Origin of the sequence: Segatella copri, assembly GCF_002224675.1 — a bacterium.
Classification (GTDB): domain Bacteria; phylum Bacteroidota; class Bacteroidia; order Bacteroidales; family Bacteroidaceae; genus Prevotella; species Prevotella copri_U.
On sequence record NZ_NMPZ01000007.1, the window covers coordinates 57,672 to 157,897 of the forward strand.

The window sequence follows — 100,226 nt, forward strand, 5'->3', positions numbered from 1 at the left end:
GTTTTTGTCTGGCTCTCGGAGCTTTTTCTGCAATGATGGCGCAGGAAACTCTGTCGCTGAGCCAGTGTCTGCAGATGGCGGTGGAGAATAACCTGTCGCTGCAGAAAAGCAGGAATGAGATTGCAAAGGGAAAGTATTCCATCAGCGAGAACCAGGCGAAGCTGTTGCCGCAGATTAATGCCGTGGCACAGTTGAACGATAACTTCACCCCTCCCGTTTCCGTGACGGATGGTTCTGCCTACGGCAAACCTTACAATGTAACCAAAACCCTGCAGTATAATGCTTCGGTAGGCTTGCAGCTCCAGATGCCACTCTACAACCAGATGGTGAATACTGCCATCGATATTGCCAAGATAGCAGACCATCTCAACCAGCTCTCTTACGAGAAGGCACGTGAAGATCTCATCGTGCAGACTGCCAAGATGTATTACATGGCGCAGAATACGGCTGAGCAGATTCGACTGGTGAACGACAACATCAAGCGCCTGGAAGAACTCTATGGCATCACCCAGGCTTTCTACGATAACCAGATGACTCTGGAGGTGGATGTGAAGCGTGTGAAACTCAACATCGAGAATCTCACCGTACAGCGTGATAACGCCATTGCCATGCTCGATCAGCAATATACCATGCTCAAGTATGTGATAGATTATCCTGCAGAAAAGCAAATCAAGGTAAGTGATGTGAATCCGGGAGAGATAGAGACCGTGAAAGCCAACGGACTGAATACGGGACTCTACGAACTCCAGCTTCTGGAGAAGAGAAAGGAACTTGCCCAGAAGCAGACAAAGCTCGCCAAGGACGGTTATCTGCCATCGGTGAGCCTTACCGGAAGCCTGATGTATTCTGCCTTTACCGATAAGATTGAACATTGGATTCATTCGGGCGAATCAAACCACTGGTATGGTTCCAACGGCATCGGCATCCAGCTGAGAGTGCCAGTCTTTGATGGTTTCGAGAAGCGTTCCAAGATAAGACGTGCCAAGGTGGAGGAGGAGAATGCCCGCATCGGATACGAGGATGCGCTGAAGGGCATGCAGGCAAACTATATGAACGCCGTGAGCGAGGTGAACAACAGTCAGCGCAACTACAAGAAGCAGTTTGATAATTACACCCTGGCGCAGGATGTATATAGCGTAACTGCCGACCAATATAAGGAAGGTGTAGGAACGATGACCGCCGTTCTCCAGGATGAGATGCGCATGAGCGAAGCCATGAACAATTATCTCACCGCCTACTATAAATATAAGGTGGCGAATCTCTCGCTCCTGAAACTCACCGGACAGTTGGATCAGGTAAAATAGCAAAGGAATCATTAAGAAATAATCAATCAGAATATAACAATGGAACAGAACGAAAACAACAAGATAGAAACCGCTCGTGAGGATAATGCTGCAACCATTCAGACTTCTCACGAAGAAATGCAGAAGAAATTGAAGAAGCAGCGTATCCGTCAGATCATCGCCAGTCTTATCGGCGTAGCCATTCTCGCCTTCGGACTCTGGAAGATCGTCTGCCTCTTCCTGGATTATAATGCCCATGAAACCAGCAATGATGCGCAGATAGAGCAGTATATCTCCCCAGTAAACCTGCGTGCATCGGGCTATGTAGCCAAGGTTTGCTTCAAAGAGCACGAGGAGGTGCACAAGGGTGATACGCTCCTGGTTCTTGACGACCGTGAGTATCGCATCCGACTGATGGAGGCTGAGGCGGCACTGAAGGATGCCAAGGCGGGTGCCAACGTCATCGATGCTACCCAGCAGACCACCCAGACTTCGGCTTCCGTCTATTCGGCATCTATCGATGAGATAGAGGTGCGCCTTGCCAAACTTGCCAAAGACTGCGAGCGCTATCGCAACCTGGTAGAGAAGAAGGCGGCTACACCTATCCAGCTGGAGCAGCTGGAAGTGGAATATGCGGCTACCAAGAAGAAACTGGAGTCGGTAAAGCGACAGCAGGCTGCTGCCTATAAGGGCGTGAACGAGGTGGTTACCCGCAAGCAGAATGTGGCTGCTGCCATCCAACGGGCTGAGGCTGCGGTGGAGATGGCGAAGCTGAACCTCTCTTATTGTGTGGTTGTTGCACCATGCGATGGTAAGTTGGGTCGCCGCACCCTGGAAGAGGGACAGATGGTAAGCGCCGGAACCACCATCACCTATATCCTTCCTAATGCCCAAAAGTGGGTCATCGCCAACTATAAGGAAACTCAGGTAGAGAATCTCTATGTGGGGCAGAAGGTACGCATGACGGTGGATGCCATCAGCAACAAGGAGTTTGAGGGCACCGTTACCGCTATCTCCGGTGCTACCGGTTCCAAGTATTCTCTTGTTCCTACCGATAACTCAGCCGGTAATTTCGTGAAGATTCAGCAGCGTGTGCCTGTAAGAATCGACTTCACTAACCTCAGCAAGGAAGACAATGCCCGCCTGGCAGCAGGTATGATGGTGATTGTGAAGGCTGAGAGAAATAAAAAGTAGCTAGAAGGAAATGAAGTAATATATGGAAGAAGAATATAAGAATTATCCGTTCTATGACTGGGTGCCGAAACCGCTGGGCATCATCTTCATGATCATCCTCTTCGTGCCGATGATTACGATGAGTGGTGTCTATTCCGCCAACAGTGGAGAGATGATGAGCGGACTGGGCATCCAGTCGGAATACATCGCCTTTGCGGGCTTCTGTACGTCGATAGGAATGGCGGCTTTCTCGCCGTTCTTCTACGAACTGGTGTGCATCCGGAGAGAGAAGATGATGTGTATCGTGGGATTCTCCATACTCTTTTTGCTCAGTTTTGTCTGCGCCCAGACCGATTCGCTGTTCATCCTCGGCTTGTGCAGTCTGCTGATGGGCTTTGTTCGCCAGACGCTTCTGATGGCGCATCTCTTTGTACTCATCCGGTATGGTTTCGGCATCGAGGCAACGAAGAATATCACGCCGGGTTGCGAGCCTACCACCGAGGAGGCTTGGGATGCGGTGGATTCAGAAAAAATGGTGTCCCAGCCGGTTATCTATCTTTTCTTCATGATCATCGGACAGTTGGGTACCTGGCTCACGGCTTGGCTTGCCTATGCTTACGAGTGGCAGTATGTGTATCATTTCATGATGGCATTCATGCTGGCGGGCATCATCATCGTGTTCTTCACCATGCCTTATCATAAGTATCCGATGCCGAAGTTCCCGATTACGATGTCGAAGTTTGGCAATGTCACGGTGTTCAGCATCATGCTCTGCTCGTTTGCCTATGTAATGGTGTTCGGCAAGACGCTGGACTGGTTTGATGATCCTACCATCCGTTATTCTACGGTGGTTTGTCTCATCTTCACCGCCCTGTTTATCTATCTGGAGAAGACCCGCCGCTCACCTTATTTTATCATGGAGGTGTTCCAGCTCAGGGTTATCAATTACGGCATCATGCTGTTCTTCCTCCTGATGGTCTGCAACTCCAGTGCCATGTTTGTGAATGTATTCACCAATGTGGGAATGAAGATAGACAACTGGCAGAATGCCACCCTGGGCAACTGGGTGATGGTGGGATATACCGTGGGCTTGATTTTCGCGGTCATCGCCAGAGCCAAGAATGTTCATCTGAAGTGGATGTACTGTATGGGCTTCCTCTTTATCGGAGGCTACGCCCTCTTTATGTACTTCGAGGTACAGAACGACGGCATGTATGATCGTATGAAATGGCCTATCATCATCCGTTCCACGGGAATGATGCTGCTCTATTCGCTCATCTCCACGATAGCCAATCAGCGCATGCCTTACCGCTTCATGTCCACCTGGGTCTGCATCATGCTCACCGTTCGTATGGTCATCGCCCCATGCATCGGTTCGGCGCTCTACACCAATGTGCTTCAGCATCGCCAGCAGTATTACGTAACCCGCTTTGCACAGGATTACGACCGCACCAGCTTGGAGACGGCAAAGACCTATGACCAGACGGTAAGAGGCATGCAGTATCAGGGCAAGACGGAGACCGAGGCGCAGAACATGGCTGCCATGAGTGTGAAGGGAAAGGTACAGGTTCAGGCTACGCTGGTATCCATCAAGGAGATGGCAGGCTGGACCTTCTATGGCTGTCTGGTATGTGCCGGACTGATGCTCGTGATACCTTGGCGCAAGCGCAACATCAAGGAGCTGACCCGTGAGTATCTGCTGAAGAATGTGAATGTGAAAAACCTGGGAAGAAGATAAAGGCAAGAAAGCCATCAACTCTTCTGGGTATTCGGCAAGAATCCTGCTATGATGCCGAGCAATGGCAGGAAGGCACTCACCTGGAAGATAAACTCAATACTGGTCTTGTCGGCTAACCAGCCGAAGAACGCTGAGCCAAGTCCTCCCAGTCCGAACATCAGGCCGAAGAAAATGCCTGCTATCAATCCCACTTTATCTGGCATCAGGTCGGTGGCATATACCACGATGGAAGAGAATGCCGAGGCGATGATTAAGCCAGAAAGGAAGGTACAGATGATGGTCCATGTGAAGTTCACAAAAGGCATGGCGATGGCAAAGGGTGCTGCTCCCAGAATGGAGAACCAGATGACATACTTTCTGCCAAACTTGTCACCCAGCATTCCTCCTGCCACCGTACCTATGGCAAAGGCGGCAAGGAATACGAAGAGGCACAGCTGCGAGGTCTGTACAGATACGCCGAACTTATCCATCAGGAAGAAGGTGAAGTAACTCGTAATGCATGCCGTATAGAAATATTTGGAGAACACGAGCATGATGAGGATGAACAGAGCCCAATACTTCACCCTTTTAGAGATATGGGTATTAAGAAGGGGCTGTTTCTGAGGATGGTTCACCACGTAAGCCAGTCGTGCCTTATACCAGACTCCCAATCTTACCATGATGATGGCGGCAAGCAGGGCTGCAAGGGCAAACCAGGAGATGGCATGCTGGCCGAAAGGCAGGATGATGATGGCGGCAAGCAAAGGTCCTATTGCAGATCCTCCATTGCCACCCACCTGGAAGATGGATTGTGCCAGACTCTTCTTGCCTCCCGATGCCATCTGGGCCACTCTCGATGCTGTGGGATGAAACACGGACGAACCCAGGCCGACAACGCTCACTGCCAGGAGAATCAGGAAATAATTCTCGGCGAAAGCCAGCAGGAGCAGGCCCACCAATGTGAAGCACATGCCGATGGAGAGGGCATAGGGACGGGGATGCTTATCGGCATAAAGTCCTGTGAAAGGTTGCAGGATGGAAGATGTCATCTGGAAGACCAGTGTGATGATACCAATCTGTGCAAACGAGAAGTCGAACTTATCCTTCACAATCGGATAGATGGAAGGGATAATCGACTGAATCATATCGTTCAGGAAATGAGAAATGCTACAGATGATGAGCATGGAATACACCGTACCCTCTACCATCGTAGGATTTCCCTTGATTTTACTGCCTATTGACTTGATGTTCATTTCTTTTGTTTTTTGTCTTTTTTATTTTCTTATTTGAAAATCAACATTTTATGTTGTTTTTATTCAGTCAGATACGATTGAGTAGTGCATTATATTGTACATTTCCTGCAAAGGTAATAAATATTTCTAGATTACGCAAGAAAAGGTGCAATATAATGTTCTTTTTTTTAAAAATTATAAGTTCATGGTCTTTGATCCGGAAGCGCTGGGAATCTGCTAAAATATCATAAATAATCGGGATTGTTATCAGATGGAATTGATATTTTTGTTATCTTCGCAGTTCAAGCAATTTGAAAAAATGGAGATAACAGACAATATAATCATATATGAGGCTTATGATTTTCCTCATTTTCTGATGCAGCCTTTCTATTCTGATTATGTCGGAATAGTAGTTTGTCATCAAGGGATGTTCCGTTTCTGTGTAGATGGAACATCCTTTGTTGCGTCTATGGGAGAGACCGTTTTTCTCTCTCCCGGAATCCTGTTTCATGTGCAGGAAGTCTCTGCAGACTTCCGATACACGTTGCTTTTTTATCGTGTGGAACAGATTCTCCACATGCTGGGAAATACCGTAGTCAGCATGCGGCTTTATTCTACGCTCTATCCCCAGTCGTGCACGGTGGCTCATACGGGATATGAGGAGATGCTGACCTCTTATGCCCGGATGCTTTTGGATTTAGAGCAGAAGGAGAAGCATGACACTTACAGTTTGCATGAGCAGAAGTTGCTTCTGATGGCGGTAACCTATCGTCTTTGCAGCATTTTTTCTGCTTCGTTCCAAAAGGAAGGTAAGGAGATGCGACGTAAGATAGAGACTTTCGAGATGTTGGTGAAGCTGATAGAGGAGAACTTCATGCGTGAGCGTACGGTAGCTTTCTATGCCGACCAGCTTTGTCTCACTCCGAAGTATCTTTCGGTGATAGTGAAGTCGGTATGTGGCAAGACGGTTCAGCAGTTGATTTTCAAGGCGATTATCCGTCGCAGCATTTATCTGATGAAGAATACGAACATGACGATTCAGCAGATAGCCAGTGATCTCAGCTTTCCTAATGCCTCATCCTTCGGCACCTTCTTTAAAAAGCATACTGGTTTGTCGCCAAAGAATTACCGCATGGGGGCGGAGTAGGCACTGTTAATAATCGCAATTATCAGTGTTAAAAACCAAAGATTCAGCTCGTTCATATACATACACAGAACTTATATCCAACAATTCATCGCCCACCAGCTGATATGCGCTTGCATAACAGGTGTCGGGCGAGCGCATAACAGCTGATATGCAAGCGCACAACAGCTGTTGTGCGGCTGAAGATATAGGCTTCTCCGGCTTATAACATTAATTCTTCCGGCAACAAGTAAAGGTTACTCCGAAGACTTTTTACGTAAAACCTATGCAGCAATGATAGTACTTACAAGTAACTGAGATAGTACTTACAAGCAATAACGATAGCACTTACAAGGCGCAAAGACGTTACTGATAGGTCGCTATGATAGTACTGACGATGCGTAAAGCGGCTTGTTTCGCTTACCATGCCCATAGAAGTGCTGATTAAAACAAAAGAAGTCGCTGAAAATCAGCGACTTCTCTAATGGTAGGGTGGAGCTGGAGGGAATCGAACCCTCGTCCGCACAAGGAAACCATACGCTTTCTACATGCTTATTCCAGCCTGCAATTTTCGAGGTATGACAAGACCTGGACCACCAATCATACCCTTATCCTCTAAAATTTCATCCATGCAACGAGGCGTACATGAACTATTTCCGATTTGCCTGCACCGCTTGATCAACAAGATTCGGAACTACATCCGTTGAGCGATGTCCCGTTCCAGCACCTTGTGCCGGAATAAAGCTAATCTACTGTACTTCGATTAAGCAGCGAGAGCGTAGTTATTTTCGCCAATTAATTTTTTGTTCACTAGGATTTAGGAGGTAGCCAACGAGCCTCCGCATGCTTACGTACCATTTCATCTCGCCGTCAAATCCAGTCAACCCCGAGATTTCTTGATAACTAGAGTGCAAAGATAAAGCGAAATTTTGAAATCACCAAATATTTTCGGAAAAATCATCGCTTTTTCTTTGAAATATCGGGATAAAGTGGTTGGGAGACCGTTTTTGTTTAGAATTTTGGAAGAAATGATGGGATTTTCGAAGCTATCTCGTTTTTTTGCAGTAACTTTGTGGGCAAAATAATTAAAAATCAAAAATGATGGCAATGGAGAAAAAAGGAAAGATACTGATAGTGGATGACAATGAGGATGTTCTCTTGTCGCTCAATATGCTTTTGAAACCATACGTGGAGGGTATCAGAGTTATCAATACGCCTGAACGAATCATCGGAATGATGGATTCGTTCATGCCTGATGTCATCATGCTCGATATGAACTTCCATCGGGATGCCATCAGTGGCGAAGAGGGGTATGAATGGCTGGAGAAGATTCTGGCGCATAACCCCAAGAGCGTGGTGCTGTTTATCACGGCTTACGTGGATACGGAGAAGGCGGTGAGGGCTATCAAGGCGGGAGCCATCGACTTTATTCCGAAACCATGGGATAGGAATAAACTGCTCGATACGGTGAAGAGTGCCGTGGAATTGAGCAGGGAAAGGAAGCTGGATTCTTCGGATTCGCAGGAAAAGGAATCGGAGCAGAATATGTATCAGAATCTGAATATGAATCAATGTTCTGAGTCCAAGTCTATTGCTTCTTCTGAAGATGTGTTTGCGAGAATGATTGGCGAATGCCCTGCCATGCAGGAACTGAAAGCGCAGATGATGCGTGTGGCGGCTACGGATGCCAACGTATTGATTACTGGAGAGAATGGTACGGGAAAGGATGTGGTGGCGCATGCCTTGCATCAGCTTTCGGGCAGGGCAAGGAAGCCGTTTGTGAATATCGACCTGGGGTGTATCCCTGAGAATCTTTTCGAGAGTGAACTTTTCGGATACGAGAAGGGGGCGTTTACGGATGCCAGGAATGCGAAGGAAGGACGAATTGAAACGGCGGATGGCGGTACTCTCTTTCTGGATGAGATTGGAAATCTGAACCTGCCGATGCAGCAGAAACTCCTGACGGTGATTGAGAAGCGGGAGACTCAGCGCATTGGTTCCAATAAGGTGAGCCATGTGGATGTGAGGATTCTGGCGGCTACGAATGCTAATTTGCGTGAGAAGGTGGGCGAGGGAACATTCCGACAGGATCTCTTCTATCGACTGAATACCATTGAGTTGCATCTTCCGCCGCTGCGTGAACGTGGAGAGGATATTGTTCTGCTGGCAGAATATTTTCTGAAGATTTATTCGGGAAAATATAGTGTTGGCGATGTGGTGCTGGGTGCATCTGCCAAACAGAAGCTGTTGAAACATACCTGGCCGGGTAATGTAAGAGAATTGCAGCATTGCATTGAGAGGGCAATCGTATTAAGTGATAAGACGGAACTGGCTGCCGAGGATATCAGATTGGAGGATTCTGTGGTGGCATTGGGCTCTTCTTCATCAAGTTCTTCATCAGGTTCCATAAAGGTTGATTCGCTCAATCTTCAGACCTTGGAGCGTGAAGCCATCAAGCGTGCCATCTCCTTGAGCAATGGAAATCTTACACAGGCCGCAGAGTTGCTGGGTATCACCCGTTTCGCCCTTTACAGAAAAATCGATAAGCTCGGGGTTTAAAGCTTTTGCCCTTTCAGGGCGTAGGGATATATCTTGTTAAAACCCAGGGTGTTGCCCTGGGCTAGGAGCTTCTGCCCTTACAGGGCGTGTGGGGATTTAAGCAGTTTTTTTGATAGAAAAAACGGAAATTTTTGAAACTATGTCAATCGTCAATAACTTATTCAATCATAAGAGCAATGAGCGGATGCGCCAACTGATTGAGGCTATCCGCACCCGTGACTTCTCGCTTCAGTATTCATTGGATCATCTGAGGGGAGAAGAGCGGAATCTTGCAGAGCAGATTAACGAAGTGGTGAATGAATTTCGGGAAACCACTTTGCTGCAGGAAGCGAAATACCAGTATTTCGGAACGATGCTCGATACCATCAATGCCTTTCTCATTGTGGCGGATGAACAGGGAAAGGTGCATTGGATGAATCGGGCTGCCGTGGATGGACTCTGCGGTTTTTCGATTCATCACTTGCACGACTTGCAGGTGCTGGATGAGACGCTTCCGGAAATGATGATGCAGCTGAAGCCGGGATTGCAGAAACTGGTACAGTTGGAGACCAAGACCAGCGAGGGGGCTGCTGGCAAGAAGGCTTTGGATGCTGGAAATCAGCATGCGGGGAAGGCTGACTTTGTATTGAGCGTGGTCAACTTCTTTAATAAAGGCTTTGCCTATCGCCTCTATACCTTGCAGAATGTGCAACCGGTGATTCAGAAGAATGAGACGGATGCGCAGCAGCAGCTGGTGAGGGTATTGACCCACGAAATCATGAACTCGCTGACTCCTATCATCTCTTTGGCTGATACACTATGTGAAGGGGTGGAGCAGGATACGCTGGAGCATGATGATCTGCTGATGGCATTGCAAGCCATCAATCGAAGGAGTAATGGCTTGCTGCAGTTTGTGGAGAACTATCGAAAGTTGCAACGCATATCGAAACCTCAGTTTGAGGATGTAAGGATTGGTGATCTGGTGGCTGATTTGCAGCATCTTTATCCGGATTCGATATTCCATTATGAGATAGAAAACGAAGACCAGAGGTTGCAGATGGATCGTTCGCAGATAGAGCAGGTGCTGATTAATCTGCTGAAGAATGCGCAGGAAGCAGTGGAGAATGAAGAGATTCCTTATGTCCGTCTTACCACTCATCTTTCGAGCAACAAGCGCGATTTCATCATTTCCATTACTGATAATGGTAAGGGAATCCTTCCGGAGGTGATGGAGCGCATTTTTGTGCCGTTCTTTACTACCAAGACGAACGGTTCGGGCATCGGGTTGAGTATCTGCAAGCAGATAGTAACCCTGCATGGTGGAACCATCACCGCCTCTTCGAAACTAGGCGATAAAACCACCTTTAGCGTGGTGCTTCCTGCCTGATAGAGACGGATGCCTATCATATTGAGGATGTGCGCACCGTGCGAAATCGCACACGTTTCGTGCGGTTTCGCACGCTTTTTTTATATCCGGAATTTCTTATTTTCCTGATAATCATATCTTTATCTTTATGGCATAGCTTTTGTGTTAGTTTTTGCAAAAGAAATCATTATGAAGATAAAGAATTACCTATTCATAGTATGGGCGCTTGCAGCCCTGAATGTTCAAGCCGACACGCTGCAGCTCGACTTGGCGGCTACCATTGCGATGGCGCAGCGGCAGTCGCCATCGGTGCAGAGTGCCCGCAATACCTTTCTGTCTGCTTACTGGGCTTATCGGTATCATCAGGCCAACTATCTGCCTTCGCTTTCCCTCTCATCTTCACCTTATATTAATAAGGAGGTGAACAAGATAACCCAGTCAGATGGTACGGCTCTCTTTCTGAAGCAAGATCAGTTGAGTGCCGACCTTACTCTGAAAATCAACCAGAATATCTCCCTGACGGGTGGTAGCCTTTTTGTGAAGAGTTCGCTCAACCGCTTGGATGAGTTGCACAACAAGATAACAGCCTATAGTAGTCAACCCTTTATCGTGGGTTATGAGCAGAGTCTTTTTGGCTATAACTCACTGAAATGGAATCGACGGATAGAACCTATCCGGTTCCGGGAATCCAAAAAGCGATATGCCGAAACGCTGGAGATTGTTTCGGCAAAAGCCTGTGAGCATTTCTTCGGTCTGGCTTCGGCGCAAGCAGAATGGGAGATGGCAAAACAGAACTTTGCTTCTGCTGATACGCTTTATCAGATGGCAAAGGGGCGATATGAGAACGGAACGATTTCGGAAAACGAGATGCTACAGCTGGAAATCAACCGTTTGAACGAGGAGACCAATGTGATGGATGCTCAGGTGGCTTTGCGGGAGAAGATGCAGACCATCCGCTCGTTTCTGGGGTTGGAACAATCGCAGGACATCTGTCTGGTGATGCCGGATAAGGTGCCTGCCTTTGAGGTTCCTTTGCAACGGGCGATAGATTGGGCTTTGTTGAATAGTCCGGATCCCGATTATTACCGTCGTATCCAGAAGGAGAGCGAAAGCCGGTTGGCTCAGGCTCGTGCCAATGCCGGATTGAAGGCTGATCTCTATATGCAGTTTGGACTCTCGCAGACGGGAGCCGACATCGGTGCCGCCTATCGCAGTCCGATGAGACAGCAATCGGCAAGCATCACCATCGCCCTTCCGATATTGGATTGGGGACGGGGAAAGGGTAGGATAAGAGAAGCCAAATCGCAGCTGGCGCTTACCCAGACGCAGGTGGAGCAAGGCATGAGGGATTTCTACCAGAACGTAGAAAAACTGGTGTTGCAGTTTAACATGCAAGCCCGAAAGGTGCATGTGGCATCGCTCACCGACCAGCGTGCCGAGAAGCGACATGTGGTGGCGCGCCGACTCTATATCATGGGGCGCAACTCGATACTCGACCTGAATGCAGCCATCAGCGAGAAAGATGCCGCCCGGCGCAATTACATCTCGACCATGCAGACCTATTGGAGTCTTTACTATACGCTCCGAAGCATGACGGGATTCGATTTCGAACACAATAAAGAATTGAAGGAAGAACTTCCTATAGAATAAAGAAATGAATAAAAACAGAATAATATGGATATAAAAAAACAACCGAAACCGTGGTATATCCGCTACCGATATCCTATCCTGTCGGGTGCAGCAGGCATTGCTATCCTGGTCTATGCCCTTTTCCTAATCGTTACTTCGGGCACCCGAAGGGTGGATATGGATAGCGTGGTGATAGCCGAAGTAAAGAAGGCTCCTTTCTGGGAGTATGTAGATGTAGAAGGACTGGTGTATCCCTTCAAGACCATCCAGGTGAATGCGATGGAGAACGGATTCGTGGAACGGGTGGTGGCAGAAGAAGGAGCCATGCTGCAGCAGGGCGATACCATCCTGGTGCTTCAGAATTCGGAACTCTATCATTCTATTGATGATGAGCAGGATGCATGGAGCAGCAAGCTTCGCAACTGTCAGGAACAGGAGATAGAGATGACGCAGAAGACCATCAACCTTCGCCAGCAAGCCTTGGATGCCCAGCATCAGATGGCGAGCTTGAAGAAATCGCTCAAGCAGAGCCGAGAGGAATATCGTATGGGCATTAAGAGTAAGGCGGAACTGGAAGTGGCTGAGGAAGATTACGAATATCAGCGGCAGAAGGTGCTCTTGCAGATGCAAAACCTGAAGCATGATTCCGTATCTACCCGATTGAAGCGCGAGATGATTGCTGCCAACCGGATGGAAGCCAACAAGAAATTATCGAGAATGAAGGGTCGCACCCAGCAGTTGGTGGTTCGGGCTCCCGTAAGCGGACAACTGAGTTATTTGGGGGTAACCCAAGGTCAGCAGGTTTCGTCCGGGGCGAGCATCGGACAGATCAAGGTGATGAGCCAGTTTAAACTGCAGGTTTCGCTGGCTGAGTATTACATCGACCGCGTTATCGCCGGACTTCCTGCCCATATCGAGTACGATGGTCATCAGTTCCCGCTTCGTGTATCACGGGTGATTCCTGAAGTGAAAGACCATCAGTTTGTCTGCGAATTAACTTTCACTGGCAAGACTCCCGCCAATATCCGTTTGGGCAAGAGTTATCGGGTGCTGTTGGAATTGGGCAAGCCGGAACAAGCCTTGGTGATTCCGAATGGTGATTTCTTCCAAACGACCAACGGATATTGGATATTCCGGGTATCTGACGATGGCAAGAAGGCGCAGCGGGTGAATATCAATGTTGGCAGACAGAATCCGCAGCAATTCGAAATTACTTCCGGCTTGAAGCCGGGCGACAAGGTTATCGTAAGCGGATATACCCAAATCGCCAGCGAAAAAGAAATAGATTTGAGATAGATTTTTATCTGAGATAATAAAAAACAAAATCTCTCATAGATAATAAAATTCAATATTTCACGTAAATAAATTATAAAGACTAAAAAATATGAACATGTTATTACACAACCTGAAGGTTGCCCTGCGCAACATTCTCAAGTACAAGGTGCAGACGCTGGGCAGCATCCTGTCGCTTGCCATCGGTATGGTGACGCTTGCCACGGTGCATTCGTTTCTGCAGAATTTCCGCATGGCTTCCATAAATCATGAACCTTATTATGACAGGGTTTATAACCTCCGGTTCGATTCCATCCAAAAACGTCAATCGGATAATTCAATTCGTATCAATGGTGATATCGTAAGGGCGGTGAAGGCGAATGGAGGACCTCGTTGCATAGAGCAGGGACCCTATGCTCCTAATGGTATGCTAACAGGCGGCTGGGCTGAGTTTACCCTAAGCGGCAAGACAAGACGCAAGATGCAGTTGGATGCAGTTCCCCTTGACCGAAATTACCCCAACTTTGTAGGTATCCGTTCTGCCATTACGGGAGAAAAGATAAAGGTGCTGGGTCCTCATGATGCCATTATCAACGAAAAGCAGGCAAAGCTAATCTTTGGTGACAAGAATCCTGTGGGTGCAAGCATTCGTTTGACTAAGAACTATGGGAATTATCAGAATTATCAGTTGAGATTGGTTGATGTCTATCAAGACTTATCATTGACTGAGCCAGACATATACATTTCCGCTCTCTTTTACTCACCATGTGAGTTGGAAGATATGGATTCTGATCAATTTAATGCTGGGAATTTGTATGTGGTGTTGAAAGAGGGATGCACGCCACAGCAGTTGAAAGCAGAGGTGAACGGCAGGTTGAAACCATTGGGGTTGAAGGTAAAAACAGAAAAGCTGAAAGATCGGTTGAGCGAAGAGTATTCAAGCGTTGCTATTGCTCGTTCCATCACTTATCTGATAGGTTCGTTGATTCTGCTGGCTGCCATCATTGGTTTTCTGAGAATGCAGACGCAGCTGTTCTGGATGCGCAGACGTGAAATCTCGCTTCGAATTACCAATGGTGCCACACGCCTCCAACTCTTCTCTATGTTTGCTACCGAGGTGGTGATGATCGTGCTGGCGGCTTATTGGGTGGCAGTATTGATGGGATCCTGGATTTGTGATTATCTGGCAAGGCCTCAGTTTGCAGAAATCACCTCCGAGTTAGGAACCATCAGTCATCTGTATCTCTATAGTCTGGTGATTGGGCTGGTGGTTATGATGTTGTGTCTCGCCATCATCTGGGTTGTGCTGAGTCGCATTTGCAAGTGTACGCAAGCACTCGAATCAGGAATGAGAAGAAGCCATAACCATTGGTTCCGCAATACGATGCTGGGTGTGCAGGTGATGATCAGTATGTTCTTCCTGGGTGTTACTTTCTGCCTCCTGTGCTGGGTGGGCAAGATGGCTGATTTCAATCATATTCCTGATGACGAGCGTGCATACAAGCAAAGTCTGTATCTGCAGACAAATGCGGCAGAAAATGGTCAGCGCCTTAGAGACAAGCTCATCCATTTGCCGCAGGTGGAACGATGGATTCCTTATAGCTGGGGAGTTTTGCAAGTTAACGAGCTGGCAGAGAACGAGGAGTTCAGCAAGGCGGCTTGGCAAGGCGATCCTTATGCTAGCTATAATAATGTGACGAGTTATAAAATTCGGATTACATCAGATACCTCCTATCTCGATTTCTTCAAGATCAAGGTGAATTGGAAGCCGAAGGCAAACCGGAAGAAGTGTATCCTGGTAAATGAGGAGTTGTATAAGCAGATGCGCCAGCATCATGTTGCTCCTAATGATATATTGACCGTAGATGAGATGGATTCGTATCAGATAGCCGGAACGTTCCAGTCGATACCTTATCAGGGGAGTTTTAAAATTGATATATACTCATTCATAGTCATAGACCCCAAAGAGGCTTATGGTGCCACACATTATATTCTTGTGGCAAAGCCGGGTGAATATAAGGAGATGCAGATCGCTGTAGATAGAATGATACAGAAATTGGAGCCTGCTGTGGTAAAACCGATGTCATCCAATCTGCGTGACTATATGGCAAGGAGTATGTTTGCGTTGGAAATACTGCAAAATATTGCGTGGATCCTGGCTATCGTGAGTCTGGCTATCTGCCTGATAAGCATCTTCAGTACGGTGATGCTGGATACGCAGACCCGCAAGAAGGAAGTAGCTATCCGCAAGGTGAATGGTGCCCTGACAAAGGATATTACCAAACTCTTCGGAAGAACCTATCTGGTGATTACGCTCATCGCCATGGTATTTGCGGTGGTAGCCGTGTTGCTGTTCCATATCGTTCTGAGTCAGACTTTCGATATGGTAGAAATCAATCCTGCCTTTCCTATTAGTTTGAGTGTCGTGATAGTCATTGGCTTCATTGCAGCTATCATCGCCTGTCAGGTACGTAAAATCATGAAGGTGGATCCTTCGGAGATTCTGGTTAAGGAATAAAATGTGTAATTTGAAAGTATAAAAGTATAATACGAATTTAAAGAAACGATAAAGATTATGATTCAATTAAATAATATCAAGAAAGTATTTCAGACAGAGGAAGTGGAGACCTGGGCTTTGCGTAATATCAGTCTGGAGGTGAAGGAAGGTGAATTTGTTGCCATCATGGGACCTTCGGGATGTGGCAAATCCACATTACTTAATATAATAGGTTTGCTGAATAATCCTACAAGCGGCAGCTATCTGCTCGACGGCAAGGATGTAAGCATGCTGAAGGAGAGCGAGCGTACCCTGATAAGAAGGGGAATGATAGGTTTTGTGTTCCAGAGTTTCAACCTGATTGATGAGTTGAATGTGGTGGAGAATATCGAGTTGCCACTTCTGTATATGGGAGTTTCGGGCAAGGAGCGCCGCAAGCGTGCAGAGGATGTGATGGAGCGAGTGGCGATATCCCATCGTGCCAAGCATTTCCCATCGCAGCTTTCGGGCGGTCAGCAGCAGCGCACCGCTATCGCCCGTGCCATCCTGCCGCATCCTAAGCTGATTCTTGCCGACGAGCCTACGGGAAACCTGGATTCCAAGAATGGCAAGGAGGTGATGGAACTGCTTTCTGAGTTGCACAAGGAGGGCACCACCATCGTAATGGTAACCCACTCGCTGCATGATGCCAATTATGCCGATAGAATCATCAATATGTTTGATGGTGAGATTGTGAATCAGGTTGAGATGTAGGATTTTATGATATGAAAATCGCCCGATAGCATATTCTTTGATGCTATTGGGCGATTATGTCTATATCTCTTCATCGATAAATCGGATGATTTCATCCTGCTGGTCGGGATGATACCAGTGGATTTCGGTATCTCGCTTAAACCAGGTGAGCTGCTTGCGCATGTATTCACGGCTATGCGACTGTATCTGGCGGATGGCTTCATCCTTATCTATCTCGCCATCGAAATAGGCAAACATTTCCTTGTAGCCCACGGTTCTCAAGGCAGTGAGACCCTTGTGTGGATATACGCTGCGGGCTTCTGCCTCCAGGCCTTCCTTCATCATCATCAGCACACGCTGATTGATGCGATCGTACAGTTCGGCACGGTCGCGGTTCAGGCCTATCTTGATGATGCGGAAAGGACGCTGCTTCTTCTCGGCTACACGGAAAGAAGTGTAGGTCTTGCCAGTCTGGTGACAGATTTCCAGAGCATGCACCACGCGGCGGGGATTCTTCTTATCTACTATCGCCCAATGCTCCGGGTCCATCTTGTGGAGTTCTTCTACCAGTGTCTCCAAACCTTCCTCTTCCAGGCGCTGTTTCATCCAGGTACGGATGTCGTCACGCACGGTAGGAATATCGTCGATACCCTTGCATACGGCATCGATATACATCATACTGCCGCCTGTAAGCAGCGCCACATCGTGATTCTTGAAAATTTCTTCTTCCAGGAGATTCATCACATCGGCCTCGTATTGGGCTGCGCTGTAATAATCTTCGATGTGGTGGTTTCCTACGAAATAATGCTTCACCCGCTGCTGCTGTTCGGCAGTAGGGGCAGCGGTTCCGATAGGGAGTTCTGCGAAGATCTGGCGGGAGTCGGCATTGATAATAGGTATAGAGAGATGCTCTGCCAGAGAAAGACAGAGCTCGGTCTTACCTACACCGGTAGGACCGAGCACTACAATTAAAGTTTTCATTATCGGATGATGCCTCGCTGAGAACTCTCTACGAAGTCGATGATGTACTGGATTTCCTTGGTCACCTCAAGATTCTTCTTGATTTCCTCGATACCTTCCTTCAGGATACCCTTGCTGTAGAGCAGGCGATAAGCCTCGTGGATGTTCTGGATGGTCTCGTTGCTGAAACCACGGCGACGCAAACCGATGAGGTTGATGCTGCAATAGCGGGTTGGCTCCTTGCCGGCAATGATATAAGGAGGAATGTCCTGAGAGAAACGGCAACCGCCCTGGATCATCACGTAGCCTGCGATGTGGCAGAACTGATGAACGAGAACGTTGGCGCTGACGATGGCGTTGTCATCTACAACCACCTCGCCGGCAAACTTGGTAGAGTTACCGATAATCAAGCCGCTGCCCAGCTCGCAGTCGTGAGCCACGTGAACAGTCTCCATCAGGAGGTTGTTGCTGCCTACCACGGTCTTGCCCTTAGAGGCTGTACCACGAGAGATAGTAACGTTCTCACGGATGCTGTTGTTATCGCCCACCTCGCAGGTTGTCACCTCGCCCTTGAACTTCAAGTCCTGAGGCTTTGTAGAGATGCTGGCACCTGGGAAGAATTCATTATTGTTGCCGATACGAGCGCCCACGTGGATGGTAACGCTGTTCTGCAATACGTTGTTATCGCCCAAAACGGTGTCCTTGTCGATATAGCAGAAAGGACCGATAATGTTGTTGTCACCGAGTTTTGCCTCTGGATGAACAAACGCTAATGGACTAATCTGATTCATATTTCTATCTTATTATTACTTGTTCTTAACAATCTGTGCAGTGAAAGTTGCCTCTGCCACCACCTGGTCGCCTACGAACATATAGCCCTTCATTGAGCTGATGCCATGGCGTACGGGTGCAAGCAACTCCACACGGAAGAGGAGGGTATCACCTGGAACCACCTTCTTGCGGAACTTCACGTCGTCGAGCTTCATGAAGTAAGTGCTCCAGCGCTCAGGCTCTTCCAGCTGGTTCAATACGAGCAGACCGCCACACTGTGCCATCGCCTCTACCTGGAGAACGCCAGGCATTACTGGCTCCTCAGGGAAGTGACCGGTGAAGAATGGCTCGTTGCTGGTTACGTTCTTAACGCCCACGATGCTGGTAGGACCCATAGCGATGACCTTATCAACCAACTGCATTGGGTAGCGATGAGGCAGGAGCTGGCGGATGCGGATGTTATCCATGATTGGCTCCTCGTTTGGATCGTAGATAGGAGCCTGGATTTCGTGCTTGCGGATCTCCTTGCGCATGAGACGGGCGAACTTGTTGTTCACGGTGTGGCCCGGACGGGTAGCGATGATGCGACCCTTGATAGGCTTACCGATGAGCGCCATATCGCCGATGATGTCGAGCAGCTTATGGCGTGTACACTCGTTCTCCCACTGCAAAGGGCGGTGCTGGATGTAACCCAACTTGCTGGCATCCATGTGAGGCACCTTGAGATGGTCGGCGAGCTGATCGAGCTGAGCCTGCTCTACCTGACGCTCGTAGATAACGATGGCATTGTCCAAGTCGCCACCCTTGATGAGGTTAGCCTGGAGCAATGGCATGATATCGCGAACGAATACGAAGGTACGTGCAGAAGCAATCTCGTCAACATAGGTCTCCATCTTGTCGAGGGTGGCAAACTGGCTGTTGATGAACTTGCTCTCGAAGGAACACATCGCCGTGATGCTGAACTCCTCGTCTGGAAGGATGGTGATGACAGAACCGTTGTCGTCCTTCACCTCAATCTTATGACGGATGATATAATAGTCCTTCTCTGCATTCTGCTCCTGGATGCCAACGCTCTGAATCTTCTCTACATACATGGATGCAGAGCCGTCGAGGATAGGGAACTCAGGACCGTTTACCTGGATGAAACAGTTGTCGATGCCGAGGGCATAGAGTGCTGACATACCGTGCTCGATGGTAGAGATGCGGATATCGCCCTTACCGAGTACGGTGCCACGCTGGGTTTCAACGACGTTCTCAGCTACAGCCTGGATGATAGGCTCGCCTTCGAGGTCGATGCGCTGTATCTTATAACCGGTGTTCTCTGGTGCAGGATTGAAAGTCACGGTGAGGCTCAAGCCTGTGTGCAATCCCTTGCCGCAAAGAGAGAAGCTACCTTTCAGTGTCTTCTGTTTTGACATAATTATATATAGTTTTATTTATTTTTCTTTAATTCTTCAATCTGCTTCTTCAGGTCGTTGAGCTCCTTGTACATGTCAGGCAGGCGACGGAAGATGGCCTGTGACTTGAAGTAAGCACGCTGCTCCATAGGAGGAGTACCGATGAGCTGCTGGCCGCTCTTGAGGCTGCCTGGCACACCGCTCTGTGCTCCGAGGAACACCTTGTCGCCGATGGTGATGTGACCGGCGATACCTACCTGTCCGCCAAACATACACCATTCGCCTACCTTGGTACTGCCGGCTACACCCACCTGTGCAGACATCACGGTGTTGGCACCGATGTCGGTATTATGGGCAATCTGAACCATGTTGTCGAGCTTCACGCCTTTGCGAACGTAGGTAGAGCCCATGGTAGAGCGGTCAATGCAAGTGTTGGCACCAATTTCCACATCATCCTCGATGGTAACGATACCGATCTGAGGAATCTTGTCATATCCATCAGGTCCTGGAGCGAAGCCGAAGCCATCAGCACCAATGACGCAACCTGCATGGAGAGTCACGTTATCGCCGAGCTTACAGCCGTGATAAATGGTTACGTGAGGGTAGATGAGGGCATTCTTGCCGATCTTCACACCCTCGCCGATGTAAGCGTGAGGATAAATCTGGCTACCTTCGCCCACCTCTGCGCCATCGCTGATATAGGCGAAAGCACCGATATAGACGTTCTCAGCCACCTTAGCCTTTGGAGAAACGAAAGCCAATGGGTCGATGCCCGTCTTCTTAGGTTTCATTGATTCATACATCTGGAGCAACTTTGCCACGCACTCGTATGCATTCTTCACACGAATGAGGGTGGTAGAAACAGGATGATCCAATTCCACGTTCTCGTCGATGAGTACGATGCTCGACTTTGTGTCGTACACGAAGTGAGTATATTTAGGGTTTGAAAGGAACGAGATAGCGCCTTCCTTGCCTTCTTCGATTTTAGCGAAGGTGTTGACTGTTGCGTTCTCATCACCTTCCACACGGCCCTGAACGAACTGGGCTATTTGCGCTGCGGTAAATTCCATATTTATCAATCTTCTAGTTTGTATTACTTAGGGTCTCCTTGCAAGATTCTCTTTTAGGAAACACATTTTGTTTGCAAAAATAACAAAATAAATTTAGATTCTCGTCATTCTTTCGTAATATTTTGCTTTTTTCGCCAACAAATGGGTATTTTTTAGGCGCAAAGCCTCTTTTTCAAGATACTTTGCGCCTAAAATCTTATTTTTGGTGGGGGATTGCAAATCCCCCGGTTTAATAGGTCGAACCTTTTTTACGGCGGATTTCAAATCCGCCGGGACGCCTAGCAGAAGACTTTCTTGCTGGGACGCCTAGCGGAAGTCTTTCTTGCCGGGACGCCTAGCGGGAGGCTTAGCCCAGCTTGGCAAGCTCGGCTGCCATTTGCTCCTGCAGCTCCTTTGCCTTCTGGCCTGCTACCTCTGCGAAATCATCGCCATTGCTAGCGTAGATGATGCCGCGAGATGAATTGACGAGCAGACCGCAATCCTTGATGATGCCATACTTGCAAACCTCCTGGAGGCTGCCACCCTGGGCACCTACGCCTGGAACAAGGAGGAAGTGGTTAGGAGCCACCTTGCGGATGTCCTCGAACATCTGGCCCTGGGTAGCACCTACTACGTACATCATGTTCTCATCGTTGCCCCATTCCTGGCTCTTCTTCAGAACCTTCTCGAAGAGGCGCTCGCCTTCCTTATCCTCTGTGAGCTGGAAGTCGTGGCTACCCTTGTTGCTGGTCAAAGCCAGGAGGATGACCCACTTGCCCTCATACTCGAGGAATGGCTTTACAGAATCCTCACCCATGTAAGGAGCTACGGTTACTGAATCGAGATTGTATTCCTCGAAGAAAGTCTGGGCATACATTTTGGATGTGTTGCCGATATCGCCACGCTTGGCATCAGCGATGATGAAGTGGTTTGGATAGTGGCTCTTGAGATACTTGATGGTGTTCTCGAAGGCGATCATGCCGTCGATACCACGGCTCTCGTAGAAAGCCAGGTTTGGCTTGTAAGCCACACAGTAAGGAGCGGTTGCGTCGATGATAGCCTGGTTGAACTTAAACATCATCTCGGCTTCTGCGCCTTGGATGTCTTCACTCTCAGTGATGCACTTAGGCAACTTATTGATATCTGTATCAAGACCTACGCACAAGAAACTCTTCTTGGCGAAAATCTGCTCTACAAGTTCTTTTCTGTTCATTTCTTTTTAAGTTATTTGAATTTCATATGTTTGCTCCACACTTGAATTTCATATGTTTGCTCCACACTTGAATTTCAGATGTTTGCTTCACACGCCCTGAAAGGGCAGAAGCCCCTAGCCCAGGGCAACACCCTGGGTAGTCATGGCATCAAGCCTGTCGCCCTGTAAGGGCAAAAGCTTTAAAACTGCGGAGCCACATACGAAACCCTGGTAAGGTTTTACAATTCTGTTTCTTTCAGCTTCTCTGCGTTCTCAGCCACGGTCAAGGCATCAATCATATCCTGGATATTACCAGCCAGGAAACCATTGAGGTCGTGGGTGGTGTAACCGATACGGTGGTCGGTAACACGGCCCTGTGGGAAGTTGTAGGTACGAATCTTCGCACTACGGTCACCGGTAGAGACGAGGCTCTTGCGGCGGCTGGCGATATCATCTACATACTTCTGATGCTCACGGTCGTGGATGAAGGTATAGAGGCGGCTCAAGGCACGCTCCTTGTTCTTTGGCTGGTCACGGGTCTCGGTACACTCGATGAGGATTTCCTCTACCTCGCCTGTGTTAGGGTTCTTCCAAGGATAGCGGAGACGAACTCCAGACTCCACCTTGTTCACGTTCTGACCACCGGCACCTGAGCTTCGGAAGGTATCCCATTTGATGTCACCCTCGTTGATGTTCACCTCAAACTTGTCTGCCTCTGGCAATACAGCCACGGTAGCAGCTGAGGTATGCATACGGCCCTGAGTCTCAGTAGCAGGCACACGCTGAACACGGTGAACACCAGACTCGTACTTCAATGTACCGTAAACATCTGTTCCGCTTACAGCGAAGTCGATTTCCTTGTATCCACCCACAGCGCCCTCAGAGACAGATGTCACGCTGATGGTCCATCCCTTAGACTCGCAATATTTCTTATACATAGAGAAGAGGTCACCGGCGAAGAGGGCAGCCTCGTCGCCACCTGCACCGCCACGGATCTCCATCTGTACATTTTTGGCATCCTCTGGATCCTTAGGAACCAGGGCTATCTTGATTTCCTCTTCGAGCTTAGGCTGCAGAGCCTCGTTCTCGTTGAGTTCCTCGCGCGCCATCTCCTTCATTTCAGGGTCGCTTTCGTTGGCGAGGATATCCTTAGCCTCCTTGATGCTGTTCAGACAGTTGATGTATCGCTTGCGTGCGTCCATGATGTCGCCAAGGTCTTTCCACTCCTTGGTGAGCTTCACGTAGCGTGGCTGGTCGGCGATGACATCAGGGTCGGTAATGAGGGTGCTTACTTCCTCGTATCGGCTCTCTAAGCCTTCTAGCTTCTGTAATATGTTGTTATTATCCATTAATTTTAAATTCTTTTTTAGTATTCGAATGTTCCGAATTCGCTCTTGATGGTCAGGCTGCGCTTGCCTTCCTCGATGTGACCCACAATCTGGGCATCGATGTTGAAGCTCTTGCTGATGGCGATAACCTTCTCGGCTACCTCTGGGCGAACGTAGATTTCCATACGGTGACCCATGTTGAATACCTGGTACATCTCCTTCCAGTCGGTCTCAGAGCAGTCGTGGATGGCCTTGAAGAGTGGAGGTACTGGGAACATGTTGTCCTTCACTACCTTGCAGTTCTCGCCTACGAAGTGCAGAACCTTGGTCTGGGCACCGCCTGTGCAGTGAACCATACCGTGAACCTCTGGGCGAAGCTCATCCAGAATCTTCTTGATTACTGGGGCATAGGTGCGGGTAGGAGAGAGTACCAGTTCGCCTGCGTTGATAGGAGAACCCTCAACCTCATCGGTCAACTTATACTTACCGCTGTAAACCAACTCATCTGGCACGGCGTGATCGTAGCTCTCAGGATAGTTTTCTGCGAGATACTTGGCGAATACATCGTGGCGGGCAGAAGTCAAACCGTTGCTACCCATACCGCCGTTGTACTTCTTCTCGTAAGTAGCCTGACCTGTAGAAGAAAGACCTACGATAACATCGCCTGGACGGATGTTGGCATTGTCGATGACGTCGCTGCGCTTCATGCGGCAGGTTACGGTAGAGTCAACGATGATGGTGCGTACCAGGTCGCCTACATCGGCAGTCTCACCGCCGGTAGGATAGATGCCGATACCCATCTCGCGCATCTCGTGGAGCAGGTCGTCGGTACCGTTGATGATAGCCGAGATAACCTCGCCAGGGATGAGCATCTTGTTGCGGCCGATGGTAGAGCTGACGAGGATGTTATCTACGGCACCCACGCAGAGCAGGTCGTCGGTATTCATCACGATAGCATCCTGAGCGATACCCTTCCATACAGAGAGGTCGCCAGTCTCCTTCCAGTACATGTAGGCCAAGCTAGACTTGGTACCTGCACCGTCGGCATGCATAATGTTGCAATACTCTGGGTCACCTCCCAGGATATCAGGGATAATCTTGCAGAAAGCCTGTGGGAAGATACCCTTGTCGATGTTCTTGATAGCGTTGTGAACATCTTCCTTTGCTGCGCTTACACCGCGCATCATGTATCTATTGTTACTCATATTCTTATTTTGAACTTTAATCTTTGAACTTTATGATATGCTTATTTTTCTTCTTGCCAGAAATCCCATGATGCAAAAGCTTGCAGCAAGAGCATTTCCAAGCCATTCTTCACTGTGGCTTCGTGCTCTTTTCCCTTCTTCATGAAGAGGGTTTCATCGGGATTGTAGATGAGGTCGTAGAGTAGTGTATGGGTATCCATCGCCTCGTAAGGCAGTGGAGGGCACTCATCTACATGAGGATACATACCTACAGGAGTACAATTCACGATGACATTGTATTCCTTGATGACCTCAGGGGTGATTTTATCGTACTGAATAGTACCAGGACGTTCGTATCGACTCACGAAAACAGTCTCCAGTCCGAGCGATTTCAAGCCGTAGTTGATGGCTTTGGATGCACCGCCAGTACCGAGAATCAATGCCTTCTTGTGGAAAGACTCGATGAAAGGTTCGATGCTCTGGGTGAAACCGATGACATCACTGTTGTATCCCTTGAGGATAGTCTCGTCGCCTTTATGCTCCACTTTCACCACGTTGACAGCTCCGATGGCATTTGCCTCGGGGCTAACCTGATCAAGATAACTGATTACCTTCTCCTTGTAAGGGATGGTTACATTGAGGCCTTTTAACTCCGGATTAGAGTCGAGAATCTCGGTGAGATCTTCGATAGATGGAATCTCGAAGTTGATATATTGGGCGTCGATGCCCTCGTTCTCAAACTTCTCGTTGAAGTAGCCTTTTGAGAACGAATGTCCTAGGGGATAACCTATGAGTCCATACTTGTCCATAATATCTTTGTTTTATTTTGTTGCGAAATAAAGGGTGCAGATGCCGAAGGTGAGTCTCTTGAACTCAGCCTTTTCGAATCCTGCCTTCTTGAATACCTCCATCATCGTTTCTCCCTGTGGGAATGCCTCGATGGTCTTGGTGAGATAGCTGTAGGCACTCTGGTCTTTCGATATCAGCTTGCCGTAGATAGGCAATACGGTATGCGAATAGATGTGGAACAGCTGCTTCATCGGGAAGCTAACTGGAGTGGTGAGTTCCACGATGCAGAGATGTCCTCCCTTCTTCAGTACTCGGCACATTTCGCGCAGTCCCTGGTCCAGGTTCTGGAAGTTGCGGATGCCGAAGGCGGCTGTTACCGCATCAAAGGTGTTGTCTTCGTATGAGAGGTGAAGGCAGTCTTCCTTGTCGAAGCGGATTACCTGGTCCAGTCCCAACTGCTTCACTTTCTGTCTTCCTATCTCCATCATTCCCTGCGAGATATCTGCTCCCACGAGTTTGTCGGGATGCAGCATCTGTGCAGCAAGGATGGCGAAGTCGCCGGTACCTGTGGCGATGTCGAGCATTTTCTTTGGAGAGAAGGGCGCAAGCCGCTTGATTGCCTTCTTGCGCCATCCCTTATCGATATCCCACGAGAGTCGGTGGTTCAGGGTATCGTAGGTAGGGGCGATGTTATCAAACATCTCCTCTACCAACTTTCCCTTTTCTCCTGTGCCCTCGTAGGGCTTAATCTGTTCTTGTTTATACATTATTTATATATTACTTACTTTTGTCGAGCAATATACCTTATCTATATATTACTTGTGTGCAGCAAGCCACTCGCTTACGTTCTTCTCGATGCGGGCAGCGATGTCGCCTTCCTCGGCAGCCTTGTCGAACTTCTCGCCTGTGATGTGCTCGTACAGCTCGATGTAGCGGTCGGATACGCTCTCTGCATACTCGTCAGTAATCTCTGGCATAGTCTGACCAGGCTGGTTCATGAAGTTGTGCTCGATGAGCCACTGGCGAACGAACTCCTTAGAAAGCTGGCGCTGAGGCTCACCCTTCTTAAACTTCTCCTCGTAACCATCAGCGTAGAAGTAGCGGCTAGAGTCTGGAGTATGGATCTCGTCGATGAGATAAACCTTGCCGTCGCGCTTACCGAACTCGTACTTGGTATCAACGAGAATCAATCCCTGCTTGGCAGCGATTTCCTGACCACGGGCGAAGATGCGGCGTGTATAGTCCTCCATTACAGCGTAATCCTCTGCACTAACAATACCCTGGGCGATGATCTCTTCCTTAGAGATGTTCATATCGTGACCCTCGTCAGCCTTTGTAGTAGGGGTGATGATAGGCTCTGGGAAACGCTCGTTCTCGCGCATTCCGTCAGGCAACTTCACACCGCAGATCTCGCGGCATCCCTTCTGATAGTCACGCCATGCACTACCGGTGAGGATAGAACGGATGATCATCTCCACGCGGAAACCTTCGCACTTCAAACCTACTGTAACCATTGGGTCTGGAGTAGCCAACTTCCAGTTTGGACAGATATCTGTAGTTGTGTCCAGGAACTTAGCTGCAATCTGATTGAGCACCTGACCCTTGAATGGAATACCCTTTGGCAGAACAACATCGAATGCTGAGATTCTGTCGGTAGCGACCATCACGAGGATGTCGTCGTTAATGTCATACACATCACGTACTTTACCGTGGTAAACACTCTTCTGTCCATCGAAATGGAAATCTGTTTTTGTTAATGCTTTCATTTTATTTAATTTATAATTAATTTGTTTTTTGAGCTTCCCGTGCTTCCGCTCTCTCCTTGTCATACTTGTCGTATGCGTTGACGATGCGGGTTACGAGCTTGTGTCGCACAATATCCTTCTGCCCCAGTTTCACGACTCCGATTCCTTCTACTCCTTCCAGAATCTTGAGCGCCTCTTTCAGTCCGCTTCGCTGTTCGCGAGGCAAGTCTATCTGTGTCAGGTCGCCTGTAATGATCATCTTGGTGTTCATACCCATACGGGTGAGGAACATTCTGATTTGCTGTGAGGTTGTATTCTGCGCCTCGTCGAGGATGACGACGGCGTCGCTGAGGGTGCGTCCACGCATGAAGGCGAGTGGCGCAATCTGGATAATGTGCTTTTCCATCATGTCTTGCAACTTGACGGCAGGAATCATATCTTCCAACGCATCATAGAGCGGTTGCAGGTAAGGGTCTATCTTATCTTTCATGTCGCCCGGCAGGAATCCGAGCTTTTCGCCTGCTTCTACGGCAGGTCTTGAGAGGATGATCTTCTTGATAGCCTTCTCCTTGAGGGCTTTCACGGCAAGGGCGATGCTGAGGTAGGTCTTACCGGTTCCGGCAGGACCCACAGCAAATATCATATCGTTCTTTTCGTAAGCCTCGATGAGCTGCTGCTGGTTCTCGCTGCGGCTCTTGATAGGTCGGCCGCTGATGCTATATACCAGCACGCCTTTCACGGAGTCTGCTTTGGTCTGTTTGCCTTTCACAATATCAAGGATATCCTCTTCATTGAGCATGTTGTATTTAGCTAAGTGCTTGCGCATCAGCTCAATGTCTTCTTCTGCTTTCGCCATCTCCTCCTCGTCGCCGAGCACACGAATCACGTTGTCGCGTGCAACGATACGCAACTTAGGATACAGTGACTTAATCATCTGTAGGTTACCATTTCCTACGCCATAGAACATCACTGGATCTATATCTTCGAGTATAATATGTTTCTCTATCAAAATATTTATATTTCTTATTGGTTTGCAACCTTAATGTTCTAAATAATGTTATATAACGCTGCAAAATTACTACTTTTCTGTGAATTGAGCAAATATTTCAATACTTTTTGTTACCTTTGCAGGAAATTTTTAGTTATGAAGATTAGTAAGAATAGATATTTGCAAGGTTTTTTGGTTGTCGTGCTGTTGCTGGCACTGGTCCGTGTTATTTTTCCGAGTGTGGCTGAGCCTAGGTTGACGGCTCATTCTGATGGAAAAGACAGTACGGCAATCGATTCATTGAGAGAAGATTTAATGGCTTCGGCTGGTGCTCAGGATGCCATTTCCGGTGAGGCTTCTGATGCTTCTTCTGCTGAAACAGTGGCTGATGAATTGAAGAAGGATGAACTGTCGGTAACTCCTGATACAGCCTCTGATGGCAGTTTTTCGATATTTTTCGATAAGAATGGCAAGGAGGTGAAGCATCGCATTTTCTCGGTGCCTCATTTCGGAAATACCTTCCCTGATCAGCAGGATGTACAGATTGTGGCTGCCGGCAAGCATGGTGTGGCTCCGGTTCAGAACCGTGAGGAGGCTGAGCATAGCAAGGGTAAACTGGTGTATGTGGGCAGCAATCCGTTCTTTTATGTGGATAAGCTGAACAACAGTATTCCTTATCTGGTGCCTAGGGCTTCGGTATTGTTGCAGGATATCGGTAGGGCGTATTTTGATTCGCTGCAGATCAAGGGCATTCCTTTGCATAAGATCATCGTTACCAGTATCTTGCGTACCAAGGATGATGTGTCGAAACTGAGAACCCGAAACGGCAATGCTACCGAGAATTCGTGCCATCTCTATGGTACTACCTTCGATGTCTGCTACAACCGGTATAAGCAGATTCAGACGGAGAAGCAACCTCGCCGTCAGGTGCAGAATGATACCCTGAAGTGGGTTTTCAGCGAGGTGTTGAGGGATTTCCGTGAGAAGAACCGCTGTTATATCAAATACGAGGTGCACCAGGGTTGCTTCCATATCACCGTAAGATAAGGTTATTACCATAAGATTAATCTTTTATGGCAAAAAAACAAAAAAGCTAGCAGATTTTTCCTGCTAGCTTTTTTTCGTTCTTTTATTTAGCTCTTTTCCTGAATCTTCTGCAGGTCGGCTTCTTCGCCTACCAGCCAGATGATATCGCCCTTTTCGAAAATGCGGGAAGGGAGAATGTGGGTAAGGTTCTCCTGACCCTCTTCCAATCCTACAACCATACAGTTGTACTTGTTGCGGATTCCGCTCTCTTCCAGCGTCTTTCCCAGAAATTCGCTGCCGCCGCTGATGATGAGCTGGCGGAGCTTCATCTCCCGCTTCTCTATCTCCAGATCTTCCGGGGCTAGTTCGGTGGTGAGCGCCTGGGCAAACTTGTGTACCTGGTCGTCGTTACCGATGATCTGAAGCTTGTCGCCAGGGAATATCACGGTGTCGCCATTCGGGATGTTCAGGCGCTGCGACCCCCTTCGGATGCTGCTCATATCGATGCCGAAACGCTGGCGGAGGTGCAGTTCCTTCAGTGATTTGCCACACCAGATGCTGTCTTCCGGTACCTCTATTTCACTGATATGGATATCTCTATCCAGTAGATGACCCTCGTAGAGCGGGCGCTTTTCGCCGTTCACCTGTGCAGCAATATCGCGCGAACGCAGGTTGTGCAGGAAGAGGCGCTCCATCACGATGCTTCGTTTCTTGATGCGGCGCGAACCCAACATCAGCAGTACAATCACGGCTCCGATGCATACCATCAGCGCATTGGTGAATCGGGACAGATAGTTGATGATATAGAAGATGAAGCCCAGGGCAATGACGTATCTCACGAATATCGTGAAGAGCAGCGGAATGCGGTTGATGCTGCTCTCCACCCACAGTCGCTTCCATTCCGGGCTGTGATTCTTCTTCATCACGATGGCTCGCAGGAAAGGCGAGATGAGTACGATGGTGAGCAGACCCGTGATGGCGTTAGCGTACCAGTGAAGATTCCAGCCTGGTAGCATATTGCGCATCAGAGGCAAGACGAAGGTGAACATCATCGCTATCGCCGCAGCCGAAAGAATGGAGTATGCCACGGTATTGATGACCATCTGGCGGATCAGTGATTTCCACTTACTCTGCTGTTGGGTAGAGGGGCGGCTCATCGCAAAATGGTTCAGGATATTGATGAATTTGCTAGGCAGATGCTTCTCCATCAGCTGATAGGAAGGCTGCGCCAGTCGAATCATGTAAGGGGTGAGGAAGGTGGTGATGACTGAAACTGCCACCACTACCGGATAGAGGAAGTTGCTGATAACTCCCAGCGACAATCCCAGTGAGGCGATGATGAAGGAGAACTCGCCAATCTGCGCCATCGAGAATCCGCAGCGCATCGCCGACTTCAATGATTCGCCGCCCAGCATGAATCCGAAGGTTCCCAATGTTGCCTGTCCTATCAGAATGGCTGCCACGAGCGCAAGGATAGGAACGGCATATTCTACCAGAATGTTGGGATCTACCAGCATACCTACCGATACGAAGAAGATGGCTCCGAAAAGATTCTTTACCGGTTCTACCAGCTTGATAATCTTCTCAGCCTCAATGGTTTCCGCCAGGATGCTACCCATAACGAAGGCTCCGAAAGCGCTTGAAAAACCAACCTTGGTAGATAATACCGCCATGCCGCAGCACAGTCCCAGGGAAACGATGAGCAGGGTTTCGCCATTGATGAACTTCCTGACTGAGCGCAGGAAGAGCGGGATGGCAAAAATGCCCACGATAAACCATAATACCAGGAAGAAGCCAATCCTCAGTACCGATGTAAACATCTGTTCGCCATCCGGATTGTTGCCTCCGGCGATGGCGGAAAGCATCACCATCATCACGATGGCGAGGATGTCTTCCAGAATGAGCACGCTCATCACCATGGAGGCAAACTTCTGCTGCCGCAGTCCCATATCGTCGAAAGCCTTATATATAATGGTGGTGGAACTCATGGCGAGCATACCACCCAGGAAGATGCAGTCCATCCTGCCCCAGCCGAAGCTGTGACCCACGCTGATGCCCAGCATCATCATGGAAAAGACGATGACGATGCAGGCGATGATGGGCGAGGCTCCCATCTTCACGATTTTCTTGAAGGAGAAATCGAGACCGAGGGAGAAGAGGGTGAAGATGACACCGATGTCTGCCCAGGTCTGGATATCCGTCTCGTCCATCACCGACATGGTATATGGCATGTGGGGCGACACGAGGAAGCCCGCCACGATGTAACCCAGCACCAGGGGCTGCTTGAGCCGCTTGAAGATGAGGGTAACAATGCCAGCCACCATCAGGATGAGGGCGAGGTCTTTTACTAAATAGGGAATTTCTGCCATATTTTTCTGTTTATGAAAATGATAATCTCTCTAAAAAATAGTCAGTTTATGAAAATGGGGAATTTAGATTTCTCCTAAATTCCCCATATATATTAGTCGTTATACTCTTCTGTGATTTCCGCAATCTTCACGATGGTATCCACTACCTTCTGCATCACCTGTACGCTCACGAATTCGTGAGGACCATGGAAGTTGACGCCACCGGCAAAGATGTTTGGACAAGGAAGACCCTTGAAGCTGAGCTGCGCACCATCTGTGCCGCCACGGATAGGCTCTACGCGAGGTGGAACGCCACTCTCCTGCATGGCACGGAGCACGATGTCGATGACATGCATGTTTGGATCAATCTTCTCCTTCATGTTGTAGTACTGGTCGTAGATTTCTGCCGTAACAGTTCCCTCGCCGTACTTCTCGTTCATCTTCTTGACGCAGTCTTCGATGAAATCCTTGCGAGCCTCAAACTTCTGTCGGTCGTGGTCGCGGATGATGTAGCTGAGCTTGGCTTCCTCGCAGCGGCTTTCGATGCCGAGCAGGTGGTAGAAGCCCTGGTAACCTTCGGTCTGTTCAGGAGTTTCTGTCTCAGGAATCATGTTCTGGAATTCCACAGCCAGTCGGCTTGCGTTGATCATCTTGCCCTTGGCATAGCCTGTATGCACGCTCACGCCCTTGATGTGGATCTTGGCAGCAGCAGCATTGAAGTTCTCGTATTCCAGGTCGCCCAGGTCGCCGCCGTCGATAGTGTAAGCCCAGTCGCAGCCGAACTTCTCTACATCGAAGTGATGGGCGCCCATGCCGATTTCCTCGTCTGGATTGAAGCCCACGCGGATGTCTCCGTGCTTGATTTCCTTATGGTCGCGGAGGTAGCACATTGCCTGTACGATTTCAGCGATGCCCGCCTTGTCGTCTGCACCGAGCAGAGTAGTTCCATCAGTTACGATGATGTCCTCGCCCTTGTGCGCCTTGAGTTCTGGGAATTTTTCTACGCTGGAGATGATGCCCGGACTGAGTTCGATATCCTCGCCGTCATAATTCTTGATGACGCGTGCCTTGATGTCTTTTCCGCTGGCATCAGGACTGGTGTCCATGTGAGAGATGAAGCCGATGGTAGGAGTCTTTTTCTTGGTATTGCCCTTCAGGGTGGCGTAGATGTAGCCCATATCGTCCATCTCTACGTCGCTCAGACCTTCTTCCTCCAGTTCGTGCTTCAGGTACTTGGCAAAATCCAACTGTTTTGCCGTGCTTGGCACACTTTCTGAGTCTTCACTCGACTGTGTGTCGAATTTTGTATAGTTAATGAAACGTTCTACTAAATCCATGTTCTTAAATTAAATTTTAATGTAGTAGTGATCTCGGTGGGACTCAAACCCACGACCTTCAGAACCGGAATCTGACGCTCTATTCAACTAAGCTACGAGACCAGAATTGGTGATTTATCGGCAAACGCCGCCTACCCCTTAGGAGTAATTGACTGCAAAAGTACATTTTTTATTTCGAATAACCAAATATTTGGCTCATTTTTTTTCTATATATATAATGTATAGGGAGAAAAAGCGGTGAATTTTTCTACAAAATGATACTTAAAATCTAAAAAATGCTATCATTTTGCGAAATATTTTCGAAAAACGCTTGCAGATTAATAATAAATTTGTATCTTTGCAGCGTGAAAGTAAGATAAACAGTAAAATAAGAAACTATAAACGATATATAATAGATAAAATGAGTAATCTGATAAAACCCGAAGGGTATGAGGCGCTGCTGGATATGCGCCAGACCGAAATGGGTATCAAAATGATAAAAGAGTTCTTCCAGCAGAACCTGTCCACAGAGTTGCGCTTGCGCCGTGTCACCGCCCCTCTCTTCGTATTGAAGGGTTTGGGTATCAATGACGACCTGAATGGAGTGGAGCGCCCTGTAACTTTCCCTATCAAGGATTTGGGTGATGCAAAGGCTGAGGTGGTTCACTCTCTGGCTAAATGGAAGCGCTTGACCTTGGCAGAATATGAGATAGAGCCGGGCTATGGTGTCTATACCGATATGAACGCCATCCGTGCCGATGAGGAGCTTGATAATCTTCATTCGCTCTATGTGGACCAGTGGGACTGGGAGGCTGTGATTACGAAGGGTGATCGTACCATCTCATTCCTTGAAGATGTGGTTCGCCGCATCTATGCAGCCATCCTCCGCACCGAGTTCCTGGCTTGCGAGCACTATCCGCAGCTGAAGCCTTTCCTGCCAAAGGATATTCATTTTATCCATGCGCAGGATTTGCTCGATATGTATCCTGACAAGACTCCTAAGGAGCGCGAGGATGCTATCTGCAAGAAATATGGTGCCGTATTTGTAGAGGGTATCGGCGGAAAGTTGAGCGATGGAAAGAAACATGATGGACGTGCTCCTGACTATGACGACTGGAGCACCATAGCCGAGAATGGCAAGGAAGGATTGAATGGTGATATCCTGATTTGGTATCCGGTGTTGGGCAGAAGCTTCGAGCTGAGCTCTATGGGTATCCGTGTTGACAAGGAGAGCCTGCTTCGCCAGTTGAAGCTGGAAGGCAAGGAAGATAGAGAGAAGCTCTATTTCCACCAGCAGCTCCTGAACGACAAGTTGCCATTGAGTATCGGTGGTGGTATCGGTCAGAGCCGTCTCTGTATGGTGCTGCTCCACAAGGCGCACATCGGCGAGATTCAGGCTAGTATCTGGCCGGAAGATATGAGAACAGAATGTGAGAAGGCAGGAATGCCGCTCATCTAGAGATAAAAAGATTGTTAAGTTGGTATCCTGGTCATATCAACATATTTTTTAATGAATATCAGAGAGATTGTCAACATACGATTATAAGTTCATAGATATTATATAAATGAGAATCCCGACCCTCCTTCTTCTTGGAGAGTCGGGATTATCATTTTTATGATTGTTCTTTCCTGATGTTTTCCGAATTGTTTCGACCGTACAGATAGAATTGTTTCCGAAAAAAACTAGAAGTAATAGGTGAAACCCATAGTGGCAGCACGGTTGCCGAAATGCTGACCGGCGATATCGTGGAATCTGCCTTCCAGGGTAAGATGCTTGCCTATGTTCTTATATACGGCCACCTCGGCATAGAGATTGGCTGGCGTATAGGCTGGTGTAAGCGTGTGGCGACGGGTGCACCAGATCATATTGGATGTCAGGCGCCAGCCAGCAGGCAATGACAACTGTGGAGCCAGCTTGAATATCGCAAAATTGCTGTATTTGCTGGTTTTAGAGTTCTTTCCTTCTTCTCCTCCGAAAATCTCAGCCTTTTCCCAGAAGTAATTCACTCCGGCGGTAATCCTCAGCATTCCCTTATGCCAGAAGGCAGTAGTTCCGATGCCCAGTGTATTGTCGCGATCTACACCCGGAAGATCCTGATGGATATTTTTGATAGAACTGCTTACCACGAGATTCGGCTTGCTGTAGGTATGCTTCAGCTCAGCCACATAGGCGAGGCGCTCGCTGATGTCCTTGGTGTAGTATGGACGCCAAGCCCCCTCCATATCGCCTGCAGTAACGAAATCGCCAAAATCGGCATTGAAGATTCTTCGGCAGAATGTGCCCTGCAGGGTGTGGCCCGGTGCAAAGTTGTGATATACGCTCACCGTGTAGCTATGGTTGTGGGTACTATGCTTCCAGTCCTTTTCTGTTGCAATCTGCTTCGGACGGAAATTGATGGTGCGGAATCGGTCGCCCACCATGAAGCCCCATTTGCCGATGGTATAATCCAGCTGCGCATACAGGTCCTGATAGTTGGAGTGGTTGGTGTAATCAGCCACACAGTTCTTCTCGATAGACAGTCCGCCCTCGAAACCGGCTGTAAGCCAGAGATTTTCAGAAATCACCGGAGTGGCATATTCCACTACCATAAACGGATAGGTGGCATGGTTGCGATAAGGTGCCGCACTGGCATCTGCCGCATTTCCGCCATTGTCGCTGATGTTCTCTGCACCCAGGGTAAAGAGGATGCTCGCTCCCTTGTCGCCCAGCAGGCGGGTATAGTCTGCCTGGAGATGGTAGGCGCGTACATAGTCGGCTGGCGTACCGGTAATATGGTTTCGGGTGTAGGTCTGCATCGCATCCACTTCCAGCATGTCCTTCTCGGTAGGAGTCCAGAGGATGTTCATCTTGGCTCCCTCGTGCGAATAGTGATTGATGAGGCTTGGGCCATCACCGGCATAGGAACCCAGGTCGTTGTTGGAAGTGCGCTGCATGTTGCCCTCTACGTGGCTCAGGATGCGCAGCTTGTCCTGCTGGCTCAATACGCTCACGATGCCCTTTCCGCCGCCATAGGTGTCGCCGAAGAAACCTACTCTTCCGCTCACCCCGTTCTCACCCTTGCGCAGGGTGATGTCAATCACCTTTTTCAGACTGCTGCATCCCTTCATCACCTCAGAGTTCTGGCAAACCTTGATGCTCTCTATCTCCCTCGCCTTGAAATGATGGAGCAAGGTAGCGTAGTCGAGACCATATTCCTGGTTGTCGATGCGGATGACGAACTTGCCGTAGAGATTGGCGAAAGGATCACCGCCGATGATGTTGTTGCCGTCCATCGTAAGGACTTCTGGGCACATCATCAGCATATCGAGGAGCGATTCCTCGCCTGTGAGTTCCATTTCTGATACGTGCATGATGTAGCGGTCGCCGATGTGTTCTATCGGTGCCGCCATTGTAGGATTAGTAAAGCCTCCGAGCGCCATAGCGAGCAGCAGGAGGCGGCTGGTTTTTATCATTTTATTCTTTCTCATACTTTCTTTTTAATGTTAAGTTGTAGCATTTAGGTTTTGTCCCATCGCCTGTCCCTACCCGAAAAGCAGGGTGATGAGCGGGATGGTGAGGATGCTGCCCAGCGTAGTGATGAATGTCAGCTCCGTGATGAGCGCCGGGTTTCTGCCGTATTTCAGGCAGAACATGGTGCCGAAGCTAGCCACAGGCATCGCAATCACCACGGTGTTGATATTATTCACCACGTCGCTCACGCCGCATACCTTGAAGAAGAAGTAGAGGCTCAGCGGAACCACTACCAGGCGCAGCAGCGAGGCTACGTAAACCTTCGGGCTGCCGATAATCTCCTTGAGGGGCAGTTTGGCCATGCTGCTTCCGATAATCATCAGGGCGGCAGGAACCGTTACGTTGCCCACCATCGTTACCGGACGGGCGATGACATCAGGCGTATGTACTCCCAGCGCCACCAGCAGGGCTGCCACGGCAGCCGCAATCAGAGCCGGACTCAGCAATACCTTCGGGTTGAACTGCTTCACGCTGTATTCGCCCTTGATGAGCATCACGCCAGCCGTGAAGATGAAAAACGTGTTCGGCATGTTGAGCAGGGCGGCGTAGAAGATTGCCTTGGGGCCGAAGATGCTCGAAACGATAGGATATCCGATGAATCCCACGTTGGCAAACATCAGGGCGAAACCGATCATTCCCTGGTCGTCATGGTTCTTACTGATGAGCCGAGGCACCCCGAATCCGAACACCAGTAATAAGATGTACGTGAGGAAACCTACACCCAGAAGCGGGAGAATGAGCGTGCGGTCGGGCAGTTCATCTCCCATCACAGACGAGAGCACCAGCAGCGGGCAGGTGATATCTACCACGATGCTGGACAGCTTCTTGTCAAACTTGTCGCCCATATAGCCAAGCTTGCAGGCGACGTAACCTAAAACTACGATGATGAACAGAACCACCATCACTTCCAAATTCTCCATTATCCCGAAAATCTAATCTCTTTTATCTTAATCGATAAAACTTCTTTTACCTTAATCTATGAATCTTCTGGTGATATCGCCGTAGTTCTCGATGCGGCGGTCGCGCAGGAATGGCCACCAGCGGCGTACATCCTCGCTGTGCTTCAGGTCGATATCCACCACCAGGCTCTCTTCCTCATCATCGCTCGCACGATAGTGAAGCTCGCCCTGAGGACCTGCCACGAAACTGCTGCCCCAGAACTGGATTCCGTCGGTCTGACCGCTTGGGTCAGCTTCGAATCCCACTCGGTTTACAGCCACTACCGGCAAACCGTTTGCCACGGCATGGCCTCTCATCACGGTGGTCCACGCCTCACGCTGGCGCTGCTGCTCCTCCTCTGTATCGTAGGTGGCATAGCCGATGGCAGTAGGGTAGATCAGGATGTCTGCGCCCTGCAGCGCCATCAGGCGGGCTGCTTCCGGATACCACTGGTCCCAGCACACCAATACGCCGAGCTTGCCCACGGAAGTCTGTATCGGCTTGAATCCAAGGTCGCCAGGGGTGAAGTAGAACTTCTCGTAGTAGGCAGGGTCATCCGGAATGTGCATCTTGCGGTACTTTCCGGCTATGCTTCCGTCCTTCTCTATCACCACTGCCGTATTGTGGTACAGTCCCGGAGCACGGCGCTCGAAGAGCGAAGTAACGATCACCACGCCCAGATCCTTGGCAAGCCTGCCGTAGAATTCTGTAGATGGACCAGGTATCGGTTCGGCAAGGTCAAAATTCTCTACATCTTCTACCTGGCAGAAGTAGAGCGTGTTGTGAAGTTCCTGCAATACAATGAGTTCTGCGCCACGCTTCGCCAGGTCGATGATGCCCTCAGCGAGTCGGGTCTTGTTATCGGCGATGTCCGCCGTAATGTGAAGTTGTAATAATCCGAGTTTCATTTATGTCTGTGTCTTTTCTAATACTTTATTTAATAGCCCCCTCCGGCAGCTGCATGGTGAGGCAGTGGATGCTTCCGTGCTGGCGGATGATGGTGAGCGAATCTACTCCTATCACGTTTCTGTCTGGGAAGGCAAGCTGAATCTGTCGCTTCGCCTCCTCGTCCTTCTCAGGCTGGTTGTACGTAGGATAAATCACGGCACCGTTCAGAATCAGGAAGTTGGCATAGGTGGCAGGCAGTCTGTCGCCCTTGCTGTTCTTGTCTGTAGTCAGTCTGTCGCCCTCGTCATAGATGGCATCCGGCATCGGGAGCTTCAGCAGTCGGTAAGGGTATCCCTCGTAGGTGAAGAGCTTCTGCAGCTGCTTCTCCAGCGCCTGGAAGTCCTCATACTGCTCATCCTCCGCATCATCACACCCTACATATAATAAGGTGTCGTGCGGAGCCACTCTCACGATGGTGTCGATATGTCCGTCGGTATCATCACCCACCAGATTACCGTGGTCGAGCCATACCACGTTTCTTACATGGAAGAAATTCCTGAGCTGGCTGTCGATGTTCTCGCGGGTGAAAGGCTGGTTGCGGTGAGGCGCCAGCAGGCATTGCGATGTGGTGAAGAGCGTACCCTTGCCGTCGCTCTCTATGCTTCCGCCTTCGAGCACGAAGCCCTGGTGGTTCTCCAGCGCCGCATTGAAGGCTCCCTGATAGTAGAGCTGCAGATTGATGGCATTGTCCTTTTTCCAGTCGAATTTCTCGCCCCATCCGTTGAACTTGAAGTCGAGCAGATGGATAGGGATGACGTGCGAATTGTGTCTGCCGCGCGAAACCATGCTGATAGGTCCGTGGTCGCGCGCCCAGGTATCGTTGGTATCCATCTCGTAGAGGTGAACGCGGCTCATCTGTCCCTCCGACAGCTTTTCGGCGAGCATTCTCTGGGTGCTTTCCAGGATAGGTGTCACCACCAGCAGGTCTTCGTAGCGGGTGATGATGTCTGCGAGCTGCAGATACGTGTTGGTTATCTGTCTCAGATACGGCTTCCAGTCCGTTCCGCCGTGTGGCCACGTGAGCATGATGGCGCTCTGTGGTTCCCATTCTGCGGGAAGTGCGAAATCGCAAGGTAATATTGAGTGATGCATAAGCTTTTGTATTTTTAATGTTTTATGCGTGCAAATATACTAAAAAAATCGGCAACTTACATAATTTTTTGAAAATTTTTAGTGAAACGCTTGCTAATTTCGTGAGAAATGCGTAACTTTGCAGCCTAAATTATAAAATAAGACATATTAGGAGCGTGAAAATAAGAGAAGTAGTTGATGCCCTTGAACATTACGCGCCTCTGCCCTTGCAGGAAGGATATGATAATGCCGGCCTGCAAGTTGGATTGACAGAGGCGGTAGAAATGTCAGGGGCATTGTTGTGTCTTGACGTCACTGAGGCGGTGGTGGATGAGGCGGTCCAGAAGGGCTGCAATCTCATCGTAAGCCATCATCCGCTCATCTTCAGAAAGCTTTCCAGGCTATCGGATGAGAACTATGTGCAGCGCACCGTTCGCAAGGCGATCAAGAATGATGTTACCATCGTCTCCATGCATACCAACATGGATGCAGCGGCAGGCGGAGTGAACTTCAAGATTGCCGAGAAGCTGGGCCTGAAGAACGTGCAGTTTTTCGGTGGCGAGAAGGAAGTGGATGGCGTGAAAGGCGGCAGCGGCGTGATAGGAGAGATCTCTGACGAGGATATCCTGAAGGCTGCCCAGGCTGGCAAGCTTTCGGATGAGGTGAAGGAGCATTTCGCCGAAGGTATCGCTGCCGATGACCTGGTATTGCTGCTCAGGGATCGTTTTGGAGTGGAATGCGTGCAGTGCAACCAGCTCTTGCGTCGCCCTATCCGCAAGGTGGCGCTCTGTGGCGGTTCGGGTTCATTCCTGCTGGGCGATGCCATTGCGGCGGGAGCCGATGCCTTCATCACGGGCGAGATGAGCTATCACGAGTATTTCGGCCATGAGCAGGAGATTCAGATCTGCGTCATCGGCCACTATCAGAGTGAGCAGTTTACCAGCGAAATCTTCCGCAGCATCATCCTCTCTCATTTCCCAGATGCCAAATGCTGCATCTCGGAGATCAACACCAATCCCATCATCTATTTGTAAAGTAAAAAATAAGGTTTAAAGATAAAATAAAGAAATTATGGCAAAGAAAGATCCTACAGATTTGACAGTTGAAGAGAAGTTGAAGGCTCTTTACCAGCTTCAGGTAACCTTGTCGGGCATCGACGAGAACCGTGAGTTGCGTGGTGAGCTTCCTCTCGAAGTTCAGGACTTGGAAGATGATATCGCCGGTCTCACCACTCGTATCGAGAACATCCAGCGCGAAATCGAGCAGTTCGACCATGCTGTTTACCAGAAGCAGAACGAGATTGCTGATGCACAGGCTAGCCTGGAGCGCTATCATGCGCAGCTCGATACCGTGAGCAACAACCGCGAGTATGATACCTTGAGCAAGGAGATCGAGTTCCAGGAGTTGGAAATCGAGCTTTGCAACAAGAAGATCCGCGAGGGCATGGCTAAGATGCGCGAGCGCGAGTTCGACCTCCACAAGGCTGAGGAGAAGAAGGCTGACCTGGAGCACGGACTGGTAGAGAAGCGTGCTGAGCTGGAAGACATCCTGGAGGAGACTCACGAGGAGGAGGAGCGCCTGAAGGAGAAGGCTCTCGAGCTTGAGAAGAAGATTGAGCCACGTCTGCTCGCCAGCTTCAAGCGTATCCGCAAGGGAGCCCGCAACGGTCTGGGCATCGTTTACGTGCAGCGTGATGCATGTGGTGGTTGCTTCAACAAGATTCCACCTCAGCGCCAGTTGGATATCAAGATGCACAAGAAGATCATCCCTTGTGAGTACTGCGGCCGTATCCTCATCGACCCAGAGTTGGCAGGTGTGAAGATCGAGACTCCGAATACTGATGAGAAGCCAAAGCGCAAGCGCATTTCCCGCCGCAAGAAGGCTGAGGATGCTGAATAAGGATAGGAAAAGAGACAAAAGCTTGTAAAAGCGTATAAATGTAAAGGAAGCGGCAACCGGAAGATACGGCTGCCGCTTTTTTTTCATACGGTTATGCGATATCAGATGATGATAATCCGAAATCAGATGATGATAACCGAAAATCAGATGATGATAATCTGAAATCAGATGATGGTAATCCAGATGCCTTCTCCCTGATTCTCAGCCGCCTGGATGCGCTTCTTCAGTCGGGTGAGCCAGATGCGGGAGTTCACCACCATGCCCTTCACCTTGTTCTCGCCCACCAGGATGCAGCCCTGGGTATCGTCGGGATAGTTGCCGGCATGGATGCGGATGCCCTCGAAACCGGGTACCCCCTGCACATACGGCAGCCACTCCTTGAATCGGGGCGACTTGGTGATGAGTACACGATACGAGCCCTCGGGGATGGCAGTATGCCCCGGAATCTTTCTTGCCACCTTGCCGCTCTGACGGCTGTACTTGGCATTCACTTCCTCGGGCTTCAGCGCTATCCCGTTCAGGTTGCGCCACGTAGGCTCCAGGGTGTCACAGAAGTAGCTGTCCTTAGACAACTTCTTCAAGTCGAAAGTATGTTCGAAACTGCGCTTGTCGCCGGCAGACTTGCCGGAAAGCACCTTGCGCTTCACATCACCATCAGCCAACAGATACAGTCGGCCGATGGTATAAGTATTCTTCTTTGCTATACGCTCTAAAACAATTTCCATATACAATAAAAATTTTTCGTTTACAACTCTAAGAGTGAGGCTTCATCATTCTAATAATGGGTCTTGAAATAAACTGAGTCACTGAGTTTCTGAGTCATTGAGTCACTTTCTTCTTTCTCGATATACCCGCGATGCAGCCAGTTTCTCAACATTTTGGCAGTACCCTTGGCGTTCATGTCGTTTTTCAGACGCAGACTTTCCACCTGCTGATAGCTGAACTTGTCGGGCAGGAATGCCAGGATGCTCGCAGGTCCCTTCTTGCTTTCCTGATCTCCGTCACGCTCCGCCTTCTTGATGGCATCGCCGAAGAAACGCATCTTGCAGTAGAGGTCGTAACGCTCGCTCCAGCGGATGAAATCCTCAATCTCAGGCTCCCACTGGTAACCGTTCGCCACATAGAGCACACACGCCTTCAGATAGCCGATTACGTTGGCACGGAAACTCAGATTCTCATAGACTCTGTCCTGCGACAGACGGGAGAATTCCGCATTCTCATCCTTCAGTACCTCGGCAAGATGAAAAGCCTCCTTGCATTCCACCAGCCCCGAAGCCATGCAGAGATTATCAATGTAAGATTTCAGAGAATTTCTGAATTCCTCATCATAGGTTCCATAGACGGGAATGTCCTCGCCGATGTCTCTTTCCGGGATGGTGCAGAAGTTGATACGGGAAACCGGACCGTCGGTCAGCACTCGCTTGAAATACTTGATGCCTTTATGGATGGTGGTAGAAGCATTCCAGTTGAAACGGATGGTGACTCGCTCGGTGACACTTTGTGTTCCGACTCGTGTTTGTCCATATAAGTTACCTGGGCCAAAGGCGAGGCACATGATGCGGAACTGCTGATAACCGCTACCTTTGAGTGCATCAAACTGGTCGATTTCGTTCAGCGAAGTATAAAGGAAATGTTCCTTGGCTTCAGCGGTACGCATCACGAAGGCTGGGTTGGTCATATCGGCATCAATCTCCTGGATAATCAGATTTTCAGGGCGTTTGCGCTTATCCTTGTTGGCACCCTTACGCATCATCTCATCCTTCCATTCCTTCTCACGCTTCAGGTTTTCGGCATCTCTTTTACGGATATCCTCCATGATGAAATCGATAGGTTTCTGTACACAACTTTTACCTGCACCGGTGCCTGCAAGCAGACAGGTCATCAGGGTAGCTTCGTGCTCCACGTTGTCGATATATCTGAATCTGGTTCTCCAGAGATGGGTAGCGAGCGAAGGAAAAATGGCGTGCGCCACAGCAGGCTGATAGATTTCCGGCGTCTTGGATATCAGCAGCTCCACCAGCTTCGGCAGCTTCTTCGGCATCGGAGGCGGAGCAGGATACTCCTCCTCTTCGCCTTGAGCATTGAGATTTGAACTTTGAACTGTATGATTAGCATTGCCTGCCATTTGCCCCATAAAGTCCCCCGCCAGGCGTTCCGGGGATTTGCAATCCCCGGCAAGCAAGCTATAGCGAGCTGTCCCCTTACCATCAATCGTAAGCCCACGCTTCAAGAAAGCCTCTCTGCGGGCTTTGATCTCCTCATCCGGCAGAACCCCATACCACTCCTTCGAGCGGTAAATCTCGGAGTCCTTATCCGTGATAAAGATGATTCTCTCCGGCGTGATGCAGCTTTTGTCGTAGGGAATCCCTGCCGCCTCGCAATACGCCTTCTGCGTCTCCTCTATCGTCATACCCATCGGCATACGGATATCAATATGCAGCTTCTTTCTAGCCGAATACTCCAGATGCAGCAGCTTCCCCTTCCAAATCGTGTTGCTGCAGTTCAGCTCACGAGCCTTCTCCAGGGCAGCATCCACATACTCCACATCATCCACATCAATAGTCGTCTGAAAGAGGAAGCTTTCAGGATCCGCATCCTCACTAGAGCGGTGATTATTCCTGAATCTGTAATAATGAATCGCACGGATAGGCAGCTGTCTTTTCAGCCCCTCCTTCGCTTTCTTCACCGCCTTTTCATCACCAGCATCTACGCCGGGGATCGCCTTCTCCCCACGTATCTGCGCAATCACACCCTTCAGCCATGGCTGTGCTATCAGGGTGTCATAGACATACAGGGGCTGGGAAGAGTTCAATCTTCCCATATTGCCCTTGCGTGCCGGATTCAGAGCCATTACTTGTACTGTTCCCATGCTATATTCTCCTTGAAATGTTTAGCTTTGCCCTTCATCTCCATCATCTCTTTGTAGAGATATTTCAGAATGTCCGACTTGCTCATCTCCTTCGGAAAAGAGAAGGAAGCGAACACACGCTGCGGCGAGGTACGGAGGGCACCATGCGAGGTATGGATAATCTCGGTATAAAGCTTCCCGCCCGACTGAGCGTAAGGTTTGAAGTCGAGCTGGTCGCCATGCTCGCCACCGCTGCAGATCATTCTGCCCGGAATCACCTTGGGCACCTCGCAGATGGTCTCCGCATCGTTCCAGGGAGCCTTGCGGATAGCTACGTTACCACACTCGTCAGTAATGATACTGGCATCTACCTTCTGGGCGTTCAAAAGCGCCTGTACAGCAGCCTCTGCAGCTGCAGAAAAACTTTTCTTGCTCATATATATTGAAGTTTTAGAAAGATATGTTGTTAATCAAAAATCTGGTCATTGATGGTCAGGATTCTGCCATTGAAGCGGACGTCGATGGGGGTGACTTCTGAATTGTCCGACAGCAGGAAGACTCCAGAAGCACAGTAACAATGAACAAACATTTTGTTGTTCAAACTGTCCTTGATAAATCCCAGCAACCATTTGGCAATCAACTTATCACCACATTTCTGCGGGTTCACCATATCGGTCACCATCACCTCATCGCAGAAGAAGGTCTTGCCTCCCGCTGTCAGTACTCTCATCTTTCCATATTGAGGATGCTCGAAATAATATGGTTTTATCACGTTCATTATTTGATGTATTATCACGTTGGGACTGCGACCATCCGCTAAATTCCGTACCAGGAAATGGTACCGGTTTTCCATATACAGAAAAGCCCCGCAACCAGACTTTATCATCTGATTGCGGGGCAAAGGTACGGCAAAATGCGATACTGACCAAGAAAATACCCCTGCGGTTATTTCGAGGGTTATAAAGTTATAACGAGGGTTATTTCTGTGCCCGTTTTAAGCATCATTTTCGTCGATTCCCAACAGATTTCTGAAGCAAACCACCATATGGGTCATTGCAATATAAGGTTTCTTTTTCACATTTCCCATCGGAGCATATTCCCATTTATCGAATGGTTTCATATAACAATCCGAGTTGCTGATTTCTGCTCAGATATACGCTTGGGGTTCAATTCGCCTTTCTTGGCTTTCTCTTCATTAGGAGCAGACTGGCTGCTGTTTGATTGTTGTTCTTCTTCATTCATATTATTATAGTTTTTAAGTATATGCAAAAGCCCCGCCTAGCGAGAGCGTTGTACTCTGCTAGGCGGGGCTTGCGTTCCTTATTGTTATGTTGTTATTCTTTCGGGAAAGACTATTTATATTATCATTCTACTATTTTGCAGTATCAATATCCCAACCATCGGCTATCAGGCCAGTTTCTTTTCTCCACCAATAACCTCTTTATCTTTCCAGCCAAGCTGTTTTGTATGACTCCCAGACGGTTGGAATCGGAAGAGGTTAACGTGATAGTTCAGATATTATTTCACCAAAGTTTCGCAAGTGAATAAATATCAACTTGCTTGTTTGTAAATATATTGAACTTTTGCATGTGGTTCAAGAACGGGCTGAAGGCCCAAAAGCTCCTAGCCCAGGGCATCGCCCTGGGTATAATGGCAATCAATAAGGCGCCCTGTAAGGGCAAAAGCTTTACAATATCACGCAGCCCACCTAATCCCGGAATACGAAATTCTCATCATATTCCACATTATATAATTGCAAGAACGCTCTATATTCCTCTGCAAACGAATGCTTTGTGTGATGCTCTTTCTGATTGGCAATGTATTGTAATGTTTTATCCACAACTGATTGGCTGATGGAATATGCGGCATAACCACCCTGCCATGCGAAAAAATGATAATACGCAGGGTCGAGATTCTTAATCCATCTGCTGCTGTTTCGCTTAATCTCCTCCACAATCTGGGAAATCGTGACGTCTTTGGATAAAATGAACAAAACATGAATATGATCTCCTACACCACCTGCCTTTATCTCGGCACATCCCGTAGTTTTAACAAGTTTGCCGATATAATTATGAAGTCGCTCCAAATTATTTTCACGTATTTTGGGGCTCGTGGTTTTGATGTGGAAAATCAAATGGATGTAAATTTTTGATAATGATTGTGCCATAATTGTAAAGCTTTTGCCCTTACAGGGCGTTGGTTTATATGTCATTAATACCCAGGGCGTTGCCCTGGGCTAGGAGCTTCTGCCCTTTCAGGGCGTGTGGGGTATCGCGAATGAAACCTCAGAGCGTGTGGGGGTGTCGCGAATGAAACCTCAGGGCGTGTGGGGTATCGAGAATGAAACCTCAGGGCGTGTGGGGTGTAGCGAATGAAACCTCAGGGCGTGTTAATGTTTCTTTTATAGGAGCAAAGTTACGATTTTCTTTTGAAACCAACAAGAGTTTTCTCAAAAAAGTTTGGAAAAAGTTGGTGGGGCAATCTTTTGTTTCCGTCTATACCATTTGCTGGTATTTCTTATTTATTGACAAGAGGTGGCAATCTGAAAGATTAAGGGAGGATGATGATACCTGGCGGATATACCCCAAAAAGTGACTCAGTGACTCAGTGACTCAGTTTATTTCCGACCCCCTATAGGGGTTGTTTTCTGCTTACAGATTGTAAGCATATAGATTATATATTATATAATATATAATATATCTACTATAAAGAGGGTAGAATATACGGGCTGAAATAAACTGAGTCACTGAGTCACTGAGTCACTGAGTCACTTTTCGTAGCAGATGGATATTCTGCTTAACCATCTTATTGAAAGAACTTTAGGACAAAAAACTATATTTCGAAGAACGCAACTCAATGCTTCTTTCTTCTCTATCTTACGAGTTAGGATTATTAACGCAGTTTCAAATTGAAAGCTGCTGAAAATCGGCCCTTATCGCCACCCAAAATTTGGTGGTTCCAGAAAAAAGCCGTATCTTTGCACTGTCATTCAGAGATAAGGCGCCAATCGGATGAGTGACAAAAAACTGAATGAGTAACCGTTAAAATTGAATTATTAACCCTTTAAAAACTGATTGATTATGGGACAAGGAACTAGTAAGTATCGTAAGATTACACGTACCCCTCAGACGGGTGAGAACGCAGGTAAGAAGCTCTGGTATGCTACTGCCGTAAGCGACCGTGAGATGAGTTTCGAGGATTTCGTTACCCACATCTCTGAGCACAACTCTCCATACAGCCGTGGTACTATCCATGGTGTGCTGATGGATACCCTCGATTGCCTGAAGCATCTGATTCTGGACGGCAAGAGCGTGCGTTTCTCCGACCTCGGATTGTTCTCCATCGGTATGACTTCGCGTGGCGAGGTGAGCAAGGAGAAGGTGACGGCGGCTAGCGTGCTGGGCGTGCATCTGATTGTAAGAAACACAAAGACCTGGAGCAACGCCGAGCTGAAGAAGCTCACCAAGATCGTGGCATACGATGATTATACCTCCGGGGCTGAGGACGGCGGTGGAACTGAGAATACGCCGGGTGGAGGCAATACTAGCCAGGGCGCTGGCGGGGAGACCAACAAGGATAACGGCGGAACATCGCAGGGCGGCGGAACTAGCCAGGGCACTGGCGGCGGAACTGACAGCGGAACTGACGCTGGCGGCGACAACGTAAGTTTGTAAATCTTGCTTGATGCGGATTGCAAATCCGCAAAGCCCAAATAGGTTAGGACGTTTTTTTACGGCGGATTGCAAATCCGCCGAAACGCCTAACGGAATTAATCACTAAAAAAAATGCCTATGAAGAAAGAAACCTGGAAAACTGTATTTCAGATAGTTATATCTATCTTGACCGCCATTGCCGCCTCTCTGGGCGTGACGAGCTGCATGTCTTGACACATCGAAGCTAAAAAGGCTGAATGTCTTGACGCATCAAATAAAAAAAGTGCCGATAGGTGAATCCTACCGGCACTTTTGCTGTATATGAATTTCCTTGCTGGAATCCTTTTTCTAGATGCCTCTAGCCTTGTAGATTTTATCCTTGGCATCATTGATTTCCTGGAACTTCTTCTCGGCGGCACGGCGAACATCCTCGCCCAGAGCTGCTACCTTGTCGGGATGATACTTGAGCGCCATCTTGCGGTAGGCGGCCTTTACCTCATCGTTGGAAGCGTCGGGGGAGACGCCGAGGATGCGGTAGGCATCTTCCAGCGAAGTGGCAGATGTGGCTGATGAACCGCCGCCATGCATGCCCAGCATCTGATCTACATCCGATGCTTCCAGCCCCATATGGAGGGCTACTTCCTTCAGCGCCTGAACCTCCTCTGGAGAAACCACATTGTCTGCCTGGGCTATCATCACGAGGAAGTTGAGCAACTGCAGGCGCTGCTCGTACATCATGTTGGCACGTATCTGATGACAGCTGTCCTGTATCACCGTGCGATACTGCTGCATGCCCATGCGCTTCTGCTGCTCGAAGAGCTTGAGGAGGATTTCCTCGCCCTGCTGCTTCGCCGCCATACCGAAGTTCTGGAGTAGGAAGCGGCGCACCAGCTCCATCTCTGAATGCATGATTCTGCCATCTGCATTGATGATGTAAGAGGCGAGAACCAGGAGCGAGAACATAAAACTATTTCGCTCTCCCTCGTAGGCGTGCTGCTGACCGTAGCCGCCGTAACTTCCGTTTCCATATCCTCCGCTGCCATATCCGCTGTAAGCTTCGTAGGCGTTGGAGTATTCTCTGTTGTTATGTCCCTCACTGCCAGGCTTATTGACCTCGTCTAGCCCATGGTCGAAGAGCGAGCCGAGGGCGAATCCTGCTAGGGCGCCAAGAGGTCCTGCGGTGATGAATCCCAGAAAACCTCCTATCCATTTTCCTGCTGCCATATATACTGATTTTTCTGAATGATAATCAAGTTGAAAAGCCCCCGACCTCTGCCGTATGCTAAGAAAAGAAGCATGCAACTTCGGAAGGGGGCGAGTGCTGATTAATAAGAGGTTTCTTTTTTATTTCTCGAAATAGTAGAGGAACTGGGCAATACCAGAAAGTGCTGGCTTGCGCTGACCTTCTATCTCGATGGTAAACTTGATGCTGGTCTTGCAGATACCACGGAGATTCTGAATATCATGGAGTGTTGCCACGAGGCGAACACGTGAACCGGTGATGACCGGCTGACCGAAACGCATCTCATCCATACCATAGTTTACGAGCATTTTGATGTTGTTTACCTCGATGATCTGCTGCCAGAGATATGGCAGTACAGAGAGGGTGAGGTAGCCGTGAGCGATGGTGCTGTGGTAAGGGCTTTCTACCTTGGCGCGCTCTACATCTACGTGAATCCACTGTGGATCGAGGGTTGCGTCTGCAAACTTGTTGATACGGTCCTGGTCGATCTGCAACCAGTCTGATTCACCTAACTTCTCACCGAGGTGAGATGCAAAATCCTCATAGGAATTGATAACTAACTTTGCCATTTTTATCTTTGTTTTTTAAATTGTTATTTGCGATATTCTTAAAGCTTTTGCCCTTTTTAGGGCGTTAGTCTCTTCGGAAGATATCCCGGGTATAGACTTTTTCCTTCACATCATCGAGGCATTTATCGTATCTGTTGGCGATGATCGCCTGACTCTGCTTCTTGAAATCCTCCAGGTCGTTTATCACGCGGCTGCCGAAGAAGGTGGTTCCGCTCTTCAGCGTAGGTTCGTAGATGATAACCTGGGCGCCCTTCGCCTTGATGCGCTTCATCACGCCCTGGATGCTGCTCTGGCGGAAATTGTCGCTGTTGCTCTTCATCGTGAGGCGATACACGCCGATGGTGCAAGGCTTCTCTTCCTCCTCGCGGTAGTTGTTCTGGTTGGCGTAATCGTAGTAGCCTGCCATGTGGAGCACTCGGTCGGCGATGAAATCCTTGCGGGTGCGGTTGCTCTCTACGATGGCCTGGATCAGATTCTCGGGCACGTCGGCATAGTTTGCCAGCAGCTGCTTGGTATCCTTCGGCAGACAGTAGCCGCCATATCCGAACGATGGATTATTGTAGAAGGTGCCGATGCGAGGGTCCAGTCCCACACCCGATATGATGGCCTGGGTGTCGAGTCCCTTCATTTCGGCGTATGTGTCCAGCTCATTGAAGTAGCTTACCCGGAGCGCCAGGTAGGTGTTGGCGAAGAGTTTCACCGCCTCAGCCTCTGTGAGTCCCATGAAGAGGGTGTCGATGTTCTCCTTGATGGCTCCCTCCTGCAGGAGTTCTGCGAAGAGATGCGCCGCCTGGTCGAGCCGCTCATCTCCTGCCGGTCTGCCCACGATGATGCGGCTAGGGTAGAGATTGTCGTAGAGCGCCTTGCTCTCGCGCAGGAATTCCGGGGCGAAGATGATGTTCTCGCTGCCCATCTTCCGGCGTATGTTCTCGGTGTAGCCCACTGGGATGGTGCTCTTGATGACCATGATGGCATCTGGGTTCACCTCCTTGACCAGCTGGATGACCTCTTCTACATGCGATGTGTCGAAGTAGTTCTTCACGGGGTCGTAGTTGGTTGGCGTGGCGATTACCACGAAGTCAGCATCCCTGTAGGCTGCGGCTGCATCGGTAGTAGCCTTGAGGTTGAGCTTTTTCTCTGCCAGGTATTTCTCGATGTATTCGTCCTGGATAGGCGAGCGGCGGTGGTTGATGAGTTCCACCTTTTCGGGAACCACATCCACAGCCACCACCTCGTGATGCTGGCTCAGCAGCGTGGCGATGCTCAATCCTACATAGCCTGTTCCGGCTACGGCTATCTTTATATTTTCTTTTGCCATTACCTTTTTTATATTTAAATTGCTGCAAAGGTAATAATAAATAGGTAGAATGCAAAATGTTGCGCCGATTTTTATTAAAAAATAACTGAAATGGCGGCTGAAAAAGCCCTTCAAAATTTGCGTATTTCTGAGCATCTGTACGATTGGCCGGAAATACGCAAATTTTGGAGGGGGATAAATGGGGCGTTTTGGGGGTGATGATGCAGTGATGGGAGAGAAGCCGGGTGTCTGCCTTTCTGTCTGATTTTTCTATATTGTCAATAAATCAGAATAGTCGGGAATCTCTTCGAGGAATAAATATTTTTTATCGTCGTAATCCATCCGGCAGATGTAGTGCTCCAGTCCGTTGCTCACCACCAGGTAATCTACGTGGAGCAGGAGATTATATACCGAAATCTGATCGAACACCTTCTGCGTGATGGGGATATGCGGCGCCTTGTATTCGATAATCATCCTGGGGCGGAGTTCGCGGCTGTAGAGCACGCTGTCGGCACGCAGCACCTTGTCGCCGCATTTCAGCTGGATCTCGTTGGCGAGCAACGAGGCAGGGTAGCCCTTGTGCTCGATGAGATAGTGTACGAAGTGCTGGCGCACCCATTCTTCGGGCGTGATGGCTACGTATTTCCTGCGCAGCACATCCAGTATCTTGGGCTGCTGTTTCGTGCCCGAAACCTTCATTTCGAAGGTTGGTAAGTTCAAGCGAATCATTTTTTATACCTTATTATATATAGTTCGATTTATTTTTGTACCTTTGCAAATGGATTGCAGGCTGGATTCTCTGTGCAGACAGATGAATGGCAGGCTGGAATCACAGTGCAAAGATACAAAAAATAAATCAATGGCAGAAAAGAAAAATGCAATAAGTTACGAGTCGATCATGAAAGATCTCAAGGCTCGGAAGTTTGCGCCCGTGTATGTTCTGATGGGCGACGAACCTTTCTATATAGACAAGATCTGCGATTATATCGCCGAAAACGTGCTCCAGCCGGAAGAGCGGGACTTCAACCAGACCGTGCTTTTCGGGGCGGATACCACGGCGGTGCAGGTGGTGGATCAGTGTAAGGGATATCCGATGATGGCGGAATTCAGGGTGGTGATTGTAAAAGAAGCACAGAATCTGAAGAGTCTGGATGCCCTGGAAAAGTATCTCGAGAAACCGGTGAAATCCACCGTTCTCGTCATCTGTAACAAAAACGGCAGTATCGACCGCAGAAAGAAGTTCATCCCGAGAGCCGAACAGGTGGGAGTGGTGTTCGAGAGCAAGAAGCTCTACGACCGTCAGCTCCCGGGTTTCATCGAAACCTATCTCAAGGCTCGCAAGGCAACCATCGAACCGAAGGCGGTGCAGATGGTGGCAGACCATATCGGAGCCGATCTTCATCGCCTCACCTCCGAACTCGACAAGCTGCTCATCTCTCTTCCTGACTCCGACCGACGGGTGACTCCGGATGTGGTGGAACGTGAAATAGGAGTGAGCAAGGACTTCAATGCTTTCGAACTTCGCAGCGCCATCATCCAGCGTGATGTTTTCAAGGCAAATCAGATAATAAACTATTTTGACAGCAATCCGAAGTCGGGTTCGCTCTATGCGCTCCTCCCGTTGCTCTTCAGTTATTTCCAGAATCTGATGATAGCCTATTATGCTCCGAATAAGCAGAACGAAAATGAGCTTGCAAAATTCCTGGATTTGCGCGGAACCTGGGCGGTGCGCGATTATACGATGGGAATGAGAAACTATTCCGGAGTGAAAGTGATGCAGATAATCGAGAAGCTGAAAGAGGTGGATGCGAAGAGCAAGGGCATCGATAATCCGTTTACTTCGGCAGGTGAATTGATGAGAGAACTCATCTTTTTTATCCTCCATTAGGCTGCTTTCCGGCTCCAAAAATCCGTCGGCAGGCGAGGGTGGGAGAGAGGCTGATTTTTACTCCTCCTTCGTCTTGTCGGAGAAATGAAATGATCTAGAATCGGGGAGGGCGTTTAGCTTCCTGAAAGTGGTGAAAATAGCGTTCGTTATCGAGAAAACGGGCGCTATTTTTTTTGTTTTTCTCGTGGGGAATCTCTCGTTTGGATGAATTTCTCATCTAGATGGTCATTTTTCAGTTTTCGCTGAAATCGCAGTTAACTATAATGAATATCAGATAGTTAACGAAAATAACCCCCTTCAATACTCGCATTTTTGAGCAAAACCCGACCAACGGGCTTGAAAACGCTCAAAATGGAAAAAATTGCCATCCTCAGACCCTCTTTTTTTAGTGTTTGCATTTATTAAGGTTTATGTTTCTGTAGTTTAGTAATGTAAATGTGTATTTTGTAAATCGCTCTTTATGTTTATGAATCTAAACTAAAGAAAACTAAATCGGAGAACAGAGAGAGTGAATTTACAAACGTAAATGTAAATCGGGCGGTTTTGGAATATGAATGTATAAATATACAAGCGAATTATTGAAACGAAAACGTATTGAAACCCAGTGATTTATAGATTTCTGTTGTTTTATGTAAGATTATGATTTGGCATTTGTCGCAAGAAAGATGCATAAAAGTGGCTGAAATGCCTATTTGTAGGGAATAAAGGCTTTGAAACTCAGTGAAATAAGAGTTTTAAGTAAAGCATATCATTGTAAAAGCTTTAGATTACTAAAGTTAGATTTGTAAATTTAAACCATAAAACTAAGAAAGTAAAGATTGGAAGTTTAAATTTGTAAATACAAACCTAAAGTTTAAAAAACAAAATTTTTCCCGAAAAGTTTGGTAAAACCAAATTTTTGCTTTATCTTTGTAAAATCTAAGAAAAATGGGCCAAAAACGGGCCTGTTCGGAAATAAAACATCGTAAAAAATCAAATTCAGACATAGTGATGAAAGATAGAATCAGACAGATCATGGAGGACCAACACCTCAACCAACAGAACTTCGCGCAGCTCATCGGAAAGTCGACAGCGACCCTGAGCAGCATCTTCAATGATCGCACAAAACCATCGCTCGACATCGTAGATGCAATCAAGAAAAAGTTGCCTCAGGTGAACCTTGAGTGGTTGCTTTATGGTACTCCTCCTATGTATATTAATAAGGTGGAAGGTGCCCAGGCGGGTGCTTCAGCCAGAGGTGAAAACGGAGCGGACGATGATTCGCTCGATATGTATGGAGACGCTGTAGGCGTGGCTGGTACAGGTGCTTCGGCAGCAGGTATGGGCGGAAGCCATGGGGGCATAGGTGGCGCTGGCGGCGTGGTGGAGCCTACCCTGGATTTCGGGGGCAGCGAGGGATCCGACTCCCCTACTTCTCCATCGCTCTTTGACCAGCCTCAAACACACGGTGTAAAAAGGACACCTAAAAATATCGCCAATGCAGCAGTTAAATATGTGGACAAACCGCAGCGTAAGATTACCGAGATCCGCATCTTCTACGATGACCAGACCTGGGAGACTTTCGTTCCGAAGAAATAGGCCGGTGCTCTGCTGTCGGGAATAAGGTGGCAATAAAGAAGGAATAAAGTAAGAGGGGGAGCTGAAAAAATCGCTCTTTCTCTTTGTGAAGTTCGAATTTTGTTGTACCTTTGCACTGCCTATATATAAATAGGTATAACAGCAAGCATTAATAACAAGCATTAAAATAGCAATAAGATGAAAAAATATGTTCTAGACCTTAAGGTGGTTTCTGTAGAAGCACTCAGCGATAAGCACGTATTGATTAAGCTTACCGACGAGAAACCTCTGCCGGAAATCCTGCCTGGACAATTCGTAGAAGTAAAGGTAGATCATTCGCCTGCCACCATGCTTCGCCGTCCTATCTCCATCAATTTCGTGGATAGAGAAACCAACCAGCTCTGGCTGCTCGTTGCCATGGTGGGCGACGGAACCCGCCAGCTCGGAAAGCTTCAGGCTGGCGATACGCTCAACTGTATGCTGCCTCTGGGCAATGGTTTCACCATGCCTACAGAGAAGAGTCAGAAGTATCTCCTCGTGGGTGGTGGCGTAGGTGTGGCTCCGCTGCTCTACTTCGGAAAACTCATCAAGGAGTTTGGTGCAGATGTAACCTTCCTGCTGGGTGCCCGCAAGGCTTCCGACCTGCTGGAGCTGGATGAGTTTGCCAAGATAGGAAAGGTATGCATCACTACCGAGGATGGCTCTGCCGGCGAGGTGGGTTTCGTAACCAATCACTCTGTGCTGGAGAACGAGCAGTTTGACATGATTTCTACCTGCGGTCCGAAGCCGATGATGGTGAGCGTGGCTCGCTTTGCCAAGAAGGCTGGCGTGGAGTGCGAGGTTTCCCTGGAGAACAAGATGGCGTGCGGCGTAGGTGCCTGCCTCTGCTGCGTGGAGAAGACCACCGAGGGACATAAGTGCGTTTGCAAGGATGGTCCGGTCATCAACATCAAGCAGCTCACCTGGGATATCTAGTCATTCCCTAGGGTATATCTGATTGGCTCCACTCGCCCTGAACCAACGGTCACCGGCCGAAGGGAAAGGTAAAGGACAGAAGCTATCAGGTAAGCCCCACACGCCCTGAAAGGGCAGAAGCTCCTAGCCCAGGGCATCGCCCTGGGTATGATTGTACCAAATTGCAAGTCGCCCTGAAAGGGCAAAAGCATTTGTAATCCAAATGTAATAGAATATTATTTGATTAAGAAAGATTATGGCTGATTTAAGTGTAAATATAAAGGATTTGAAGCTGAAGAATCCAGTGATGACTGCATCGGGAACTTTCGGCTACGGATTGGAGTTTGCTGATTTCGTTCCGCTGGAGGAAATCGGAGGTATCATCGTAAAGGGTACTACCCTGGAACCACGCGAGGGAAATGACTATCCACGCATGGCTGAAACTCCACAGGGAATGCTCAACTGCGTGGGTCTTCAGAATAAGGGTGTGGAGTACTTCTGCGAGCACATCTATCCTCAGATCAAGGACATCGATACCAATATGATTGTAAACGTGAGCGGACACTCGCCTGAGAGCTATGCGGAGTGTGCTGCACGCGTGAATGAGCTGGATAAGATTCCTGCCATCGAGCTGAATATTTCCTGCCCTAACGTAAAGGATGGCGGTATGGCTTTCGGCGTTACCTGCGAGGGTGCTGCAAGCGTCGTGAAGGCGGTGCGCAAGGTGTATGACAAGACCTTGATCGTGAAGCTTTCGCCTAACGTAACCAGTATTGCCGACATCGCCCGTGCGGTAGAGGCTGAGGGTGCCGACTCTGTTTCACTCATCAACACATTGATGGGTATGGCGGTGGATATCGAGAAGCGCCAGCCGCTGCTGAGCATCCGTACTGGCGGTTTGAGTGGCCCTTGCGTCAAGCCAGTGGCATTGCGCATGGTTTACGATGTGGCCCACGCCGTGAAGATTCCGGTAGTAGGACTGGGCGGTATCCAGAATGCCAAGGATGCCATCGAGTTTATGATGTGTGGTGCTACTGCCATCGAAATCGGTACAGCCAACTTCATCGATCCTGCCGTAACCAAGAAGGTGAAGGATGGTATGAACGAGTGGCTTGATGCTCACGGCTGTAAGTCGGTGACAGAAATTATCGGTGCCATCAAGTAAATGCTGGTCGCCAACAGATAAATTACACATTATTATATATAACAGACTGAACTATCGCATGTGGTTCAAGAACGGGCTGAAGGCCCAAAAGCTCCTAGCCCAGGGCATCGCCCTGGGTATAATGGCAATCAGCAAGGCGCCCTGTAAGGGCAAAAGCTTTGTATATTGCCCAGTATTTTAAAGCTTTTGCCCTTTCAGGGCGACAAGTTTGTGTCCGTAATTACCCAGGGCGATGCCCTGGGCTAGGAGCTTCTGCCCTTTCAGGGCGTGTGGGCTTACATGCGTAACTAAAATAGAATAGGTATGATGGATTTGAATGATATGGATCCCGTTCTGCTCGTAGCAGCTCTTACGCAGCAGATAGCGGAACAGGAGAAGCGCGCAGCGGCTTGCAGCGAGGATGCTGAGAACAAAGCTGCGCTGAGCAAGAACCTGCTGAGACGAGGCAATCTGCTGATTCAGATGGGTGATAAGGAGGGAGCCGGAAAGGATATGCAGAGATACCTGCAGCTGAATCCCGAGAAGATAGAGGAGCTTACCGGAGAGTTTAAGGCTGAAGGAAGAGAACATTGCCGATAATTGTCTGAGCATTGCCGGTAAATGTTCTTTCGAAATGATACGAATGCTGATAAAAATCTGCCAGTTTAGGGCTTTTTCTGATAAAAATCTGCTGAAAATCTGCTAAAAAGCAGAAAATATAAGGAAAATAAAGAAAAAACTGACAATTTGTTTGGTGGTATCAAAGAAAAGTGTTACTTTTGCAAACGAGTTGAGACTTTCATCGGTTGATGCTCCATCTGAGCTACTTCATTCTGAAGACTGATGGCTCAGCAATAAATGAATAACAAATAAAAGAATAAGAAAATGGAAAAGTTGAACGCTTACTTTTTTAGCTATTACTTTTACTTTGCAAGCAATTGTAAAGCGGGAAGTTGCGTATATATTTCAACTTAGGATATAAGATTCTTGAAATCATCGAAACGGTCCCGCTCTATTGTGAGCAGGACCGTTTTTCGTAAAACTCGAATCCGTTTTCCGAAAAATCCGTTTTCCAAAATCAGGAGATAATGTAAAAAAGAGAGTGAAACAATGAAGAGAATTGCAATACAAGGAGAGTTGGGATCCTTCCACGACATTACCGCCCACGAGTATTTCCAGGGCGAGCAGATAGAGTTAATCTGTTGCGCTACCTTCGAGGAGGTGTTTGAGAACATCAAGCGAGATCCTACCATCATCGGCATCTGCGCCATCGAGAACACCATCGCCGGCAGTCTGCTCCACAACTACGAGCTGCTCCGGGAGAGCGGAACCACCGTGGTGGGTGAGCACAAGCTCCACATCGAGCACAGCATCTGCTGCCTGCCTTCCGACGACTGGAGCACCCTGCAGGAGGTTCACTCTCATCCTGTAGCGCTGATGCAGTGTGGCAAGTTTCTCGCCAACCATCCTGATCTCAAGGCGGTGGAGGCTGAGGATACCGCAGGTTCTGCCGCATTCATCGCCCAGCACCAGGTTCACGGATGGGCAGCCATCTGTTCTGCCTACGCTGCCAGGATGTATGGCATGAAGGTACTGCAGGAGGGAATCCACGACAATCCGCACAACTACACCCGATTCCTCGTGGTCTGCAATCCGCAGAAGGCCGCTCTTCTCCGACCTATCGAAAAGGCCAACAAGGCGAGCATCGTCTTCAGCCTTTCACACGACAAGGGTTCGCTCTCCAAGGTTCTCACCATCCTGAGCTTCTACGACATCAATCTCACCAAGATCCAGTCGCTGCCAAGCATCGGTCATGAATGGGAATATCTCTTCTACGTGGATCTCACCTTCGATAATCTGACCCGCTATCGCCAGAGCATCGATGCCATCACACCACTCGTGAAGAAACTCACGGTGCTGGGAGAATATGAGGAAAAAGAATAGTAACATTTCAAAATAAAAGAGAATAAAAATGATACAACCAGCCAATAGAGTAACAGAAATACAGGAATACTACTTCAGCCGTAAGCTGAAGGAAGTGGCTAAGCTTAATGCCGAGGGACAGGACATCATCAGCCTCGCCATCGGAAGTCCAGACATGCCGCCTTCTAAGCAGACCATCGATACGCTCTGCGAGGTAGCCCATAACCCTGCTGCACACGGATATCAGCCTACGGTGGGCATCCCGGAGTTGCGCAAGGCGATGGCTGGTTATTACAAGAGATGGTATGACGTGGATCTTGACTGGGCTACGGAAATCCAGCCCCTCATTGGTAGCAAGGAGGGTATCCTGCATGTTACGCTCGCCTTCTGCAACCCTGGCGACGAGGTGCTCATCCCAAACCCGGGCTATCCTACCTATACTGCCATCAACAAGATTCTCGGCACCAAGATTACCTATTACGACCTGCGCGAGGACAATGAATGGCAGCCAGACTTCGAGGCGCTGGAGAAGATGGACCTCAGCCACGTGAAGCTGATGTGGACCAACTATCCGAACATGCCGACTGGAGGCGTGGCAAAGATGGAGACCTACGAGCGACTCGTGAAGTTTGCCAAGGACCACAACATCGTGGTGGTGAACGACAACCCTTATTCGCTCATCCTCAACGAGCATCCGCTGAGCATCATGCAGGTGCCTGGCGCCAAGGACTGCTGCATCGAATTCAATTCGCTCAGCAAGAGCCACAACATGCCGGGATGGCGTGTGGCTATGATTTCGAGCAACAAGCAGTTTATCTCCTGGATCCTGAAGGTGAAGAGCAACATCGACAACGGATGCTTCCGCGGAATCCAGCTCGCTGCTGCCGAGGCCATGCTCAACAATACCGACGAGTGGCACCGTGAGAACAACATCACCAACTATCGCCGCCGCCGCGACATCGCCGAGCAGATTATGCAGGTATTGGACTGCAAGTTTGATCCTAACCAGGTGGGCATGTTCCTCTGGGGCAAGATTCCTGAGAAATACGCCGATGTAGAAGACCTCACAGAGAAGATTCTCCACGAGGCGCGCGTATTCATCACCCCTGGATTCATCTTCGGAAGCAACGGCAAGCGATACATCCGCATCAGCCTTTGTGCCAAGGATGAGAAAATGAAGGAGGCGCTGGAAAGAATCAGAAAAGTCTTTGGAAAGTAAAAAAATAAAAATTAAAATATACGACTATGGAATTAGAATTAGAACCATTGAATCTCCCTAGTGATCAGGAACGCCCTATCGTCATTGCAGGCCCATGCTCTGCAGAGACTGAAGAGCAAGTTATGACTACCGCCAAGCAGCTGGCTGCTAAAGGCTGCCACATGTTCCGCGCTGGTGTATGGAAGCCACGTACCAAACCAGGAGGCTTCGAGGGAAATGGCGAGACTGCCTTGCCTTGGATGAAGCAGGTGAAGGAGGAGACCGGTATGCTCACTGCTACCGAGGTGGCTACTCCTGAGCACGTGGAGCTCGCCTTGAAATATGGAATCGATGTTCTGTGGGTGGGAGCCCGTACTTCTGCCAATCCATTCGCCATGCAGGCACTGGCAGACAGCCTTCAGGGCGTGGATGTTCCTGTGCTGGTGAAGAACCCGGTGAATCCGGATCTTGAGCTCTGGATCGGTGCGCTCCAGCGTATCAACCAGGCTGGTATCAAGCGACTCGGTGCCATCCACCGCGGTTTCTCCAGCTTCGACAAGAAGATCTACCGCAATCTCCCTATGTGGCAGATTCCTATCGAGCTGCACCGCCGCATTCCTCAGTTGCCTATCATCTGCGACCCTAGCCACATCGGCGGTCGCCGCGACCTCATCGCTCCTCTCTGCCAGCAGGCTATGGACCTGGGCTTCGACGGTCTGATCGTAGAGAGCCACTGCTCTCCTGATGATGCATGGAGCGATGCCAAGCAGCAGGTTACTCCGGATATCCTGGATTACATCCTGAGCCTCCTCGTAGTTCGTGATGAACATTATTCTACAGAGGGCCTGCATCAGCTGCGTGGTCAGATTGATGAGTGCGACAACCAGCTGATGGATCTTCTTGCCAAGCGTATGCGTGTATGCCGCGAAATCGGTACCTACAAGAAGGAGCACAATATGACAATCGTACAGACCAACCGCTACAACGAGATTCTCGAGAAGCGTGGTGCCCAGGCTTCACTCTGCGGAATGAGCCCAGAGTTTGCTGCCCAGATCTTTGAGCATATCCACGAGGAGAGTGTTCGCCAGCAGTTGGAAATCCTGAATCAGAAATAAATTAAGTGAAGAGTAGAGGACGAAAGACTTCGGCCTTCACTCTTCATTCTTCACATTATAAAGAAATGAGAATTTTGATAATGGGAGCAGGTAAGATGGGAAGCTTTTTCATCGACCTGCTCAGCTTCGACCACGAGGTGGCTGTGTATGAAAAGGATGCCAAGCGACTGCGCTTCACCTATAACTGCTACCGTTTCACCAAGATGGAGGAGGTGGAGATGTTCCGCCCGGAACTCGTCATCAATGCCGTAACCGTGAAATACACCATCCCGGCATTCGAGGAGTTGCTGCCACATCTCTCTAAAGACTGTATCATCAGCGACATTGCGTCGGTGAAGACAGGATTGCAGGAGTTTTACGACAAGAGCGGCTTCCGATACGTGAGCACCCACCCGATGTTCGGTCCTACATTCGCCAACCTGAACCAGCTCTCCGAGGAGAATGCGGTCATCATCAAGGAGGGCGACTATATGGGTAAGATTTTCTTCAAGGATCTCTATCAGAAGCTCGGACTGAGCCTGCATGAGTACACCTTTGATGAGCACGACCAGACGGTGGCTTACTCGCTGAGTATTCCATTTGTCAGCACTTTTGCCTTTGCGGCGGTGATGAAGCATCAGGATGCTCCTGGTACCACCTTCAAGCGCCACATGCAGATAGCCAAGGGCGTATTGAACGAGGATGACTATCTCTTGCAGGAAATCCTCTTCAACCCATATACATCTGGACAGGTGGTCCAGATTCGCGAAGAGCTGGCTGAACTCATCGACATCATCGATCACAAGGATGCCAAGCGCATGAAACTCTTCCTCACCAAAATCAGAAATCATGTGAAGGAAGACATCGAAATCAAGCAGCAGAAATAGGAAAAAACAGAAGACAAAGAAGAGTAGTAGATTATGAGTGAACAGATTGATCAACAGAATAACACAGCTGAACAGCCTAGTATGTTTCAGGTGGTAAACGAGGGATTCACTACCCGAGAGGCGATTGAGGAAGCCAAGAGATGTCTGCATTGCAAGATTCCGCAGTGTAAGAAGGGATGCCCTATTGAAAACGATATACCGGATTTCGTACACGAACTGTCGATGGGTAACATGGGTGCTGCGATGAGCATCATCAATGCCAAGAGCAATCTGCCGGCTATCTGCGGACGCGTGTGTCCACACGAGAAGCAGTGCCAGGGACATTGTGTGCTCGGCAAGAAGGGAAAACCGGTACAGATTGGAAAATTGGAGCAGTTTATCGCTGACTTCGATACCAAGATGAATCTCTCCCGTGAACTCCTGCCACAGAAAACCCGTGGTAGAGTGGCTGTAATCGGTTCGGGTCCTGCAGGACTTACCGTAGCCGGTGATTTGGCAAGACAGGGATTCAATGTAACGATTTTTGAAGGACAGGCTGAACCGGGTGGCGTACTGATGTACGGTATTCCGGAGTATCGCTTACCAAAGACTGTGGTGCGCGATGAGGTGAGCAAGATTGCTGCCTTGGGCGTGCAGTTTATCACCAACTGTATGGTGGGCGAGAACAATGTCACCATCGACAGCCTCTTCCGTGCCGGTTATGATGCCATCTTCATGGGTACCGGTACCAACGTGCCTCAGAATATGGACTCTACACCGGGCAGTAAGCTCCATGGTGTAAGCCAGAGTACCTACTTCCTGCATAATGTAAATGCCTATAACGAAGGTGCCTTGACCCGCGATATGGTTCCTTTGCGCGATGGCGAGAAGGTAGGTGTAATCGGTGGTGGAAATGTGGCGATGGATGCTGCCCGTACTGCCATCCGTCTGGGTGCTGACGTTACCGTATTGTACAGAAAGACCCAGGAGGAAATGCCTGCCATCAAGAGCGAATACGAGGATGCTGTAAAGGAAGGTGTGAAGTTTGAATGGAAAACTACCGTAGAAGCCTTCCTGAAGGGTAAGAATGGCAGACTGGGAAGCTGCGTGCTGAATACACCTGATGGCGAAAGGGTAGAGATTTTTGATAGAATCTATCTGGCTATCGGCTCGCGACCTGCCAACCGCATTGTTTCTACTACTGCCGGAATCGAGGTGGATGAGAAGGGATATGTAAAGGTGGTAGATCGTCCTTTCGGAATGACTACCCGCCGTGGCGTATTCGCAGGTGGTGACGTGGTGCATCGCCCTCAGACCGTAGTGCTGGCGATGAAGGCTGCCAAGGAGGTGGCTCAGGGTATCGCACAGTATGTGGATGCCATCAAGCTCCTGGAAGAAGCCAAGCGTATCGAAAAAGAAAGTACCTGTTCGTAGAGGTTAATATCTGCTTAATCTGGTTAATATCTATTGCAATATTTTGCGGAATGAATGATTCTTGTTATTTTTGCCTACAAAAAAAGCAAAGATTATGAAGAAAATTATATTTTTGATGATAACCCTGTTGTCGATGGCTTCCATGGTCTATGCGCAGAAAACATGCGTCATCGCATCTGCCGAGGATCATGTGCCTATCAGGGAAGCCCTCATTCATACGAACAATAACCATTGGGCGCGTACCGACTATCGGGGCTACTGGAACATGCGCTACCAGTTTGATTCTGCTACCGTATCCAAACCGGGCTATATCAAGGCAACCATCCGCTATCAGGAGTTGCCTGATACCGTTTTTCTCCTTCCCGAAGCCAAACAGATTGGTGAAGTGACCGTTTGGGGCAAGAACCAGGAGCATATCGACAATATGGAAGAGCAGATACAAGAGAAGGTGAATTCTGTGCCAACATCACCGGGAGGAATCGGCTTCGATGCCTTCGGCTGGATGGACAAGCAGGGCAGCCGCGACCGGAAGCACAAGAAGCAGGCTCAGGAAATCTTCAAGAAGATGGACAGAAAGGATCCTATCGTCTCTGCCTACGAAAAGGCTACGGGAAAGAAGTATGAACTGAAAAATCCTATCAATCTGAGTGCTAACAAGAAAGAAACTTTGGAAAAGCAGGATGAGACCAGGCAGGAATCATCAGAGAAAACACTTCCAAATGTTCAAAATGAAGCAAAAGAGCAAGAAAATGAAAAATAATCGAGATTGAGTTGGCTTTCTCGGAAAAAGTTCGTAACTTTGTGCCCGAAATAAAAAAGTACAATTAAGAACATGTTTGAAAATTTAAGTGATAGATTAGAACGTTCCTTCAAAATCTTGAAGGGTGAGGGTAAAATTACCGAAATCAACGTGGCTGAGACCATGAAGGATGTGCGCCGTGCACTCCTCGATGCCGACGTTAACTATAAAGTTGCCAAGGAATTCACCAACAAGGTGAAGGAAAAAGCACTCGGCATGAATGTTTTGACAGCCGTGAAGCCAGGCCAGCTGATGGTGAAGTTGGTTCACGACGAGCTCGCTGAGCTGATGGGAGGCGAGGAAGCTCCATTGCATTTGGAAAGTCGCCCTGCTGTAATCCTGATGAGTGGTTTGCAGGGTTCTGGTAAGACTACCTTCAGCGGTAAGCTTGCCAATATGCTCAAGAACAAGAAAGGCAAGAAGCCTTTGCTCGTGGCTTGCGACGTATATCGTCCTGCTGCTATCCAGCAGCTCCATGTAGTAGGCGAACAGGTGGGTGTGCCTGTATATAGTGAGCCTGATAACAAGGATGTACTCAGCATCGCTGACCACGCTTTGCAGCAGGCTAAGACCAACGGCAACGATGTGGTCATCGTCGATACTGCCGGTCGATTGGCTGTGGATGAGCAGATGATGCAGGAAATCAGCAACCTCAAGAATCATCTCAACCCGGATGAGACACTCTTCGTAGTTGACTCAATGACGGGTCAGGATGCTGTAAATACAGCCAAGGAGTTCAACGACCGCCTCGACTTCAATGGTGTAGTTCTCACCAAGCTCGATGGTGATACCCGTGGTGGTGCTGCCCTCAGTATCCGCACCGTGGTTACCAAGCCTATCAAGTTTATCGGTACCGGCGAGAAGATGGAAGCTATCGATGTGTTCCATCCTGCTCGAATGGCAGACCGTATCCTCGGAATGGGTGACGTGGTTTCGCTGGTAGAGCGCGCACAGGAGCAGTTTGACCTGGAGGAAGCCAAGAAGTTGGAGAAGAAGATTCGCAAGAACCAGTTCGATTTCAATGACTTCTACAATCAGATTCAGCAGATCAAGAAGATGGGTAACATTAAGGATCTGGCTGCGATGATTCCGGGTGTAGGCAAGGCTATCCGCGATGTTGATATCCCAGAGGATGCCTTCAAGGGTATCGAGGCTATTATCCAGAGTATGACTCCTAAGGAGCGTACCAATCCATCTATCCTCAACACATCTCGCCGCCAGCGTATTGCCAAGGGTTCTGGTACCAATATCCAGGAGGTAAACAAGCTCATCAAGCAGTTTGAACAGACACGCAAGATGATGCAGATGATGACTGGCAACAAGATGGCGCAGATGATGGGCCGTATGAAGGGTATGCCAGGTATGCCTAAGATGCCAGGTATGTAATTCTGAAGCAGAGAACCAAGACTCGAAGCTTATAAATGTAAAATTCTTAAAATAGAAAAAGTAAGATGCAGCTAATAGACGGAAAGGCGACAGCAGCCGCCATAAAGGAACAGATTGCCCAGGAGGTGGCTCAGATTGTAGCCGCAGGAGGCAAACAGCCACATCTGGTGGCTGTGCTGGTGGGCCACGATGGTGGCAGCGAAACCTATGTGAAGAACAAGGTTCTGGCATGCGAAAAGTGCGGATTCAAATCTACGCTGATCCGTTTTGAGGAGGATGTTACTGAGGAGGAGCTTCTGCAGTGTGTAGATAAGCTCAACAAGGATGCTGACGTGGATGGTTTCATTGTGCAGCTGCCTTTGCCGAAGCACATCGACGAGCAGAAGATTACCATGGCGATAGACTATCGCAAGGATGTAGATGGCTTCCATCCCGTGAATGTGGGTAGAATGTCGCTGGGTATGCCTAGTTTCATCTCGGCTACTCCGCTTGGAATCCTCACCCTGCTGCAGCATTATCAGATAGAAACCAGCGGTAAGAAGTGTGTTATCCTGGGCAGAAGCAACATCGTGGGCAAACCTATGGCCCAGCTGATGATGCAGAAGCAGTATGGAGATGCTACGGTTACCGTGTGCCACTCGCACTCCAAAAATCTGAAGGAGGAGTGCCGGGAGGCGGATATTATCATTGCGGCTATCGGTAAGCCTGATTTCGTAACAGCCGATATGGTTAAACCGGGAGCTGTTGTCATCGACGTGGGTACGACTCGTGTTCCTGACGTCACCAGAAAAAGCGGATTCCGCCTGAATGGTGACGTGAAGTTCGATGAAGTGGCAGAAAAGTGTTCTTTCATCACTCCAGTACCGGGCGGAGTGGGTCCGATGACCATCTGCTCGCTGATGAAGAATACGCTTGCCGCAGGAAAAAAAGAAATTTATGATTAAATCTCTCTAACCCATTAGGGAGTTTATTAGGTTTAGTTGTTAGGTTGGGGGGCAGGTTGCTGTGAAGCATTCTACCCCTTTTTTATTAACTTTATACGATTTAAGTCGTATCATCGTATATGTAATGTAATACAATTGAGAATCTAAAAACAAACAAAAAATAAATAAGAAGTAATATGATGAAACCAAAGTATCTACTCTTCTCGGCTGCCCTGTTGGCTATGACCCAAGCTGTGGCGCTGACTCCTGTCAGAAAGCAGACTCAAATGCCAGCTGCCAAGAAACAAGTTAATAAGGCGACTTTGTCAGTTGCAGATAAGGATGCACCTGCCTATACCATAGTGGGCAAGGATTCTACCTGTCAGATTTTCGTCTATTCGCCAGCTCCCAACCAGGGACTGCATCTCGCTTATCTTACAGACGATGAAAGATGGGTGGATGTAGGTCAGCTCTGTGCCTCTGACTTCGGACCTTGGGGCAGTGAGAAAAAGATGTATCGCCCATTCGTTCTCAAGGCAAATGATGGTACCTGGCGGGCTCTTTGGAGTGTAAATAAGACCTCACCACAGTTTGCTGTGGCTTATTCTGAAGATCTCGTAACCTGGCGACCACAAGATTATCCTATCATGAAGGAGAAGAATATCAGTGATGTGGCTGCCTATCAGATGGAAGATGGAACCTTCGACCTTTATCTGAAGACGGAGAAAGGCAAAAGATACGTTCATGCCGACAAGGATTTCCGTACCTTCCAGGAGGATTCGCTGGAAGCTTCTGCCGATGAAATCCTCTGGCAGCGAGATACGGCTACCAGCAATGGTAAACTGGTAGAGGGTAATGACTTCGAGATTCCGGCCATTCATCTGAACTATATCCGTGCCTGGCATAAGGCTCTGGCTGAGGAAGCAAAGGAAAACAGCCGGAAGCTGCCTAAGAATGAGGCTGATCTGAAGGCTTATATCGCTGATGTAGAGGAGAAAATCAAGAATGAGCAAGGTGAGGAGGCTGTCCTTCAGCACGCTAAAATGGTAAAGGAGGCGGATGCAGCAGATGCTTTCACGGCTAAGCTTACGGTGAATCTGAAGCAGAGCCATCGAATCAGCGACAAGCTTATCGGCATCTTCTTCGAGGATATCAGCAGAGCTGCCGATGGTGGACTCTGTGCAGAACTCCTGCAGAACGGTGACTTCGAATACAATGGTGAGCGAAAAGGCTGGAATGCTGCTACTGCCTGGATGGGAATTGAGGCTTCATCTTCTTCAGCATCTTCTTCTGTATCGTCATCCTCTTCTGCCATCATTTCTACAGAAAATGGGGTAAGCGTGAATAATCCGCATTATGCCATTCTCTCATCTACACCTATTTATAATATAGGATGGGAGGGAATCGTCATCAAGCGTGGTGCCGCTTACGAAGTGAGTCTGTATGCCCGTTGTATCGACGGCAAGAAAAAGCAGCTTACTGTAGCACTCGTAGATCAGGAAGGACTTCCGATAGCCCAGGCTAAGCTGAAGGTGCAGGGACCTGATTGGGCTGAATACAAGGCGCAGCTTGTCGTCACAGACAAATATAAAGGTGAACTGGGCAAGGATACCCGTTTTGCCCTCTTGCCTAAGGGGGAGGAAAAGGTAGCCGTAGATATGGTGAGCCTGATGCCGCAGGATACCTACAAAGGTCATGGTCTGAGAAAGGATCTTGCTGAGACCATCGCGGAGCTGAAGCCTCGCTTTGTGCGTTTCCCTGGTGGATGTATGCTCCACGGACAGGGACTCGGCAACATCTATCATTGGAAGGAGAGTATCGGTGAACTGAAAGACCGAAAACCGGCTCTCAATATCTGGAACTATCACCAGACCCGTAAGCTGGGATTCTTCGAGTATTTCCAGTGGTGTGAGGATATGGGCGCTGAGCCTCTGCCAGTATTGGCTGCTGGTGTACCTTGTCAGAATTCCCAGCCTAATGCGCAGGGCATCTGCGGACAGCAGGGTGGAATCCCTATGGCAGAAATGCCAAAGTATGTGCAGGATGTTCTCGACCTGGTAGAGTGGGCGAATGGTGATCCTGCCACATCGAAGTGGGCAAAGATGAGAGCGGATGCAGGACATCCGGCTCCTTTCAATCTCAAGATGGTAGGTATCGGAAATGAAGATCTGATTTCCACCGATTTCGAACAGCGCTATCTGATGATCTGCAAGGCTCTCAAGGAGAAGCATCCGGAAATTGAAGTAGTAGGTACTGTAGGTCCATTCCATAGTCCATCTTCCGACTATATCGAGGGCTGGAAGATTGCAAAGGAGAATAAAAAATGGATTGATGCGGTAGATGAGCACTATTATGAGCAGCCAGGATGGTTTATCAATCATCAGGATTACTACGATCATTACGACCGTAAGGCTCCGAAGGTGTATCTGGGCGAGTATGCTGCAAATGGCAATAATGAATTAGACCGCGCTTTGGCAGAGGGTATTCATCTCTGTAATGTGGAGCGTAACGGAGATGTCGTGGAAATGACTTCTTATGCTCCTCTGCTCTGCAAGGATGGCTATCATAACTGGAACCCGGATATGATCTACTTCGATAATTCGGAGAAAATCCGACTCACCGAGAGTTACAAGATGCAGAAGATGTTTGGTCAGCATTCCGGTGATACTTATATTGTATCTAGCCTGAATCTTCCTGCAGCTCTCAAGAAGTATGTGGGTACCAGCGTGGTAAAGGATTCCAAGACCGGTAAAACCTGGCTCAAGGTGGTGAATGCCTTGCCTCGTACGTTGAAACTCCAGGTGGAAGCACAAGGAGCTGGTGCTGGTAACAAGCAGGTTGAGGTGAAGGCTCGTTCTGCCGAGGTCTTTGAACTCTAATCTGTTTGTATAAGACATATAAGGACCCTTGTATTATTGCACAATCGGGCTGCTTTTGTGTAAGGGCTCTGATAAATTGTAAGCAATTTAGCTTATTTTCTAACAAAAATCCGCAAAAAATTGAAAGTTTTTGCGGATTTTGTTGTTTGTTTCATAAATTCTCACTATCTTTGCAGTCAAAATTGTAAGAAGAAGGCTTGAGAGAGACCTTCTGGCAATAAAGAACAAGATAATATAAAGAGATAATAACGATATGAAACATCCATTAAGAAGTAGCGTCTGTACTGAAGGCAGAAGAATGGCAGGTGCCAGAGCACTCTGGGTAGCTGCAGGTATGAAACATGAGCAGTTTGGCAAACCTATCATCGCCATCGTGAACAGTTTCACACAGTTTGTTCCGGGTCATACTCATCTTCACGAAATCGGTCAGATTGTCAAGAAGGAAATTGAAGCTATGGGTTGCTATGCAGCTGAGTTCAATACCATTGCTGTTGACGACGGTATCGCTATGGGTCACGACGGAATGCTCTATTCACTCCCAAGTCGCGATATTATTGCTGATTCTGTGGAATATATGGTGAATGCGCACAAGGCTGATGCTATGATCTGCATTTCCAACTGTGATAAGGTTACCCCAGGTATGTTGATGGCGTCTATGCGTCTGAATATTCCTACAGTGTTCTGTTCTGGTGGTCCGATGGAGGCAGGTCGCTGGAAAGGCGAGAATGCTGACTTGATTACCGCTATGATTAAGGGTGCTGATACCAGTGTCAGCGATGAGGAAATGAAGCAGATTGAGCAGTGTGCTTGCCCTGGATGTGGTAGCTGCTCTGGTATGTTTACTGCCAATTCCATGAACTCTCTTACTGAGGCTATCGGCTTGAGTCTTCCTGGCAATGGTACTATTCTCGCTACTCACAAGAACCGCATCGAACTCTTCAAGGCTGCGGCTCGTCAGGTTGTAAAGAATGCCTACGCTTATTATGAGGATGGCGATGAGAGCGTATTGCCACGTAGCATTGCTACCCGTGATGCCTTCCTCAATGCCATGACTCTCGATATCGCAATGGGTGGTAGTACCAATACTGTTCTCCATCTCTTGGCTGTAGCTCAGGAAGCAGGTGCCGATTTCAAGATGGAAGATATCGATCAGCTGAGTCGCAAGGTGCCTTGCCTCTGCAAGTTGAGTCCTAATACTCAGAAGTATAGCGTTCAGGAATGCAACCGTGCCGGTGGTATCCTGGGTATCCTGAATGAACTTAATAAGGGTGGCCTTATCAATGGTGCTGTGAAGCGTGTGGATGGCAAGACTCTCGATGAGCAGATGAAGAAATACGATATCACAGGTGCCGAGATTGATCCTGAGGCTGACCGCATCTATCATTCTGCTCCAGGCAGAAAATTCTCTACTCAGATGGGTAGTCAGGATGCACAGTGGGAGAGTCTTGATACAGATAGAGAGAATGGCTGTATCCGTGATCTCGAACATGCTTATACCAAGGATGGTGGTCTTGCAGTGCTCTTCGGTAATATCGCGCAGAATGGTTGCGTAGTGAAGACCGCAGGTGTTGATCCTGTACTCTGGCATTTCGAGGGTCCTGCTGTATGCTTCGATTCTCAGGAAGATGCCTGCGAGGGTATCCTTGGTGGTAAGGTGAACTCTGGTGATTGTGTTGTCATCACACACGAGGGTCCTAAGGGTGGTCCTGGTATGCAGGAGATGCTGTATCCAACTTCTTACATCAAGAGCCGTCACCTCGGTAAGGAGTGTGCCCTCATCACAGATGGTCGATTCTCAGGAGGTACATCTGGCTTGAGTATCGGTCACATTAGCCCAGAGGCTGCTGCTGGTGGTAACATCGGCAAAATCAAGGATGGCGATATCATCGTTATCGATATTCCTAGCCGCTCTATCAATGTGAAGCTTTCCGACGAGGAACTTGCTGCTCGTCCACAGCAGCCGCTGAAGCGTAATCGTCAGGTTAGTAAGGCTTTGCGTGCATACGCACAGAGCGTAAGCTCTGCTGATAAGGGTGGTGTAAGAATCATTGACTAATCCTTTCCTGGTTTCCCAGGCAAGAAGGTTTGTCTTTGACAACAAAGAAAATAAAGTTTTTGAATTATTCAGAATAAGATATAGATAAATGGCAAAAGAAGTAATAACAGGAGCTGAAGCATTGATGCGCTCCCTGCATAACGAAGGGGTTAAAACCATCTTCGGTTACCCAGGTGGTAGCATCATGCCAGTGTTTGATGCACTGTATGGTTACACGAGAGGAGAGAAGAAGATGTTCGATCACATCTTGGTTCGTCACGAGCAGGCTGCTGCTCACGCTGCACAGGGCTACGCCCGAGTCAGCGGCGAAGTGGGTGTTACTCTCGTTACTAGTGGTCCTGGAGCAACTAATACGCTCACCGGTATTGCGGATGCCATGATGGATTCTACACCTATCGTGGTCATCGCCGGACAGGTGGGTGTGGGCGCTTTGGGTACTGATGCCTTCCAGGAAGTTGACCTGGTGGGCGTTACCCAGCCTATCTCTAAGTGGTCTTATCAGATTCGTCGTCCTGAGGATGTGGCATGGGCTGTAAGCCGTGCCTTCTTTATCGCTCGTAGCGGTCGTCCGGGACCTGTAGTACTCGACTTCACCAAGAATGCCCAGATTGCAACTTGTGAGTGGGAACCGGTGAAATGTGAGAAGGTTACATCTTATAATCCATATCCGAAGATTGATGAAAAGGCTGTAGCTGAAGCTGCTGAACTCATCAATCAGGCAAAGCGCCCTTTCGCTCTCGTCGGTCATGGCGTAGAACTCGGTGGTGCTCATAATGAACTGGTTGAATTCCTGGAGAAGGCTGATATCCCGGCTGGTCGTACCCTGCTCGGTCTTTCTGCTCTTCCTAGCAACCATCCGCTTAATATGGGTATGCTCGGTATGCATGGTTCTTATGCTACCAATATGAAGACTCAGGAGTGTGATGTGCTCATTGCCATCGGTATGCGATTCAGTGACCGTATCACGGGCGTTCCTTCCAAATATGCCAAGCAGGCTAAGATTATCCATCTTGATATTGATAAGTCGGAAATCGATAAAGTCATCAAGACTGATGTGGCTGTGATTGGCGATTGCAAGCAGACGTTGCCTGCCATCACTCGTCTCTTGAACAAGAATGTTCATCGCGAGTGGAGAGATTCCTTCGAGGAATATCGCAAGCAGGAGCAGGAGAAGGTTATCGAGAAGGATATTCATCCTACTGAAGGTCCTCTGCTGATGGGTGAGGTGACCAATGTGGTGACTGAAGCTACCAATAATGAGGCTGTTCTCGTGAACGACGTTGGTCAGAACCAGATGATCAGTAGCCGCTACTTCAAGTTCACCAAGAAACTGAGTATTGTTACCAGTGGTGGTTTCGGAACCATGGGCTTCGGTCTTCCTGCTGCTATCGGTGCAACATTCGGCGCACCAGACCGTACCATCTGCTGTTTCTTCGGTGATGGCGGTTTCCAGATGAACATCCAGGAATTGGGTACTATCATGGAGCAGCAGGCACCAGTGAAGATGATTCTCTTGAACAATAACTATCTGGGCAATGTACGCCAGTGGCAGGATTTGATGTTTGAGGGACGTCGCTCTTTCACCCATATGCTGAACCCTCGTTATGAGGAAATTGCCAAGGCTTATGGCATTCCTTACGATGTGGTAATCGACCGCAAGGATCTGAAGGCGAAGGTTGAGAAGATGATCAGCACCAAGGGACCTTACCTTTTGGAATGCGCCATCAAGGAAGATGAGGATATTGTTCCTATGACTCTGCCGGGAAAGAGTGTGGACGAAATGCTGCTTGAGCTCCACTATTAATGGCTTTCGGCTATATATATAATAAGGTGTAACTATGCATTTTAAATAATAGAAATAAAATGGAGAATAACAACGATAAGAAATTATATACATTGCTTGTCTATTCTGAGAATATTGCAGGTATCCTGAATCAGATTACCGCTGTATTTACAAGAAGACAGGTGAATATCGAGAGCTTGAATGTGTCGGCTAGCAGTATCAAGAACATCCACAAATATACTATCACGGTATGGAGTGATGCTGAGCAGATTGAGAAAATCAACAAGGCAATAGAGAAGAAAATTGATGTGGTGAAGAGTGATTATTATGCAGATGATCAGATTTTCATCCACGAGGTAGCACTCTACAAGATTTCTACTCCTATTCTCTTGGAGAATCCTGAGGTTTCCCGTACTATCCGCAAGCACGATGCCCGTATGATGGAGGTGAATCCTACCTACAGTACTGTGCTCTTGGCGGGTCTTACTGAGGATATCGCTGATCTTTTCCATCAGCTCAACAGTTTCGATTGCCTTTTGCAGTACAGTCGAAGTGGTAGAATTGCCGTTACAAGAAGCTTCGATGAGCCTATCTCTGATTATCTGAAAAAGAATTCAGAAGAATAGTCTCGGACAGGAATTCTGAAAGAATATATTGATTCTGGAACAAACAGATTTAAACGAGGAAAATCCCTTTGCTTACCTGGTTGGAAGACCAAGAGCAGAGGGATTTTTAGTTTCTTGTATGTAATAAAGATATAGGTGGCTTCGTTATATATATAATAAGGTATAAAACAATAAATCAAAAACCGAAGAATATGAAACAGGAATTATTAGATAAGGTAGGTTGCTACGAGTTTCTGGCAGAACCTTTCCATTGCGATTTTGCAAGTCGTCTGTTTATGGGGCATTTGGGAAATCATCTTCTGAATGCTGCCGATTTCCATAGTAACGATCGTGGTTATGGAATGAACTATCTGATGCCCCGACACAAAACCTGGGTCTTGAGTCGTCTCGCTATCGAGATGCAGGAAATGCCAAAGTCTTATGATAAGTTTTATGTAGAGACCTGGGTAGAGAGTGCGATGAAGTACTTCACTAGCCGAAACTTTAAGATCTGTGCATCTGTTTCGGATGGTTCTGAAGCTGAGAAGGTATATGGCTATGGTAAAAGTGTCTGGGCGATGATTGATACTGAGACCCGTCAGCCCGTGGATATTTTCAGTATCCATGATGGACTTATCAAGGAATATATAGAAACAGAGAAACCTTGTCCTATTGCTGCCAGCTCTCGTGTCAAGATGGGTAAGGATGCAGAATTGGTACGTACTATTCATACCTATTATAATGATGTAGATGTAAATGGCCATATTAATTCTGTGAAATATATCGAGCATGTACTCGATCTTTTTGACCTGGATTATTACAAGACTCATTCTTTACAGCGCTTCGAAATCGCATACGTAGCAGAGAGTCATCAGGGCGATCAGCTGAATTTCTACGTAGAGAAGGTGGGTGATGGGGGAAAAACAGAAAAAGAAGCTTCTGTTAACGAACCTCAAAAAATGGAAGAATTTTGCATAAAAATAACAAAAATAAGCCAAAATAGCGATATTGAGGTGGAAGTTGTAAGAAGTAAGGTGAAATTTATAAAAAAATGAAAGAAAAATTTGGTGGTTTCATAGAAATTCATTACCTTTGCACTCGAAATAAAAAATAAACCCAGTGCCGCTTCCTCGTGTAGGTGGTGGACGGATCAAACAGGCTCTCTTTGGATAAGAATACAGCTCGCATCCGTATGGACAAGTATAACCCGCGGCTCCACAATAGGCAAGCCGCACAAAAATTAAGTTACAATTATGGCAGAAATGAATTTCGGTGGCGTAATGGAAACTGTTGTCACTAGTCATGAATTTTCATTGGAGAAAGCACGTGAAGTATTGAAGAACGAAACTATCGCAGTTATCGGTTACGGTATCCAGGGTCCTGGTCAGGCTTGCAACCTTCGCGATAATGGTTTCAACGTCATCGTCGGACAGCGTCAGGGTAAGACCTACGAGAAGTGTTTGAAGGATGGCTGGGTACCAGGCAAGACTTTGTTCTCTATCGAGGAAGCTGCTGAGAAGGGTACTATCATCTGTATGTTGCTTTCTGATGCCGGTCAGATTGCTTGCTGGCCAAAAATTAAGCCACACCTCACAGCAGGTAAGACTTTGTATTATTCACATGGTTTCGCTATCAACTGGAGCGATCGCACAGGCGTAGTTCCACCTAAGGATATTGATGTTATTATGGTTGCACCTAAGGGTTCTGGTACTTCTCTCCGCACAATGTTCTGCGAGGGTCGTGGTTTGAACTGCTCTTACGCTGTATATCAGGATGCATCTGGTAAAGCAGAGGAAAAGACTATTGCATTCGGTATCGGTATCGGTGCAGGATATTTGTTCAAGACTACATTCCAGCGTGAGGCTACTTCTGACCTTACAGGTGAGCGTGGTTCTTTAATGGGTGCTATCGAGGGTCTCTTGGAGGCTCAGTACGATGTACTCCGTGAGAATGGTCACTCTCCATCTGAGGCATTCAACGAGACTGTTGAGGAGTTGACTCAGAGCCTTGGCCCTCTCTTCGGTGCTAAGGGTATGGATTGGATGTATGCTAACTGTTCTACAACAGCTCAGCGTGGTGCTCTTGATTGGGCTCCTCGTTTCCGTGAGGCTATCAAGCCTGTTATGGAATGGTTGTATTACTCTGTTAAGACTGGTAATGAGGCTCAGATTTCTATCGACAAGAACTCTCAGGCTGATTATCGTGAGAAGTTGAACGCAGAACTCGAGGCTATGCGCAACAAGGAGATGTGGCAGGCTGGTGTTACTGTACGTAAGCTTCGTCCTGAGAATAACTAATTTTTTTCTCGTACATAATGTTATAAAGGGAGCGGTCCGCGATGGGTCGCTCCCTTTTACGTATATGATAAAGTCGAAAGGAGGTTGCTTTTCCAATCATCCTTTCGGCTTTCAATCATCCTTTTATCTTTTCAATCATCCTTTCGTTTTTCTATGACTTTGAGGTCTTCTATGATGATTTCTTCTTCTGCAATCTTTCTGCGGAATTCCTTTTCTTTCTCTTCCGTTTCCTTCGCCAGGCAAACATCACACTGCTGGCATTTCGTTTCATTATGTTCACCAAAATAGGCGAGCAACTGGCGTGAGCGGCATATCTCATCATTTTTGGCATATTGCAGCATGCTTTGAATACGCTTCATATATTGCTCTCTTCGGCCTTCCCATACCTCTTGCGGAATCTGTACCTTGTTGCCATCTACTCGGTCGCGTGTATAGCTGATGAAAGGTATCTTGCGGCGGGGGATGAATTTGATGATGTGGCGGGCTGCCAGGTTCTTTAATGCAAAATATACCTGCTGGATGTTTAATTCCGCCTGGCGGGCAATAAGATGCTCGTCTATGAAGGTAAGATCCACAAACAGACTGCCGTAGCTGCGCAGTAATGCTGTGATGACCGCCTCCTGTGTAGGAGGAAGCTGATCGAGTATATAAAGTTCGTTTCTTCCCAGGAGAAACATAACGCGGGCTTTACCGTCTGGATCGTCCTCGTAGTGCAGATAGCCGCTTCGTTCAAGAATCCTGAGTGCCGAATCTACTTTGGTGGGGAAAAACTTGTAGGTGATGCAGAATTTATCGATGTCAAACTCGAAGGTCTTGCCACATCCGCTACCTACACCTATCTGGTAGAAGTAGGCAAGATGTTCGTAAACGTCCTGTATCATTTCTTTAGGTGGAAAGGTATCATCTATTCGTTTCTTGAGTTTCGACTCGTCGCTTCTGTCAAAAAGCAGTACTGCATAGGATTTCTCCCCATCTCTTCCGGCACGTCCAGCCTCCTGGAAGTAAGCCTCAAGTGAATCGGGACAGTCTATGTGAATCACCATCCTCACATCGGGTTTGTCTATTCCCATTCCAAAGGCGTTTGTGGCGCACATCACCCTTACTTCGTCTGCCTGCCAGGCTTTCTGTCGCACATCCTTCTCATCAGGAGCGAGTCCGGCGTGGTAAAAGGTGGCGGAAATACCTTTCTTAGACAATAGTTCAGCCATTTCCTTGGTGCGTTTTCTACTTCGGGCATAGACTATGGCTGAGCCTTTCACGCTTTGCAGGATATGCACCATTTCACCCTGCTTATTGGAAGTGTTGCGTACAACATAAGCGAGGTTCTTGCGTTCGAAGCTCATCTTAAACACATTCTTTTCTGCAAAATGTAGTCTTTCCTGTATATCATCCACAACTTCTGGAGTCGCAGTCGCTGTAAGAGCAAGGATAGGTACCTGGGGAATCATTTCCCTGATTTTGGCTATCTGCAGGTAAGAAGGGCGGAAATCGTAGCCCCATTGGCTGATACAATGGGCTTCATCTACTGTGATGAAACTTACATGGATGTGTTTGAGCTTGGTCTGAAAGAGTTCTGATGCGAGTCGTTCTGGTGAAACGTAGAGAATCTTTACGCCCCCGAAGATACAGTTGTCGAGCGTCTGAAGAATTTCGTTTCTCGATTTGTCTGCATAGATGGCGTCAGCCAGTATACCTCGTTCTCTAAGATGCTGTACCTGGTCTTTCATCAGGGCGATGAGAGGGGTGATGACGATACATACACCTTCCTTGACCAAGGCAGGCACCTGGAATGTGATGGATTTGCCGCCACCTGTCGGCATAAGACCGAGGGTATCCCGTCCGCAGGCAATGCTTTCGATGATATTGCGTTGAATGCCTCGGAAATCAGGATACCCCCAATACTTTTGCAGAATAAGTTGAAATTGATCTGCCATTTTTTCTTAGTCATTTGGCCTGATAGCCTCTATTTGAAGTTGGACTTGATTCTTCTTGAAAATATTGTCCTCAATGGTGTATGCAATGTCGAAACTGCGGCGGCTTTTGATGTATCGGGCAGCCGCGCTTTGCCCGAAGGCAATTCCGTTCATTACGGTACTCGACTTAGAATCTACCAATTCCAGTTTGATATGCTCTTGCTCTCTGCCCACCACCTTGCTGGTGCCGTAATCATATACGTTCTGCGTGCAGAATACGGGTTTGCTATTGCATGGACCAAAAGGTGAGAACTTCTTTAAATCTGCGTGCAGCTGCTTCGTTATGTCCTTGAAGTCTATCATCGCATCTATGTTGAGCATCGCTTCCGTCTGTTCGGGAGCGATATGTTCTGCTACGTACTGGTGGAATCTGTCTCTAAACTCCTTCACGTTTTCCCATTTCATCGTAAGTCCGCAGGCATAGGTGTGACCTCCAAAGTTGATAAGCAGGTCACGGCAACTCTTGATGGCAGAATATACATCGAATCCTGTTACACTGCGAGCCGAACCTGTTGCAAGGTCTCCGTCACGGGTCAATACCACGGTAGGACGGAAGTAGATTTCCGTAAGTCGGGATGCAACGATGCCGATGACTCCCTTTTTCCAACCTTCATCATAGAGTACGATGCTGGAGTTGTGTTTCTGTGTCTCCAGTCGTGACACGATTAGATTGGCTTCTTCTGTCATCTGCTTGTCTATATCCTTGCGCTGCTCGTTGTACTCATTGATGTGCTTTGCCATTTTCAGAGCCTGACCGAAGTCTCGCTCTACCAGCAGATCCACGCTTTCCTTGCCGTTCTCCATACGTCCTGAAGCATTGATGCGTGGTCCTAGCTTGAAGACGATGTCACTCATAGACAGCTCTCTTCCGTTGAGTCCGCAGATATCGATAATCGCCTTGAGTCCGATACTTGGATTGGTATTGAGAAGTTTGAGTCCGTGGAAGGCAAGGATTCGGTTTTCATCCACCACAGGCACTATGTCGGCAGCAATGCTCACGGCACAGAAGTCGAGTAAAGGGATGAGGCGTGAGAAAGGAATGTTGTTGTTCTTGGCAAAAGCCTGCATGAACTTGAATCCTACGCCACAACCGCAGAGATGCTTGAATGGGAATGGATCATCCGGACGTTTGGGGTTGAGTATGGCCACGGCTGGTGGCATCATGTCGTCAGGGACATGATGATCGCAGATGATGAAATCTATGCCAAGACTCTTGGCATATTCTATCTCCTGGATAGCTTTGATGCCGCAATCCAGGATAATGATGAGTTTTACACCTGTTTCGTGCGCAAAGTCTATTCCCTTTTTGCTTACTCCATAGCCTTCGTCGTATCGGTCTGGTATGTAGTAATCAATGTTGGAATAAAACTGTTGCAGAAACTTGTACACCAATGCTACAGCCGTGCATCCATCCACGTCATAGTCTCCATAGACCATGATGCGCTCCTTTCTTCCCATTGCATCGTTGAGGCGATCTACAGCGATATCCATATCCTTCATCAGGAATGGATTGATGAGATCAGACAGCTGGGGACGGAAAAACCGCTTGGCTGCAGATTCTGTCGTAATGCCTCTATGGATGAGAAGCTTGGCTAGGATAGGGCTGATACTGAGTTTGTCGGCTAGTTCTTTAGCCGATTTCTCCAGCTCTGGTGTCGGTTCTTCGTAATTCCATTTAAAATGCATTTTAATTATTTTTTATTTCTGCCCCCAAAGTTACGAAAATAAAGTGACAATCGAAAATGTTTATGAAGTATTTTATTTAAAAATACCTAGATTTAAGTAAAAATAATACTTGCAGGTAAACAAAAAGGCAGCAAACTCTACTGTTTGCTGCCTTTGGTTCTGTTTATTTTGAATAAATTAGATGCCGAGCTTCTTGCGGATATCCTTAGGAATGGCATTCTTGTTTACCATAAAGTCCATTGTCTTGTAAGCTACGAAAGCCTTGGTCATATACCATGTTCCCTTGTAGTCACCATACTCACCCCAAGAGTTCTTTACCATATAGTACTCCTTGCCGTTCTGGTCCTTAGCGATACCATAGATGTGCATACCATGGTCATCGGTAGTCTCCCAGTTGTCGAAAGCTTCCTGGCGCATAGCCTGGGTAGGAACAACTTCTGGTGCGTTTACACCAAGTGAATCGAACTTCTCCTTCTTCTCGTCCTTAGAGAGTTTGAACCAGTGGTCTGCGTCTGTACCTGCCATAGAACGAACCTTCTTGACGTCGTATGCGATACCGAGACCCTTACGAGTGAAACCGTCCTCTGTTACGTCGCCACCCCAAGCTACTGTGTAGCCGTTGTTGATAGCGTTGTCGATGATCTTGCAAAGGTCATCCATTGGTACGTTGTAGCTTAAAGGCCAACGCCAGTTATCCTGTACCTCAACAGCAAACTTGCTCCACATTGGGTGGTGAGTGTAGCTGGTGATGGTAACATAATCATCGAGGTTCAAGCCGAGGCTCTGGCAGAATGACTGTGGAGTGTACTGCTTGCCCTGATATGTGAACTTCTCAGGAGTCTTACCGATATATGAGTCGATGATACCCTGAAGACCGCTCTTCCAGGCAGAAGAAATCTTCTTAGCGTTGCTCTTAGCTACAGCCTCTACGTATGGAGTCATTACATCGAAGAACTCACCGAAGTTAGCGAGTGAGTCGCCTGTCAAAGTACCAGGAGCTGGCATTGCGCCCTCCGGTACGATTCCGTAGTGCTGCAAAGCATAAAGTACATCGTATGCGCTACCGCCCTGAGAGAAGCTTACGTCACCGTGCATTCTCACTGCCATAGTGGCACGGTCCATATAAGTCTTGTTAGCTACGAACATCTCGCTGAGGTCGTAGGTTTTACCTGTATGCTTCAGAATCTCGCTTTCGAAGTAGCTGAGTGTAGAGTAAGCCCAGCACGTACCGCTGCGGTTCTGGTCCTTGATGCTTGTAATAGGATTCTGCTTCACTACAGTGAATACAGGCTTGTTCTTTGCGATGGTAGCAGAATCTGTTGCTGATTTCGCATTTGCGCCAGTGGCAACCATGGCCAACATAGCTGCAACGATCATTGATTTCTTCATGAAATTTTTCTCTTAAATTAATAATGTTATTCTATACTTATATCTCTCTATGAAGAATCCTCAAGTTTTATAGGCTTGAGGGTTCTTTGTTCGTTTGCTTGAATGGATTTTTCTATTTAAAGAATCTCTCCTCTGTGGGCAGCCATATAGTCCTCTACATCCTTTGGATGGTAAGGTATACGGTCGGTTCCGAGGAATCGGCAACCATCCTTGGTGATGAGTACATCATCCTCGATACGGATGCCTCCGAAGTCTTTGTAGGTCTCAATCTTATCGAAGTTGAGGAACTCAGCACAATGACCTGAAGCCTTCCAGTCATCGATGAGGGCAGGAATGAAGTAAACACCTGGCTCATCTGTTACTACGAAGCCTTCTTCAAGGCGACGGCCCATACGCAGGCAGTTTGTACCAAACTGTTCCAGGTTAGGGCGAACTTCATCATCAAAGCCAACGTTTATCTGGTCGAGGTTCTCCATGTCGTGAACATCCATACCCATCATGTGTCCCAATCCGTGAGGCAGGAACATAGCGTGGGCACCAGCACGTACAGCCTCTTCTGTATCACCTTTGGCAAGACCTAACTCTTTCATACGGTCGAAGAGCAAGCGGCATACGGCAAAGTGGACATCAGCCCACTTCATACCTGGCTTTGCAACTTCCAGAGCGTAGTCGTGACAAGCCTCTACGATAGAGTAGATTTCCAGCTGGCGCTGGCTGAACTTACCGCTGACAGGCATTGTACGAGTATGGTCTGAACAGTAATTGTTCATAGTCTCTGCACCTGCATCACAAAGTGCCAGTCTTCCTTCCTCGAGCAGATTCATAGATGGATAACCATGCTGAATCTCTCCATGCTGGCTGAAGATAGTAGGGAAACTAACCATTGCTCCATAAGAGTGAGCAATTCCGCTTACCTGTCCTGCTACATATTTTTCTGTGATTCCTGGGCGGACGAGCTTCATAGCAGTGGTGTGCATCTTATATCCGATAACAGAAGCACGTTCCAGTTCTTCAATTTCCTCAGGAGTCTTGGTAGAACGCATCTTGACAACCGCCTTGATGAGATCCATGCTGGCTTCCTCTTTCTGCTGGTTTGGATGAATTCCGAGGAGGTCAAATACCTGAAGCTTGATATCATAGCGGTAAGGTGGCAAGAAGTGAATCTTGCGTTTCTTCGCCATAGCATCATTGCAGATGGTCTTCAGACTCTTCATTGGTGCAGAATTATGTACGCCCACCTGCTCTGCGAGATTGTGGACGCTATCTACGCTTCCGTACCATACGATATCTACCAAGTCGATATCATCACCGATTAAAGTTTCGATGTCGTTATCTATGTCAATTACACCAACCAAACCGTCTCGCTGCAAACCGAAATAGTACAGGAATGTTGAGTCCTGGCGGAATGGGTAATATCCGTTATTAGGGAAATTACAAGGTGAATTGTTGTTTCCGAAAAGAATGATGACGCCGCTTTTGACGAGCTTCTTAAGCTCTTGTCTGCGGCTGATATAAGTGTCCTTGCTAAACATATTTTTAGAATTTTACTTTATTTTGCTGCAAAGTTAGCAATTATTTCGCAAAAATGTATTATCTTTGCAATCAAAAATAGAAAAAACTAGCGAATTTATAAATAATTAATATAAAAATGCTCTTTTTGAGGGACAAAATGTAAGAAAATGAGTTTTCTCAGAGTGCAAATCGTTAGTAATGCAGAGAGTGATAATCTGTAAGAGTATGAATCTTGATTAGTGTAATGCAATCAAAAAACAGTGGAAGAATAAAGGTTATGAAGTTGAATTTGGAAAAAACTGGTTTGGTCTTGGAAGGTGGAGGTATGCGTGGCGTCTTTACCAGTGGCGTGCTTGATGCTTTTATGAAGCATGATGTTTATTTCCCATATACGGTGGCGGTGTCGGCAGGTGCATGTAATGGTATGTCGTACATCAGTCGCCAGCCGCGTCGTGCCCGTATCTCAAATATCGATTATTTGGCGAGGTATCAGTATATCGGCATCCGACATCTGGTAACGCAAGGGTGTATTTTCGACCGTGAGTTGCTCTACGATAAGTTTCCGAATCTGTTGCTTCCTTACGATTTTGATACCTATTTTAAATATGCCAACCGATTCGAGATGGTTACCACGAATTGTCTTACGGGCAAGCCTATGTATCTTTCGGAAAATCATGATCGGCAGCGTGCCCTTGATATTGTGCGTGCTTCCAGCAGTTTGCCATACGTGAGTAAAATCGTGGATGTGGATGGTATCCCAATGCTCGATGGTGGAATATCAGACAGTATTCCCGTGATGAGAGCTATAGACAAAGGTTATGAACACAATGTGGTTGTCTTGACCCGCAACAAAGGTTGGAGAGATACTGGCAAAGATAGAAAGCTACCTTATTTATATAAGAACTATCCGCGCCTGCGTGTGGTCTTGAGTCATCGGCATAAGGCTTATAATGAGCAGATTCAACTGATTGATGATTTGGAGGCTGCTGGCAAAATCACTTGTATTCGTCCGATTCGTCCAATGGAAGTAGGGCGCATAGAAAAGGATACGGATAAATTAGAGCGTCTCTATGAAGAAGGATTTATGCTGGGAGAAAAGTTTTGTGAGAAATTCCTATGATGAAGTTTGCGTCATAGATTCCTAGTTTGAAATTCTCATTATAAAACAGCCTGTTCTCAAAACAAAAAGTCGTGTTTTGAGAACAGGCTATTCTTGTATATATGTTCACCTTATATATACTCCCCTTAATATATGTGCTTATCTTTTATATATGCCCATCCTGCAGATTGGCTTCAGCCTATTAGCCTATTATTCTTTAAGCAAGTCGGGTCTTAATCGCTTGGTTCGTTCCATTGCCTGGTCAAATTCCCACTGGCGGATTTTTGCTTCGTTGCCGCTAAGTAGGATTTCTGGAACCTTCCAACCCTTGTAGTCTGAAGGGCGGGTGTAGATAGGAGCTGACAGAATGTCGTCTTGGAAGCAGTCGGAGAGGGCACTCTGCTCATCGCTGATGACTCCTGGTACGAGTCGGATTACCGCATCTGAAATAATTGCTGCAGCCAGTTCGCCACCAGTGAGCACATAATCACCTACGCTGATTTCTCTGGTAATAAGATGATCGCGCACGCGCTGGTCGATTCCCTTGTAGTGACCGCAGAGGATGATGAGGTTTCCACCCAGCGACATTTCGTTGGCTATCTTCTGGTTGAAGGTCTCGCCATCCGGAGATACATAGATGACGTCATCGTAGTCACGCTCTGCCTTCAGGGCAGTGATGCATCGGTCTATTGGTTCGCATTGCATCACCATTCCGGCGCTTCCTCCGTATGGATAGTCGTCCACTCGTTTCCATTTATCTAATGTATAGTCGCGCAAGTTGTGGAGATGGATCTCTGCGAGGCCCTTCTTCTGCGCACGTGCCAGGATAGATTCGTTGAAGAATCCCTCCAGCATCTCTGGTAATACTGTAATAATGTCTATTCTCATAACATCTGCAAAGATAATAAATAATGTGTATAGCGCCAAATGTTTTACCGTTTTTCTTTTTCTTCTGCGATTGTTTTCTGATTTTCTGATGCTTTTACTATTGTTTTCTTGCTTTTCTGATGTTTTTACTTTGAATTCTTTATTTATAGTGGAAAAACAGCAAACTTTCGTATAAATATGCAACAAATTCATCAAGAATCAAGAAAAATACTAGCAAAATGATAAATTTTCGATAAAATGTGCTACTATTTGCAGAAAAAGTCGTATATTTGCAAACAAAAAAGTTCGGTAGTGCGTATTATGCTGTTGTATGGTGTGCGCACACGAATGTATAGTTAATCAAATAATTAGTGAATAAGATGATACTGGACATTGAAATGCTGAGAAGCTTTTATGCTTCGTATTCGGAAAGTGTAAAACAGGCTAAGGCTACTGTGAAACGACCTCTCACTTATGCCGAGAAGGTGCTCTTTGCGCATCTTTTCGACCCTGCTGAGTTGCGCCCATATAAAAGAGGTATAGAATATGTGGATTTCCGACCTAACCGCGTGGCGATGCAGGATGCTACCGCTCAGATGGCGCTCTTGCAGTTTATGAACGCAGGTAAGGATAAAGTGGCAGTTCCTGCTTCAGTACATTGCGATCACTTGATTCGTGCAGACGTGGGTGCTACTCAAGACCTTCCTGAAGCATGTAAGACCAACAAGGAGGTATATGATTTCTTGAAGTCGGTATCTCAGAAATATCATATAGGATTCTGGGGACCAGGTGCTGGTATCATCCACCAGGTGGTGCTTGAGAACTATGCCTTCCCAGGCGGTATGATGGTGGGTACAGATTCCCATACTCCAAATGCCGGCGGTCTCGGTATGGTAGCCGTGGGCGTTGGTGGTGCCGATGCCGTGGATGTGCTCACTGGTCAGCCTTGGGAACTCAAGATGCCTCGCCTCATCGGTGTGCATCTCACGGGTAAGCTCTCTGGCTGGGCTACTCCTAAGGATGTGATTCTTGAAATCCTGGGTATCCTCACCGTAAAGGGTGGAACCAATGCCATTCTTGAATACTTCGGAGATGGTCTGGATAGCATTTCTACTACCGGTAAGGCTACCATCTGTAATATGGGTGCAGAGCTGGGTGCTACCTGCTCCATCTTCCCATTCGACCAGAATGCCAGCGAATATCTCCGCAAGACGGGTCGTGAGGAGATTGCTTCCCTTGCCCAGAAGAATGTAGCCGAGCTTCGTGCTGATGATGAGGTGCTTGCCAATCCATCTGCCTTCTACGACCAGATTGTAGAAATCGACCTCTCTAAGGTGGAACCACATCTCAACGGTCCGTTTACTCCAGATGCGGCAACCCCTATCTCTCACATGAAGGCGAAGGGTCCTGCCAACGATTATCCTATGGTGGTAGAAGTAGGATTGGTAGGTAGCTGTACCAACTCTTCCTATCAGGACTTGGCCCGTGCGGCAAGTGTGGCTCGCCAGGCTTACGAGAAGGGCATCCAGGTAAAGGGTCAGCTCATCATTAACCCTGGTTCTGAGCAGATTCGCTATACTGCCGAGCGTGATGGAATCCTCGATGACTTCAAGAAGATTGGAGCCCTGATCATGACCAACGCCTGCGGTCCTTGCATCGGACAGTGGAAGCGTCATACCGACGATAACACCCGCAAGAATGCCATCGTCACCTCTTTCAATAGAAACTTCCGCCGTCGTGCTGATGGCAACCCTAATACATTTGCCTTCATCGGTAGCCCTGAGCTCACCGTGGCACTCACCATTGCCGGCCGCCTGGATTTCAATCCTGCCACCGATACCTTATCAGATAAGGATGGCAACAGCGTGAAGCTCGATGCGCCTGCAGGTTTCACCTTCCCTCCTAAGGGATTTGCCGTAGAAGACAAGGGCTTCATCGCTCCTAGCGAAGCAAATGCTAACATTGAGGTGGTAATTGCTCCAGATAGCAACCGCCTGCAGAAATTGGCTCCATTCGCTCCTTGGGATGGAAAGGACCTGGTAGATATGCCTCTTCTCATCAAGACCGAGGGCAAGTGTACCACCGACCATATCTCAATGGCTGGTCCATGGTTGAAGTTCCGCGGACATCTTCAGAATATCTCTGATAACCTGCTGATGGGTGCCGTCAACGCCTTCAATGGCGAGAGCAACAAGGTGAAGAACCAGTTGGATGGCAAGTATGTGGAGGTTTCTACCGCAGCCAAGGCTTACAAGGCGCAGGGCATCAGCAGCATCGTGGTGGCTGAGGATAACTACGGTGAAGGTTCATCTCGTGAGCATGCAGCCATGGAGCCTCGTTTCCTGAACGTGAAGGTGATTCTTGCCAAGAGTTTCGCCCGTATCCACGAAACCAACCTGAAGAAGCAGGGTATGCTCGCCCTTACATTCTGCAATAAGGATGATTATAATAAGGTACAGGAAGACGACCGCATCTCACTCACCGGTTTGAAGGAGTTTGCTCCAGGTTCTAAACTCACCGTCACCTTGAAGCACAAGGATGGCTCTGAGGATAGTTTCGAGGTAGAGCATACTTATAATGATACACAGATTGCATGGTTCAAGGCTGGTTCTGCATTGAACTTTGCAGCTAAAAAGTAACAGTTATGAATAAAGAATATTTGATATATAAATTAAGCGATGAGGTAAAGAACTCATGCAAGATAGATAAGGATGCATTCACCAAGTTCAATGTAAAGCGTGGACTTCGTAATGAGGATGGCTCTGGTGTGCTGGTAGGATTGACCAACATCGGTAACGTTGTGGGTTACGAGCGCGATGAGAATGGCAAGCTGAAGCCTACCGAGGGTAAGCTCTATTATCGTGGCTACGAGCTTGACGACCTCGTTACTCCTCTCTTGAAGGAGAAGCGATTCGGTTTCGAGGAGGTTGCCTTCCTGCTCCTTTCCGGTCAGCTGCCGGATAAGGAGGAGCTGGAGGCTTTCAAGGAACTCCTCAACGACAACATGCCGCTCGACCACCGCACCATTACTCACATCATCGAACTGGAGGGTTCTAACATCATGAACATCCTGGCTCGTTGCGTGCTCGAAATGTACACCTTCGATCCGAACCCTGACGATATCAGCCGCGACAACCTGATGCGTCAGAGTGTGGAGCTGATTGCAAAGTTCCCAACCATCATCGCCTATGCATACAACATCTATCGTCACTCTGTGCAGGGCAGAAGCTTGCACATTCGCCATCCACGCGAGAATCTCTCTATCGCAGAGAACTTCCTCTATATGATGAAGCACGAGAACTACTCTGAGCTGGATGCGCGTATGCTCGATCTGCTCCTCATCATTCAGGCAGAGCATGGTGGTGGTAACAACTCTACCTTCACGGTGCGTGTCACCTCTTCTACCCGCACGGATACCTACAGCTCTATTGCTGCCGGTATCGGTAGCTTGAAGGGTCCTCTTCATGGTGGTGCCAACATCAAGGTTATCAACATGTTCCATCATCTGAAGGAGGCTATCAAGGATTGGACCAATGTAAATGAACTCGATATCTATCTGAAGCGCATGCTCAACAAGGAGGCTTATGATAAGACGGGGCTTATCTACGGTATCGGCCATGCGGTTTATACCTTGAGCGATCCTCGTGCCGTAGAGCTGAAGCGACTGGCTGGCGAGCTTGCCAAGGAGAAGGGTAGGGAGGATGAGTACAACTTCCTGAAGCTTATCGAGCAGGAGGGTATCAAGTGCCTGCAGGAGCATCGTGGCGGCAGCAAGCCAGCCTGTGCCAACCTCGACTTCTATAGCGGTTTCATCTATGAGATGATTGGTCTTCCACAGGAGATTTATACCCCTATTTTTGCTATGGCGCGTATCGTGGGTTGGACTGCCCATCGCATCGAAGAACTCAACTTCGAGGGTCGCCGCATCATCCGTCCTGCTTACAAGAATATTTTGGGTGAGTTGGATTATACTCCATTGGGTGAGAGATAAAAAATACATCAAATAATAAATACATAGTATTTAAAAAGGGCAATGCTTCTATGAGTATTGCCCTTTTATTTGGTGTGTACAGGGGGAATATGCTTTTCTTTTTGGCTGTAGTCTTTTTTTTTTCGATACTAAATAGCGTATCTTGTTTTAAAAACGGCTTTAAAAAAATATTTTAGTGAAATATAGTTAAGAAACTGATGTTTGAAGATAAATATTTGCGGATTACAGATAAATGTAGTATCTTTGTCGACGAATTGCATGAAATGCAAGACTACAATAGTAAATTGTTATAATAAATAAGAGTATAAGAGAATAGGTGATGTCTGTAGATAGCCTATTAGACTGGTACCTAAATAAGAGGAGTAATAAAAGTTAATGGAAAAAGAATTTGAAGAGTATTGGAGCGCACACAGCAAGAGAATGCTTTTGAATGCTCCTGGCAACCTGCGGCAGGAATACTTGGAGTCAACCAAATTGGATACGCCTATGGATTGGGTGTGTTATATCCTTCCCGTGGCTGCAGGTATTCTCATTCAGCCTCATGTCAATCTGAAGAGTGAGGTGTTGTCTTGGGCCATTATTTTATTGATAGTGGTGGTACTGTTTGTTCTTTTGCAGATGGTAAAGCCTTTTTTTCAGAAAAAGAAGTCAACCATTCAGGCAATTGATCAAATTAAACAGTATTACTACGAAAGATATAAGAAATATGGTCTGGATAAAATGGAGCCTTGGAATTAAGGCTCCATTTTTTTATGTGATGATGTATTTTTATACGATCATAAAGTCGCTCATGATGTCATCTGATATATAGAGACCTTCATGGGTAAGTGATAGCTTCCCGTTGCTTATCTTCATGAGTCCTCTATGAATATGCTTCTCAGCTTCCTGCATCATCTGTGAAGCTAATTGGTCACCAAACTCCTTTTCCATCTTTTCTATATCAATACCATCGCTTGTCCGTAATGCCGTGGTGATAAGGTCATTGTATCTTGTAGAAAGATCCAGGGATTCGGTTTCACTAGGCAATTCTCCCTTTTGGATGGAAGCGATGTATTCCCTGATATTGTCCACATTCCAGCTTCTGGTGGCTTCAATCTTGTTTTCTTCACCTATTTTAGTCTCTCGTCTGTAGGAGTGGGCGGCTGCACCTATTCCGATATAGGGCACTTCATGCCAATAGCTGCTGTTGTGGCGTGATCGGTAGCCTGGCTTGGCAAAGTTGCTGATTTCGTAATGCTCGTAACCGGCAGAGGTGAGTTGGGTGATGAGTAGCTCATACATCTGTCGGCTGGTTTCCTCATCGATTTCCTCAATCTTTCCCCGTTCCAGCATTCTGTAGAGAGTCGTTCCTTCTTCGTACATCAAGCTGTAGGCAGAGATGTGTTCTACCCCCAGTTTGATGGCTTCATCAATGTCTTTTTTCCAGTCTTCCAGAGTTTCGCCAGGAAATCCGAACATCAGGTCGATGCTGATGTTGTGGATGTCGATGCCACGCAACCTTTTGATGGCAGCCTTGACATCTGCAGCCTTGTGGCGGCGGTGAAGAAAGCCCAGGCGATGGTCTGAGAAAGTCTGTGCTCCCATGCTTACCCTGTTTACGGGCAGCTGCAGGAGAGTCTTGCAGAATTCTTCTGAGACATCATCGGGGTTGCATTCCATCGTGATTTCCATTTTTGAGAATTCTTCTTCCGAATGGTTCGGAGGAAAATAAGCCTTCTTGATACCTTCGAAAAGGTGGATGAGCTGATCGTGGGTAAGCTGGCTGGGAGTTCCACCCCCCAGGTAGATGGTTCTTAAACTGTAATCGTAATCAGTTGCCGTTTTGAAGGGGCGCATCTTCATTTCCTTGCACAGAGCATCAACGTAATCATCCCGCATGCTGAGGGATGTGGTGCTGTAGAAACCGCAGTAGATGCAGCGGCTCTCACAGAATGGGATATGTATGTATAGTCCTGCCATGTTTTTTTTAAGTCTGAATTCCTAATCGGCATTTCTGGCTTTAGTCTTATCTTTTTCTATATATAATAAGGTATAAGCCTAGAAGTATGTCTTAACAAGATGCAAAATTACTAATATAATTTAATTTAGAGCAAGTTTTTTGTGAAAAAATTTGCAGGATTGCCGAAAAATGTGTAATTTAGTAGCACGAAACAGAAAAATCGTATGATTGGACTGTCGAATAACTAGCAATTTTAAGTATAACCCTTAAAAATCTATAAGCGTCATGAGAGTATATCAGACTAATGAGATTAAAAACATTGCATTGCTGGGCAGTGCGGGTAGCGGCAAGACTACACTTGCCGAGAGTATGTTATTTGAAGCAGGCGTTATCAAGCGTAGAGGCTCTGTAGAAGCGAAGAATACGGTGAGCGACTACTTCCCAGTAGAGTTGGAGTATGGCTACTCAGTGTTCCCTACCGTTTTTCATGTGGAGTGGAACAATAAGAAGCTTAACATTATAGATTGCCCTGGTAGCGATGATTTCGTAGGTGGTGCCATTACATCACTCAATGTTACCGATCAGGCAGTTATCCTTATCAATGGTCAGTATGGTCCAGAGGTAGGCACCCAGAACAACTTCCGTTATACCGAGAAGTTGAACAAGCCTGTTATTTTCCTCGTTAACCAGCTTGACTCAGACAAGTGCGATTTTGACAACCTCATTGCCACCATGAAGGACATTTATGGTTCTAAGTGTGTGCAGATACAATATCCTATCGAGACAGGTCCTGGCTTCAATGCTCTCATTGACGTGTTATTGATGAAAAAATATTCCTGGAAACCAGAAGGCGGTGCTCCTATCATCGAGGATATTCCTGAGGAGGAAATGGACAAGGCGATGGAACTTCATACTGCACTCGTTGAGGCTGCTGCCGAAAACGACGAAGGCTTGATGGAGAAATTCTTCGAGAGTGAAAGCTTGACAGAGGATGAACTCCGTGAGGGCATCCGCAAGGGATTGGTAACCCGCAGCATCTTCCCTGTATTCTGCGTTTGCGCAGGCAAGTCTATGGGCGTTCACCGCCTGATGGAGTTCTTGGGCAACGTTGTTCCTTTTGTAAGCGAAATGCCTAAGGTGCATAATACCCGTGGTGAGGAAATTACTCCTGATACCAATGGTCCTGAGAGTGTTTACTTCTTCAAGACAGGCTTGGAACCACATATCGGTGAGGTAAGTTACTTCAAGGTGATGAGTGGTTCTATCAAGAGTGGTGATGACCTGACCAATTCTGACCGTGGTTCCAAGGAGCGTATCGGACAGATTTATGCCTGTGCGGGTGCCAACCGTGTGCCTGTAGATCAGTTGAATGCCGGTGATATCGGTTGTACCGTGAAGATGAAGGACGTGAAGACGGGCAATACCTTGAATGGAAAGGGTGCTGAGTGGCGCTTCGATTTCATCAAGTATCCTAATCCTAAGTACTCTCGTGCCATCAAGGCTGTCAATGCTCAGGATACAGAGAAGCTGATGGCTGCTCTTCTCAAGATGCGTCAGGAAGACCCAACATGGGTTGTGGATCAGAGCAAGGAGTTGCGCCAGGTGATCGTACGCGGTCAGGGTGAGTTCCACCTCCGTACATTGAAGTGGCGTCTGGAGAACAACGAAAAGCTCAATGTAGTCTTCGAGGAGCCTCGCATCCCATATCGTGAGACCATTACCAAGAAGGCTCGTGCCGACTATCGGCATAAGAAGCAGAGTGGTGGTGCTGGTCAGTTTGGTGAGGTTCACCTCATCGTTGAGCCATACGCAGAGGGTATGCCAGATCCGACATCATTCACCTTCAACGGTCAGGAGTTCAAGATGAACATCAAGAGCCGTGAAGAAGTTTCCCTGGAGTGGGGTGGCAAGTTGGTATTCCTCAACTCTGTGGTTGGTGGAGCTATCGATGCCCGTTTCATGCCGGCTATCCTGAAGGGTATCATGGATTGTATGGAGCATGGACCTCTTACAGGTTCTTACGCCCGTGATGTCCGAGTTATCGTATATGATGGCAAGATGCACCCGGTAGATAGCAATGAGTTGTCATTTATGCTGGCTGCCCGCCGTGCTTTCAGCGATGCCTTCAAGCAGGCAGGTCCAAAGATCCTGGAGCCTATCTACGACCTGGAGGTTTACGTGCCAGCCGACTATATGGGTGATGTGATGAGTGATCTTCAGGGACGCCGTGCCCTTATCATGGGTATGGATTCTGAGGCAGGTTACCAGAAGTTGAGTGCCAAGATTCCACTCAAGGAGCTTGCCAACTATTCTATCTCCCTCAGCTCGCTTACCGGTGGTCGTGCTTCGTTCACCACCAAGTTTGCCAGCTACGAGTTGGTTCCTACCGATATCCAGAGCAAGCTGATTGCCGATCATGAGGCTGAACTGGCTAAGGAGACTGAATAGAGTAGAAAAGATATTTCATCTTTATGATAAAAATGTTGTTTGAAATATAACTTCGAATTATCTCTCTTATATAAATTAAAATTTTATGTTGATATGACCAATGGGGAGCCTGCATGTGATATGTCGGCTCTCTTTTATTTTTATATATGCAATTATAACCGTTTGTTTTTGTTAATTTGAGCAAATTGAAGTGAAATAATTAACTGTTTTGTGTTAACCAATTAAGAAATTTCCTATCTTTGCCCCTATGAAAAAGAAAACGATTTGGACCATAGCCGTTATTATGGGCTTTTCGTTCCTTGCGCTGCTATTCCTGCAGCTCAGTTACATCCAGGAAATGGTGAACATGAAGAAGGAACAGTTTGACGAGTCGGTCAACAGAGCCCTATATCAAGCTTCAAGAAACTTGGAGCTGAATGAAACTTTGCGCTATCTTGAAAAGGATGTCAATGAGACTGAACGCAAGGCTAGTAAGAAGGATTCTGTGGGAACCCGCAGCGGTCAGCTGGATGGAACCATCCAGCACTCTCATCAGTATTCTGTGGTAGGTAAGGATGGTACGGTCTATTCTTCCTTCGAGTTGAAGACCATTGCAACCAATCCTGCCAACAAGCCGAAGGCGATGATTCTGCGCAGCGACAAGAATTCGCTTAATGAGACTCAGAAGTCCTTGCAGGAGATTGTGAAGAATCGCTATGTGTATCAGAAAGCGTTGCTCGACGAAGTGGTTTATTCCATTCTCTACTCGGCATCCGATAAACCATTGAAGGAACGAATCAACTTCAAGCAGTTGGATCAGGATCTCAAGGCAGAGATGATGAACAATGGAATCAATATCCCTTATCACTTTACGGTAACAACCCAGGATGGCAGGGAGGTGTACCGTTGCCCGGATTATACCGACGAGGGTGAGGAATACAGCTATTCTCAGGTACTCTTCCGCAACGACCCGCAGTCGAAGATGGGAGTCGTAAAGGTTCACTTCCCAGATATGAACAGCTACATCTTCTCCAGTGTGCGCTTCATGATTCCTAGTGTCATCTTTACGCTGGTATTGCTCATTACCTTTATCTTCACCATCGTGGTCATCTTCCGGCAGAAGCGATATACGGAGATCAAGAATGACTTCATCAACAATATGACCCATGAGTTGAAGACGCCTATTGCCAGCATCAGTCTGGCGGCACAGATGCTCAACGACCCATCGGTTTCCAAGAGCGAGCAGATGCAGAAGCATCTGGGTGGTGTGATAGATGATGAATCGAAGCGACTCCGCTTCCTGGTAGAAAAGGTATTGCAGATGAGTATGTTTGACCGCAAGAAGGCGGTGTTCAAGAAGAAGGAACTCGATCTGAATGAAATCGTTGAGAATGCGGCTCACTCTTTCGCCCTCCGCGTAGAGCATACGGGAGGAAAGATTTACGTGGATATCGAGGCGATAGACTCTACGCTCTATGTGGATGAGGTGCATTTCCAGAATGTGATTTTCAATCTGATGGACAATGCCGTGAAGTACCGTAAACCCGAAGAGCCTCTGTTTGTCACGATGAAGACATGGAATGATGAGCATCATCTCTATCTCTCTATCAATGATACGGGTTTGGGTATGAAGAAGGAGAACCTGAAGAAGATCTTCGACAAGTTCTACCGTGTACATACGGGCAATGTGCATGATGTGAAGGGCTTCGGCCTCGGTCTCGCCTATGTGAGGAAAATCGTGGAATTGCATGGTGGAGAAATCAAGGTTGACAGCGAATTGGGCAAGGGTACTACCTTTACCATCAAGCTGCCGGTGATACATGATTAAAAGACAATGATAAATAGAATATTAACAAGTAAAAATAATAAGAATATGGAAGAGACAGTAAAAATCCTGCTTTGCGAGGATGATGAGAATTTGGGTATGTTGCTTCGTGAGTATCTGCAGACCAAGGGCTTTGCTACAACATTGTGCCCTGACGGTGAGGCAGGCTTCAAGGAGTTCACCAAGAACAAGTATGATATTGCCGTACTCGATGTGATGATGCCTAAGAAGGATGGCTTTACCCTGGCTCAGGAGATTCGCCAGCAGACGGCAGATCTGCCAATCGTATTCCTTACTGCCAAGACTTTGAAGGAGGATATTCTGGAAGGCTTCAAGATAGGTGCTGACGATTATATCACCAAGCCTTTCTCTATGGAGGAGCTGGTGTTCCGTGTAGAGGCTATCCTTCGCCGTGTACGTGGCAAGAAGACTAAGGAATCTACCATGTACCACATCGGTAAGTTTACCTTCGATACGCAGAAGCAGCTGCTTACCATCGGTGATGAGCAGACCAAGCTGACAACCAAGGAGAATGAGCTTCTTGCTCTTCTCTGTGCTCATGCCAACGAGATTCTTCAGCGTGATTTCGCATTGAAGACCATCTGGATTGATGACAACTACTTCAATGCGCGCTCTATGGATGTGTATATCACCAAACTCCGCAAGCATCTGAAGGAAGATCCGCAGATTGAGATTATCAATATCCATGGTAAGGGCTACAAGCTCATCGTTCCGGATATGGATTAGGAATATGGATTGACAGAAAAGCTGTAAACTGTATAAAGCAGTAGAAAGCTATCTATGGAAAAAGAGAAAAGGGATAAGTTTGCAGAAAACCTATCCCTTTTTTTCTTTCATTTCTGAATCGCCTTATCTGGACCATCATGTACAGGTTCCGTTTCTTATCCCTTCTTCAGCGAATAGACAAATCCGGCAATGCCAGCCAGGATGAAGAACAGACCTGCAAACAGCATGATGTTGTTCTTGATGGCGAAGGCGAAGCTGGCCGCAAGCAGCAGAACGCCCAAAACGATGAAGGTCATACCCATGGAAGGGAGGGTATGAAGCGATTTTTTGAGTCTTTTATCCATATTTTCGTACAATTAACAATTATTTTCTGCAAAAGTACAAAAAATATTTGGTTAATTCAAGAAAAAGTTGTAATTTTGCACCGCAATTCGTGAAATGGGGTGTGTTTACGCACACATTTCTATGTTTCGCAAGAGAATTTTAATATTAATTTTTTAATTATTTACAAAAGTAGTATGAATCAATACGAAACCGTTTTCATTTTGACTCCCGTTTTGTCTGATGAACAGATGAAGGAAACGGTCGCTAAGTTCGAGAAGGTACTCACCGATAATGGTGCTGAGATTCTGAACAAAGAGGCTTGGGGTTTGAAGAAGTTGGCTTACAACATCGAGAAGAAGACATCAGGCTTCTACAGCTTGGTTGAGTTCAAGGCTGAGCCAACTGTTATCGCTAAGCTCGAGACAGCTTATCGCCGCGACGAGAAAGTAATTCGTTACATGACTGTTAAACTTGACAAGTATGCTGCCGCTTACGCAGAGAAGCGTCGTGCAAAGCTTGGTAAAAAAGAGGAGGCTTAATCATGGCAGATCAGAAATCAGAAATCCGTTATTTGACCGCTCCTTCTATCGACACAAAGAAGAAGAAGTATTGCCGTTTCAAGAAGAGCGGTATTAAGTACATCGACTATAAGGACCCAGAGTTCTTGAAGAAGTTCTTGAACGAGCAGGGTAAGATCCTTCCACGTCGTATCACAGGTACATCTTTGAAGTATCAGCGCCGCGTGGCACAGGCTGTTAAGCGTGCTCGCCAGATCGCTTTGCTTCCTTACGTAACCGATTTGATGAAGTAATTTAAGGAGGAGAAGAAGAATGGAAATTATTTTGAAGCAAGATATTATCGGTCTTGGATACAAGAACGATATCGTAAATGTAAAGAGTGGTTATGGTCGTAACTTCCTTATCCCTACAGGTAAGGCTGTTATCGCTTCTCCATCTGCTAAGAAGCAGTTGGCTGAGGATTTGAAGCAGCAGGCTCACAAGCTTGAGGCTATCAAGGCTGAGGCTGTTAAGAAGGGCGAGGCTCTCAATGGCATCGTTCTTACTATCGCTGCTAAGGTTAGTGCTACTGGTCAGCTCTACGGTTCAGTTAATGCTGCAACTGTTGCTGAGGAGCTCGCTAAGAAGGGCATCGAGGTTGATCGCAAGATCATCACTATGAAGGATGCTAAGAAGGTAGGCGAGTACGAGGCTACTGTACACTATCACAAGGAGGTTGAGGTTAAGGTTCCAGTTAACGTTGTTGCTGAGAACGCTCCTGTTGCAGCTCCTGCTGCTGAGGAGGTTGCAGCTGAGGCTGTAGCTGAGGAAGAGGCTCCAGCAGCTGAGTAATCCTCAAAAAAATAATCTCAAATCGACACAAGTACGAAAATTTTCGCACTGTAAAGCAAATTAATATAAAGATCCCTTTTGCCGAAAGGCATTAGGGATTTTTTGTTTCTGTATTCCGATATCAGGGTAAAATCGTATAATAGAGTGGTAATTTAGTACATATATAACTTTATTTTAGCTTATTCTCTCCCGATTCTCAGAAAAATATTGTATCTTTGCAGCCGAATTCATGGAATTCGCTTCTAAAGAAGAAATAATTAATAATAAATTTTTAAAATAGATAAAAATGAAAGCATTTGTTTTCCCTGGTCAGGGTTCTCAGTTCGTAGGTATGGGTAAGGACCTCTACGATAACAACGCATTGGCAAAAGAACTTTTCGATAAGGCTGATGAAATTCTCGGCTTTAAGATTACTGATATTATGTTCGCTGGTACAGACGAGCAGTTGAAGGAAACCAAGGTTACCCAGCCTGCAGTATTCCTCCACTCTGTTATCTCTGCTCTTTGCCTGGGCGATGAGTTCCAGCCTGCTATGGTAGCTGGTCACTCTCTCGGTGAGTTCTCAGCCTTGGTAGCTGCAGGTGCTATGGCCTTCGAGGATGGCTTGAAGCTGGTGGCTGCACGTGCCAACGCTATGCAGAAGGCCTGCGAGGCTAATCCTGGAACTATGGCTGCCATCATCGGTTTGCCTGATGAGAAGGTTGAGGAAATCTGCGCTCAGGTTAGCACAGAGGGCAACGTTGTAGTTGCTGCCAACTACAACTGCCCTGGTCAGCTCGTTATCTCTGGTAATGTTGATGCTATCAATGCTGCCTGCGAGCAGTTGAAGGCTGCCGGTGCCAAGCGTGCCCTGCCATTGAAGGTAGGTGGTGCTTTCCACTCTCCATTGATGCAGCCAGCAAAGGATGAACTTCAGGCAGCTATCGAGAAGACTGCTTTCTCAGCTCCTAAGTGCCCTGTTTATCAGAATGTAGATGGCAAGCCTCATACAGATCCAGCTGAGATTCAGCAGAACCTCATTGCTCAGCTCACAAGTTCAGTACGCTGGACAGCTTCTGTTCAGGCTATGATTGCTGATGGTGCTGACGATTTCACAGAGTGTGGTCCTGGCAAGGCTTTGCAGGGTATGATTGGCCGCATCGACAAGACTGTAGGTAATCACGGTATTGCATAATCAGCTATCAGAATAATCATGCGTTTTATCTTTCCGGCAAAGGCGTTGCCGGGAGGATAAAACGTTTTATCATTTAAGTAACGACCGCTAAATGAAGGAAAAAATAGTTATTTACCAGGTTCTCCCCCGATTGTTTGGTAACAGGAATACCACCCGTAAGGAGAATGGCAACATTGAAGAAAACGGTTGCGGAAAGCTTAATAACTTTAGTGATGAGGTGTTGGCCCGTATTCATGACATGGGTTTCACTCATATCTGGTTTACAGGTGTGATTCGTCACGCTACACAGACAAACTACTCATCTTATGGTATTCCTACTCAGCATGCTGAGGTGGTAAAGGGCAAGGCTGGATCGCCATACGCCATTACCGACTATTATGACATTGACCCTGATTTGGCCGTGAATGTCAGCCTGAGAATGAAGGAGTGGGAGACTCTTATCGAGCGTACGCACAAGGCTGGTATGAAGGTCATCATGGACTTTGTGCCGAACCATGTGGCTCGTGAGTATCATTCCATCTGCAAACCGGCAGGTGTACGGGATCTGGGAGAAGATGATGATACCAATATGCACTTCTCTACGAAGAATAATTTCTATTATACATGGGGCGATCTCGACCTGAATGAAGTTCGCTACTCTAAACCGGAGTTCAAGGCTTATAATGCCAAGGATGCCAAAATCTATGAGCCATACGAGGAGAGTCCGGCAAGAGCTACGGGAAATGACCGTTTCGACAACCGCCCGGGTTGCAACGACTGGTATGAGACCGTGAAGCTCAACTATGGTGTGGATTACTGTGATGCAGGTGGCAGAAGCTATCACTACGAGCCGGTGCCAAGCACCTGGGGTAAGATGACGGATATCCTGCTCTACTGGGCAAGCAAGGGTGTAGATGGATTCCGCTGCGACATGGCAGAGATGGTGCCTACGGCATTCTGGTCATACGCTACGGCGATTCTGAAGTCCAAGTTTCCTCATATCATTGTTATCGGTGAGGTGTATGATCCTAACCAGTATCGCAACTATGTGAAGGCGGGATTCGATTATCTCTACGATAAGGTGGGCATGTATGATTGTCTTCGCGGTGTGATTCGTGGTGAGCGTCCGGCAGCCAGTATCACTCACGAGTGGCAGGTGGTGGATGACATCCGCGATCACATGCTCTACTTCCTGGAGAACCATGATGAGCAGCGCATAGCCAGCGACTTCTTCTGCGGCAGCGCCATGAAGGCGATTCCTGCAGCAGCCATGAGTCTCTTCTTCCAGAAGAATCCTTTCATGCTCTACAGCGGACAGGAGTTTGGCGAGAAGGGTATGGACAAGGAAGGATTCAGCGGCAGAGATGGCCGTACTACGATATTCGACTACTGGAGTCCGGAGACCCTGACCCATGCTTATCAGGAAGGTGAGGAGGAAGCATATACTGCAGAGCAGAAATATCTGGCTGCTACCTATCGCCAGCTTCTCCGTCTTGCCAATGAGGAGAAGGCGCTTCGCGAAGGTGATACCTTCGACCTGATGTATGTGAATCCGGGTTCAGAGGGCTTCGATCCACGTACTAATTTTGCCTTCCTTCGCAAGAAGGATAATGAGGTGATGCTCATCGTGCTCAACTTTGCCCAGGAGGCTCGCCAGCTGCAGGTATGCATCCCTGGTCATGCTTTTGATTTCTTCCAGATTACGGAAGAGGAGGTTCTGGTAACTGAATTGTTCTCGGGAGGCAAGAAGAAGGTAGAGTTGAAGAGGAATGGCGTATTCCCGATATCAATGGATGCTAACGGAGTAAGAATCTATAAATTCAATGTTAAGATGGAGGAAAGTGATATCATATTGAATGAGCATCATAAGGAGGAATTCCCTCCTGCTCATACGGCTGAGCATCTGCTCAACCAGTTGATGGTTCGCATGTTTGGCTGTGAGCGCAGCCGCAATGCACATATTGAGCGCAAGAAGAGTAAGATGACCTTCGTAGTCGATCACAAGCCTACCCGCCAGGAGGAGAAGGAGATTGAGACGGAGATGAATCGCCTGATAGAGCTTGATATGCCTGTGACTTACGAGTTTGTGGATCGCGACCACATTCCAGCAGAGGTGAAACTCGATCGTTTGCCTGATGATGCTAGTGAAACCTTGCGTCTGGTTCGTATCGGCGATTATGATGTTTGTCCATGTATTGGCAAGCACGTCCGTTCAACGGCTCAGATTGGCAAGTTTGTATTGCTCGGTACGAATTGGGATGAGCACGCTCACTCATTGCGTATCCGCTTCAAGATTGTACAATAATATAAAATAAGCAGTAATGGAGTAATAGCCCATTGCTGCTTTTTTTCTTGTATAATCCCTGCTTCCTTCTTTCCTTTTCTTTCGCGCACATAAATGTTTTTTCTCGAAAAAGTATCAAAGTATCATTGATTTCTGGCATGTTGTTGATACATAAAGGCTTATAAAGTGGGATTTCCGAATATGTTTACAAAAAAGTATCATGGAAGTATCATGAATTCCAG

82 protein-coding genes, 1 tRNA gene and 1 other RNA gene (1 of these 84 only partly in view) are annotated in these 100,226 nt (G+C 47.8%); 47 read left to right on the forward strand and 37 right to left on the reverse strand.

Features of this window, described 5'->3' with window-relative positions:
* The 3 genes from CFT61_RS05745 to CFT61_RS05755 form a co-directional block, all read left to right on the forward strand.
* Window positions 1-1,304, forward strand: the 3' portion of a protein-coding gene (locus tag CFT61_RS05745) for a TolC family protein (protein ID WP_089543507.1). The gene continues 22 nt to the left of window position 1, outside the view; the window shows 1,304 of its 1,326 coding nt (coding positions 23-1,326); its start codon lies beyond the left edge, outside the window; it ends in the stop codon at window positions 1,302-1,304.
* Between the two features lie 117 nt (window positions 1,305-1,421).
* A complete protein-coding gene (locus CFT61_RS05750) occupies window positions 1,422-2,477 on the forward strand; it encodes an HlyD family secretion protein (RefSeq protein WP_233905576.1) in 1,056 nt (351 codons plus the stop codon).
* 22 nt (window positions 2,478-2,499) lie between these two features.
* On the forward strand, window positions 2,500-4,194 hold the full coding sequence (locus CFT61_RS05755) for an MFS transporter (RefSeq protein WP_089543509.1): 1,695 nt from the start codon (window positions 2,500-2,502) through the stop codon (window positions 4,192-4,194).
* Between the two features lie 14 nt (window positions 4,195-4,208).
* On the opposite strand, the gene CFT61_RS05760 is transcribed toward CFT61_RS05755, so the two are convergent.
* Window positions 4,209-5,426 carry an MFS transporter gene (locus CFT61_RS05760; RefSeq protein WP_089543510.1) on the reverse strand — a complete coding sequence of 406 codons (1,218 nt, stop codon included), beginning with the start codon at window positions 5,424-5,426 and terminating at the stop codon, window positions 4,209-4,211.
* 298 nt (window positions 5,427-5,724) lie between these two features.
* On the opposite strand from CFT61_RS05760, the gene CFT61_RS05770 reads away from it, so the two are divergent.
* Window positions 5,725-6,552 carry a helix-turn-helix domain-containing protein gene (locus CFT61_RS05770; protein WP_176425517.1) on the forward strand — a complete coding sequence of 276 codons (828 nt, stop codon included), beginning with the start codon at window positions 5,725-5,727 and terminating at the stop codon, window positions 6,550-6,552.
* Window positions 6,553-7,018: 466 nt separating this feature from the next.
* Here CFT61_RS05770 and ssrA read toward each other — a convergent pair.
* Window positions 7,019-7,416, reverse strand: a transfer-messenger RNA (tmRNA) gene (gene ssrA, locus CFT61_RS05775).
* A 219-nt stretch (window positions 7,417-7,635) separates the two neighbouring features.
* Here ssrA and CFT61_RS05780 point away from each other — a divergent pair.
* The 6 genes from CFT61_RS05780 (at window position 7,636) to CFT61_RS05805 (ending at window position 16,583) form a co-directional block, all read left to right on the forward strand.
* The gene (locus CFT61_RS05780) at window positions 7,636-9,087 is read left to right on the forward strand and encodes a sigma-54-dependent transcriptional regulator (protein WP_089543590.1); all 1,452 of its coding nucleotides are present in this window, start codon (window positions 7,636-7,638) and stop codon (window positions 9,085-9,087) included.
* Window positions 9,088-9,226: 139 nt separating this feature from the next.
* On the forward strand, window positions 9,227-10,453 hold the full coding sequence (locus CFT61_RS05785) for a sensor histidine kinase (protein WP_089543512.1): 1,227 nt from the start codon (window positions 9,227-9,229) through the stop codon (window positions 10,451-10,453).
* Window positions 10,454-10,621: 168 nt separating this feature from the next.
* Window positions 10,622-12,082, forward strand: a complete 1,461-nt coding sequence (locus CFT61_RS05790) for a TolC family protein (RefSeq protein WP_089543513.1) — start codon at window positions 10,622-10,624, stop codon at window positions 12,080-12,082.
* 24 nt (window positions 12,083-12,106) lie between these two features.
* The gene (locus tag CFT61_RS05795) at window positions 12,107-13,357 is read left to right on the forward strand and encodes an efflux RND transporter periplasmic adaptor subunit (protein WP_089543514.1); all 1,251 of its coding nucleotides are present in this window, start codon (window positions 12,107-12,109) and stop codon (window positions 13,355-13,357) included.
* Between the two features lie 88 nt (window positions 13,358-13,445).
* Complete coding sequence (locus tag CFT61_RS05800) at window positions 13,446-15,851, forward strand: ABC transporter permease (protein WP_089543515.1); 2,406 nt, start codon at window positions 13,446-13,448, stop codon at window positions 15,849-15,851.
* A gap of 57 nt (window positions 15,852-15,908) precedes the next feature.
* The gene (locus CFT61_RS05805; protein WP_089543516.1) at window positions 15,909-16,583 is read left to right on the forward strand and encodes an ABC transporter ATP-binding protein; all 675 of its coding nucleotides are present in this window, start codon (window positions 15,909-15,911) and stop codon (window positions 16,581-16,583) included.
* A gap of 60 nt (window positions 16,584-16,643) precedes the next feature.
* Here the strand turns inward: CFT61_RS05805 and miaA are convergent, their stop codons facing one another.
* From miaA to CFT61_RS05860, 11 genes are all read right to left on the reverse strand, one after another.
* Window positions 16,644-17,543, reverse strand: a complete 900-nt coding sequence (gene miaA / locus CFT61_RS05810) for a tRNA (adenosine(37)-N6)-dimethylallyltransferase MiaA (RefSeq protein WP_089543517.1) — start codon at window positions 17,541-17,543, stop codon at window positions 16,644-16,646.
* On the reverse strand, window positions 17,543-18,313 hold the full coding sequence (gene lpxA / locus CFT61_RS05815; protein ID WP_089543518.1) for an acyl-ACP--UDP-N-acetylglucosamine O-acyltransferase: 771 nt from the start codon (window positions 18,311-18,313) through the stop codon (window positions 17,543-17,545). Before lpxA ends, miaA begins: the two co-directional genes overlap by 1 nt.
* A gap of 15 nt (window positions 18,314-18,328) precedes the next feature.
* Complete coding sequence (locus CFT61_RS05820) at window positions 18,329-19,711, reverse strand: bifunctional UDP-3-O-[3-hydroxymyristoyl] N-acetylglucosamine deacetylase/3-hydroxyacyl-ACP dehydratase (protein ID WP_153097943.1); 1,383 nt, start codon at window positions 19,709-19,711, stop codon at window positions 18,329-18,331.
* Between the two features lie 14 nt (window positions 19,712-19,725).
* Window positions 19,726-20,760: a UDP-3-O-(3-hydroxymyristoyl)glucosamine N-acyltransferase gene (gene lpxD / locus CFT61_RS05825; protein ID WP_089543520.1), complete on the reverse strand. Its 1,035-nt coding sequence runs from the start codon at window positions 20,758-20,760 to the stop codon at window positions 19,726-19,728.
* A 346-nt stretch (window positions 20,761-21,106) separates the two neighbouring features.
* The gene (gene pyrF / locus CFT61_RS05830; protein WP_089543521.1) at window positions 21,107-21,952 is read right to left on the reverse strand and encodes an orotidine-5'-phosphate decarboxylase; all 846 of its coding nucleotides are present in this window, start codon (window positions 21,950-21,952) and stop codon (window positions 21,107-21,109) included.
* Between the two features lie 218 nt (window positions 21,953-22,170).
* Window positions 22,171-23,280 carry a peptide chain release factor 1 gene (prfA, locus tag CFT61_RS05835; RefSeq protein WP_089543522.1) on the reverse strand — a complete coding sequence of 370 codons (1,110 nt, stop codon included), beginning with the start codon at window positions 23,278-23,280 and terminating at the stop codon, window positions 22,171-22,173.
* 17 nt (window positions 23,281-23,297) lie between these two features.
* Entirely contained in the window at window positions 23,298-24,446 is a 1,149-nt protein-coding gene (locus tag CFT61_RS05840; RefSeq protein ID WP_089543523.1) for an AIR synthase-related protein, read from the reverse strand.
* Between the two features lie 59 nt (window positions 24,447-24,505).
* Window positions 24,506-25,252, reverse strand: a complete 747-nt coding sequence (locus tag CFT61_RS05845) for a shikimate dehydrogenase family protein (protein WP_089543524.1) — start codon at window positions 25,250-25,252, stop codon at window positions 24,506-24,508.
* 12 nt (window positions 25,253-25,264) lie between these two features.
* Window positions 25,265-25,999: a bifunctional demethylmenaquinone methyltransferase/2-methoxy-6-polyprenyl-1,4-benzoquinol methylase UbiE gene (ubiE, locus tag CFT61_RS05850; RefSeq protein ID WP_089543525.1), complete on the reverse strand. Its 735-nt coding sequence runs from the start codon at window positions 25,997-25,999 to the stop codon at window positions 25,265-25,267.
* A 48-nt stretch (window positions 26,000-26,047) separates the two neighbouring features.
* Window positions 26,048-26,998, reverse strand: a complete 951-nt coding sequence (locus CFT61_RS05855; protein WP_089543526.1) for a phosphoribosylaminoimidazolesuccinocarboxamide synthase — start codon at window positions 26,996-26,998, stop codon at window positions 26,048-26,050.
* A gap of 16 nt (window positions 26,999-27,014) precedes the next feature.
* On the reverse strand, window positions 27,015-27,986 hold the full coding sequence (locus tag CFT61_RS05860) for a PhoH family protein (protein WP_089543527.1): 972 nt from the start codon (window positions 27,984-27,986) through the stop codon (window positions 27,015-27,017).
* A gap of 135 nt (window positions 27,987-28,121) precedes the next feature.
* On the opposite strand from CFT61_RS05860, the gene CFT61_RS05865 reads away from it, so the two are divergent.
* Window positions 28,122-29,012 (forward strand): DUF5715 family protein, encoded by an 891-nt coding sequence (locus CFT61_RS05865; protein ID WP_089543528.1) that lies wholly within the window; start codon window positions 28,122-28,124, stop codon window positions 29,010-29,012.
* Between the two features lie 86 nt (window positions 29,013-29,098).
* Here CFT61_RS05865 and CFT61_RS05870 read toward each other — a convergent pair whose 3' ends face one another.
* From CFT61_RS05870 to CFT61_RS05880, 3 genes are all read right to left on the reverse strand, one after another.
* Window positions 29,099-31,360 carry a cation:proton antiporter gene (locus CFT61_RS05870; RefSeq protein WP_089543529.1) on the reverse strand — a complete coding sequence of 754 codons (2,262 nt, stop codon included), beginning with the start codon at window positions 31,358-31,360 and terminating at the stop codon, window positions 29,099-29,101.
* Between the two features lie 92 nt (window positions 31,361-31,452).
* Window positions 31,453-32,676, reverse strand: a complete 1,224-nt coding sequence (gene pepT / locus CFT61_RS05875) for a peptidase T (protein WP_089543530.1) — start codon at window positions 32,674-32,676, stop codon at window positions 31,453-31,455.
* A gap of 28 nt (window positions 32,677-32,704) precedes the next feature.
* Window positions 32,705-32,778 (reverse strand) — tRNA-Arg (locus tag CFT61_RS05880).
* 298 nt (window positions 32,779-33,076) lie between these two features.
* Between CFT61_RS05880 and asnA the strand changes: the two genes are divergently transcribed.
* On the forward strand, window positions 33,077-34,114 hold the full coding sequence (gene asnA, locus CFT61_RS05885; protein WP_089543531.1) for an aspartate--ammonia ligase: 1,038 nt from the start codon (window positions 33,077-33,079) through the stop codon (window positions 34,112-34,114).
* Window positions 34,115-34,338: 224 nt separating this feature from the next.
* On the opposite strand, the gene CFT61_RS05890 is transcribed toward asnA, so the two are convergent.
* The 4 genes from CFT61_RS05890 to CFT61_RS05905 are packed head-to-tail and all read right to left on the reverse strand — an operon-like array spanning window position 34,339 to window position 39,145.
* Complete coding sequence (locus tag CFT61_RS05890; RefSeq protein WP_089543532.1) at window positions 34,339-36,123, reverse strand: hypothetical protein; 1,785 nt, start codon at window positions 36,121-36,123, stop codon at window positions 34,339-34,341.
* Window positions 36,124-36,177: 54 nt separating this feature from the next.
* Window positions 36,178-37,086 carry an AEC family transporter gene (locus CFT61_RS05895; protein ID WP_089543533.1) on the reverse strand — a complete coding sequence of 303 codons (909 nt, stop codon included), beginning with the start codon at window positions 37,084-37,086 and terminating at the stop codon, window positions 36,178-36,180.
* Window positions 37,087-37,137: 51 nt separating this feature from the next.
* Window positions 37,138-38,013 carry a carbon-nitrogen hydrolase gene (locus CFT61_RS05900; RefSeq protein ID WP_089543534.1) on the reverse strand — a complete coding sequence of 292 codons (876 nt, stop codon included), beginning with the start codon at window positions 38,011-38,013 and terminating at the stop codon, window positions 37,138-37,140.
* Window positions 38,014-38,038: 25 nt separating this feature from the next.
* The gene (locus CFT61_RS05905; RefSeq protein ID WP_089543535.1) at window positions 38,039-39,145 is read right to left on the reverse strand and encodes an agmatine deiminase family protein; all 1,107 of its coding nucleotides are present in this window, start codon (window positions 39,143-39,145) and stop codon (window positions 38,039-38,041) included.
* A 155-nt stretch (window positions 39,146-39,300) separates the two neighbouring features.
* On the opposite strand from CFT61_RS05905, the gene CFT61_RS05910 reads away from it, so the two are divergent.
* Both CFT61_RS05910 and CFT61_RS05915 read left to right on the forward strand, forming a co-directional pair.
* Window positions 39,301-40,158, forward strand: coding sequence for a Nif3-like dinuclear metal center hexameric protein (locus tag CFT61_RS05910; RefSeq protein WP_089543536.1), 858 nt, complete (start codon window positions 39,301-39,303; stop codon window positions 40,156-40,158).
* A 37-nt stretch (window positions 40,159-40,195) separates the two neighbouring features.
* The gene (locus CFT61_RS05915) at window positions 40,196-41,023 is read left to right on the forward strand and encodes a zinc ribbon domain-containing protein (RefSeq protein WP_089543537.1); all 828 of its coding nucleotides are present in this window, start codon (window positions 40,196-40,198) and stop codon (window positions 41,021-41,023) included.
* 164 nt (window positions 41,024-41,187) lie between these two features.
* On the opposite strand, the gene CFT61_RS05920 is transcribed toward CFT61_RS05915, so the two are convergent.
* From CFT61_RS05920 to CFT61_RS05940, 6 genes are all read right to left on the reverse strand, one after another.
* A complete protein-coding gene (locus CFT61_RS05920; protein ID WP_089543538.1) occupies window positions 41,188-41,748 on the reverse strand; it encodes a DUF5675 family protein in 561 nt (186 codons plus the stop codon).
* 50 nt (window positions 41,749-41,798) lie between these two features.
* The gene (locus CFT61_RS05925; RefSeq protein ID WP_254918878.1) at window positions 41,799-43,892 is read right to left on the reverse strand and encodes a hypothetical protein; all 2,094 of its coding nucleotides are present in this window, start codon (window positions 43,890-43,892) and stop codon (window positions 41,799-41,801) included.
* A complete protein-coding gene (locus CFT61_RS05930) occupies window positions 43,874-44,308 on the reverse strand; it encodes a hypothetical protein (protein WP_089543539.1) in 435 nt (144 codons plus the stop codon). Before CFT61_RS05930 ends, CFT61_RS05925 begins: the two co-directional genes overlap by 19 nt.
* Before the next feature lie 29 nt (window positions 44,309-44,337).
* Window positions 44,338-44,649, reverse strand: coding sequence for a hypothetical protein (locus CFT61_RS05935; RefSeq protein ID WP_089543540.1), 312 nt, complete (start codon window positions 44,647-44,649; stop codon window positions 44,338-44,340).
* 338 nt (window positions 44,650-44,987) lie between these two features.
* Window positions 44,988-45,113, reverse strand: coding sequence for a hypothetical protein (locus tag CFT61_RS17210; protein WP_254918879.1), 126 nt, complete (start codon window positions 45,111-45,113; stop codon window positions 44,988-44,990).
* A 466-nt stretch (window positions 45,114-45,579) separates the two neighbouring features.
* The gene (locus CFT61_RS05940; protein ID WP_089543541.1) at window positions 45,580-46,038 is read right to left on the reverse strand and encodes a transposase; all 459 of its coding nucleotides are present in this window, start codon (window positions 46,036-46,038) and stop codon (window positions 45,580-45,582) included.
* Window positions 46,039-46,951: 913 nt separating this feature from the next.
* Between CFT61_RS05940 and CFT61_RS05950 the strand changes: the two genes are divergently transcribed.
* The gene (locus CFT61_RS05950) at window positions 46,952-47,545 is read left to right on the forward strand and encodes an HU family DNA-binding protein (RefSeq protein ID WP_254918880.1); all 594 of its coding nucleotides are present in this window, start codon (window positions 46,952-46,954) and stop codon (window positions 47,543-47,545) included.
* Window positions 47,546-47,662: 117 nt separating this feature from the next.
* Complete coding sequence (locus CFT61_RS16880; protein WP_153091799.1) at window positions 47,663-47,758, forward strand: smalltalk protein; 96 nt, start codon at window positions 47,663-47,665, stop codon at window positions 47,756-47,758.
* Between the two features lie 114 nt (window positions 47,759-47,872).
* Here the strand turns inward: CFT61_RS16880 and CFT61_RS05955 are convergent, their stop codons facing one another.
* From CFT61_RS05955 to CFT61_RS05970, 4 genes are all read right to left on the reverse strand, one after another.
* Window positions 47,873-48,748, reverse strand: a complete 876-nt coding sequence (locus tag CFT61_RS05955; RefSeq protein WP_089543543.1) for a DnaJ domain-containing protein — start codon at window positions 48,746-48,748, stop codon at window positions 47,873-47,875.
* A 120-nt stretch (window positions 48,749-48,868) separates the two neighbouring features.
* Window positions 48,869-49,336, reverse strand: coding sequence for a MaoC family dehydratase (locus CFT61_RS05960; protein ID WP_089543544.1), 468 nt, complete (start codon window positions 49,334-49,336; stop codon window positions 48,869-48,871).
* Window positions 49,337-49,400: 64 nt separating this feature from the next.
* The gene (locus CFT61_RS05965) at window positions 49,401-50,654 is read right to left on the reverse strand and encodes a nucleotide sugar dehydrogenase (RefSeq protein WP_089543545.1); all 1,254 of its coding nucleotides are present in this window, start codon (window positions 50,652-50,654) and stop codon (window positions 49,401-49,403) included.
* Between the two features lie 249 nt (window positions 50,655-50,903).
* Window positions 50,904-51,362, reverse strand: a complete 459-nt coding sequence (locus CFT61_RS05970; protein WP_089543546.1) for a type I restriction enzyme HsdR N-terminal domain-containing protein — start codon at window positions 51,360-51,362, stop codon at window positions 50,904-50,906.
* 130 nt (window positions 51,363-51,492) lie between these two features.
* On the opposite strand from CFT61_RS05970, the gene holA reads away from it, so the two are divergent.
* The 19 genes from holA (at window position 51,493) to ilvC (ending at window position 75,419) form a co-directional block, all read left to right on the forward strand.
* Window positions 51,493-52,521, forward strand: coding sequence for a DNA polymerase III subunit delta (gene holA, locus CFT61_RS05975; RefSeq protein ID WP_089543592.1), 1,029 nt, complete (start codon window positions 51,493-51,495; stop codon window positions 52,519-52,521).
* A gap of 990 nt (window positions 52,522-53,511) precedes the next feature.
* A complete protein-coding gene (locus CFT61_RS05980) occupies window positions 53,512-54,099 on the forward strand; it encodes a helix-turn-helix transcriptional regulator (protein WP_089543547.1) in 588 nt (195 codons plus the stop codon).
* A gap of 177 nt (window positions 54,100-54,276) precedes the next feature.
* Window positions 54,277-55,053, forward strand: a complete 777-nt coding sequence (locus CFT61_RS05985) for a dihydroorotate dehydrogenase electron transfer subunit (protein ID WP_089543548.1) — start codon at window positions 54,277-54,279, stop codon at window positions 55,051-55,053.
* Window positions 55,054-55,288: 235 nt separating this feature from the next.
* Entirely contained in the window at window positions 55,289-56,197 is a 909-nt protein-coding gene (locus CFT61_RS05990) for a dihydroorotate dehydrogenase (protein ID WP_089543549.1), read from the forward strand.
* Window positions 56,198-56,500: 303 nt separating this feature from the next.
* On the forward strand, window positions 56,501-56,776 hold the full coding sequence (locus CFT61_RS16885; protein ID WP_176425518.1) for a hypothetical protein: 276 nt from the start codon (window positions 56,501-56,503) through the stop codon (window positions 56,774-56,776).
* Between the two features lie 510 nt (window positions 56,777-57,286).
* Entirely contained in the window at window positions 57,287-58,120 is an 834-nt protein-coding gene (locus tag CFT61_RS06000; protein WP_089543551.1) for a prephenate dehydratase, read from the forward strand.
* Window positions 58,121-58,148: 28 nt separating this feature from the next.
* Window positions 58,149-59,318 carry a pyridoxal phosphate-dependent aminotransferase gene (locus CFT61_RS06005; RefSeq protein ID WP_089543552.1) on the forward strand — a complete coding sequence of 390 codons (1,170 nt, stop codon included), beginning with the start codon at window positions 58,149-58,151 and terminating at the stop codon, window positions 59,316-59,318.
* A gap of 26 nt (window positions 59,319-59,344) precedes the next feature.
* Window positions 59,345-60,412, forward strand: a complete 1,068-nt coding sequence (locus tag CFT61_RS06010; RefSeq protein WP_089543553.1) for a bifunctional 3-deoxy-7-phosphoheptulonate synthase/chorismate mutase type II — start codon at window positions 59,345-59,347, stop codon at window positions 60,410-60,412.
* A 65-nt stretch (window positions 60,413-60,477) separates the two neighbouring features.
* Window positions 60,478-61,278 carry a prephenate dehydrogenase/arogenate dehydrogenase family protein gene (locus CFT61_RS06015; RefSeq protein WP_089543554.1) on the forward strand — a complete coding sequence of 267 codons (801 nt, stop codon included), beginning with the start codon at window positions 60,478-60,480 and terminating at the stop codon, window positions 61,276-61,278.
* Window positions 61,279-61,311: 33 nt separating this feature from the next.
* On the forward strand, window positions 61,312-62,691 hold the full coding sequence (locus tag CFT61_RS06020) for an NAD(P)-dependent oxidoreductase (protein ID WP_089543555.1): 1,380 nt from the start codon (window positions 61,312-61,314) through the stop codon (window positions 62,689-62,691).
* Window positions 62,692-62,785: 94 nt separating this feature from the next.
* Entirely contained in the window at window positions 62,786-63,451 is a 666-nt protein-coding gene (locus CFT61_RS06025; RefSeq protein ID WP_142990570.1) for a hypothetical protein, read from the forward strand.
* A gap of 72 nt (window positions 63,452-63,523) precedes the next feature.
* Window positions 63,524-64,876 (forward strand): signal recognition particle protein, encoded by a 1,353-nt coding sequence (gene ffh / locus CFT61_RS06030; RefSeq protein WP_089543557.1) that lies wholly within the window; start codon window positions 63,524-63,526, stop codon window positions 64,874-64,876.
* Window positions 64,877-64,941: 65 nt separating this feature from the next.
* Window positions 64,942-65,820 (forward strand): bifunctional methylenetetrahydrofolate dehydrogenase/methenyltetrahydrofolate cyclohydrolase FolD, encoded by an 879-nt coding sequence (gene folD / locus CFT61_RS06035; protein ID WP_089543558.1) that lies wholly within the window; start codon window positions 64,942-64,944, stop codon window positions 65,818-65,820.
* Window positions 65,821-66,086: 266 nt separating this feature from the next.
* Window positions 66,087-68,678, forward strand: coding sequence for an alpha-L-arabinofuranosidase C-terminal domain-containing protein (locus CFT61_RS06040; protein ID WP_437176820.1), 2,592 nt, complete (start codon window positions 66,087-66,089; stop codon window positions 68,676-68,678).
* Window positions 68,679-68,931: 253 nt separating this feature from the next.
* Window positions 68,932-70,734 carry a dihydroxy-acid dehydratase gene (ilvD, locus tag CFT61_RS06045; RefSeq protein ID WP_089543560.1) on the forward strand — a complete coding sequence of 601 codons (1,803 nt, stop codon included), beginning with the start codon at window positions 68,932-68,934 and terminating at the stop codon, window positions 70,732-70,734.
* 88 nt (window positions 70,735-70,822) lie between these two features.
* Complete coding sequence (gene ilvB, locus CFT61_RS06050) at window positions 70,823-72,538, forward strand: biosynthetic-type acetolactate synthase large subunit (protein WP_089543561.1); 1,716 nt, start codon at window positions 70,823-70,825, stop codon at window positions 72,536-72,538.
* A 59-nt stretch (window positions 72,539-72,597) separates the two neighbouring features.
* A complete protein-coding gene (gene ilvN, locus CFT61_RS06055) occupies window positions 72,598-73,143 on the forward strand; it encodes an acetolactate synthase small subunit (protein WP_089543562.1) in 546 nt (181 codons plus the stop codon).
* A 191-nt stretch (window positions 73,144-73,334) separates the two neighbouring features.
* On the forward strand, window positions 73,335-74,177 hold the full coding sequence (locus CFT61_RS06060; RefSeq protein ID WP_089543563.1) for an acyl-[acyl-carrier-protein] thioesterase: 843 nt from the start codon (window positions 73,335-73,337) through the stop codon (window positions 74,175-74,177).
* 198 nt (window positions 74,178-74,375) lie between these two features.
* Window positions 74,376-75,419, forward strand: coding sequence for a ketol-acid reductoisomerase (gene ilvC / locus CFT61_RS06065; protein WP_089543564.1), 1,044 nt, complete (start codon window positions 74,376-74,378; stop codon window positions 75,417-75,419).
* Window positions 75,420-75,550: 131 nt separating this feature from the next.
* Here the strand turns inward: ilvC and CFT61_RS06070 are convergent, their stop codons facing one another.
* From CFT61_RS06070 to CFT61_RS06085, 4 genes are all read right to left on the reverse strand, one after another.
* Window positions 75,551-77,353, reverse strand: a complete 1,803-nt coding sequence (locus CFT61_RS06070; RefSeq protein ID WP_089543565.1) for a RecQ family ATP-dependent DNA helicase — start codon at window positions 77,351-77,353, stop codon at window positions 75,551-75,553.
* Window positions 77,354-77,359: 6 nt separating this feature from the next.
* Complete coding sequence (gene recJ / locus CFT61_RS06075; RefSeq protein WP_089543566.1) at window positions 77,360-79,078, reverse strand: single-stranded-DNA-specific exonuclease RecJ; 1,719 nt, start codon at window positions 79,076-79,078, stop codon at window positions 77,360-77,362.
* A 177-nt stretch (window positions 79,079-79,255) separates the two neighbouring features.
* A complete protein-coding gene (locus tag CFT61_RS06080; RefSeq protein WP_089543567.1) occupies window positions 79,256-80,467 on the reverse strand; it encodes an aminopeptidase C in 1,212 nt (403 codons plus the stop codon).
* 116 nt (window positions 80,468-80,583) lie between these two features.
* Window positions 80,584-81,999, reverse strand: coding sequence for an aminopeptidase P family protein (locus CFT61_RS06085; RefSeq protein ID WP_089543568.1), 1,416 nt, complete (start codon window positions 81,997-81,999; stop codon window positions 80,584-80,586).
* Between the two features lie 257 nt (window positions 82,000-82,256).
* Between CFT61_RS06085 and CFT61_RS06090 the strand changes: the two genes are divergently transcribed.
* Complete coding sequence (locus CFT61_RS06090) at window positions 82,257-83,099, forward strand: patatin-like phospholipase family protein (RefSeq protein WP_089543569.1); 843 nt, start codon at window positions 82,257-82,259, stop codon at window positions 83,097-83,099.
* Window positions 83,100-83,288: 189 nt separating this feature from the next.
* On the opposite strand, the gene trmD is transcribed toward CFT61_RS06090, so the two are convergent.
* Entirely contained in the window at window positions 83,289-83,966 is a 678-nt protein-coding gene (gene trmD, locus CFT61_RS06095) for a tRNA (guanosine(37)-N1)-methyltransferase TrmD (RefSeq protein WP_089543570.1), read from the reverse strand.
* A 359-nt stretch (window positions 83,967-84,325) separates the two neighbouring features.
* Here trmD and CFT61_RS06100 point away from each other — a divergent pair, with 359 nt between their 5' ends.
* From CFT61_RS06100 to CFT61_RS06110, 3 genes are all read left to right on the forward strand, one after another.
* Window positions 84,326-86,584 (forward strand): aconitate hydratase, encoded by a 2,259-nt coding sequence (locus CFT61_RS06100; RefSeq protein WP_089543571.1) that lies wholly within the window; start codon window positions 84,326-84,328, stop codon window positions 86,582-86,584.
* 5 nt (window positions 86,585-86,589) lie between these two features.
* The gene (locus tag CFT61_RS06105) at window positions 86,590-87,936 is read left to right on the forward strand and encodes a citrate/2-methylcitrate synthase (protein WP_089543572.1); all 1,347 of its coding nucleotides are present in this window, start codon (window positions 86,590-86,592) and stop codon (window positions 87,934-87,936) included.
* 375 nt (window positions 87,937-88,311) lie between these two features.
* Window positions 88,312-88,674 (forward strand): hypothetical protein, encoded by a 363-nt coding sequence (locus tag CFT61_RS06110; protein WP_089543573.1) that lies wholly within the window; start codon window positions 88,312-88,314, stop codon window positions 88,672-88,674.
* 30 nt (window positions 88,675-88,704) lie between these two features.
* On the opposite strand, the gene hemW is transcribed toward CFT61_RS06110, so the two are convergent.
* A complete protein-coding gene (hemW, locus tag CFT61_RS06115) occupies window positions 88,705-89,895 on the reverse strand; it encodes a radical SAM family heme chaperone HemW (RefSeq protein ID WP_089543574.1) in 1,191 nt (396 codons plus the stop codon).
* Window positions 89,896-90,160: 265 nt separating this feature from the next.
* Here hemW and CFT61_RS06120 point away from each other — a divergent pair, with 265 nt between their 5' ends.
* The 3 genes from CFT61_RS06120 to rprY all read left to right on the forward strand — a co-directional run bounded on the left by CFT61_RS06120 (window position 90,161) and on the right by rprY (window position 94,874).
* Window positions 90,161-92,323 (forward strand): elongation factor G, encoded by a 2,163-nt coding sequence (locus CFT61_RS06120; RefSeq protein ID WP_089543575.1) that lies wholly within the window; start codon window positions 90,161-90,163, stop codon window positions 92,321-92,323.
* Between the two features lie 247 nt (window positions 92,324-92,570).
* Complete coding sequence (locus tag CFT61_RS06125; protein ID WP_089543576.1) at window positions 92,571-94,130, forward strand: sensor histidine kinase; 1,560 nt, start codon at window positions 92,571-92,573, stop codon at window positions 94,128-94,130.
* Between the two features lie 45 nt (window positions 94,131-94,175).
* Entirely contained in the window at window positions 94,176-94,874 is a 699-nt protein-coding gene (gene rprY, locus CFT61_RS06130; RefSeq protein WP_089543577.1) for a response regulator transcription factor RprY, read from the forward strand.
* A gap of 155 nt (window positions 94,875-95,029) precedes the next feature.
* Here the strand turns inward: rprY and CFT61_RS06135 are convergent, their stop codons facing one another.
* Entirely contained in the window at window positions 95,030-95,218 is a 189-nt protein-coding gene (locus CFT61_RS06135; protein ID WP_089543578.1) for a hypothetical protein, read from the reverse strand.
* Window positions 95,219-95,392: 174 nt separating this feature from the next.
* Between CFT61_RS06135 and rpsF the strand changes: the two genes are divergently transcribed.
* From rpsF to CFT61_RS06160, 5 genes are all read left to right on the forward strand, one after another.
* Window positions 95,393-95,737: a 30S ribosomal protein S6 gene (gene rpsF, locus CFT61_RS06140; protein WP_006847398.1), complete on the forward strand. Its 345-nt coding sequence runs from the start codon at window positions 95,393-95,395 to the stop codon at window positions 95,735-95,737.
* A gap of 2 nt (window positions 95,738-95,739) precedes the next feature.
* A complete protein-coding gene (gene rpsR / locus CFT61_RS06145) occupies window positions 95,740-96,009 on the forward strand; it encodes a 30S ribosomal protein S18 (RefSeq protein WP_006847399.1) in 270 nt (89 codons plus the stop codon).
* A gap of 19 nt (window positions 96,010-96,028) precedes the next feature.
* On the forward strand, window positions 96,029-96,547 hold the full coding sequence (gene rplI / locus CFT61_RS06150) for a 50S ribosomal protein L9 (protein ID WP_089543579.1): 519 nt from the start codon (window positions 96,029-96,031) through the stop codon (window positions 96,545-96,547).
* Window positions 96,548-96,833: 286 nt separating this feature from the next.
* A complete protein-coding gene (gene fabD / locus CFT61_RS06155) occupies window positions 96,834-97,721 on the forward strand; it encodes an ACP S-malonyltransferase (RefSeq protein ID WP_089543580.1) in 888 nt (295 codons plus the stop codon).
* Between the two features lie 91 nt (window positions 97,722-97,812).
* A complete protein-coding gene (locus tag CFT61_RS06160; protein ID WP_089543581.1) occupies window positions 97,813-100,005 on the forward strand; it encodes an alpha-amylase family glycosyl hydrolase in 2,193 nt (730 codons plus the stop codon).
* Window positions 100,006-100,226: the final 221 nt, after the last annotated feature.

Bases quoted from the DNA above. Each gene is read 5' to 3' on its own strand.
- rprY (WP_089543577.1), top strand. From the start codon at position 94,176: ATGGAAGAGACAGTAAAAATCCTGCTTTGCGAGGATGATGAGAATTTG.
- CFT61_RS05940 (WP_089543541.1), bottom strand. From the start codon at position 46,038: ATGGCACAATCATTATCAAAAATTTACATCCATTTGATTTTCCACATC.
- CFT61_RS17210 (WP_254918879.1), bottom strand. From the start codon at position 45,113: ATGAATGAAGAAGAACAACAATCAAACAGCAGCCAGTCTGCTCCTAAT.
- CFT61_RS05890 (WP_089543532.1), bottom strand. From the start codon at position 36,123: ATGAGAAAGAATAAAATGATAAAAACCAGCCGCCTCCTGCTGCTCGCT.
- ilvC (WP_089543564.1), top strand. From the start codon at position 74,376: ATGGCAGAAATGAATTTCGGTGGCGTAATGGAAACTGTTGTCACTAGT.
- CFT61_RS06070 (WP_089543565.1), bottom strand. From the start codon at position 77,353: ATGGCAGATCAATTTCAACTTATTCTGCAAAAGTATTGGGGGTATCCT.
- CFT61_RS06125 (WP_089543576.1), top strand. From the start codon at position 92,571: ATGAAAAAGAAAACGATTTGGACCATAGCCGTTATTATGGGCTTTTCG.
- CFT61_RS06105 (WP_089543572.1), top strand. From the start codon at position 86,590: ATGAATAAAGAATATTTGATATATAAATTAAGCGATGAGGTAAAGAAC.
- CFT61_RS05820 (WP_153097943.1), bottom strand. From the start codon at position 19,711: ATGTCAAAACAGAAGACACTGAAAGGTAGCTTCTCTCTTTGCGGCAAG.
- CFT61_RS05795 (WP_089543514.1), top strand. From the start codon at position 12,107: ATGGATATAAAAAAACAACCGAAACCGTGGTATATCCGCTACCGATAT.
- CFT61_RS05925 (WP_254918878.1), bottom strand. From the start codon at position 43,892: ATGGGAACAGTACAAGTAATGGCTCTGAATCCGGCACGCAAGGGCAAT.
- CFT61_RS16880 (WP_153091799.1), top strand. From the start codon at position 47,663: ATGAAGAAAGAAACCTGGAAAACTGTATTTCAGATAGTTATATCTATC.
- CFT61_RS05800 (WP_089543515.1), top strand. From the start codon at position 13,446: ATGAACATGTTATTACACAACCTGAAGGTTGCCCTGCGCAACATTCTC.
- CFT61_RS05790 (WP_089543513.1), top strand. From the start codon at position 10,622: ATGAAGATAAAGAATTACCTATTCATAGTATGGGCGCTTGCAGCCCTG.
- CFT61_RS05770 (WP_176425517.1), top strand. From the start codon at position 5,725: ATGGAGATAACAGACAATATAATCATATATGAGGCTTATGATTTTCCT.
- CFT61_RS05900 (WP_089543534.1), bottom strand. From the start codon at position 38,013: ATGAAACTCGGATTATTACAACTTCACATTACGGCGGACATCGCCGAT.
- CFT61_RS05785 (WP_089543512.1), top strand. From the start codon at position 9,227: ATGTCAATCGTCAATAACTTATTCAATCATAAGAGCAATGAGCGGATG.
- CFT61_RS05805 (WP_089543516.1), top strand. From the start codon at position 15,909: ATGATTCAATTAAATAATATCAAGAAAGTATTTCAGACAGAGGAAGTG.
- CFT61_RS06100 (WP_089543571.1), top strand. From the start codon at position 84,326: ATGATACTGGACATTGAAATGCTGAGAAGCTTTTATGCTTCGTATTCG.
- pyrF (WP_089543521.1), bottom strand. From the start codon at position 21,952: ATGAACAGAAAAGAACTTGTAGAGCAGATTTTCGCCAAGAAGAGTTTC.
- CFT61_RS05955 (WP_089543543.1), bottom strand. From the start codon at position 48,748: ATGGCAGCAGGAAAATGGATAGGAGGTTTTCTGGGATTCATCACCGCA.
- CFT61_RS05980 (WP_089543547.1), top strand. From the start codon at position 53,512: ATGAAAGATAGAATCAGACAGATCATGGAGGACCAACACCTCAACCAA.
- rplI (WP_089543579.1), top strand. From the start codon at position 96,029: ATGGAAATTATTTTGAAGCAAGATATTATCGGTCTTGGATACAAGAAC.
- CFT61_RS06020 (WP_089543555.1), top strand. From the start codon at position 61,312: ATGAGTGAACAGATTGATCAACAGAATAACACAGCTGAACAGCCTAGT.
- CFT61_RS05750 (WP_233905576.1), top strand. From the start codon at position 1,422: ATGCAGAAGAAATTGAAGAAGCAGCGTATCCGTCAGATCATCGCCAGT.
- CFT61_RS05865 (WP_089543528.1), top strand. From the start codon at position 28,122: ATGAAGATTAGTAAGAATAGATATTTGCAAGGTTTTTTGGTTGTCGTG.
- CFT61_RS06160 (WP_089543581.1), top strand. From the start codon at position 97,813: ATGAAGGAAAAAATAGTTATTTACCAGGTTCTCCCCCGATTGTTTGGT.
- CFT61_RS05840 (WP_089543523.1), bottom strand. From the start codon at position 24,446: ATGATGCGCGGTGTAAGCGCAGCAAAGGAAGATGTTCACAACGCTATC.
- CFT61_RS06060 (WP_089543563.1), top strand. From the start codon at position 73,335: ATGAAACAGGAATTATTAGATAAGGTAGGTTGCTACGAGTTTCTGGCA.
- trmD (WP_089543570.1), bottom strand. From the start codon at position 83,966: ATGAGAATAGACATTATTACAGTATTACCAGAGATGCTGGAGGGATTC.
- CFT61_RS05935 (WP_089543540.1), bottom strand. From the start codon at position 44,649: ATGAACGTGATAAAACCATATTATTTCGAGCATCCTCAATATGGAAAG.
- CFT61_RS06015 (WP_089543554.1), top strand. From the start codon at position 60,478: ATGAGAATTTTGATAATGGGAGCAGGTAAGATGGGAAGCTTTTTCATC.
- fabD (WP_089543580.1), top strand. From the start codon at position 96,834: ATGAAAGCATTTGTTTTCCCTGGTCAGGGTTCTCAGTTCGTAGGTATG.
- ilvD (WP_089543560.1), top strand. From the start codon at position 68,932: ATGAAACATCCATTAAGAAGTAGCGTCTGTACTGAAGGCAGAAGAATG.
- CFT61_RS05920 (WP_089543538.1), bottom strand. From the start codon at position 41,748: ATGGAAATTGTTTTAGAGCGTATAGCAAAGAAGAATACTTATACCATC.
- pepT (WP_089543530.1), bottom strand. From the start codon at position 32,676: ATGGATTTAGTAGAACGTTTCATTAACTATACAAAATTCGACACACAG.
- CFT61_RS05970 (WP_089543546.1), bottom strand. From the start codon at position 51,362: ATGATTCGCTTGAACTTACCAACCTTCGAAATGAAGGTTTCGGGCACG.
- CFT61_RS05895 (WP_089543533.1), bottom strand. From the start codon at position 37,086: ATGGAGAATTTGGAAGTGATGGTGGTTCTGTTCATCATCGTAGTTTTA.
- CFT61_RS06000 (WP_089543551.1), top strand. From the start codon at position 57,287: ATGAAGAGAATTGCAATACAAGGAGAGTTGGGATCCTTCCACGACATT.
- CFT61_RS06080 (WP_089543567.1), bottom strand. From the start codon at position 80,467: ATGAAGAAATCAATGATCGTTGCAGCTATGTTGGCCATGGTTGCCACT.
- prfA (WP_089543522.1), bottom strand. From the start codon at position 23,280: ATGGATAATAACAACATATTACAGAAGCTAGAAGGCTTAGAGAGCCGA.
- lpxA (WP_089543518.1), bottom strand. From the start codon at position 18,313: ATGAATCAGATTAGTCCATTAGCGTTTGTTCATCCAGAGGCAAAACTC.
- ilvB (WP_089543561.1), top strand. From the start codon at position 70,823: ATGGCAAAAGAAGTAATAACAGGAGCTGAAGCATTGATGCGCTCCCTG.
- CFT61_RS05985 (WP_089543548.1), top strand. From the start codon at position 54,277: ATGAAAAAATATGTTCTAGACCTTAAGGTGGTTTCTGTAGAAGCACTC.
- CFT61_RS06025 (WP_142990570.1), top strand. From the start codon at position 62,786: ATGAAGAAAATTATATTTTTGATGATAACCCTGTTGTCGATGGCTTCC.
- CFT61_RS05960 (WP_089543544.1), bottom strand. From the start codon at position 49,336: ATGGCAAAGTTAGTTATCAATTCCTATGAGGATTTTGCATCTCACCTC.
- CFT61_RS16885 (WP_176425518.1), top strand. From the start codon at position 56,501: ATGATGGATTTGAATGATATGGATCCCGTTCTGCTCGTAGCAGCTCTT.
- CFT61_RS05870 (WP_089543529.1), bottom strand. From the start codon at position 31,360: ATGGCAGAAATTCCCTATTTAGTAAAAGACCTCGCCCTCATCCTGATG.
- CFT61_RS06005 (WP_089543552.1), top strand. From the start codon at position 58,149: ATGATACAACCAGCCAATAGAGTAACAGAAATACAGGAATACTACTTC.
- CFT61_RS05930 (WP_089543539.1), bottom strand. From the start codon at position 44,308: ATGAGCAAGAAAAGTTTTTCTGCAGCTGCAGAGGCTGCTGTACAGGCG.
- ubiE (WP_089543525.1), bottom strand. From the start codon at position 25,999: ATGTATAAACAAGAACAGATTAAGCCCTACGAGGGCACAGGAGAAAAG.
- CFT61_RS06040 (WP_437176820.1), top strand. From the start codon at position 66,087: ATGCCAGCTGCCAAGAAACAAGTTAATAAGGCGACTTTGTCAGTTGCA.
- lpxD (WP_089543520.1), bottom strand. From the start codon at position 20,760: ATGGAATTTACCGCAGCGCAAATAGCCCAGTTCGTTCAGGGCCGTGTG.
- CFT61_RS05950 (WP_254918880.1), top strand. From the start codon at position 46,952: ATGGGACAAGGAACTAGTAAGTATCGTAAGATTACACGTACCCCTCAG.
- rpsR (WP_006847399.1), top strand. From the start codon at position 95,740: ATGGCAGATCAGAAATCAGAAATCCGTTATTTGACCGCTCCTTCTATC.
- CFT61_RS05915 (WP_089543537.1), top strand. From the start codon at position 40,196: ATGGCAAAGAAAGATCCTACAGATTTGACAGTTGAAGAGAAGTTGAAG.
- holA (WP_089543592.1), top strand. From the start codon at position 51,493: ATGGCAGAAAAGAAAAATGCAATAAGTTACGAGTCGATCATGAAAGAT.
- CFT61_RS05990 (WP_089543549.1), top strand. From the start codon at position 55,289: ATGGCTGATTTAAGTGTAAATATAAAGGATTTGAAGCTGAAGAATCCA.
- CFT61_RS05755 (WP_089543509.1), top strand. From the start codon at position 2,500: ATGGAAGAAGAATATAAGAATTATCCGTTCTATGACTGGGTGCCGAAA.
- ilvN (WP_089543562.1), top strand. From the start codon at position 72,598: ATGGAGAATAACAACGATAAGAAATTATATACATTGCTTGTCTATTCT.
- CFT61_RS05845 (WP_089543524.1), bottom strand. From the start codon at position 25,252: ATGGACAAGTATGGACTCATAGGTTATCCCCTAGGACATTCGTTCTCA.
- CFT61_RS06085 (WP_089543568.1), bottom strand. From the start codon at position 81,999: ATGTTTAGCAAGGACACTTATATCAGCCGCAGACAAGAGCTTAAGAAG.
- recJ (WP_089543566.1), bottom strand. From the start codon at position 79,078: ATGCATTTTAAATGGAATTACGAAGAACCGACACCAGAGCTGGAGAAA.
- rpsF (WP_006847398.1), top strand. From the start codon at position 95,393: ATGAATCAATACGAAACCGTTTTCATTTTGACTCCCGTTTTGTCTGAT.
- ffh (WP_089543557.1), top strand. From the start codon at position 63,524: ATGTTTGAAAATTTAAGTGATAGATTAGAACGTTCCTTCAAAATCTTG.
- CFT61_RS06135 (WP_089543578.1), bottom strand. From the start codon at position 95,218: ATGGATAAAAGACTCAAAAAATCGCTTCATACCCTCCCTTCCATGGGT.
- CFT61_RS05965 (WP_089543545.1), bottom strand. From the start codon at position 50,654: ATGGCAAAAGAAAATATAAAGATAGCCGTAGCCGGAACAGGCTATGTA.
- CFT61_RS05780 (WP_089543590.1), top strand. From the start codon at position 7,636: ATGGAGAAAAAAGGAAAGATACTGATAGTGGATGACAATGAGGATGTT.
- CFT61_RS05905 (WP_089543535.1), bottom strand. From the start codon at position 39,145: ATGCATCACTCAATATTACCTTGCGATTTCGCACTTCCCGCAGAATGG.
- hemW (WP_089543574.1), bottom strand. From the start codon at position 89,895: ATGGCAGGACTATACATACATATCCCATTCTGTGAGAGCCGCTGCATC.
- asnA (WP_089543531.1), top strand. From the start codon at position 33,077: ATGAGTAATCTGATAAAACCCGAAGGGTATGAGGCGCTGCTGGATATG.
- miaA (WP_089543517.1), bottom strand. From the start codon at position 17,543: ATGAAAACTTTAATTGTAGTGCTCGGTCCTACCGGTGTAGGTAAGACC.
- CFT61_RS06090 (WP_089543569.1), top strand. From the start codon at position 82,257: ATGAAGTTGAATTTGGAAAAAACTGGTTTGGTCTTGGAAGGTGGAGGT.
- CFT61_RS06110 (WP_089543573.1), top strand. From the start codon at position 88,312: ATGGAAAAAGAATTTGAAGAGTATTGGAGCGCACACAGCAAGAGAATG.
- folD (WP_089543558.1), top strand. From the start codon at position 64,942: ATGCAGCTAATAGACGGAAAGGCGACAGCAGCCGCCATAAAGGAACAG.
- CFT61_RS06010 (WP_089543553.1), top strand. From the start codon at position 59,345: ATGGAATTAGAATTAGAACCATTGAATCTCCCTAGTGATCAGGAACGC.
- CFT61_RS05760 (WP_089543510.1), bottom strand. From the start codon at position 5,426: ATGAACATCAAGTCAATAGGCAGTAAAATCAAGGGAAATCCTACGATG.
- CFT61_RS06120 (WP_089543575.1), top strand. From the start codon at position 90,161: ATGAGAGTATATCAGACTAATGAGATTAAAAACATTGCATTGCTGGGC.
- CFT61_RS05855 (WP_089543526.1), bottom strand. From the start codon at position 26,998: ATGAAAGCATTAACAAAAACAGATTTCCATTTCGATGGACAGAAGAGT.